Source organism: Sphingobacterium sp. xlx-130 (assembly GCF_011007405.1).
Taxonomy (GTDB): domain Bacteria; phylum Bacteroidota; class Bacteroidia; order Sphingobacteriales; family Sphingobacteriaceae; genus Sphingobacterium; species Sphingobacterium luzhongxinii.
This window is the reverse complement of sequence record NZ_WFKN01000006.1, coordinates 115,344-230,686: the sequence shown is the minus strand read 5'-3', so window position 1 is coordinate 230,686 and position 115,343 is coordinate 115,344. Positions and strand designations below refer to the sequence as shown.

The following is a 115,343-nucleotide window of genomic DNA, read 5'->3' as shown; positions in this document are numbered from 1 at the left end:
CTTCAGATTTATACATCGCTAAATTATCACTTTTATTTTTGTAATGAAAGCTGTTCGTTCTTAATCTGTTCTATACCTTCCCTGTAAGTAGTCACCACAAAATTAGGAAAACGATTTCTGAATTTTGTATCCTCAAACACATTGTCGTGTTCATATCTCGGCAACAACTCCAGCAGTTCCTTTACCCTTTTATTGAAAAGTGATCCTATCTTAAAAAGGAACTTCGGAACGACAGCGTACTTCAATTCTTTCTTGTACACAGCTGTAGCCAATTCAACAAGCTCTTTGTAGGTAGGATGGCTATCATCCACAGGCAGATGCCACGTCTGTCCGAAAGCATCGGGCGTATTGCCAATTAAAGCAGTTGCCCAGCTCGCATCGGGTGTCCAAATCAAACTTCTTTTTTTGGTATCGCTTAGCGGTACTTTCAATTTTTTGCCCACTTTGATGTTATCGAAAAGTAAGGTATTGGTAATGCTCTGCGTTTTACCGGGACCGTAAAACTCCGGCGCACGGCAAATTACGGCTTCCAGCCCGCCAGTCTGCATTTCCCTTAAAACCATTTCCGCCATCGTCTTTCTTACTTTACCTTTCCTGCCCACCGGAGCGAAAGGCGTTAGTTCCGTAAGTACACGGTCATCCTGCGGGTACATATAAGTATTGTCAAAGAATACCAGTTTTGCACCATTGATTTTACAGGCATCAATCACGTTTTGGATAATCAACGCAAATTGTTGCTCCCAAAGATCAGAATTTATCGGAAGCCCTAATGTAAAATATGCGATTTCACTGCCTTTTACAGCTTCTATTGCCTGCTCTCGGATGGATAAATCCGCAGAAAAAACGGTGTCGGTATCGTTCACTTTCTTGGCATTCCTGCTTACAATCCTGATAGCAGAGGTAAAGTTCCGTTTGAGTACCCTGGCCAGTTCTTCGCCAATCTGTCCGTTGGCTCCTAATATCGTTTGCATCATTATTTATTTTGCGTTTGTTTTTCCAGTTCTTTCATGACCACTTTTGCCGTTTCCTTTGAACTGAACGGATTTTGCCCGGTTATCAGATTTCCGTCCATCACCACTTTTGAAGTCATCGGAATGAATGCTTTCCTGTAATCAGCACCTCTTCCTTTCAGTCCAGCTTCAAGATTAAAGGGGACTTCTTTTTTTCTTCGGGCAAGACTTTCTTCAAACCAATTAAAGCCTGTTATCTTCCTGTCTTTAATCAGGTATTCTCCATTGGATAATTTTACATTCAGCAGTCCACCGACACCGTGGCAAATCGCAACCAGCATTTTACCGCTTTCATACTGCCTTCTGATGATGGTCTGCATGGTCGCATCATTCGGAAAATCATACATCGTACCATGTCCACCTGCCAGATACACACAATCAAATTTTTGCGCAGACACTTCCACTAAACTCTTGCTGTTTTTCAGCAACTCCCGAAAACCAGGATCATTCCAATATGATTTAGAAATTTTGTCAAGCGTTAGCGGCTTCAGGCTTTCGGGGTCTATCGGCACATTGCCACCGTTCGGACTGGCAATCGTAATTTCATATCCCTTTTCCTTTGCTGCGTGGTAGATATGCGTTAATTCGCTTAACCACAAACCCGTTTCGAGGTTGCCGCTCGCATAAGCATTGATGTTTGTCACAACGATTAGAATTTTCAACATACTCATATTGCTATTATTAATGATACAAAGTTCCAAAAGAAAATTAAAGTTGATGTAGCCGCATCAAGGAAAATTGTAACAAAATCTCCGTGCTGCTAATGCTTATCGACATAGAGACAATCACAGCGAGCGACACCGCCTGCCCATTCTTATAGCCACACCACGGCGCAGTTCGATTCCTCCATTTGTTTCTGCTGCAAATAGATAGTAAATTTCTCATTTATATATTCGGATAAAGTCTATTACCGATAACGCTGTCGTTGAAATACCCCTCTTTCAGCCAACCTTTAAGTATTTCTAAAACTATTTTTGTCATTAGCTCAAGCTATTCAATAAACACACCTTTACCACTTGATTTTAAAGCAATGCCTTCTTTGATTATTTTCATTTTCCAATCCATTTTTTCTATATTTGATATAATATAACCATTAGACAAAGCTAGTTGTGAATACCTTTACTAAACCAGAAGATTTCTTAAATACCCAAAGGGCACTAGACGATAGTGAGCAATACTTGCTTGAGAAGCTGAGGTTAGGAAATAACATGGCGTTTTCTATACTTTATGAGCGGTATTATGCCCAGCTGTATTTACATGCTTATCAGAAAATAAAGGATAGGGAAGTGGCAAAGGACATCGTGCACGATTTATTTACGTATATCTGGGATAAAAGGGAAAAGTTTCAAATTAAAGATAGTTTGACCGCGTATTTATATCAATCGGTCAGGAACCGGGTGATTAATTATGTGGCTAATCAGAATGTCAGTTCCAGTTATATTCAGTCCTTTGGGCAATATCTAAACGCTCCAGCAAACACAACCGATCATTTAGTTCGTGAAAGAGAATTTAAGGCTTTAGTGGAGAAAGAAATTGAGCAATTACCACCACAAATCAGGAAAGTTTTTGAACTCAGCAGGAAAGAATACCTCAGTCATAAAGAAATTGCTGAAAAATTAAATCTTACTGAACATACGGTTCGTGGTTATGTAAAAATAGCCTTAAGAGCCTTGAAACTTAAGTTTGGGAACTTATTTTGGGCTTTTCTTTAGTCTTCTCAACTTCTCTATTTCTAATAGATTAAAATATTTATCATTTATACCCCCCCATAGCCTTGAGTTAACGGTCATGTAAGTAAGAAAAGGAAAAATAACCTTTAACGACAACCATGAACGAGAATGTATTTAAGGCGAAAGCCATCTTACAAAAATATAAAGAAGGAATTTGTACCCCTGAGGAAAAAGCCTGGGTGGAAGATTGGTACCTTCAAATGAATACAGAAGGGGACAAACTGACGGAAGAAAACCTAAAAACTGACCTTTTTGACCTACATTCTCGAATAGGAACCATTCCCCATGAAAAACAAAAAATCACGCATCATAAACAATTTACAGTCGTAGCCGCTGCTTGCTTGATCATTGCCCTAAGCTTCGCACTCTATTTTTATTCAAAAAAAGAAAAGCTGAGCTTCAGCGACAATAAGAATAAAGACCTGATCAGCCTAGATGTTAAGCCAGGCGGTAACCGTGCTATTCTAACCCTCGCCGACGGTAGCGCCATTAACCTAAGTGATGAGCAAATAGGAATCATCATTGGAGCAGACTCAATTTCATATGCAGATGGATCATCTCTTTCTACCATCCAGCGCGATAACGCAGGGTCATTATCCACAAGAAATACGAATACACCGGTACAAACTCTCGCCCTCACAACTCCCAAAGGCGGCCAATACCAAGTCACCTTACCCGACGGATCCAAAGTACGCCTGAACGCTGCCACAACGCTAAAATACCCCGCCCGTTTTACCGGCAAAGATCGCCGTGTTGAGCTAGAAGGTGAAGCCTACTTTGAAGTAGCTTCAGGGCGCAAGAGAAGGGATGCAAAACAAGGGGCACAAGACACGCCCTTCATCGTACAAAGTGTAGGACAGGAAGTGAGAGTCCTTGGGACCCACTTCAACATAAAGGCCTATACCGATGAAAGCAATATAAAAACAACGCTAGTAGAAGGCGCTGTACAAGTAAGCTCTATTTCACAAATATCATCCCGTAACACAAGTGATCTTTATGCTCCTAACAGCCCAATCCTACTTGTTCCGGGTCAAGAGAGCATTAATAAAGACGGGAATATAATAGTACAACCCGCCGACTTCAAAACTTCCCTAGCCTGGGTCAATGATCAAATCTACTTTAAAGATGCCCCTATTGAAGATATTCTAAAAGAAGTGAGTCGCTGGTACAACATAGAAGTAGCGTATAAAACAAAACCGACCAAGGAACTCTATAGCGGAGGAATAAGCAGAAAGGCAACGTTGTCTTCTTTATTGAAGGTTCTCGAAAAAACGGGGCTACAGTTCACGTTAATAAGAACTACGCAAGGAAATAAATTGGTTGTTCAACAATAAATTTGATAATAAACACAGTGTTTTCACCTTAAAAAACTAAAACCATGACATAGCAATCCACACATTATCCAACAAAAGGACATTTAAAAAAAACCGAAACGTCGTAAGGAAACGCTCCGGTTAAAATGGAATAGTCATTTATCATTCAACAGATTCTTAAAACTAAACCAAAACAAAGTTATGAATTTTTCTATAGGTTTACCCCATGTATTTAATTGCCGAGACAAGACAATCTTTAAATACCTCATCATCATGAAACTGACCATCCTGATCATCATATTAACTTGCCTGAAAGTGTCGGGCACTGTTTATGGGCAAAGCGTGACATTATCAGAAAGAAACCAAACCTTAACTGAGGTGTTCAAGAAGATCGAAATCCAAACCGGCTACACGTTCTTCTACAAGAATAATGCACTTAAAGGAGCTTTAAAAGTAACTGTGGATCTGAAAGGAATCGGCATAGAGCAAGCTTTAAAAAAAATAATGGCTGATCAGCCGTTGAGTTTCGAGATAATTGATAAGACAATCGTGATTAAGGATAGCCCTAAGGCGAATTTATCGCATTCTGAAATTGCGTTGCAATTACTTACCATAAAGGGAAAAGTGACTGACAGTATAGGGAATCCACTAATAGGGGCTACGATAAAAGTTAAAGGGACACAGCATGCCGTATTAACAGATGGTCAAGGATCCTTTACACTAAGAAATGTAGAGAAAGATGCCGTTCTTATCATAACGTTCCTAGGCTATAAACCTCAAGAACGAAAAGTATCTGCGGATATGGGGACAATTATCCTGTTCGCTAATCAAGCCGATTTAAATGAAGTAGAAGTAGTAATGAATACAGGCTTCTATACTGTGCCTAAAGAAAGGGCTACAGGAAGTTTTACCCACATCGATAATGCAACATTAAACCGTGCCGTAGGAGGCAACATTTTACAGCGACTTGAAGGGATAGCATCAGGAGTACAGTTTGTAAAAGCAAATGGCACCGAGGCAAAGGATATCCGAGTCAGAGGGGTAGCGACAATTATGTCCCATGATTCCCCCTTAATTGTAGTCGATAATTTTCCCTATGAAGGTGATATCAATAATATCAATCCTAATGATGTGGAAAGCATCACCGTTTTGAAGGACGCAGCTGCAGCCAGTATCTGGGGAGCGAGTGCTGGAAATGGGGTGATCGTTATCACTACTAAGCGAGGGCAGTTTGGTGAGAAAGCAAAGGTTTCTTTAAATAGCAATGTTACCATAGGTGAAAAGCCAGATCTTTTTTATAGTCAGAAACGACTTCCCAGCGAAGTCGTTATGCAGATAGAAAAGGAGAAGTACGAAAAGGGGGGGTATTATTTGCCCGGCACTAGTCAAACACCTTTTCCTGAATATGTAGAATTGCTCATTCAATATAACAACGGCAATGGAACATTAAGTGAAGCAGATTTTTTAGCAAAAGTACAACAGTTAAAAAATACAGATGTTCGAGAAGAAGCCCTAAAGTACTTATACCAATCGTCCATTAATCAACAATATGCATTCAACGTAAAGGGAGGTGGCGATTTTTACCGCTACTTTGGATCTGCAGGCCAAGATAAGAATAGAAGCAATGTAATCGGGGATGATAATGAGAGACTTAACATCAGCTTACAAAACACCTTTAAACCTACGAAAGGGTTGGAGTTGAATGTAGGAATGTGGTATACGCAACAAAAAGCGCAAAATAACGGATTAGTATTGAGTAGTCTCAGTGGTTTAGGCGCTGTTTATTTATCCCCTTATATTCGATTGAAGGATGAAGGAGGTGCTTTACCTATCGTCAAAGACTATCGGTTACCGTATGTCAATGCCGCACAAGAGTCTGGCCTATTAGATTGGGCCTATAGACCTTTAGATGAGCAGCGGTTAACAGATAGATCATCCAAAAGCACCGAGATTAAGCTTACTGGCGGAATAAATTACAGCTTTTTGGACCATTTCAATTTCAGTGGGACCTATCAATATGTAAAAAGCAGCGGTGGAAGTATCCAAGAGTATGATAAAGACAGTTATTATGTCAGAAATTTGGTCAATCGTTATACACAGGCTAATGGAAAAAGAGAAATCCCTTATGGCGGTATTTATTCAAGTACCAATAACCGCGAAATTTATTCCCACTCGGGAAGGGCGCAACTGAATTATAATCAAACATTTGGTGAATTACATTCGGTAACTGCACTAGTGGGGACGGATATCCGCGAAGTAGTTCAGAATACTTTTCCAGGATACCAATTATTTAATTATGACCCAAATTTATTGACCGGTACAAGGTATTATGATTACACAAAGTCTTTTCCAACTCGTCCGAATGGGACAGGGCGGATACCTTTTACTAATGAGAATAATACCAGATTTACAGATCGCTATCTTTCTTATTTTGGTAATGGTAGCTACATTTATAATCAACGATATATAATATCAGCTTCAGCTCGTTGGGATGGGAGCAACTTGTTTGGCGTTAAAACCAGTCAGAAAGGAACCCCGCTCTGGTCGGTAGGAGCAAGTTGGGAAGCCAGTAAAGAAGGTTTTTATAGCGTAGAATGGTTGCCCTATTTGCGTTTAAGAACCACTTATGGAAGCAGTGGTAATGTAAATTCAAGCGTTAGTGCTTTTCCTGTAATGCGAAATATGGGTATTGAGTCAATAACTAGTTTTCCCTATGCCAATCTTTTGAGTATTGGAAACCCGTCTTTGCGGTGGGAACAGGTCAATACACTTAATCTAGGGGTTGATTTTGGCAGTAAGAATAGAAGGATTGCCGGAAGCTTGGAGTACTATATTAAGGATGCCCAAGATTTGATCGGAGCAGATTATTTACCACCTAGCACGGGCGTTGTCACAGGAGGCACTGCATCATCATCAAACATCATTAATTATGCAAATTTACTGACAAAAGGATTAGATTTACAGCTAAACACCAAGAATCTAGTAGGCGCATTTCAATGGAATTCGTCATTTTTAGTCAGCAAAGTCAGGAATAAGATAACACACTTTAATACCAATAACAAAGTAAGATTGGATAATTATATTAACGCAAACTCTGCTCCTTCAATAGGTAAAAGTCGCGATATAGTTTATGCAATACCTTGGTATGGATTAGATCCAGAAACAGGTCAACAGTTAATGTATATCGACGGTGCCAAAACCAGTGATTACACAGCCTTCTATAACAGTCTTTCTGTCGAAGATCTTGTTGAGGCAGGGGTAAGTGTAGCGCCCTATTTTGGATCTGTTAGAAATGATTTCACATGGAAGAACTTCTCATTTTCAGCATTGGTTTCCTGGAAAGCAGGCTATGTGTTTCGTCGTACATCATTGTCACCTGGCGTTGAATATCTAGGCGAATACCATATGGATTATTTTAAACGTTGGAAGTCTCCGGGTGATGAATTAAATACAGTTGTCCCGGCACGAGCAGACAAGGTGATATCAGGTTCAGGTACGGTGTATTGGAATTCCGAGGCATTAATTACCAAAGGTGATCAGATACGACTTCAGGATATCAATATTAGTTATACGTTGAGACCTCAGCAGATCGGTAAACTGCAAATTCAACGAATCCGCATTTATGCTTATGCACGTAATCTCGGTGTAATTTGGAAAGCCAATAAGCATAACATCGATCCTGATTACCCAAACGCAGAATATACTAGTCCGAAGACGCTTGCTTTAGGCTTACAAATTGATTTTTAATTTAGAAGAAATGAAAGTATTAAAACATATAATGGTTGTAATATTCTTTTCTGCTTTAACTTCTTGTGGGAAAGAATTTTTGGACAAAAAAAGGGATATGGCTTTGGCAATTCCCTCTACAACTGCCGATTATCAGGCGCTATTAGATAGAATGGGGATAATGAATACCCAACAATCCTATGCCTTAAGTTTGGCTGGAGCAGATGAATATAAGGTCTCGGATCAAGTATGGGAAAATGGGCTTACCGGTACTGACGTGTATCTGAAAAATGCCTATGTGTGGGAAAAAGATGTGTTCGAAGAACTTGAATCTAAAGATTGGAATAATGCCTACCAACGAATATTGCATGCCAATCTGATTTTGGATATAAATAGAGTTTCTCCTAAAGCGGGCGAGCAGAATGCCTGGAATAATGTGAAAGGAAGTGCATTGTTTATTCGAGCATTGAATTTCTATCAACTGGCTCAGCTTTTCTGTAAACCATACGACGCACAAACGGCAAAGAACGATCTAGGGGTACCGATTCGTTTGGACTATGATGTTACGGTGAAATACAATCGAGGTACTGTCGAAGAACTGTATCAACGAATGATAGAAGATTTAAGAACTGCGGCTCAACTTTTACCTGATCGAGCAGAGCATATCTTCCGTCCTTCACGGATAGCCGCAAATCATCTATTAGCCAAAATTTATCTGAGTATGGGTAAATACGAATTGGCATTGGAACATGTTAATACAAGTTTAGGAATCCAAAACACGTTATTAGATTATAATACCTTAAACTTAAACACAGTCAATACCTTTCCTGCCGGCGACTATGCAGTCTCGAATCCCGAAGTATTTTATTTTTCCACGAGTATAGTAATGGAAATACTTTCATCTTCGCGGGTCACCAACATTCCGGATGAGATTTATACTATGTATGAGCTAAATGACCTACGAAGAGGAGCTTACTTTACTATGCAACCCGATGGTAGGCGTACTTTTAAAGGCTCTTATCAATTTAATCAGTCGGCAATGTTTACTGGTTTTGCTACCGATGAGTTATGGCTGATGAGCGCAGAATGTAAGGCTAGATTGAAAAATTATCAGGGCGCAATGGAAGATGTAAATCATCTATTAAAGTATCGTTATAAAACAGGAACCTTTGAGCCCTTCGTCGTGGAAGGTGAAGACAATATATTGGCCTTTATTTTAAAAGAAAGAAGAAAACAATTGTTTTTTAGAGGAGTTCGTTGGGAGGATTTGCGCAGGTTAAATAAGGATCCCCGATTTGCGACAACCTTAGTTCGTGAAGTGGCAGGAAAGAGATATGAGCTCGTTCCAAATAGTCCCCGGTGGGTATGGCCGATTCCAAAGAATGAAATTGAACTCAATAATCTACCACAAAATGAACGGTAGTTCAAGAATAGTAATTTTACACTTAATGAGCCGACATAAATTCGTTTAATTTGTTAGATTTCTAAAAAGGACTAATCAAAAGCCATTAAGGTAAATCAAAAGCCATTTCTGTTGTTTAAGAAATGGCTTTTGGCGTTATAGAAAGTTATTAGGATCTAAAAGACAGTGTCAGACAAATACCAATCGTTCACACATAAAAGTATCTCACAAAAAGGGGAGATGGTAGCATTCTACGGACTACGTCCCCCTGTCTTTGAAAACTACCAGCACGGATTAAAATATTTCTGCTTATTACTTGTCAGAAAGTTGGAGCCTCAAGCAGATAGCGCAAAAAATGGCAAACAGAATGATGGATGTCTTATAACCGCGAAGTCCGATATACATCTGGGCATACCGGACTTTGGAATTCATTTCAGAATAAGATAGCTAATTTTCAGGTCGATGCCAATGGATATGCTACTCTAGCGGAAAGCAAGACGGGAGAGTCATATGGAATAATCTATCATCATCCCCGTGATATTCCGCAAGCTTATGGCCCTACTGGTCCCATTACAACATTTAGCAATGGAGACTATAAATACAATAGGATTTACTACAGGAAAAAATAATACTTACATTTAAATTAAAAAAGAAAACATGAAAATTAGACAATTTATAGCTACGCTAGCAACAATATTTATATATGTTTTTTGTTCGGCTATTTCTTTTGCGCAAATGTCAATGGAGCAAAGGAATCTGAAGGTGGATATTTTGAGATTAAGAGAATACAGTATAGCATATGACGCCAATAGAATAGCAGAAAATCCTGATAAAGGAAAGCGTGAAATGATTATAAAGAAGTATAAAGATCAAATAAATTTAATTAAGAATGGTCCGGATCGAGAACGATATATTAAGTTTCTGAGTAACGCTGTAGGAGTTGATTCGTCCAAGTATGCAAAAGAAATAGGGTATAATTACAAATTATGGAATTCACCCTGTTTTTGGTAATAGAGACTTTTGGTATTTTCAAAAGTCAGATGGGTCATATACCTTTATACCAGAGGAGTAGATCGACTAACAACGGGGGTTGATGCAAGTATGCAAAACGTTGCATTCTTTGCCGCAGACGAATTATGGAAACCCTCACTAAGCACATTAAGTACAGATTGTAATGACTAAATTCACAACTAGGAGTATCGTAGGAAATATATTTGTCACCTATGTTTTGTTTCCCATTTTTTATATAAAGGATTATTGGTGTAATCTTATTAATCGTGATTATCAGGGGGAGGCTTTTCAATATGATTCTATCTGGCCTTTTTTAGATCGGATTTTCATTGGCTTTTTTCTTTTTTCAACGGTATTGTTATTAGCGTCTTTACTGCCTTATCATTTGGTTAAGTACCATATGCTATACAGAATAAAAAAAGGTTATTACCTTAAGTCTTTGTTAGTTTATATTTCAATTAATCTATTTTTGGTTTGCATCACGGGGTACGGCTATTTACTATTTACGGATTACGGAGCAGTTGACTATAACATTCCTTTTATTTTCACCTTAATCCTCTTTTCTTCGATGGTTCATGGTTTTTTGTATTTAGTTGTTGATCGTTATAGGTTTGAAAGGGCAAGTAATTAGATAATTGATTCCCATGATCCATTGAGGGGAACCTATTTTACACAGGTAATCTCATTGCAGTAGCTATGGTTTTTACTTTTCTCCTGACGCTATTGGTGGTAGCGCTAATAGCTCCAGTTAGATGGTGGCCTAATATCTACAATGGTGTTGTGTATGGTAAATACGAATACTATGATTTTCATATTGAAACACTTGGAGAGCAGCTGTATCAGATATATGGACAGACTTATGGTTTCGTTTACATATTTTCGTTGATACTTGTTCTATTGCCTTTCCAGATTATAAAAAGCTACTGTTACAATAAAAACAATAGAGCACTAAAACTATGGAAAAAATGTCTGATACTTTTTGGAATTATGTCTGTTGTTTTCGCTTTCTTATTCCGTCCGCCGATGACAGAAATGCGAGAACGGTTAGAGCTTTTTGCGATTCTATTAGCTTTAGGTACATTGTTCGCCTTGATACTCTATTTTTGCGTGGACCGTTATGTAGAGCAAAGCCCTGTTAAGCAAGAAAATGACAATTAGGCGTTCGGAGTGCCTAAATTTAGATGAGGGCCTTTAAATAGAGTTACTTAGATGATTCTAGGTGGCTTTGTTTTAGCTCATATCTATTTTATACTACCGCTTATAGTCGCCTCTAATGTATTGCTCAAAAACTTTGCAATTTAGTGTATAGCTATTTCTGTACAACACTTTATTATACCTGAAGTAGACAACGCTGCATAAGTTGATTAAGTTCATCTTGACTAAGCTTTAGATTATGAATATTCTTCTGTACTTGCTTCAATCGTTTCTCCCTGAATTTTTCCTTATCGGCCATTACTCATCAGGATTGAAAAAGCCCCGTCAGCCCCAGCTTAAGAAGATGGAAGAGAGGCATCATCATCTGACAGCAGAGCTACAGGCTGTAGAGTTGGTGTAGCGAAATCTTTTATCCCTCTTTCCCCACCTTGTAACCGATTTTATCACGTTCAGGTAGGGGAGGCTTATCTAGTTTATTCTCTAGGCGGTCGATATATTCAAATACAAGGTCTATGTTTTTGCCCTGCGAATCCTGCTTCTTGGAGAGCTTTTCCATGGCGAGCCGCATATCCGCAAGCTCTAAATGTATCTGTGTAGTATCGTTCAAGAACTGCCTCATCTTCGTAAAGATCCGCATGATCTGGATGTTTATTTGAATAGCTTGTTTGCTTTTCAGAACAGATGATAGCATCGAGACACCTTGTTCAGTGAATACCATTGGAAAATATCTGCTTCCTCCACGGCCATTCTTTGAGGTCACAATTTGTGACCTCAAAGAATTAAATTCAGATTCATCCAATTCAAACATGAAATCGGGAGGGAATCTTTCGATATTTCGTCGTACAGCTTGCTTAAAAACTTTAGTTTCCACTCCATAGAGTTCCGCAAGGTCACTATCAAGCATGACCTTCTGGTCACGAAAGACATAAATTCCGAAGGACTCCATTTTCCCTTATAAAACAATTGACTTAAAATGAATTCTATTCATCAATACCTCATCGGCGAGGTTCGTATCTACTGCACTTGCTGGATGCTGTTCCATAATCTAGTTATTTGGTCATACCAAGATACGAATTAAAATTAATAAAACTAATAATATTAGTATTTATTTGTGTAACAGCTCCAGGCCAGCATCTAAAGCAACCGTTCCGCGATCTCCGACTCATCAACCACCACACCGCCTTTTAGGTACATCTTACGCTCGACAACTTTACTCGCATCATATTTCCTATTTCGAAAGCTAGCGGTCGTTATATCAGGTTGGTAGATGGGGTGGTAGAGAGTCAACAGGAAATAATACCTAATATAAACGCGAAGTCCGATATACATCTGGGCATATCGGACTTCGAAATTCATTACTCCTAAAGTGGTAGTATGAAAAATATAAATTAAACGCCTAGCGTTTTAAAAATTCTTTAGGTATAGGATGCTTTTTCAAAAATTCTATAGCCTCCTCATTTTTCTTTTTAAAGAATGTAGAATTACTATAAATTCTTTGACGCTCTAGTGCCGTCGTGTCATCTATATCCTTATTGCTTTTATTTTTATCTGTGTTCATAGTTTTAAAGCTATTGATTCAAAGTTAGTTATTATTTTTTGAATATAAAAAAAGCATCATAATTCTTACCCTTTCGAAACGACTCCCAATTATCATCATAATAAGCCTTGACTTCAAATAAAGCTTGTATTTCGTTCCAAAATTCAGAAATTCCCATTTGATAAAGTCTAGTGCGCGAAGGGGTACTTCCCTTAGCCATGACGATAGCTTGCGGATTTTGTTCGGTAAAGTCCAATACAGCTCTGGCGACAGTGGAAAGTACTTTCTTAGTATCAAGATTATTAGTAATAGTCACATCACTAATCTCTTTTGTTATACTATCGTAATCGCCGAGGCAGGCAATGAGGATTCCGTCCTCGGGCGGGGCACATCGTACAGCGTACCAGCCATGCTGCTGAAATGTCGGGTAATATCCATGAACACCTCCCGGTCCGCTATCGAGAACAGCAGCATCTCCGTGTAGAACAGATGCTTTGCCTTTTCCGCATCATCATGCCACAGCCGTACACTTATCTCCTTCATGAGGCTATTTATCTCCTTATACGCGCTGTCCCTGTCGATGTACAGCGATCTGTCCAGCCTGCTTATATAATTCTTCTTTTCCGTCAGCTTTTCCAGGCTTTCGGGATGATATCGATCTACATACTTCAGGCGTATCAGCGTATCCAGGTTAAAAGCCATCATCTTCGAGTTACGGCCATCCGGGATAGGGAAGAAGCGGTCACCCGCATCCTGCGACAGCAGGATCCAGTTCAGCGAGTAGGCCACCTGCACGGGCTGGTACTACAACTGTACCGTAATGGTTGGCGAAGTCTTCCATAGACTGGTTTAAGATCGGTTCGTATTTATCTGCTTTGATCACTGCTGCTTTCAGATTGTCGGGAACAATAGCTTTAGGTACACCTCCCATGGCCTCTAGGCAACAACTTAAGGCATACAAAAAGTCTGGAGTCTGCTGAGAGGGGACCGCTATGGCAAATGCATAGTCTGAAAAAGGCAGACAGGCTACAAATACCTCACAGGCGACCAGTTCTCCTGTTGAGCGGTCGATATAATGGAGCTTTTTGCCGGAAAAGTCAATATATAATTTGTCTCCGGCAATGTGCTCCATCACCATGCTGCCTTTTCGGGAGACAAGCTGTTGTCTTAAATGATAGTTGAACTGCGGATAGCTATAACCGATGGGATCGCTTTCAATGTATTCCTGCCAGAGCAACTGTTTGGTGACTCCGGTGCGCTTAAGTTCTTTTTCGTAATAATCCAGACGGCTTTTTAGGTATTCAAATTTATCTGCTTTATACGCAGGATTACCGGCATGAAACGATTTTTCCAATAAAGGATCTTCCTGTTTAAGAAGCTCTTCGGTATTGAAACCGCCTTCGGCCATCTTTTTGAGATAGGACCTCCCCGTATTCTTACTCATTCCCAGAATGCGGGCGATTGTTTTTATTCCGCTGCCGCTCTGGTACAATCTGATTAATTGTTTTATCTGACTCATTCGTTTTGGTTTTCCAGCCATCAGTGATCCAAATTGTGTGATCACTAAGTAACAAAAACTACTCACTAAGGGGTCAGTATGCTCCAGCGCAATAAACTGAAAAAAGAAATTAGGGGGTCAACATCCGCCAGTATGGCATGTGAATATAGGCTTTAAACCCAATATCCCTCCCTAAAACTAATTCAATTATGAGGGGTCACTATGCTCCAGTATATCCAATTATAGTTAAAAAGACCGATAAATGATAAAATAGATATAAAAATGAACATTGAAAAACACCTAAGAATGCTTCGTCTGAATGGTATGGAGCAGCATTGGAAAGCGATGAAAGAGACAAAACAGGGAACTTTACCAAAAATGGCAAGTCTTCAAATCGACCTCATCAAAACCAATTGAAAAATTGGTCGCAAAAAAAAGCTGCCCTTTTCGGACAGCCCCATTAACCATTTGTGTAGTTAGATTTCGGGTAGAGTTGTAAAGAATAACATCATTACTTCCGTCTTAGATATTCAGCAATAGTTTTGTTAAAATCACCTTCTCTAATTCCTAATTCACTCAGGATCTTAAATCGATCTCTAGTACTATTGAGCCTTTCAAAAAATTTCTCTTTCCCTATCATATTTATGCCGTAATCACAAACAATCGCAGAAACAACATAGTTGATAGGCATGTCGGGTTCCCATAGTGAGTTGTCAAATATGTCTTGCTTGAAAATCTTCATGAAATCGTAACCGTCTAAATTTGTTTTTATTTTCTGAAGATAATCTTCATACATTAGTTTTCCACTTCCTCCGAAATAGGTCGCCATACCTTCGTCAAAATAGTTATCAATATTGGGGATACGCTTTTTTATATATAAATGACAAACTTCATGCGGATAGAATTCTGAATCATTGGCGGAAATTATTACATCATGTAATACCAGGCCTCCGGTCGAATCGGCATACATCATTGGGTGATATTGAACACCTTGTATATTAAAAAACTCTTCTACACTGCTTGCCGAAAAATAAGTGTAGGGAACTTTTTCAACGTCAAAAAACTCACAGAGGGACCGATTGAAATCCATCTGCTTCTGAATGTCTTTTCCGTCAAATGAATGCCTATTCGGACTAATAAAAAAATCGATTTCATCCACATTGATTTTTTTCCATTTGTCGTCAATGATGTTCAGATAAGAAGAGAAAAGAACATCTTCTTCTGAATAGTCGGCCACCAAATTGCATATTGCTTTAACAAATAAATTGGATTTTTGAGTTGATATATAGGAAAGCTTTACAATGTATTGGCTGTTATCAATAGGGAGTATTTCCATTACACTTGGTTTGTACATTACTTCTCCAGCTCCATTTTTCTCGACACCTTTTAAATAGTAGTACGGAGTTCTAAACCTTTCAAAATCCTCTTTCTTCCAATACTTAAACAACTCTTGATAACTTGAAGTATCCTTTTTCATCAAAAAGGAATCCAATGATAAAAGAATTGCTTGATTGTGTTTTAGGTTTCTATCTATTTTTGGCGAAACATACAGGTTGTCGCTGATCTGCGCAACAGATCTTAACGATAGGAATAGGCAAATAAATAATAGTTTAAAATTCATTAGATTATATATTTATTAATTTGTTGAGTTACGTTTCTGTCGATTTCTGATCTACTTAAAGGATTTCTGTGATGATCTAAATGGTATAAATCTCCTTTGGATCGGAACACTTTCTTTCCATTTATTAATACTTTAAAAACTCTGTCTATATCATCAGTACCCCACCCAACTATTTCTTCATTTTCTCCGCCAATTTGAAGGAAATCTGATTTATTGATAATAACACCTCCTCCGACAGAATGAGGTAGGCTAAAGTTTGAACTATCATCTTTTAAAAGTGAAATATCTAGGTTATCTGCAAATTGGTTAATAACCTTCTTATTGTTGATGTTAATAAACCTATTATCAAATGGTAGGGCTATTGTATATTCCTCTCTAACAGAATCAATACACTCCTTTAAATTTTCTGGTTTAAAAATACAATCACAATCTAAATAGCCTATTAAGTTGTATGACGTTGAATTTGCGAATATATTAAAATATTTGGTTCTATGTAGATAAACATTATCATCCTCAATGAATTTGTATTGAATGAGGTAGGCGTCTATAATGTTTTGTTCGATTTTAGGGTTTTTATAAATTTCCCAAAGCTGTATCTTAACGTCAAAATACTTAATTACGTATTGTAGAAAGAGTTTAAGGTTTCTTAACCTATCTTGAGAGTCTATTCTTATTAGTAAGAAAATAACGAAATCATCATATTTGTATCTTTTGTTTTTTATTGTATCTAAGATTTCTTCTACATATTTGCTACTACATTTATACTGGTTTACATAGCTAAATTTAGTTGTATATGGAGAATACTCTTTATAAAATCCTTTATAAAACAATTCGAAAGCATCTTCTTTATTAACGCCTGAATTGTGCATTATTTTTGTCTTATACCACTCATCAATTGGTTGTTTTGGCCAACAAAAATTAAGTTCTGTGGATAATTCAATTTCATATCCAAAAAAATGTGCGTTTAAGACCATTGACCACATGTCAGTACACCATATTTGAAAATATGTAAAATCGATGTCAATATCATTAGAAGATAGTTCTGTAGCTTCGATTCTATTATGTTTATAGTATGCCAATTTTCTAGTTAGAAATTGATAAATCTCTTCACAATCTTTTTCATGTTTCTCCCAAAAAAGGGTATTAACATTTCTAATAACATATTGAGCTCCTCCAAAGCTATTATAGTTTTTATACACGACATTTGGATTCACTTTAACAATACTACATAAATCAAATAATATTTCTGTATTAAAAAAATTGAGAAGATCACCTCCAATATAGGAGTTTGTGTCAGACAGGGTCCATGTTCGGTTTTTGCTATTGTTTAAAATAGTATCAAAGCAGGGGATTTCACGTTTAAAACATAAAGTTTAACACCTAATTATTAAGCTTAAAAATAGATCTAATTGAGATCTCATATGGAATTAGTAATAAAGGATTTTAAGGAAATGGTATTTCGAACTGGCATCGGGACAGTTCGAATGATAAAGATTGATGAAAATATAAGATAATTATTATGTACGTAACCAAATAAACTATACATGTCAAATAGTAAATTAATCCTTGATGTTTTTAATGTTTTTGCGCTAGACATATCAGACGATGTAAAGTACAAAGAGGTTTATAATCGAGGTACGGAAAGAAATATGATGTCACATAATGTTGGTGTAACACCAGAAAGTGTAGATGAGAGATTTAAGTTATTTGGTCTCAATTGTGATGAGATTGCAATATATTTAGCTAACCAAAGTAATACAGGAGTAAGCGTACAGAATATATCTTCTGCAATAGACCTTTTAGAAAGAAAGGCACTAATTAAAAGAGAAGATTTCATGAGATCTGCTTTTGTATCACATGTATATAAGCCCACTTATGTTCGCTATAAAATTAGTAAGGTCGGTTGTTATCTTTGGAAGTTTGGGCTATCTGCTAACTTTATTTTAGGATTTTCGAGTATCTGTCAGACTTACAAAAGTAGTGTTTTAATAATGGAAGGTCACCTTGAGACAGGGGATACTTCTCTTGGGACGGGTTTCTTGCTAGATCTCAATCATAAACGATACCTTGCCACATGCAAGCATAATGTAGAGCAATTAATTGACTTCAGGATCACTGATGGAGAGGCGAATTTAGAATATTCAAAAGATTTTCATTGCCATCCTGATGAAGATATAGCTCTCATTGAAATATACGGAGCTGATGATAGAAAGGCCTTTATTCCATCTTTTCTTAAAGGGTCAGAACCATTCTTATTCGAGCAAGATCCACTTGTCTTGTCAGAGGTAATTACGATGGGATATCCTTCAATCCCCACATCGGAGGGAGCGTATTTGATGAGCCACAAAGGGGAGGTCAATGGTATGGTTAGGTCTTATTTTGGGGGAGGTGAAAAAATCCTCTTTTCAGCGAAAACATCATCAGGAAATTCTGGGAGTCCTTTGATAAATTGTTACGGAGAAGTCATAGGAATTGTAGAAAAAGAGCTATATGATAAAAATAGTTTTATTGACAAGGGAAAGCTACCTTATTATTCTGCCGTCCCTATAGAAAGAATTAAAGAAATTCAATTAACTGCAAAAACCACAATTTAGTAATAAAGAGATGGGAGAGGGCCTTCGCAAGAAAATCATGAAGGATCTGGGGCTTTAATTAGCTCCCGATCCCCGTGATATAGGAAAGGAGCAATACTATGAAAATTCTAAAAATCATTATCGAGCGCAGCGAAGACATGTTCAGTGCCTATGCAGAGAATGCCGAAGGCATCTATGGGGGCGGTGATACCGTCGAGGAGGCCAAGCAATCCATCTTGGATGCGATAGCTATCATTACCGAAGAGTTTACTCCTGATAATATACCATCTATTCTCAAAGGCAAGTATGCTATCGTATATCACTTCGATGCAGAGAGCTTTCTCAACTATTACAAAGGCATCTTCACCAATGCCGCTTTAGAGAAGATTACAGGCATCAATCAGCGTCAGCTACAACATTACTCATCAGGGTTGAAAAAGCCCCGTCAGCCGCAGCTTAGGAAGATAGAAGAGGGGCTTCACCGTCTGGCAGCAGAGCTACAGGCTGTAGAGTTGGTGTAGCGAAATCTTTTATCCCTCTTTCCCCACCTTGTAACCGATTTTATCACGTTCAGGTAGGGGAGGCTTATCTAGTTTATTCTCTAGGCGGTCGATATATTCAAATACAAGGTCTATGTTTTTGCCCTGCGAATCCTGCTCCTTGGAGAGCTTTTCCATGGCTAGCCTCATATCCGCAAGCTCTAAATGTATCTGCGTTGTATCATTCAAGAACTGCCTCATTTTGGTAAAGATCCGCATGATCTGGATATTGACTGAGATCGCTTGCTTACTATTGAGCACGCTAGATAGCATCAAGACACCGTGTTCGGTTTATGTAAATCCTACGGTTATGTAAAGCTTTACATAATTCTGTGAAAACATTTGGTTCTTTTCGTCGTCCACCCCAACTTGATGTCACAATTTGTGATTTCAAGTTTTTCCATTCGTTTGTCGTTAATTGAAACATAAATTCCGTAGGAATCCATTTCTCCTATAAAAAAATAATCTAGAAATGAACTCTATAGGAAACCTTTTTATGTTGCGTTTAACCGCTTTGTTTAGATTTCCTGTTGTCACTCCGTAAAGCTCGGCGAGATGGTCAATTGGAGAGACCTAAGTATTAACTAATACATTACCACTAGAATTTTCTAGGGTAGAATTTAAAGCCCAGACTCAAATATCTTGTAATGCGAGACTCAGTACCATACACATAGTTGACACCGTCAAATGAATTTTCAATGCCTTTGTTATTCCCTAATGCATCCCAGAGGTTGAGATTTATTTCTGCATTTCTCTTTTTAAGAAAACGATATTCTATGGCAAAATTTAACACTGTACTGGATTTACCTTGTTGCGAAAATTTAGCATAGTCATATATAGAAGATCCACTGATCTTAAAATCTTTAATAAATCGCTTCTGGACATCTAGTTTTAGACGATTATTGCTATAGGTTTGATCTGTCTCCCTCTTTATAAGGCCAATCGAAGCAGAATTAGATATCCCAATCAACAGATGATCCTTTATATTAATATCCCCCCAAAAATTGAAGTTAAACCTATTATTCGTTCCGTTAATAAGGTCATTATTAAGTATGATTGGTAGATCGGTCGAGGTCCATACCAGATTTGTCTGCAGCGTCACTTCACTTTCTTTTATCTTCAAGTATTTTCTAAAGTTTGCGCTCAGCGTAGATTTATAGCTATCCCCTTCATTATTCATTTTATTCCTATATACATATCTGCTTGTTGATCGGTCTACCTGGTCTATTATTGCATTATTATAGAGCTTTAGATTAAATTCAAGTGAACTGTTAAAAGAGCTTTTGTCTTTTGATAACACAAGATCAATGTTTTGATAGGTTCCACTTTTCAGATCGTTATTGGGCCTAAAGACATTGAATCGGCTTAATGTGTCAATCAGAAAAACCCTATAATCCAGTTCCATTGCTTCCAATCGTCTATCCACCTTTAGGTCGATTTTATAGGTCGTTAGCTCTAGAACGTTTTTTTCGTAGTTAAACGATAAGCCAGGAGAAAATAACTGTTGAAAAAATTTATCACCTAAAAGAGCGTTTGATGAGGTCTGTTTAGCGTACAGTGCTTCGCTTGATACAAATAACTGAAAATTATAACTCTTCGAGTACCTATTGGTCAACGATAAATATTTAGCATACTCTATCCCCATTTTAGCCATATTGATATTTTTTCTACTGTTGTTATTATAGGATAGAGATGGAGTGAAGGCCTCATTATTTATAAGTTTACGATCATCGTTTAAATTGGTAGCTTCATTACTTATGTTTACGAAAGATTTTAGATTGAGCTTCTGGTAAAAAGGGATATTCCTTAAATCAAGTTTAACGACATTATTATGTCCTTTTTCCTTATCGTTGATTTCTCGATCATCGTTCATTACATCTCTACTGAAAAGTATATTTTCAGTAGAGAGTTTATCGAATAGCCCGAGTCGGATTGAACTTTTTATCTTGATGTTTGATTTCTTAAGGGTATTGGAATAGTTTAATTCATATACCAAATTCTGGTTCCGATCCAAATTCAACCTCTCCATATTTTCGCTTGAGATATCCTCATTCAATTGATAAAAAGAAGAATCCATTGTTGTCGATTCTATTTTAGAATTCAGTACGGATAGTTTCGAAGATATCAATAATTTGTTCTTCTTATATTGATAATCTAGGTTATACTTTTCTTGTGCGACTCTACGCTCGCTGATATTAACTTGATTTTGAGAAAAAGATATATCAGGATTATCAATATTACTTTGACGATTCGAATAGGTATTGTGGACATCTTTCGATCCTTCAAAGCCGATCCGATTTATCTCTTCCCGATCCGGTTTATCAGTAAATGTATATTTCAGCATTGTACCGAATGCTAGATTTCTATTTATCCCCAGTTTTAAAATATCTTCCGAAGGAATACGCTGACTTGACTTGTAGGCCGAATTCAATAAGAAATCGAGATTATTTGCCACTTCTTTGTTAACATTATTCCGATTAAAGAAAAATGTAGATTGAAACCTATTAGGAAGATAGAAAGTTAGCCCTACTGACGAGTCATATCGCTTAGACAAGATATGTTCCAGCGCACCGAAATAACTTAGCGATTTGCTTTTTGTTTTTATATTGAGTTCAAGATTAGAATCACTCTTACTGTTACTTTTATCCGATGATCTAGCGTATAATTGGATAGTTGAGGTGGCTGACGCAGGGATATTTTGTAATATTATTTGAGGGTCACCACTCAGAAATTGCTGCCCATTGAGTACAAAACTTTTTATCTTTTCGCCTTTGTACGTTATATCACCGTTGCCCCATATGACAAAATTGGGAACTTTCTTTAACAGGTCTTCTATTACAGCATTGCTATCCAAGCCAAAGGAGTCAGAATTGATTTCTAAGGTGTCTTTTTTGTAATATATGGCAGGAGTGACAAATACACTATCTATGGCCGTATTCTTTAGTTTTATATCTATATTATTCAATGTAATACGGTTTGATCCTCTAGCATCTATCATAGTGTCTTTTGTATTATACCCAACATGCTGCAGTCTTAGGATATACTTTGCCGGTATGCAGTCTACAAAAACGAACCCGCCTCTGTGATCCGTCAATGAGATCTTATACAAGCTCGAATCCGCTACTGACAAGAGCTTAACATTGATGTTCTGGATGAATTTGTTGTTCTCAAAGTCTTTAACAGTACCATCAATAATAGATTTACTTTGTCCACGAACACTTAATATTCCAGCAAAAAATAAAAGCAAAAGAAAAAAATATTTCGGTATTACGATATTCCTCATTTCACGGTAACCTTAATGATTACGGGATTGTCAGTTGCTTTTAGAGAAAGATCATTTTTGATTCCTTTCTGATCAATATATTCCTTGGGAGGCATTGTCAGATAGAGATCTTTTTCCTGAACATAGAGAAAATTATAATCTTTAAAGGCAGACCCAATTGCATTGGAAAACAGATTTAACTGGTGAGATGACGTGTCGGGAACTAGATTATTCAAACAGTAGAATATATTAGTTTTACCATTCCATACAAACGAGTTATAACCATTCAATTCCGAATGCGTCCTTAATCTGAAAAACAACAAATCTCCTATGGCATAGACATCAGATATTGCATAGATGCCGTCAGGTCGGTTCCTTATCAATGCTGTTACAGGACGAAAGTCATTAATGTATTTTCCAAAAAACAAGGTATTAGCTAATGGAAATACAAAGCTCATCAGACTATCACGCTTACCATCTTTCAGTTCGTAAATTGTATAGTCCAGACTCTGCGTATATAATAACTTATCTGATGGATAAATTTTACTTGTTACATAAAACTTATCTCCTTTAAAAGAGTCTATTGGAGTGTAAATTATTTCCTCCTTTTTATCTGTGGAAATGTTTAATCTTTGGAATTTTCTTTGCGCTATATTAATGTACTTTTCGGCGGTATATTTATGTTTACCTACCGAAAAGGCATGTATATCCATATTTCTACGTACTATTTCTTTAAAATTACCTTCCAAAGAAAAAATAGCTTGCTTGGCTGAACTATTATAGAGTACAATCAGATTGTTCTTTTTTGTGTCTATAAAAAAATCTATAATTACACTCTTTTTTTGTTCAGGGTCTTTAATAAGTCCATTCGTTATTCGGTTAATAAATCTTCCGCTCAGATCAAACAATAGAATTGATCTTGTGTCAGGATCTAATATATAGTAAGTAGTATTGTGGAGCACTAGCTTGCCTATATAGCCAAAAATACTTCGAGCATTCGTTTCCAAGGGGATTATATCTGCAGATTGAAACAAATCTGAGAAATTTCCTCCCTTACTTTCGGAGGGTGCGAATTTGGTTTGCGCTACGCTATTAAACGTATAGAATAGCGAATTCATATTAATAACTAATATAATTAAGATTAATTTAGCACTAAATTCATTTTTCCCCATTGAGCTATAAGTTATTGTACATGTTTTCATCAATTAAGGCGCTAGGTCGAGATCATTCAAGTCTTTTAATACGGTTTTAATATTACCTAATTGTTGGTAATACTTTCTTCTAAGGTATTCATTGTTTGGTTGCAAAGCAAGCAATAATTGTTACTTTTGATAGGAGGGCTGAGAATGTGTCTTAAGTACATGTAAAAAGCCTACGTCTCGTATTTTGATCCAGTAACAGTATTTAATATTTATAAACTGATAATGAACTCCAATATGCTATCCCGATTCCTAAGCTCATGTGGTCATATCATCTTGATCTACTTGCAAGCTTTTTTTTATTGTATGTTATTGATGGCGTGGCTGAGATTGCCCAGTGGAGAATATGGTATGACTCCATTGCTTCTCCTTCTGCTTGGGCTACCTGCACTTGGGGTGTATCTGCTATATGCACTTATATGCTACTTCTTGTCACGACCTATAATGCCTACAGGTAGGATGTGATCAAGGTTGTATTTATAGTCAGTGCTGCACTGGTTATGTTGGTGGGCATTTTAGACCCATTAGATATAATCAACTTGGTGTTTATTGCATCACTATTCCTGGCTAGTGCTATCGCTTGGGTATTACATAGATTAATGTTAAAAGGGGCATAGTAGACTTGCAAATAGCGCCCTTTGTAAAGCAACATTAGGGAAGGAGTTAACATATTTTGAGTGGACTTGAATTCAGTAGCGTCAGTACCACAAAATATTAGATAGCTTAAATTAGGTAAATCATACGATGGACATCACATTTAGAAGTCCTGTACTGGGTCAAAAAAAATCCGAGCACAGGAGTGTAGGTTTAAATTTGATTTGCCGATAAGTCTTTTGTTAAACTCGCAATTTTGAGTTTTCGGTTTCTCATTACATAGTATAAGTCCGATAAGTTGTCTATCATTAACTGTCTGCTATAGTAATTTATGTGTTCCAAAACACCAAAAATATTGGCAATACATCCCCAAAACACCAAATTCTCTGTTTTAAATTTCCAATCGGCAAGATAAAGTTGGATAATAAATATTACCGGTATTAAACCTATCATGATAAGATTGATTTTTTTTGATCTTCTAAAAAATGCCAGATTTTTATTTTGGTCAAATGGTTTTTTGGTTATTCTATCCAGTTTTAGCTTCCAATAATGCTGTCCCTGATACAATATAGAGATACATAGTATTAAGCCATAAAGCAGAAATACTATATCCGAAAAGGAATTAGTGGAAAGCAAATAGATTACCAATAATGGGAAAGTTACAAATGCATGCATTCTTTCCATTGGGTAATAGTAGTTCAACCGTTTAATTAATTGATTTTTCAATTTTCTACTTTCTTATTACATGAATACTCAATTCTTTATGCGTTAGGTCCGTATGGCGATCTCTTGATAATACATAACATACCTTTTTCTGTAATCAGTCAGCCAGTTAAGACTGCCAGCAAGGAATTTGATTTGTAATATAACAATTGTTTTCAACTTAATAGGGGTAAAATAGTGCCAAAATTCGGAAAGGCTGAAAAACTTTTTGGCGGAATATTACCCCTAAAATGCTATAAAGTAGAGACCAGTTCGCCGCTTTTTTCTTTGTTTAATCATACTTCGAGCAGGTTTTTGAGATTTGTTCAGGATAGCTTAGCGAAAATGTCAGTTCGCGACGTTTTTGCAATAGTCTATAAAGGATTTGAAATATGTTACGATAGATTGGGAAAATAGCGTTAAGGTTTCAAAATATATTGCGATGGTTTTGCAATAGTGTGTGATGTATTCAGCTAGCACCGTTAAGGATTTGGAATTTGTTACGATAGATTGAGAAAATAGCGTTAAGGTTTCAAAATATGTTACGATAGTTTTGCAATACTGTGTAATGTCGTTAATTAGTATTGTAAAGGAACCGGAATCTGTCACGATGGATCCGGAAACCATCGTTAAGGTTTCAAAATATGCTACGATGGTTTTACAATAGTGTGTAATGCATTTAGCCAGCATCGTTAAGGATTCAGCCTGTATCGTTAAGGAAATGAAATATGTTACGATGAATCTCAAAAAAATCATGAAGTATTAGAGCTCCTTCGTAATAGATTTGAATTTTATTATGCAAGTATATCAATAGTTTATCGCTCTTTAGTAATACTTCGCGAAGTATTGGTGATTTGTCACGATAACTCAAAAAAATACCACAGTGTAGCAAGATGGAACTATTATGGAGTATTAGGTCATAGTGAAATAGTGCTAAAAGGCGGCTATAACTAGGGGAGCGACTAAGTGTAATAAATGATTTTGGGAATGATTTTGGAAATAGCTATATTTAGTTATGATATAGGAGATTATCGTTATGCAAATAATAAATATTAATCATAAGATTTTAGAACATATGAAGCCTTCCTAAACAGGGAACTTTACCCAAAGATTATATTATCACCCCTCCATGCCACCACATCCCAGCAGCCGCCAAAGTTATTACCGTTTTCTTTGGCTACGAGCTGCAGCAGCATGTTCATCATTTTATGGTCAATAGGAGCGTGTACCTGACTTTTATATTCCTTATTCATCCATTCCGACAGAGAGATAGGAGCGAGCCTTGGTTTGCCATAGGTCTCCACCCATCTCGCATCCCAAGCATCATCTTTAAAATTATTTAGGACGGTAGTGAATCGAAATATTAAATCGAGTACAAATGATTTTTCTTACTGGCAGCTAATTTTTATTTTTCCTATTTTAGCTTTATGTTTATAATAAGATATAATAACATCTTGAGTGTACCAATCTTGCTGAAAAACAGTGTCAATTTTTCCACCTGCTAAGTATAAATTATTAATTTTAATAGAATCATCTACCTCACCTATTACATGAAGGTTTATTTTTCCATGAGGATTGTAGCCTAGATCAAATTTCAGTAAAGTATCCTTATTCAATTCATCTATATAGAAAGATTTAGCAGTATTATAATTACAGGAAAAAAAAATGATACAAGATATAGATATTAAGCATATATGTTTCATAGTATTATTCATTAGTGCTCCTAAACTGAGTTTGTTGAGTTAATTCTCCATTAGCACTTAGTGGGGTTAAATAAACTAGTTGTCCATTATCAAAAAGAGTTTGAGCATATTGTAACGGGTCCCAACCAGGATTTTGCCTATTCACAAACATCAAACCTACAGAATTGTTGTAGAGATCCATAGTCTTGTCTCTCGCATCTTGAGGTAGGTCTTCATGAGCTTCGGAAAGTCTTCTAGCAGTTTCATAGCCTAATGAATAAGAATTCATTGCTGTAAAATATGCATGCCTAAAAGCATCTGCCTTTCCATATAAAAATCCTTCCTGAAAGTTGTTGTTTACATATGTTTCAGCCGTCAAAGCATTTTTAAGGTAAGCCAACCTACCGTATGGTGGCATTTTATCAAAAATTTCTAGTTCAGACTTTGTCATCCTCTGTCGATATGTGTTTTCTAGTTGAATTAAATTGTTCTTTTCAAATTCACTCAACCCAGCGTAATTATTGTTCGCGGGGGGTAAGTTTCCTCCTTCGCCACTTCCTCCTCCATCTTCCGGGAAGCAGATATAAAAGTTTTCTGGTATATCACAGAAATCAGGTTCTGGTTCTTCTGGTTCACATGGATTATAGACGGTATAATACTCATATCCTATAATATGCTCTCCACATATTTCAATTGCTGGATCTCCTTCATAGAGGCAAACTGTTGCGTATTGAGGGATTTCTATATCCAGCCAACCACAATCTCCTCCTGAACTTCTTGAAGTAAACATAGAATTCGCTAACTTCGACGTATTTTTTTCTCTATTAAAGGGATCGGTATTAGGTGTCTTTTTAAATATATTATATTTCCTATACAGTTTTCCGTTTTTAAACTTAGCAACAAAAAGAATTTCCTCATTTAATGTTGCATATTCAATATATCCTGAAAAATCTTTAAGATTATTAATTCTTATATTCTTAATTGATTTTGTATAATCTATACTCGGAGTATAGGTTATAATTATATTATGATATTTACCACTGCGATTTATAGATAGCAATCTAACTAATGAGTTCTTAAAAATATTTTCTTCTTGGCGCTTACTAATTAATTTTTTATCAAAATTATAAATGCGAATTTTTTTTGTTGAATTAATCAGAGGAGTTTCAAACGAATTATTAGAAATATTTCTAGAAAACTCCCACACGGGGGTTAATTTTGTTCTAAAAATTTTATCCTTCCTATTATTAGTTAATAACTTTTCTCTTTTCTCTACATACTCAACATAATTATTATTAAACGATGTTTTTGCTTCTCTTAATAAAGTTTGCTCTTGTGTTGAGATTGTTTTTATAAAAGTGTCAATTATTTCATTTTTTGAACAAGAAATGAAAAATAATAAAGAAAAAGTTATTAAAATTAAATTAATTGATCTCATGCGTATTTATATAATTAGTCACCTCAAATATAATAAAATTAGTTATTTCAGAAGATATTTTTATTTTTTTATTTTTGATTTCGTAAGCAATACGCTTCGCTTTTTCTACCTGATTATTTCTTATGTAGAATTTAAATAATTCATACCTAGATGTTAATCTTCTCGGAACGAAATATGTTGATCTAATAAGGAAATTCTCAGCTTCTTTTATGTTGCCCATATTCTCAAAAATTAAACCCAATCTTACAATATATAAATCACAAGGATATTGGTGTATTAATTGTATCGTAGCTACTCTTGCATCTTCCCACTTTTCGTTTTTATAGAAAATTTCAGACTTTAAGTTGAGATATTGTCTTTTGGATTGATAAAAATAGGGTTCTTCTTTTAATAATTCTTGATAATTTAAATCAATACCTGCTCGATAATATTCATATATGTTATTAATAGACATTTTTTCGAAACGGTAGAATAAATAAGGTACTATTGAAATAAACATTAATAAAATTATGAAAAATAAATTTTTACGTAAGTAAGAACTAAACAAGAGTGATATTAATGAAGTTAAAGGAACTAATAATATGGGATATGCAGATATAGTAAAATTGAATGCTGAGTAAATAAGGAATGTAATAAGTATTGAGGTTAAGATGACTGTTAAAATAGATGGTTCGGAATTGATTAAAATTTTTATTTGCCTATTTATAATCATAAAAAATATTAAAATAAATGGTACTATAAAGACGCCAAGTTCTAATATGATTGTATAATATTCATTAAACAAATAATATGTGTTATCAGCTAATAAAATATCTTGTTGAGAGTTTTTTCCCAATTTAAAATAATGTTCTTGATAAAATGGATAAACATATTTTGTATTTCCAACACCTATTCCTGTTAACCAATTATCTTTTAAAATTGGCAACGATATTCTATAAATCAGAATTCTTCCTAAAGAAGAGTCTAGCTTAATAAAAAACAAAAAGAAAAGCGCAATAAATGGAATCCATAAGATGTATTTTCTTTTTGTCAGCAAATGCATGATATAAATTATTGAAACAATTATTCCTAAAATTAAAGACCTATTATTCAATATTATTGATATAATCAGAATGACTATAAGCGGGGAAAGCAATATAAAAAACTTTTTAACTTTCATGTAACGTTCTTATTTATTATAATACACCCTAAATGTTGGACAACTTTTATTCTAAATTAAGATACTTTTTTGATTTCCCTATAAAACATTTCATCAGGGGAGTGTAAACTTGAAGCTTTGTGATTTGGCGAAACACCCATAAACAAACCTCGCGTTATCATCCTTCTTCTTATTGATCTTTGGCAGTCCTTTCGTGCCGTTGCAGGATTTCAGGGCGTTGGCGAGGAATAGGGGACGGATTGACTGGTTCAGTTCTCCTTCGTAGTCCTTGAGTATTTGGAGGGCTGTTCTGGATGTGTTGAAGTAGTCTGTCTGGCATTTTGCTAATACCCACGCTGTAACTTCTTCTTCGATGACTGTGCTTTCCGATGGTAGGAGCAGGTCTTTGGTTTCGGTGCGAATGTTGCAATTTCTTTTATAGGAGCACTACCTGCCGAGGAGGCATCAATTAATAGTTTATCGCAATAAGTTTATTATAGGTGTCCACTCGCAATGAGTAGTTTTCGACCATTTTGGGCTATTCTATACTTTTGCAAGCTACTTTTACTTGCTTCTTCTGTAGGTTCAATTATCCCTAGTTTTATTAACGGGGTAATTATATTTTTCATACTATTAGATGAGTCGGAGATGTCCACTAATAGAAATAAATCTCGACTAGATTTACAATCTCCATCTTTGAGGTCAATTATGATTTTTGCCCATCTTCTAATGTTTTTATCAGTTCTAGTAAATGTTAAATTTACTATGTTGTTGGTGTTTCTATTAATGATTTTTTGAAGATTATTAACGATTTCATGGAGAGAATCAATTTGGACGGGATGTTTACCATTGAATATCCTATATCTTTTGGGGCTAAGTGAGGATAATTCCAAGATATTTTGTTTTTCTAGGTTTACTAACGCATTATCTATGGAGTTTCGAAGTAGATTATAGCCAAATTTATCTTTTAGGATAGTACAAAGTTCATTTGACGAAATTGGAGAATCCATTAATTTATTAGGTATCGCTATTTGAGATATGACATCAATAGGGCGGGGTTTATTTATCGAAATAATGTCTATATAGACTGATAAAGTATGTTTTTTCTTTAATTTTGTCAATAAATCATTTCGGGTTAAAAGCCAGATTGGCATTGAGATTTCTTCTATCGTTAATCCGTAGAAATTTAGTAGATTCTCTAAATACTCCTCTTTAATTGGATCTTCACCGTTTTCGATTGACTCTAATTTTGTTGAGGAAATATTTGCTTTTTTTTCTACATGATTGCGTGAAAACATTAACTTTTCACGTACTGTTTTTAAGTTTTTCCCTACTATTATTCTATTATAACCATCCATTCCTTAAGTTATAGATGGTTCGGAAAAAATAATGAAATTATTTTTAGGAAATATTAATGAAATTTACTAAGTTTGCAATGTAGACTTTAAAGATTATTATTTAAAGTTTTGATGTTTAAATAAAGAGTCTTGTGGCAAAATTCTGAGGTCACGACACAAGACGGCAGATTAAACATCCATATCTACACTTTTATGCTATATTTGCGTATCTGGTAGATGTGGGGCTGCTGTAAATCCGTGTCGTGTAAAGCCTCAGAAACTTTAATCTTAGCCATGGTTTGTAGCCCCACATGTATCAATAGCTACCTCCAAACAAGACTCATAACATAAACAAGTTATGAGAAAACAACTACAAAAAAACATTATTTCAGCCCCAGAGTAGCTTTGGATGCTTAGTCATTTTATCATGACTTTTCTACTTCTTGCGGTGTGCATCATTAACCGATTATTTTACTTTAATTTCCATTCAGCACATCCTTGATATTCAGTTAACTATTTTATTAAATCGTGTGACCTAGTCAAGGATTAGGTACGGTTGGTTATTGATAGAAGTTGCTCTCAGGCCCGCCTTCATTAGGTCACACTAATGAACTTAAAGAATGAAACATTTTTTTAGGGGTGGAAAAGGACTGTCCAATGATTTTGGACGAGTGAATTTTATCCATCAGAGTGAAAGAAAACTAAATGTTTTTAGATTCCTCCACTACGTTTCCCGAAGAATCGGGACGCAGCGCAATGACGTAAGGGAGGCTAGGTGTCGCGAAGACAAGGGAAGTCTTCGTACCACGTTCGTACTGGCTTCGCCTTTGCTTCGGCGGTCCGACATGAATTTATCATCCATTTATCACCTGTTTAACACCTTTTCATCGGGTGCATGTGATCAAACTGTGATAAAAAGGTGTTCCGACGCTGATGAAACTCCGAAGCTGGTACGGAGCAGGTACGGATCTGATCCAGTTACAATAAAGACAAAAGCCAGTATTTCAACATCCAAAAGTCTATCAACAAGTAGTCGTCATGTATTGTCTTTGACTACACTCATAACGCACTGTTACTACTTCGAGCATACTTGGCTAATACTTAGGCAACGCACTAAGAGCGCTTCGGCTAGGGTAGCAGGTTGGTTCGGTGTGGCTCCGGGATTGGGTCGTACCATGGTGCAGACACGTTCGGCTGTTGTTCGGCCGTTGTTCGAGTCCTGTTCGGCGGTACGTCGAAGGGCAGTCGAAGCCTTGTCGAAGACCACCCGAAGGAGCCTCGAAGCAGTCCCGAACCAGTCTCGAAGCGGTCTCGAAGGAGAGTCGAAGGGCGCTCGAAGAGTTGTCGAACCGGAGGGTGCCCGAACTAAGGTTGAACTAGCCTTGACCCAGCCTATAACTAGGGTTGAACTAGGAATGAACTACCAAACAACTAAGGATGAACTAGCAACGAGCCTACAACGGACTAAGGATGAACTAGCAACAATACAAGAAATACCCAAGCGTGAGACAAGGATAAGACAAGAAAGTCCTATTTCTAACGTCAAAAATATACCCGAAAGGTACTGCAAAGGTACGGGAAAGGTACTGAATAGTGGAGGTAAAGGTACTGGAGAGGTACTAGAGAGCTACCAAAGAGGTACTACGGAGCTACTAACCTGTAGTAGGTCTGTGGTAGCTTTGGGGAGGAATGGTGGTATGTCGCAAGTAGTTAGTCATAAGGAGGGTAAAACTTTTTTAGTTGATAACCTCCGTATGAATCGATTGATTTTAAGGGGTTTTCGCTTGCTCTGTGAGGAGTTTAGAGGCAAAGTGGAGTCTATCGTTGTAAAAGGAAATAGAGGTCGGCAAATCGCTTTAAAACAAGCCAATCGTTTTGCAAGGTTTTTAGATGCCTCCATTCCGCTCCGCTACAGTTCCCGATTTAGGATCGGGACACAGCGATATGACGGGAGGGGGAGTCGAGGTGAGGATATTAAAATGCTTATGGCCTATAGCTTACAGCTTATAGCCTTATTCTGTGTGTTGTTTAGTACGCTTGTGTTTACACAGGCGGTCGCTCAGGTCTCCCGAGGTGAACTCGGGACCTACGGGCGGTCCGGGCATGTACTTCAGGGGGAGGTTCGCTCGGCTGCCGATGGGGCGATTATCGAAGGAGCCACGGTAAGTACTGGCAAAAAGACAGTACATACAGGTGCAAATGGTGTGTTTAGTATCGGTATAGATAAATCGCATGGATCGTTAATAATTAAACATATAGGTTTTAAAGAGCAAAGTGTTGCTTATGATAATACAACTACTTTTTTAAAGATACAGCTGCAGGCTGGTAGCAAGGAAATAGACGAAGTTGAGGTGGTTTCGACAGGCTACCAGAAGATACCGAAAGAGCGGGCAACAGGGAGTTTTGATTTTGTGAATAATGAAGCCCTGAACCAAACGATCAGTGGAAATATCATCGACCGCATCGAGCTACAGGTGCCAGGCCTGCTTGTCGACAGGAACGAAGGGGCGCCGGACAAATTCCTGATTCGCGGCCGATCGAGCATCTACGCGGATGTACAGCCCCTAATTGTGCTCGATGGTTTCCCTTACGATGGCGAGATAGGCAATATCAATCTCAATGATATCGAATCGGTCACGGTGCTGAAAGACGCTGCCGCGGCTTCGATATGGGGGGCACGTGCAGGAAATGGGGTTATCGTTATCACGACGAAAATCGCAAAGCAGGATAGACCAACCATAGGATTTAACAGTACGCTAGGTATCCAACATAAGCCAGATCTTTCGACCATATCACAAATATCAAGCACAGACTACATTGACTTGGAAAAATTTCTGTTTGAGAAAGGACATTACGCCAACGATGAACAGTACGATGAATGGAACTATGGCCATCCACCATTTACCCCGGTCATCGAACTGCTTCGTAAAAAGCGCGATGGAGATTTAAACACGGAATACGTGGATCAGGAAATAGAGAAATATAAGCAATATGATGTTAACAAAGATATTATCCAGAAATTATATAGGATAGGATTCGAACAGCAATATGCTTTCAATTTAGGTCAAAAAATAGGTTTAAGTAACTATATATTTTCGGCTGGTTATGATAATAATAAATCCACTGTAGTAGGGCAGGGAGGTAGTCGGTTAAATCTTCGGTTCAACATGCGTAATGATCTATCGACCTGGTTTAAGATAGAGAATGCTCTCGCATTTTCAAACACTAAGTCGCTCTTGGGAAACAATCAGGGATACGGCCTCCACGGGCAGGCTCCGAATACCTTAGGCGGCAATAAAGCTATATACCCTTATGCAAGGTTAATAGATGATTCAGGAGCTCCCACACTACTTTACCTTGATAATAATGAGGCATATGTAAAATCCATGCTGGAAAAAGGGCTTGACTGGTCTTATAGTCCACTGGAAGAAATCAAACGCAGAAGAACCGAAACCAACGTACGGGATATTCTGCTGAATACCGGAATGCAGATAATACCATATCGGGATATACTGTTCAGCGTTAAGTATCAATTTCAGGATCAGGTATCCGACAACAATACTATCTATCTACCAGAATCATACTACGCCCGAGCATATAGTAATTCATTTGCGCAGCAAGGTTCGGATGGCAAACTCAGCTTTCCCGTGCCACAGCAAGGAATTTGGGATAGAACCTCGGGAAGGAGGAGATCGCACCAGGGAAGGATACAGGCTGACTGGAATAAGACGTGGAATGATGCGCATGAATTATACCTGTTGGGCGGTTGGGAGATCAGAAATAGTGTCACTTTTTTCTCTGGCGATCGTAAATATGGTTACAATGAAGATTTCTACGGAGTGGATCCAAGAATAAATTATGATACCGAATACACACTGTACAATAACAGTTTTCTTAAACAACAGATAATAAGTAATAATACGATTCAGAAGACCACAGATAATTTTATCTCCCTTTATTTTAACGGTGCATATACGTTCAGAAATCGGTATCACCTTTCTTTTAGTGGGCGAAAGGACGAAGCGAACCTTTTTGGTCTTCAGACGAATCAAAAGGGTACACCGCTATGGTCTTTAGGGGCGAAATGGAATATTTCAGAGGAAGCTTTTTATCATTCGCCACTAATACCTAAACTGGCTCTGCGGGCGACCTATGGTAAAAGTGGTAATATCGCTAGAAATGTTTCGGCTATCCCTACAATAACCTTAGCTAGTTCGGCTTATACCACCCCGCTAATAACAGCTGGTTTAAATGGATTTCCAAACCATGCATTGCGATGGGAAAAGGTAAATGTATTAAATCTAGGGCTGGATTTTTCTTTTAGCAATAATAAATTTCAGGCTTCAGTGGATTACTTTGACAAGGTGTCGGAAGATCTACTTGGCGAGTCCCCGCTAGACCCCACGTTGGGTCGGGCGACATTTTTCGGCAATGTGGCCAAAATGCAGGCAAAAGGTTTGGACTTTAAAGTCAATGCCAAGATTATCGACCGAAGCCTTGATTGGGACTTATCATTTATCTATGGGTATTCAAACCCTAAAATATCAGCATATTATATGCCCGTCAGTACTACAGGTAATACTTATCTGGGTAAAGGAAATATGGTTAACCCGGTTCTTGGAAGACCCGTATTTGCTTTATACGGATTAAAATGGGAAGGATTGAATCCTGAAAACGGAAATCCAATAGGCTTGCTGGGGACAGAGAAAAGCGAAGATTACACCAATATTTATGCAAAGACCGCATTTGAGGATCTTACGTACCACGGCAGTGTACAGCCTACTACATATGGGTCGATGATCAATACATTTCGCTATAAAGGAGTAGGTATGGCTATAGCTTTAAGCTACAAGGCTGGATATGTCATTAGAAAACCGGCATTGAACTATACGAATCTTTTTACATCCTGGACGGGTCATGGTGACTACGCTGTACGCTGGCAAAAAACAGGGGATGAGCGTGTTACTGACGTGCCTTCTTTAGTGTATCCGCAAAATATACCGAGAGATGTGTTCTATCAGTACGCAGATATTCACATTCTGCGTGGTGATCATATTCGGTTAGAGAATATTCGTTTGGATTATGACCTGCCCTTGAACAAGAGTAACAAGTTGCCTTTCAAATCAGTTAAATGCTTCTTCTTTTTGAAGAGCAACCAAACATGGTGGATAGCCAATAACAAGGGGATAGATCCATATTTTAATAATTCACCAAAACCCGGTGCCCAATGGTCTTTTGGTCTTATATCAAATCTATAAGGAAATGAAAACACTAACATATATATCATTTTTAATTACAATGTCTTTTTGGGCATGTAACAAGGAGAAGTTTCTGGACGAAAAACCTGATGCTTCACTGGCTGTGCCCAGTTCAATAACGCATCTGCAAGCTATATTGGACCATGATGCTTCCATGAATGGTGCACTTGGCTATTCGCCTTTGTTTCCAGGAATCTTAGAATTGGGAACGGACAATGTATGGTATCTCGACAAAGACTATAACAATACCATTAGAGAGGATATTAAGAATGTTTACACCTGGCACGCTGACCCCTATCCGGGAATGCAACTGCCTGATTATAATAGACCATATGCAGTAACATTTCGGTGCAATTTCATTCTAGAGACGTTGGAAAAAATAGAACGAACGGTGCAAAACAGGATCGAATATGATCAGGTGAAAGGCAGTGCGCTCTTTTACCGCGCTTTTGTTTATAATGCTCTTGCAATGACTTTTGCACCCATATTTGATCCCAAAAGCACGAATGAAGCAAATGGACTGCCACTGCGGCTTTCATCGGATGTTAATGAAAAGGTAAGAATGGGATCTGTACAGGAGGTTTATTCATTAATGGAGAGTGACCTAACGAAGGCGATATCCCTTTTGCCGGAAGAACCTCTTTATAAAACCCGCCCATCCAAGCGCTCGGCCTATGCACTGCTATCAAGAGTTTGTTTGTCTAAATCGGATTATAAGAATGCGAAGCTTTATGCCGATAGTGCCCTTTTTATCAATAAAGAGTTATTGGACTATAGCAATTATTCGACAACAACCAATTATCCATTTCCAAGATTTAATGCGGAAGTGATATTCAATGCTACAATGCAGCAGCCTGGTAGCAGTAGAGTGAGAATTGATTCAAATTTATACAACTCCTATCATATTGATGATATGCGTCGATATCTATTTTTCAAAAAATCGAATAGAGAAAACACCTATCGGTTTTATGGAAATTACGATGCGCAGACTTATTTTTTTGCTGGATTAGCTAATGATGAGTTGTATTTGAATAGGGCTGAAGCTGCAGTAAGGTTGGATGATTCCGATGCCGCACTGAAGGATTTAAATGATCTTCTCCAAACGAGATGGAAGAAAATAAACGGAAAATCAAGCTATATACCATACCATATAACTGAAAAAAATGAGCTGCTGGCACGGATATTAGAAGAGCGGCGAAAGCAGCTCGTATGGAGAGGGCTTCGCTGGCAGGACTTGAAGCGGTTGAATTTAAATCCGCAGTTTGCAAAAGTATTAAAGCGTACCGTAAACGGAAAGGAGATAGAATTACTGCCGAATAGTGATGTATATGTTTACCCGATTCCGTCCACAGTGACGGATATCAACCCTCAACTTAAGAACAAATAAAATGAAGATATTAGGAATAATATTAGCATGCCTGTTCTGCTTCTTTATGGTATATCCACAAAGCGATTCGCTGAAAGAACCGCCAGTCGACTGGCGTAATGTCACTTATCAAGCCATTGATCCAAACGGCTCCACGCATAGCGTCAAGATTACAGATTTTAAAGGCAAACTTACTATTCTGGATTATTGGAATAAAGGCTGTTCTAGCTGTCTAACTGCTATGCCTAAATTACATAAAATGAGCCAACAATTTAAAAATCAAATCAATGTAATGGCAATAACGAACGATGATCTGGAAAGTGTCAAACGGGTGTTTGAGCGTCTTAAAGGAGGAAAGTATGCATTCAAGCTTCCTACCATATATGCAGATACGTTATTCCGCTCTGTATTCAGATTCAATAGCATGCCTTACGTGATCTGGCTGGATGAAGACAATAATTTTTTAGCTTCTACAGGCAGTGACGCCATAAATCAAGATATTATAAGTGAAGTGTTAGTGGGAAAGAGGGACAACTTAAATAAACTGGCCATTTTGGACAGGGAACAGTTTCAAAAAATACAAGAGAATTCATTTAAAACAAACGATCTCCTTAAAGCAGAGAATTTTCTTTCTGTTAATATAGAGGGCTTTAACCGATCAAAAAGGGTTGCTGAAAGCATACCATTGAAAGTAGATGGTAGACAAACTTATTACAGCGTAAATAAAACGCTATATGAATTAATAAAAAATAATTTATTGGATTACAACAATCTAAATGATCGCATTTTTATAGAGGATGAAAGAAATAAAAGATTAATAATAGCTGAACATATAAAAAGTAAGTATTTAGATTATAGGCAACTATCGAACTTGGGGCAAGGAAAAGAAAGAATTGTAGCTGATGAGAATAATCTTTTTTCTATACGTCTTGTGTCTGACGTAGAAATTGATTTAATAAAAAGAAAAAAGTTGGTGTTAAATACGCTTGAGACTTATTTTGATATCAGTGTGAGAAGGGAGAATCACGACATGGAGGTTTTGGAAATAATAGATGTTCCTAAGCCAAATACTGAAATGGAAAAGATAAAAGATACTTTAAATGAGTCGCGTGTTACAACTGTCGGCCAGCTTGCTAAAGTCTGTAATTTGTTTTTTCCAGATGAACCAATAATGGTTATTAATGATTTTTTACCTGAGGATGCACCCACAAATTTAATTTTTAACAGCTCATTATCTTTTAAAGAATGGTGCAATACACTAGAGGAGGCGGGCTTTATAATTGATTTGAAGAAAAGGGAAATAGAGGTTATTATGATTGAATGATGGATAAAGAGAGGGGCAGATAGTTCTGCCCCCCACTTGACGACCTTTAATAGTATTTGCTATTGTAAGTCTTTGTGAAGAATAAGTGGATTACCATCTTCATCCAGCACTTCAGAACCTGGTGTTGGTGCATAAACACCAGGTGATACCATGGTATAGGAACTGAACGCCTGAGCACAATTGACATCTCTACCTTCACACGGAATGGCCGGGTTAGGAGTTTGACTTGGTGTGCTGGTCTGGTTCAGAATCGCTGTACCACTCGCATCGTACTCAAACCAATAGTAACTGGTCTGCAAATATTTCTCAACAGCTTTAAAGCTGGAAAAACTTATAACCGCTGCTCCTGCTAAAAGGAGCATGCTATTTTTCTTGATATATGAAATCGCTTTCATATCGAGGCCTTTTTTATAATCTTAAAAAAAGTTTACCCCCACAAAAAACTCTAATTTATTTATTTTTGACAGATACATTGCTTTTACGAGGGGTATCTGTCTTTTTAATACCTCGGGTGTTCTTTTGCAAGTTTTACGCGGAGCCCCACGTATCATAATTTATCCCCATACCGGCCTACCCGGGAAAAGGGCAAAGCGTCGCTTAAAAACATTGAAACGAATAATCAGGAGTAGGAACACGGCTACGGCTATTTGCCGGATATAGAGCAGGAACAATTTGACCGGCCTCTTGTATGCATTAGGTGCTCCGGCTGCGCCGCTTGATTTTGTCAGAAGGGCTCCCGCTAGCGATAATGCCAATAGCATAAGATTGATCAATAAATGCCATGCCCAGGGCACTCCTGCGAATATCGAAGCGCAACCACAGGGCTTTTCCGCATATAGGCCTATCACTCCTAATCCGATGTATACCGTGAATAGGATCAGTAATACGCTAGATAGCTGGTATGCCCTACGTATTAAGATTTTCTCTATTTTCAAAGGTCGCCCCAGGAATAGCAAGAAGATCAGTAACTCAACAGCCGGCAATCCCCATGCTAGTAGGTCAGCCCACCAGTCTGGAAAGGGTTGCTTTACCAGAGCTTCGTGAAATAGCGCCCAGTCCCATAGCTTATCCATAGCGACATACAGCCAGAATAACAGCAGGAAAAGGCGGATGCCGTTCAGAATAGTATGTCTATTTATCTTATTCATCTTTTTTATCGAGTTATCGAGTTATCGAGTTATAACCCTATTAACCTTCAAACCCAAAGGTATACCAAATAGGAGGTGAGTCAGGGGTTAAAATCTGAAGGGGCGAATGCCGTTTCTGGCTAATAGAGAGGGGTGGACGAGGGCTGGGGTGGGTAAAAGGTGATTATTTCAGCTTTTGGGCTTCCCGACAGAAATACAGTTTACAGAGCAGAATCGCACTTTTAAAGGCGCTTACAGGGACCGCTGACGGGGTGTGAAAGGGTGTACACCCCCTTATTTTCAAAAAAATGCGGTATTTATGCGTATTCCATGGATATTTCAAGTGCTTTTACCAAACAGCTTATACGGATCAAGGAACGCACGGTAATAAAGCCAATAATCAAAAGTTTCTCGCTTAGGATGTCCCACACAAGCAAGCATAAAATCGAGCTGTTTCTCCACGTAGCGCTCGATGTAAGGAATTATTTCCTCAAAGTCGAACTTGTCGATATGATCGAGGGTCAAATGCTGGGCATGCTCCTTAAAGGCGTTGCGCCGCATGATCAGCGACTTAATATCCGTCGAAAGGAGGGGTTCGCTGTATTCGTACACATGGATATGGCTCGTGTCGGGATCGCCGCAAAAGGCCAGAAAATTGCAGGTTATTTTATTGAAGAAAAGGTCTTCACCATTAAGGATGGCAAAGATTAAGCTATTTTTGTCCAGAAGAGAATTCTGCACCACGCGGACGGCTGTCCTTCCCAATCTGGTTTCCGGGCGCTGTATATATACCTCGATACGGGCCTTGCTCATTAAGCTACTTAAAAGATTGCGGTACGATTCTATCTGGGCAGTTATCGCAAGGAATTTTTCGTGAAATAATTCGGGAGGTATTTTACGTTTACAGGATTTGCTGTTGTCCTTCTCTTTGGCTTCCTGGAAAAGTTCTTTACATGATCTATACTTGGCCAAGAGGGATTCGGTGTGTGCTGATAAATTTTTCATGATATTGAATTTATGAATTCCATGATTTGGCCGGGATTGTATTTTTTCATGAGGTAATTAAGTTCTTTGGATAAGTATGCTGTGATCATGGGCTTCACCTTGTCGAAGTCGAAATGCGCGATAGCGAACGTGTGTAGGTGACGGGAATATTTGGGGAATTCATTCCGCTGAATACGGTTGTTCTTAGGGTTTTCTCTATCGATCTCGTCCGCATATTCGTAAACGTGAACCTGGCCTTTTGCATAGTCTCCCCAGATGGCCAAAAAACCACAATGTCGCCATCGCGCTAGCTGTGCCGCCTTTTTGGAAGCTATGGCGAATAAGATCAGGTCTTGGGGTCTATTCGTTTTACTCAGGATAATGGAAGTGTGCTCCCAGGTTTCTATACGGATGTCGATGTCCGCTTTGACCAGCGTAGGGCTTAAAGCGTTACGGTATGCCACCAAAGGTGCCTTTACCAGGTTAAGCGCGTTCAGAAAAACACCATGCTTTTTATTTGCTGCGCGCGCGAGGGCCAGGATTTCTTTATTGGTCTGCTTGACGACCGCCATGCGGGTGATATACAGCTGTACACTAGCGGCTATTTTTGATAAGTGTTTTTCCATCGTAAAATAATTTGGTAACAATAGGATCTTCGTACAAATCGGTATACGATACTAAAGGTACAATTTTAATTTATTGACTACAAGGCTTTTCTGTTTTGGAAGACCACAGCATACGGTACCTAGCCCCTGAAATCCCGGTCTATGGCCTCGACTACTGATTTCAGCAAACGTCTTACTTTGATGGCCGATCCGGCCAGGTTGCTCTTCTCAAATTTCTCCAGTGTCTTGTAGGAAATTTTACGGTTCGTCTTGCTATAGATAAATGTTGAAAAGGCTTTGGCGGCTTCTCGCTTACTGGGATAATCGAAGATCTTGGCTTTGTAGAAGTAATAGAAAAGGAGATTCAATTCATCCCCGTTGAGTTTTGTCAATAGCGCAGTGTCTTCTTCGAGCGCCATGTCTTTGTGGCTATCTCCGAGTTTTTCGAGGATGCTGCGGACATACAGCAGCATCTGCTCGAGCAAGCATTCCTGGTGCATATTGAAACAAAGATCGCTGCTGTGATAGCTGAGATGCAGCTCATGCTCGATATGGAATAAATACCGTTCCTTCGCGTGAAATGTATCTAGCTGCTTGAGGGCTTTTGTCAACTGTTCGCTCCAACGGTTGAAGAAGCCCGGATAGTTAAAGTTATAACGGATCATCAGGTATACATAGCGGTCTGTCCAGACTTTGTCCCTTTCGTCATGGGCTATTGCCTGCAGCCCATCCAGTAGTTTCGGAATGTAGCGCAGATGGGCATAACAGCAATGTGGCTGCTTGTTGGGATTTAAAAGACTCTTTAGCGCATATTTTAACTCCAGGATATAACTCTCGGGGATCGCTTTCTTCACGAGTTTGCTGCTGATGGCCGGAAGCCGCCCTTTTATCTCTTCGGACAATTGCTGCTGTAGAAACAAGGGGGGCGTACTGCCGGGCTGTATATAGAAGCCGAAAGACCGTTCAAAACTGAAATATAACTTTTCAACGGTTTGGAAAGCGGGTAACAGACTGGGGGCGCACCAAAGCTGATCCAGCAAGTTGCTGATGGCGATATAGCATTGATTGATGACCGGACTGGCCATCTCGGGGGTATTGATCTGTCGGAATTGCACAGTCATATCGGAAAGGACCTGGGTGCATAGCCCGTCGATGGAGCGCTCTGGCCTCGGATGGTCGCTGCCTCTTGCCATCAAATGCTGCTCGACGGCTGCTTGTAAAGGTGTAAGTGTAGCTATCATAAATAAAGGAAGATTTTATTGGTTTCCAGATTTTGTCCGTAATGGTGCTGTCTAAAAAGTAATAAATAGCGGTCATTGTGAACGGTTATTTTTTTATCAGACACATGGCGCGTCTAATGCCAGTAAACGTCACCTCGACCTGCTGGAGCGGTGACGTTTTCTGTATAGGATTAATGTATGGTTTCTCGATCCCTACGCTTCGGTCGGGAGGACGACACGGTCTATTACCCTGTCCTTCGGCCCGCTACCGGTACCGTATCCATATAGCGACTTGATCGAGCGGTCCCGTGGCTTCTTCGCCAACGGTGAGGCTCTGCGTCGCCTGACGCGAAAAGATAATGTCCTTGGGGCTATCCGCTCCGTCTTGGGGTGGGCTCTCTTTGTAAAAACTCACCAACTGGCCCTGATCCCAGCTGTCGGCCACGGCCGTGGCCATGCGCTGTAAGAATATGGGATCTATCGATTGCAGTTGATCGTACTCCTGCGTATCGAGTATAAAATTCTCGTCGATCCATTCCACCGGCTTAGCCCGGAGATAGTCGGTCTCTAGCCTGCGGCCGCTCGCCGACAGGCTCAATAATCGGGTTTCCACCTTTGAAAACCCAAGGGTGTCAAATTGTTCTTGCATAGCTGTGTTGTTTGGTTACTCAAATTTAGAGCGCGCGGAGGCATATCCCAAGGAATCGGCTGTTGAAAATCCCATTTGTACATCATTTGTACAAACTGAATGATAAAAGCCGCTCAGAAGCCTTGTATAGAAGGCCTTACCGAAAGGACTTGGTCACAAATGATGGCAGTGGCATACGCTGCGATTTAATTGATTGGTAAAAAAAAGTTAAATAAATTTCTTAAATTGCTTTTACGTTGCGCGTAGGGCGTACGGTACCCATGTAAACGACAGCTATTATTGACCATTATGCAAGTAAAACTTATCAAGTATTCGCTGCTCTTGGTATGGAGCATGCTTACTGCCTATCTGATCAATATATCAGACAAGATACTCGATCCGATGGAGCGCGTAGCCGACTATAATTTTGGTATTGTATATTTCGTGACCGTCCTGTTGGTAATAGGCTATATCTATGGTATCAGCGTGTTTTATTATTGGCTGCTGGGTAGTGACACCATCAAACAGAAGATCGGAAATCGCAGCGCTACACTGCTCTACCTGCTAAGCGCTACCCTGTCGGTGGTCTTTGTACACCGCTTGTTTCTACATGCAGGAGTCGCCCTGGCCAGCCCTGCACCGGTAAATTTTTGGGACGAATTGGTCGCCCCGGTATATTGGAGGACAGATTTTATCTTTCTGCTCATCCCGGTACTGGCTACTGTGCTGTTCTTTTATTACTTTCCGCAGTATAGTTTGTTTAAAGTCAAAGAGATTCGGGTAGAAGTGCTTGTAGAGCGCGCTGTCTACATTGCGGTCGAAAAACCCGTTGAGGCTCCCGGGACAGTCTCCGCAGGATGGCGGGCCTACTGCCTGCCGCATATGTTGCTGGCAGATCTGAGGCTGAAAATGGATTCGACAATACGATTGGGAAGTTGGTGTATCCGGCTGTTTGACATAGTATTTATCGTGAAGGAAAACAACAGCTATTTTGCGGTACTGACCAACGGCGAAAAATACCAGATAAATTTTGCCAAAAAGATGCTGTCGGAATGGGCGCTAGGTGCTTGGTTTATACAGATCGAAAGGGGGCGCTATATCAATATGCTGTACGTACGCTACCCGATATCGAACTTCCTCAGACTGGAGCTGGACGAGCGGGTGGCCGAAGTGCTTTTCCACTCGGACAACCGCTACAACACCGCGATGCTCACCGTAAGCCGCCGCCTCTCCGAAGAGGTAAAGGCTTTCTTGGCACAGATCCCCGAACTGGAAGAAAATGGCTGGGAAGACGCTGTAGCAGAGGTGAGGGTGTAGAGGATTGTAAAAAAATTAGAAAGGGTTCAGCTAAATCTGAACCCTTTTGTCTTTAAATAGGACATTCTGCCCGTCACCAGCCCTTAGGGATCGGTGTGACGAACTTATTGATCTATTTGATCTCTATGGCATTCTCGGACTGGATGTAATCGTCGCCGATCTGTACCGTGACTCTAAACTTGCCTTTGGTTATATAGGCAGGAATCATGAATTTAAACCCTTCGGTGCTTCTGTTGATGACATTGATGGAAGTTCCGCCAAACATGACGTTGTTTACAGGACCTAGTCCTTTTCCTTTTACCGTAATGACATCGCCGACATAAGCTTCCAGTGGGGAGACATCGCTTATGAGACTCTTCTCTATAGTAAGCGACAAATTATTTTCTGCGAATTGACTGTGGTAACCATTTGTTCCGAGGTAGCCCACTTTGACCGTACGCTTTCCAGCAACTACAGACGGTGCTGCAAAGGTAATGGCACCATTTTGCGCTTTCTGGATGCTTGATGTTGTATTATCCACTTGAAGGGTATACGTCTCGCCATCAATAAAACTACCTCGGATAGTGATGTCTTCGCCTATATAAACACTGGGTTTATCCACACTGTTGAGTACCAACTTGCGCACTTCTACCTTATTTTTGCTTTCCAAAGCGCTGTAAAAGGAACTCTTAAGCGTGAGCGGATACTGTCCATTTGGCAAATCCGGCACATTGATATCAAAATAATCATTGTAAAAGTTCGTAAGGGGCATCGTTACTCCGGCTAGCTGGGGCACCAATTGACTGTACGTGAAATATTGTGAAAATTTAATCCCTTGGACTCTCAACGTGGATCTCGGATGGATCACCTGTTTAGAAAAAGTTATGTCTTCGCCATTTGGAACAAATAGTTTTAATGGATTGGGCAACATAACTTCTTTCGTACCACTGGAATAGCCTACTTTGAATTCGGTGCCGATTAATCCCTCTATAGCAGACAACACCAATGGATTACGATAAGGTACTTTTTGAGTACCGATGATCAACATGAGGTCTGTGCTGGAATCATACTGGTTTGGCAAATTCTGTCCGGTCAAGGTGATGGTGCTGTTGGCAAATACCTGATCTTGGCTGATCGGGTCTATAGTGGCCAATAACTTTATCTTGGCAATAGGGTATCTTTCATTGTAATAATTGCCGCCATAATCGGGCATGGTTATATTCCTGGCCAGATAAAAATCCACATTGGATCCGTGTGCAAATGTCGTTCTGGGAACATTAAATGTGAGTGATTTTTTGTCCGCACTGATTTCGTATTCAACGGATTGGCCACCGTACGAATAATTCAATCTGAACTGATCATTCACCTCTTTAAAATCACCAATTACGGTAATACGTTCGTCGGCCTGCGCAGTAATAGTCACTACGGTGGCGTTGATATTGGCATTGATTTTAAAGGGTACATTAAAGCTTCGGTAGTATCCCTTATTGGTCTGCGCATAGAAATATACCATATAATTTTCTCCACTTACAAATCCACCTGAAGGTTTGTAATGGTGCTGGATATTCTCCACCTTTAGATTTTTGCCCAGCGATATTTTCTCTTCTTTCTTGCCGCTGCCAGAGGCTGTATATACAACAAAGCCATAGTCCTCGACAGGCTCGCTATTGAGGCTGAGTACCTGGCAGGTGATCTTGAACCCTTCTTTGCTGACCTCTTCAAGTGTAGGTACCTCAAATGTGATGGGCTTTGTCTCCACGGGCTCTAAGTGGTTCTCGACTTTCTTGCAGGCACCTAAAATAAATAGAGCCGTAAAACACAGGTATGAAAATAAGCGTAACATGGTATTATATTTTATCATCATGGGTTAATAAACTTCAAGATATTCTGTGGAGGTGATCAATTCACCACTTATCCATAAGCCAATACGAACTTTACCCTTTGGTATATAGGAAGGCAATGGGAACTTAATCTCATCGTCCGTAGCCATAATAGCTTGTACAGCGACACCGCCGACATAAATTCCGTTAACGTATTTGATCCGCTTGCCTTTCAGCGTAATGATGGTGCCGGGCATAGCTTTTGACGGATAAAATGATTCAAAAGTGGGCGGAATGACATCCAGGCTGATTATCTTATCTATATACCGATAGTCAGAAGAGGAGAATTTATACCCGATCTTCAACGAATTAAGTCCAGCACTTAGGTTACTTACCTCGAATGTCACTTTATTTCCATCGGCCTCGACTTGTCTACTGTAGTTGTCGCTACTGGTGCTTATAACATATTGCTGACCGGATATAAAATTGCCGGTGATCTCTACCTTGTCGCCCATAAGTACCTTCGATACTGTTGGCACGGTAAAGTCGAAGTCTACCACTTCAAGCTTATTCTTTAGTTGGAAATCACCGCTGGGATGACTTAAATTTATAGTATAGGTGCCTACAGGAATTTTGCCTGTGTCATAAGTGAAATTTAAATTATTGGAACCATTAAAGCGCACTAAATGTTGATCGATTGTCACTTCGGGTATGACAGGTGAAAAGTAGGTAAATAGTTCAGAAAAATCTAAACTCAACAATTGTCCGGGATGCAATATTGCTGTTTTAAGATTCAACAGATCGTCCTGAGGACGGTTAATGCTGTATTCTTGTGGAAATATAACCGAGTCACGACCATTGATATATCCCATTTTAAAATTTCCGGTGATAGGTAGTACACTTTGAATAGAGACAGTGCTCTTGTAGGGGATAATTTTGCCGTTGATAATCAAACGCAAACTACCGTCATTGAAAAAGTCTCGATCGATACCTGAAAAAGTAATGTTATCATAGAAATAATAATGGGTTTTTGTGGGAGCTTCTACCTTACCGATAAGTTTTATTTTTGTTAAATTCTGGGTATAAAAGGCGGTAGTTTCATAGCGGCTCAAACTAATGTCGACAACCCTGTTGTGGTGTCCTTTAGTATGGGGGACTACAAAGGAAAGCTGTGTCTTTTCTGAATTTAGCGTAATAGGCAGCCGGCTCACGCCAAGATCGGCAATACCGACTGTATACCGGCTGTCCAACATATTGAAATCGCCCATTAATTGAATAGTGTCACCGGTAGTGGCTATTTGCATTGGCGAAGAGGTAACCTTAAGACCACTGTACGTAACATAGGCAGTAGGACTTTTGTAGTATCCCTTTTCGGTACGAAGATAGAACTGGTATTGAAAGCGCTCGCCCAGCAAAAAGCCGCTTTGCGGCACATAACGATATTCAAATGCGCCTATCTTGGGGTTGTCTCCCATACTGATGACCTGCTCTTGGCTGTATGGATTTTCGACGTCTTTAATAAGAATACCGTAATCGGTTACTTTCTCATCATTCAACCGATCAATACTACCTGTGAGTACGGCTTTTTCCTTGTCAATGCTTAACAGCCCTTCGTTATTGATCTGGATCGGTGTGATATCCAACGCAATGGTATTAATCTCCTTATTGCAGCTTATAATGCCGCTGCTGAATACCAACAAAGCCAGTAAATTAGAAATAAAAAAGGGCTTTCGGTCTATTATATGCAGATTTATCATAAACATCGGATTAAGGAATTATTAACTCAAATACATCGGATACTTCTAACCATTTGTCCGCGATACGGGCAGATATCTTGTATTTACCGGGTTGCGCATAAGGTACCGCAATCTGCACTTCTTTCAATAACGGATTTCCGCCTATTGGGCTAACCTGCTTGTCTCCAAAATAGATATTAGCATAATTGATAGACTCCCCTTTGAGGGTCACGACGGATCCAATCTTGCCGGAGTGGGGAGCGAATCCGGTATAGCTTGGTTCGGCAACATCTATCGTAAACTGCTTGTCATGTGTATAGTAGTTGTTGTTGAAGACCCTTGCGATCCTGAAACTTTGTTTGCCGCCAGCGAGTGTAGGGATATTAAAGGTCAATAGGCCTTCGGTAGCTATGCCGTATGCTCTTACTGTGCTGAAATTATCAAAAATAATGTAATACATCTCGTTCGCTATAAAATTGCCCGTGACCTGGACTTTGCTCCCTATACTGGTTCCATATTGTGTAACATTATCGGGCTTGAAAGCCTCTACCTGAAACTTATTCTTGGTGGTGATTTCATAATTGGGGCTCTGAATGGTGAGGTCGTAAACGCCATCCGGAAGATCGGGGATCTGAAAGATAAATTTTGAATTATTATCGAAAGGCCTCAATGTCACAGGACTGCCATTTACAACGTATTTTACTTCTCCAAAAATATCTGCACTATGCAAGCCCGATAGCCTTACATGGCCATTGGGGTGCACCCTGGGGGAATCAAAAGTTATGGAATGGGCATCCGGCCTCTTGATCTGAAGTGGCTGTGGAAATATCACCGTGTCACGGCCATTAAAATAGCCTAGTCGATAGCTGTCACCTGAAAGATAGTGGATGTAATCCCTTACAAAGATACTAGAGGAATAAGGAATGATTCGATTCCCTATGATCACGGATGTATTGTAGCCTACACCCGATAGCACGGGTAATTTCAGGTAATTTGTCCAACTTATATTGTAGCTTGCTGGTGGCCCTAGGCGTGATAGGATATTGACTTTGGTTAAATATTCTCTGATCTGATAGCCTGTGGGTTGTTGGTGTGGTATCAAGAAAACGTGTAATTCGGCTTTATTGATAAAATTTCCATTAACTTTAAATGTCAAACTGTTCTCGTTATTACTAATCTGAAATGGAATAGTACCTGCTTGATCTTCTAACTGTAAGTAATATTTACCTTGAATACCCCGAAAATCTCCTTTTACCGTTATCTCGTCGCCCGGTAATACCTGGAATAAGCCCTGGCCAGGATGTACCTTAAACTTGGGCTGCTGCACAGGATAAAAAGAAACTGTAGAAGAACGGAATGTACTATCGCCGATGGTATAATAGTAGCTGAATTGAAACCCATTTTTGAGGAGTACCGTCAGATTGCCCTTGAGCGGGTAGGTGACCCTGCCCGAAACCAGCTTGGTACCCAACGAATAGTTTTGCGAATGAGAAACGGTATCGTTATAGTAAGCTATGTTAAACCCGTGGTCTTTTACATTTTCATCCTTAACATAGCTTACATTGGCGATCAGATTGATATGGTCTGCAGCGATATATTCTATGCCTTGAATTTCTGTTTGACTTTTTTTTGTGTCCTCTGGTTGAAAATTATCTACTTTTTCACAGGAAAACAAGAGCGCTAAAAATAAGGGTACAACAAATAAGGCAAAATACTTACTCATAATGGCGTTTTCAGTTAATAATCGTACGAATATACAATTTAATTTGCATGCCGTATTGTACTTTTTACAAATACAAAACAAAAAGACCCGCACTCCTGCGGGTCTCTGAAACAAAAATTACCCAGTTCCTATGGGTAGGTCGTTACCACTTTGCTGACTTTCCAGCCATCTTTGGTCTGTTGCATAGTGATGTAGTCTATACGGGTGAAGTTATCAAACTTCATCGTTGCCTTTCCTATGGCAGTGGTACCTGCTTGATCCATGATCTCGTAGGTCGTCTCACAGTTATATTTTAAACCTTTGTTGGCTTTTAGAAATGCAAGGTACTCGGAGCGGTTGGATGTCTGGTTATTTACAGCGTTGGCGTATTCAAAATCTGAAGTATAGAGGAATTTGTTGTATTGCGTATTGCCTGTAGCGATGGTCTGAAGGTAAGTGAGTGCAATTTCTTTGCTGTCTAACTTCTTAAGTGGATTAGCGGTTTCTGCTGCCGAGGCATTAAATCCGAATGCTAATGTGAATACAGTGGCGATGGTGGCGATAGTAGTTTTCATCTGAGTAATTTGTTTTTTAGTGGTTGTTCTATTGTTATTTAACTCTTGTCGTTATTGTTGATTCAAAAGTAGGGCAGTATACGCAAATAGGAAATGGCCTTTCGACCAAATGATTTTATTTTTCGGCGAAATCGGTAAAAGAGGCGGTGAAAGAAACTTTCGTTATCAGCTGGAACCCTTTCAAAAAAAAGTTCCTATTCAAAAGAATCTTCGGTATGGAAGCGAACAAAGATCTGTTATTGGCCTTTCTAAATGTTCTTTTTAGAGGGCGTAAGCAAATCGAGGATCTACATTATAATAAGAATGAGCACGTAGGTGTTGCGGATAGATATCTGTCTATGTAACAGAGAGACAGGCGAAATATTCTATGAGGACTTTGGCTTTATTTCCTTAAATTTAGTTCACCGCTGTGTAACAAAACTTTAGACCAAAAGTATTTTTTAAGAAAAATAGAGATCAACAAAATAATTATAAAATACACAGCGTTATTATACCAAAGAGTAGCACATAACGGGTAGCCCCTAAAGTGGAAGATACCTTATGTAAAATAAATGCTTAATTATCATATCCGCAAAAAATAGGCATAGGGCTTATTTGAAAAAAGAAACATAGACACGGAAAAAAGGATAGGGTAAGCGAGTTAGAAAGGGTTCAGATAAGTCTGAACCCTTTTGCTTTATAAGTATTTAAAACTAAAAAGCCTGCACTCCTGCAGGCTTTACATGAAACAAAAAGCTTCAGTTTATTGAAGCTTCTTGAATGTCTATAGATATGTCGTTACCACTTTGCTGACTTTCCAGCCATCTTTGGTCTGTTGCATAGTGATGTAGTCTATACGAGTGAAGTTATCAAACTTCATCGTAGCTTTAGCTATACAGCTGTTACCAGCCTGATCCAAAATGTCGTATGTAGTAGTACAGTTGTACTTCAAACCTTTGTTGGCTTTTAAGAAACTTATATATGCGGAGCGTGAAGTTACTTCCTTATTCGCTGTATTACGATACGCAAAATCGGATGTGAACAGGTGCTTGTTATAATCAATATTTCCGGTAGTCAATGCTTCTACATAGACGAGTGCTATTTTTTTAGCACTAAAATCTTTTAACGGATTTACGGTTTCTTTGGCCGAAGCATTAAATCCGAATGCTAATGTGAATACAGTGGCGATGGTGGCGATAGTAGTTTTCATCTGAGTAATTTGTTTTTTAGTGGTTGTTCTATTGTTATTTAACTCTTGTCGTTATTGTTGATTCAAAAGTAGGGCAGTATACGCAGATAGGAAATGGCCTTTCGACCAAATGATTTTATTTTTCGGCGAAATTGGAGATTGTTTCGGTGAAAAGCTAATGCTTGCGTTGGTGCGGGGTGCGGAGTTTATGTACAATCTAAAAGGCCAAAAGAAAAGCTTGTTTCATTTTTATGCTCTGATAAGAGATCGACCTGGCCGGGAAGTCGGTAACTTCTTTATCATGGTTGATAATCTCCCATTTATTTCTTTTCTTCGTATTAATTAACCTAAGGTTTAATAAGTTGTAATATATGAGTGCTGATATAGAGAGTCTATTGGAAAGATTAAGGGATGGGGATTATGATGCTTTTGAATCGCTTTATCAAACGCTACACCACCAGTTGATAGGCAACCTTTTAAAGCTCCTCAAGTCTTCCGATCTGGCAAAAGAAGTGGCACAGGATACTTTTTTGGTCCTGTGGGAGCAGCGGGCCAGTATCAAGCCAGACCAATCCATTTATGCTTATATAAATAAGATCGCCAGTAACAAAGCATATAATATATTCCGCAAGGCAAGTCACGACTCCCGATACCGCGCTTATCTATTCCCAATCTTAGCGGCTGGATACGAACAGATAGAATCCAGCTTCTTTAAAAAGGAGAGAAGCGAAGGATTACATCGTATTATCGATGAAATGCCTCGTAGACAAAAGGAGATTTTTACGATGTTTAAGATGGATGGCAAATCGTATGAAGAAATTGCTGTCGAATTAAAACTATCCATCCATACGGTACATACGCATATCAAACGTGCCAATCAATTTCTCAAAGATCGTATTAAGGATGATCCGGAACTTTTTACCCTGGTTTGGTTTGCGTTGTTCTTGCCGGCTACATTTATTTAATAATTTATTTATTTTTTTGTACCCAGAAATTTGTCAAAGATTGTTTATATCTATAAACGATCGATATTGTGAAAGAACAGAAGCACATAAAACACATTTTTTTTAAGTATCTACGGAACGAATACTCCAGGGAAGATCTCGATTTTCTTTTGAAAGAACTCGCATCCAATGATTCCAAACGTAACGAATTTGAGAAGCTGATTGAAGAAGCTCTTGATAATACCCATGGACTGGAAAAACTGGCGCCCGAAATAAATCATGTGGCTGAGTGGACGCTTCAGTCTTTGCGTCGGCAAATAAAACCTAAATCAACTACGCCTATCAGATTGCTTCTTAAAATCGCTGCTGCTGTAGTGGCCGTAGTTGGCCTAAGCATAGCCGCTTATCAATGGACATCACATACAAAAGTCGCTCAGCCTCCAACAGAAAATATAGCTTCGACACCCATAGACATGCCCCCCGGTAGAAATCAGGCCGTAATAAGTATCGACGGTGGAGAGGAGGTAATAGTGGACGATGGGGAGCCCGGTATAGAATCGTCAAATAAGGAGATAAGATATTCGAATGGTTTAGCACTTACCCCATTAAAGCCGGGCGACATCGTACAGGTGAGAACGCCCAAAGGAGGACAGTTTCAGGTCACACTTCCGGATGGCACAAAAGTATGGCTCAATGCAGAATCTATACTGCGATACCCATCACAGTTTGGAAGTACCGAAAGAAGTGTATCACTGATCGGGGAGGCCTATTTTGAGGTGAATAAAGATTCGGGCAAATCCAAGCGTTCCTTTGTAGTGAAAAGTGATATGCAAGAGATAAAAGTTTTAGGTACGCATTTTAATGTAAGTGCTTACCCCGATGAATTGCAAAGCACAACCACGCTCATTGAAGGAGCAGTCCATGTTACTGCCTTAAACAGTAGCATCAGAAAGGGCAAAGCTGCTTCAGAGATATTGCGGCCCGGACAGCAGTCGGTGCTCCGCCAAGGGGTACTTAAAGTGGCAAATGCCAACGTAGAAAAGGCACTAGCCTGGAAAAACAATATGTTTATTTTCAACAATACTCCACTGGAAGAAGTCATGAAGACCATTGCAAGATGGTATGATGTAGAGATCTACTACCAGGATAGATCGACCGTGAGCGAAGTGTATGCCGGTAGTATCACCAGGTATGAAAACCTATCCAAAGTGTTGGGTATGTTGGAAAAAGCAGGGGACACGCGTTTCAAACTAGAAGAAGGGAGGGTCGTCGTCATGAAGTAACAAATATCTACCCCAACTAACCATAAATACAATATAAAGCCGAGTACCCGCTGCCCAACAGTGGGAATATACCGGGAATTGAACAACTATCCTTTAAAACCAACATTAATGATGAATGAAAGATCTCAATGGAATATAGGTAAACTGGTGAAGATGATGAAACTGATCTCGCTGTTGCTTATGATGAGTATGGTGCAAGTCAATGCTCGTACATTTGCACAAACAATTACCTACGCAAGAAATAATGTCAGCCTATCTCAGCTTTTTAATGAGATCCGCAAGCAAACAGGCCTAAACGTACTTTGGTCTGCAAAAAAGGTACAAAATAAAAAAACAATAAAGGTTAATTTTATGAAGACCCCTGTCGCTCAGGTCTTAAAGGAGAGCTTAGCAGGACAGGGACTTACTTATGAAATTGAAGACAATACCATTATAATAAAAGAAAACCCAATGAAAACGAGCGTTCAAAACGTAGTAATTTTGAACGATATAGATGTGCACGGTACCATCAAGGGGGATAACAATAAGCCACTTGTGGGGGCAACAGTAACCATCAAAGGGACCAGCAAATCGGCGATTACCAATGAGTCAGGTAACTTTTTGTTGACTAATGTAGATGAAGATGAAGTCCTGATCGTAAGCTATGTCGGGTATTTATCGAAAGAAATAAAGGTTTCAAAAAATATGGGCGTGATTGTCCTTGCCCGTACCCATACCGATATAGGCGAGACGGTAGTGTTCAGCACTGGATACCAACGTATTCCGAAGGAAAGAGCTACAGGATCCTTTGATCTTATCAGCGGCAAGCAAATTCAAAATAAGATTCAGACAAACGTCTTGGAACGTTTGGAAGGGATGGCGCCCGGCCTCTTACTGATAGGAGGCAAGGATAGACCGAATGCAGATCCGACCCAGGATGACGGATTGACGATAAGGGGGGTATCTACATTGTATGGTACAAAAAGACCGCTTATCGTCGTTGATAACTTTCCTATAGAAGGCGATATAAACTCGATCAACCCCAATGATGTAGAAAGTATAACTATATTGAAAGACGCTGCTGCTGCATCTATCTGGGGTGCGCGCGCAGCAAATGGCGTGATCGTAATTAGTACAAAACAAGGCAAGAAAGGTAATATAACCTTTCAATATAACAACAGTTTTCAATTTCAGGCCAAGCCCAATATAGGTTACCTAAATAGATTGTCCGCGGCTGACGATATTGCCGTAGAACGTAAATTGCTTACACCAAGGTATGAAACCCTCCTGGGGTACTCGAACAGCGCATTTTCGGCCTTTGCACATCTGTATATGGATTCGGTAGCGGGTAGAATCACGCCGGAAGAATATGCCCAACGCGTGAGTTATCTATCAGGTCTGGATAACACAGATCAGATCAAAGATCTAATGATGCAATCTCCATTCACGCAAAACCATAGCTTTTCGTTTAATGGAGGTAATGATAGAAATCAATACTACGGGTCCTTAAACTATACCAATGCGAATGGCTACGACCTAAAACAACAGGATAAAACCTATACGGTGTTTCTCAAAACTGCACATCAGGTGACACAGAGGCTGAGTTTCGGTGTAAACGCAAATATGAACTTTAATAACGGTACGGATGCTCCGGTTTCCGCATTGAGTATCTTTAAGCTAAAACCATATGCTATGCTACAAGATGAACTGGGCAACCCGATGGTGGTAAACCGAAATGCTGACCCTGCGAATCAGAACAGTTCAAACGTATTTTCAATAGCGCAACGCATGGCATGGGGACTGGCCGACGAATCCTACTATCCGTTAAAGGAATTGAATAATAAGGACATACGCTTTGATGGTGCTGCACAACGTATTCAGGCAGAACTGAATTATAAAATAGCGGAAGGAATCAACTTGGGGGTGAGTTATCAGTTCGAAAAAGGCAATCTTAAAAAACGTGTCCATACCTTGTCTCAACAAGCAGATCTCCTAAAACAGATAAATGATTTTATCACGCCCTCGCTGGATGACAACGGACAGTTTGCCACCAACTTAGACGGTACTTTGCTGACACCTCAGTATAACATACCACAAGGGGCTAAATTAGACGAGGTCAATAGCAACTATTCGGGACATGTGATCCGTGGTATTCTATCCATCGATAAAACGCTACATACCGACCATGCTATTGCCGCACAGCTGGGGGTCGAGAACAAAAAGTCTGTTAATAGCGCTACTGCTGTGACCAAATACGGCTACGATGATCTTACGCTTAAATTTATAAATCTGGATTGGCAACGGCTTCAAAATTTACCGGTAACGCTATTGAGCATCAGATATCCATTTGATGGCATGAATGACTTCTTTTCTTATGAGGAAAACCGCTTTGTATCTGCTTTTGGAAATGCGTCTTATACGTTTAAAAACAAATATATTGCCAGCGGAAGTATACGTATAGATCAAACCAATCTCTTTGGAACCGATCCAAAATACCTGTACAAGCCGATGTGGTCGGCAGGGGTGGCCTGGAATGCTTCTAAAGAAACCTTCTTTGAAGGACTCTCTTTTGTAAATGATTTGCAACTGCGCGCTACATATGGTATTAATGGTAATATTCCCAAAAATTCGGGTCCTTTTATGATTGCCGCCGCAGATGTAAACTTCATTACCGGTCAACCATCCAATTGGATTATCAGCCCTGCCAATAACGCTTTACGTTGGGAGCGGACAGCGACTTCTAATATTGGGGTAGATTTTGGCTTATTCGGATATAGAATCATCGGTAAACTGGATTATTATAAACGCAATACTACGGATATATTGGGCGATGAGTCTCTAAATCCTACGTACGGTTTTTCAAATGCGCAGATTAATTCGGCAAGTATGACGAATAAAGGATTTGAGGCACAGCTCACGACCAAAAATATAGATGGCCAAAATTTCAGATGGTCTACCACATTCATGTATGCACACAATAAAAATAAAATTACCCATTCGGCTTTATCGCCGGCGTTTAACAACCCAAGAGCAATTGCCAATGGATCGCCTTTCCTTGTGGGAATGCCTTATGGAGGCTTGTATAGCATCCGGTTTGCGGGTCTGTCTGAAGATAAGGGACAGCTACAGGTGCTCGATGCAGATGGTAACCTGGAGAATAGCGAAGAGGGATTGACCAGTAGGCTGGACTTCGCTTATTTTTCAGGAAGCACTAGGCCTATCCATAACGGCGCCTTTACCAACATGTTTGGCTATAGGAATTTTGATCTAAGCTGTATGTTTGTATTCTACGCAGGCTCTGTAGCTAGACAGAATATGCCAAGAGGAGTTAGAGGTCCTAATGCCCTGGATGGTAGACTGGCAGATGCATGGAAAAAACCTGGTGATGAGCATATCACGAGCATCCCTAATGTTATCGATGATCCGAATTCTTGGTATACGAATACTTACTATCGTAATTACCTGGATGTAAATGTATTTAACTCTTCTTATGCTAAGCTTCGCGAGGTAATATTAACGTATAATGTACCGGCCAATAGCTTGAATAGAATCAAATATCTTAAAGGATTGCAGTTTAATGCGCAGATTCGGAATTTATGGACCATAGATTTCAATAAATTTGACATCGATCCGGAAGCATTCGCTAACCAGCAGCGCACATTACCAGAAATGCCAACCTATTCTATCGGTATCAACGCAACATTTTAATACGAATAAAGATGAAGAAATATTATATATACCTATTGTTTGCCTTTGTGGTGCTATCTACTACAGCTTGTAAAGAATATTTAGATATCACCCCAAAAGGCTATGTGATCCCCTCAAAGATTGAAGACTTTGAACGTATCCTAAATGATGCCAATATCTTTCGGTTTCTATCTACAGATATTGATTTTCTATCGGATGATTATTATGCGACGAATATTGACCCCACTAATTTTAAGGACAACGTACAGAGTCGGTTATATTTCTGGAAAAAAGATATTTATGCTACCGAAGAAGAAATATCTTACTCCTTTTGGTCAAGTTTGTTTGGTAGTATTTATCAGTTTAACGCGATTATTAATAATGTAGAAAAATCTGTAGGGGCTACACCGGATCGCGCTGCAAAAATCAAAGCGCAGGCTCAGTTTGGCAGAGCTTTGGCTTATTGGTATTTGGTTAATATTTACACAAAGCCTTATGCAAGCGCTACGGCGGGTACAGATTTGGGAATCCCACTGGTCGTGAACAACGATATTACAAAACAGCTGCCGGGTAGAGGTACCGTACAGGCAACTTATGATTTTATAGTCAAAGATCTGACAGAATCACTAGGTGCAGTACCCGAATCGGCGGCAAATCCTTACATGATTTCTAAACCTGCTGTATATGGCTTCTTGGCACGTACCTATTTAATGATGGGTAAATACGATCTGGCGGCTAAGGCAGCTGGCGATGCATTAAGCTTTAATAATCAATTGATTGATTATAATGAGGTGTGCTCGGAAAAAGTAAGTAGGAACGGTGTGCCTTATATTGGTGTCAAACCGGGGGTCACTGTATTTTCAGACCACCTGAAAGTTCCTGAAAATATCTTTTCATTACTATTTACTTATATCGGGGGTATGTATTATCAACCTATCGCAAAGGAGACAGAGAAGCTATTTGATGCCGATGACTTGAGACGTGTTTTTTTCAACCCCTACATGGAAATAGGTGCGCCCTGGAATGGTTTGTATACCTATATGGAGCAGTTTGCTTACGTAAATCCGGGGATTACTACGGCAGAGATGTATTTAATCCGGGCAGAATCCAGGGCTAGGACCAAGGATCTTGCTGGAGCCATGCAGGACATAAATACTTTGCGCAAAAATAGAATTAAGGCTGACGAATTTACTGACATGACGGCTACATCCGAGACCGATGCGGTGAAGTTCATCTTATTAGAGCGTCGCAAAGAACTGTTGTTTAAAGGGGCTAGGTGGTTTGATATGCGTAGATTGAACAATGATCCTCAGTATGGTTTTACGGCGTATCATTATTTTATAGATGGTACTAAGGTGGCTATTGAACCCAACAGCCCTTCTTATACGTTGAATCTACCTGAATCGGCGCTGGCCACCCATATAGTACAAAATTAAAAATTCAAACATGGGATTAAGCTATAAATGTTATGTGTTGTGTGCGGCCTTGATGGCCGTCACAACGCTTTATGCGCAACAAAAAACAATTATAAAAGTACATAATGCGCACGCTGCCGACAAGGAGGTTAGGATCTCGATCCCTATCGATGGCAACTATTTTCAGGAAAATCAGCGCTCGAGTCAGATGGCACCGAACAAGGAGGCGGTTATTGAATTTGACATAAACAAAGAGGGCATGGTAAGGGTGGTGAACGATTTTCGCTACGTTTATGTATGGGTAAAACCTGGTGATCGCCTGGATGTAGATTTTGGCCCCGACAATACGTACAAGATAAGTGGGGCTAACGGATCTGGACAAGAGCTTTACAATAAACTATATTCTGATGATACGCGTAGCAGATATGAGGTGCTGGAAGTCTATCCTCGGGCTGAGAAAAGGGTGGAGGTTTGCGACAGCTTGAAAAACGTCGATGTTGCGCAATTTAAAGCTTTATTGGAGCAGGGTAAAATAGATAAAGACTTTTACAATAGGGTTCAGATAGAAGCAGAGCTATATTATAAGCTTCTGTTGTCTACTGCTATTTTCTTCAAGATGCGATCGCATGTGTTTAGTCCGGAACCTGATACTCAAAATTTGCCTGATCCAAGCTATTTAAAGGTATGGCAAGATATCTATAGTGACTTAAATACAAATGCAGACTGGATAAAGAGTCCGTTGTTTAATTCGCACTTGGGGCGATATCATAGCTTGCTCCGCCTGATGAACAAACCTTTGACACAAAGAGACTTACCCTATTCACTGGAAATGATTAATACATTTAAACCTCTGTTGAAAGATGAGACGCTCGAATACGCCTGGGCAACGTGTATAGCGGATGGTTTAGCAAGTAAGGACAATGAGAAAGCTTGGCTCGCTAATTGGACCGATTTTGTACAGCAGTACCCTAATAGTAAATTGATTTTGCCGTTAAAACCTGCAGTTGAAGAGGTGCAAGACTACCATAACAGAATAGGCAAAAGCGATGCGTGTGTTGAATTTTTAGAAGATTTTGCCCATATAAATACTTTAGCTGAACTTGGTGAGCGTCTGAAAGGAGCTGTCGCTTATGTAGATCTTTGGGCAACCTGGTGTGGCCCATGCCGGGCGGAGCTGCAATATAGTATCAAATTGCATGGTGCGATGGAAAAGATGGGCATAATGCCGGTGTACCTATCTATAGACTACGATAATGCGGATGCCAAATGGAGAGAAATGGTACAGGGCTATCCCTTGAAAGGGATTAATCTGCGTGCTAACAAAGCTTTGGCAAAAGATATACGCGATAAAGTTCCAGGTTTTAACGGAATACCCCGTTATCTGATTTTTGACAAGACAGGCAAAATCGTAAATTGGGATGCTAAACGCCCTAGCGATATGGATGAATTGTTGAATCAATTGAAAGCGGTAAGGTAAATCTACCTACGAAAGTCTAGGTACCAGCTATTCACCTGAGGGCACACGGGTAATGTTTCGCCGGGCTTTCGTCTGTCTTCAGGGGACCGATAGCCCGGATGATTTACGCTAAGAGCGTGCTGCTTATATTCTTTTTCCAAATAAAAAGCCCCGATCGCTCGGGGCCTAAACATATAATTTACAGTAAAAATCACAAAATACTAAGCGTATGTTGTTACCACTTTGCTGACTTTCCAGCCATCTGGGGTCTGCAGCAGCGTAATGTAGTCTATACGGGTGAATTTCTCGAATTGCATGCTTGCCTTGGCCATACAGGTAGGACCTGTCTGATCCAATATTTCGTAACTGGTCTTGCAGTTGTACTTTAACCCTTTATTGCCTTTCAGAAACTTTAAATAGGTCGCACGGTTGTGTACCTGATCCGTGCTGGCGACGCGGTATTCAAAGTCCGGGGCAAATAGATACTTGTTGAACTCGGTGTTACCTATTGTTATAGCTTCTACATAGGTAAGGGCAATTTTCAGGGCGCTGACGTCTTTCAATGGATTAAAGGCCGTTTTGGCCGAAGCATTAAATGATAGGGCGAGAATGAATACTGTTGCGATGGTTGCGATAATCTTTTTCATCTGAATAATGTTTTTTTAAATGGTAGTAGTTTCTTTTATCCTTAAGACGCTAGTTCTATTATGGAGGTTGCGCCTGCTTGTTGTTTTATTTATTCTTTCTAGCATCAACCATATTTTATCAACTTTCTTCTCCGATGCCTGCTTTGTGGTAATTGCTGATTCAAAAATAGGAGGGATTGCGCAGGTCGGAAACGATCTTTCGACCAAATGATTTTATTTTTCGGCGAAAGAAGAGATTGCTTCGGTGAAAAGTTCTGTAGTTGTTGATAATTATTCTCAAAAAAGACTGTTCACAGTCTCCGAATCGACTCAAAGTGCTCCTGAGACATTCCTAGATGCAATAAAACACTGGAAAGTGGGCACCTTAATTGGTAAACATACGTCAGGGGCTAACGGAAATATCAACTATCAATATCTCCCAGGAGGAATTATGGTTACTTTTTCGGGAATAAAAGTCATAAACTCGGATGGCACTAAACACCACCTCGACGGTATCACGCCAGATTATGAAGTAGACTACTCCCTGAATGATGTGTTACAAAAGCGAGATCCCTTTATAGAAAAGGCTTTAGAGATCATCACAAAATAGGGGAAATAGAACAAAAAAGCAGGCCCCGAAATAATCGGAGCCTGCTTTTATATCGTATAGTTATTAAGATAGTTTATCGGCCTTTTGTTTGCGTGCATTGACGATCAGGTAACTGACATACAAGAGAATCAACCATATCGGGATGAGCTCGACAGATATCTTCAAGCCGGTAAACCACATCATCACCAAAACGCCTGACAGGAATAAAAGACAGATCACATTACTAAAAGGATAGAATAAACTAGGAAATAGGGTTTTCTTGTTTTCTTTTATCTTTTGTTTTTTGAAGTAAATATGGGTCCAGCTAATCATAATCCAGTTAATGATCAGGGATGATACAACCAGAGACATTAATATTTCTAAGGCTTTTTCGGGTATTAGTTTGTTGACAACGATACAAATGGCGACCAAGGCAGCTGATACTAAAATGGCTGCAGTAGGCGCGTGGTTCTTATTCACCTTATTCAGAAACTTAGGCGCATTGCCCTGCTCGGCTAGGCCGTAAAGCATTCTGGAATTGCTATATACGGAGCTATTATACACAGATAAGGCCGCTGTAAGCACGATTAGATTGAGCACATTGGCTATGATGGTCGTAAAGAAGTATGTCTTGCCAAACAGTGTGAATTGATAAGAATTAAGGGAGTTGAATACTTCGACAAAAGGGCTCGTATCGGCATTGATACTACGCCAAGGCATTAATGAAAATAGAATAAACAAGGCTCCTACATAGAAAATAAGGATCCGGATCAACACTTGGTTGGTCGCTCTTGGAATATTCTTCTCTGGATTCTCGGCCTCAGCGGCGGTGATCCCAACAAGTTCGAGACCCCCGAATGAGAACATGATCATCACTAGCGCAGCTAGAAGCCCCTGGTAACTACCGTCCTCGGCGGTGCCTAACCATCCTTTTGGAAAGAAGCCGCCATCGTTATAGAGGTTGGTGACCGTTGCCGTCTCACCCCCTGAACCTGAAATGAGTAGATAGGCACCAAATATGATCATCGCAATGATGGCGACGACCTTGATAATAGAAAACCAGAACTCGGTCTCTCCATATACTTTTACAGAAGCAAGGTTGATCGCATTGACGACGATAAAAAAGAAAAGACTGGATACCCATAATGGAATTTCGGGCCACCAGAATTGTACATACACACCAATAGCCGTAAGCTCCGCCATACTGACAAGGATGTAAAGTACCCAGTAGTTCCACCCGGATGCATAACCTGCAAAGCCGCCCCAATACTTGTTGGCAAAGAAGGAGAAGCTGCCGGAAACAGGTTCGTCGACCACCATCTCTCCCAGCTGACGCATAATGAAAAAAGCAATAATGCCAGCAATAGCGTAGCCCAATAATACGGAGGGGCCTGCCAATACAGCCGCTTTTCCGATACCTAAAAATAGCCCCGTGCCTATAGCTCCACCTAAAGCAATAAGCTGAATGTGCCTATTGGTAAGTCCCCGTTTTAATTTTTGATCTTTATTGTTATCGTTCACAATCTTGGTTAATTTTTGTTTTCTTTATTATTGATAGCAGCTGTGCCGACACCTAGCAGTTCATCCCAGTAGGTTCCGGTGCGACGGTAGTAGACCAGAATTTGATAATCATTGCCGGTCTGAAAATGGCTGCCTGAAAAAGCATCCGTGATGGTCTTTCCTTCAGGAGTGACCAACACATACTCGTAGTCGTAAAGCCCCTGCTTTAACTTTAGTGTTACTTCCCAATTCTGACTTTTAGCATTGTATTGCAACCGGTTATACGATGTCTGCTGGTAGTTATTGAATCCTCCAACCACATAAATCGATCCACCGATATCTTCCTTTGCCTCTAGGGAGAAGGTGACGTCTGCATAGTCAGCACTGATGTCTTCCTGAGCGTAATCGAGATTCCGTATATAGAATTTACCGTTCTCATCGTAAGTGGTCGCATAGGTCTCTCCGTTATTGTTCTTGTCGGTAAACAATAGGATATCCACAAGGCTGTCTATACGGATATCCTGGATCTGTGCCGAACCTCCTTTAAAAGAACGTAGGTCAGCATAGCGAAACTCGTTATTACCCAGAAAATCAAGGGTTTCGCTATTGTTATACTTGATTTCACTTGTGCCTATAAACATAGGGGTCTTAAGCACCATCCTATTATCGGGGCGTTGGTTCTGAAGGACATGTATCTGTATGTCTCGGTGTGGATTAGCTATCGTTAATCCTGTTTTTATCGTTACATTTAGCTTTTGGTTCGTCAGACGTTTGTTGGCAAAGCTTGAAGCCATCACCTGGCTTTCGATGGCTACCAAAGGCTTGACCACGTAAAATCTTCGGGTAAGAATGAGTCTTTGTTTGTCGGCATCTTCATATACTTTGAGTAGAAAGTTGCCAGCAACCTTGGGCCTCACGTATTCATTCGGAAATACAGTTTTGTAATGTGTGAAAGGCTGTAAGGTACCCTGGGATTGTTGACTTTCGACGATTCGGTCTTCATTGTATCCTTCGGCATAGTCCAGGGATGATAAGCGGCTCTGTGTCCAATCGGCATTGCAGTGTTCAATGCTGTAGTAATAACTGCGAACGTCGGCCCTCAGATCATCAAACGAGAGGTTCAGAAGCTCTGTATCTCCTAATGTATATATAGGCAGCTGGCTTTCCTTGCCCGTAGGATAGAGCTGTACGGACTGTATCTCGCGGAGATAGTTGAAATCTTTATACAGCAATTCCTGCTTTGGAGACTGCTCGACATAAACACGCTTCTTTTTCTTCTTTTGCGCTTGGGCGACCAACGCTAACTGCAAAAGAAGAAAAAAGACAAAGAATGGTTTGATTTTAAACATAAAGAAGGGTTGACGCTGATTACGGCTGTATACCACTGTTATTTCATTTGTACAATGCGATCTACAATATACTTGGTGTTGCCACGCCAGGGAATGACACCATGGTACTCTTTATAATGCAGGTCGAAAAACTTGCCGCTATTAGCCTCCAATTGGGTAAATATAGAATCGCTCTCGACGGAGAAAACAAACTCATTGCTGGTCAATGTCCCGGCTCTTCCGCTACCAAACCCCTCTTGAATAAGCTTGCCCTCGTAGGTCTTGAAAAGGTTTCCTTTTTTTACGGCATAATTGAGATAACCTGATTTGACGCCCTCGCCAAAAACAAAATAGTATTTGAAATAGACAAGACCACTGCCGATTAATACGAGTACCAGAAGTGCCCATCCTAAAAAGCTCTTTAACTTGGATCCTCTTCGTTTTGGGGTAAGATTTGTATCTGTCATATCTATTAAACAATTACTTGATAGATTAAAGATACTAGAATGTTTATAATAATGAAAAAACGATGTTAAATAAAATTGTATGGAAGAGGGCAGGAGGTATATTCGTCTCCGGACCGTTGATGCCTGGAGACGAATTGCTGTAAACACTTTTTGAGTGTTATGGGCTTTTTGTTAAGATAATACTTTCATTTCCGCATCAATTGCGGCCTTGGTCTTGTCACTGATAGGAACCAATGGAAGACGTAAGACGTCCTGACCGATATCGATACGTTTTAAAATATACTTAACCCCGGCAGGATTACCTTCCACAAAGCATAAGTCCGTAATACGCAACAGCTTGTTGTGTATACTTCTAGCTTCTGTATATCTTCCTTCAGCACACAGCTTGGTTACCGTGGACACTAGGCGAGGGTATGCATTGCCGACTACAGATATGACGCCAACGGCTCCCATAGCCATCATAGGAAGGGTCACGGGATCATCGCCTGATATTAACACAAAACCCTCGGGCTTGTCTCTTAATATTTCTGAAAACTGTGCAAAATTGCCCGATGCTTCTTTAATAGCGACGATATTGGAAAAATCATTGGCTAGTCGGAGGGTGGTCTCTGCGGTCATATTGCTACCGGTACGCCCTGGTACATTGTAAAGAATTACCGGTAACTTGGACGCTTCGGCTATAGCCTTGTAATGTTGATAAATCCCTTCTTGAGTCGGCTTATTGTAATAGGGCGATACAGAGAGTATTGCGCAATACCCTGCACAATCAAACTCTTCAATCTGACGTACTGTTTCCATCGTATTATTGCCGCCTATACCGGCGACCAAAGGAACTCGGCCATTGACCTTATCGGCCGTAAATTTCCAGATCTTCTTTCGTTCCTCAGAGTTTAATGTCGCCGTCTCTCCAGTGGTGCCTAGTGACACTAAGTAATTCATTCCTTGATTGATCTGAAGCTCTATGAGTTGGCCCAAAGCCTCAAAATCAATTGTTCCATCTGCATTAAATGGGGTAACTAATGCTACACCCGCGCCCTGAATCTCATTCATTTTCGTTGATTCTGATTTAAATATGTTGTAAGTTACTATTGATTAATCATTTTTAATAATTCTTCGTCCGTGATGATCGGTATTTTTAGCTTTTCTGCCTTCACTAACTTGGAAGGTCCCATTTTATCACCGGCCACCAGGTAGTTGAGCTTCGAAGAAATACTGCTTAACATCTTTCCGCCATGCGACTCGATCAATGCGGAAAGATCTTCTCTACTGTGTGTGGCAAAAACTCCGGATATCAGAAAAGTTTTTCCCTCGAGGTTGTTTCCGGCCAGTTCAATTACTTTTTCGGCGACTTCAAACTTCAATCCCGCTGCTTCTAATTTGTCGAGTTCGGATAAATGTTCCGGTTGTTGCAGATAGTGATAAACGCTTTCGGCTATGCGTATACCGATATCCTGTACGGTGGCAATCTCCGCTATGGAAGCCTGCTTGAGGTGATGAAGACTCTTGAAATGAAAGGCCAGTTTTTTGGCAACGGTCTCTCCAACATGACGTATACCAAGAGCAAAAAGAACTTTCTCAAAAGGCTTATTCTTGGACTGTTCTATTCCAGCCACCATGTTGTCTATTGATTTTTGACCAAAACGTTCTATAGTGACCAAAAGATCCTGCTTGTCTTTTAAGGTGTAGATATCGGAAAGATGACGTAGTAAGCCTTGCTTATAAAAGGATACAATAGTCTCATCGCCCAATCCCTGTATATCCATCATCTTGCGACCTATAAAATGTTGCAGCTTGCCGATGATCTGCGGCTCGCAGTGTTCTTCATTTGGACAGTAATGTACCGCCTCACCTTCTTGCCGGATTAGCCTGGCACCGCACTCGGGACAGCTGTCCGGGTATTGGATAGGGGTGGCGCCGGGGCTTCTCTTTTCCAGATTAACGCCCACTATTTTAGGAATTATCTCACCTCCTTTTTCTACGTATACGGTGTCGTGCTCGTGGAGATCCAACCGTTCTATTTCGTTGGCGTTATGCAGCGAAGCCCGTTTTACGGTAGTACCTGCTAAGAGCACAGGGGCCAAGTTGGCAACAGGGGTGACTGCGCCGGTTCTCCCGACTTGATAGCTCACGGTATTGAGGCGGGTTTCGGCGCGTTCGGCCTTGAATTTATAGGAAGTGGCCCAACGTGGAGACTTGGCGGTAAAACCGAGTTCTTCTTGGTAGGCATAATCATTTACCTTGATAACGATACCGTCGATCTCGAAACTGAGCTGATGACGGGCGGCATCCCAATAGTGGACAAAATCCAAAACATCCTGAATGGTATCACATAGCTTAATGTGGTCAGAAACGGGAAAACCCCAACTTTGCACGGCATTCAGGCTATCCCAGTGCGACTGAAATACCCTATTCCGATTATCCATATATAGGAAGTATAGAAAGCAGTCCAAAGGACGTTTGGCTACTTCGGAAGAGTCTTGTAACTTGAGCGTGCCTGATGCAAAATTACGCGGATTGGCGTAAGCGGATTCACCATTTTCTTCGCGTTCGCTATTTAATCTCAAAAACGCAGACTTGTGCATGAAGATCTCTCCTCTGATTTCAAAAAAATCGGGATAGGAAGTCTTGGAACGTAGCTGGTGCGGAATACTTCGGATGGTACGTACATTATTGGTCACCTCGTCACCTTGTACACCATCTCCACGGGTCACGGCTTGAACCAATTTGCCTTTTTCGTAGGTCAATGAGATAGATAATCCGTCAAACTTGAGCTCACAGACATATTGTACAGCATGACCTATTGATTTTTGGACGCGTTCGTCAAATTCAATCAATTCCTGCTCACTGTATGTATTGCTCAGTGACATCATCGGCCACCGATGCTGTACGGTATTGAATTTGGACGTGATATCGCCACCTACTTTTAAGGTAGGTGAGTTGGCATCTCTATATTCGGGATAGGCAGACTCTAAGGCCTCTAGTTCCTTAAGCTTTTGATCAAAGTCGTAATCCGAGATTAGGGGATTTGCCAACACATAATACTGGTAATTGTATGTATTAAGTTCTGCTGTTAACTGTTCTATTTTCGATTGGATATCCTGCGACATATGCAACGAAATTAAGAAATTTTGTAGCCCTAATATAATTTTAGGGCATTATTTTAATTGTCTTTTTCCAGAAAAAAGACAACGGGCGTCACTGCATTCGCTATTTCTCCGTTAATGGGAAATTATTTGCAGGCAAGTCTGAGAAACGCTGCATTTTGTTCATATAATACTCCCAAATGATGCATTTTTTGTAAAGACCAACTTTATTGTAAGCCGGAGGAGTTTTTTTCCTTTTTGAAGCATTTTTAAAGAAATTCAGGAAAAAGTACTGATGTGCTCTACTGATGGCCCAGGCGTCTCTCGCCTTTCCTTCCATAAAAAAATGCATCAGTGCTATAAGGTCTAACCAAAGGCGTGCAAATATCACCCACACCGCTGTCCAGAAGGAGAGGTTTTTTTGCAGCATGACCAGGTTGTTCCTAAAATTTAAGTAGGTCTTTTTAGGGTTACTCGTATTGAGTGTGCCCCCGCCGACATGATACACGGTACTCTGTGGACAGTAGCCGATTTTGTATCCCAGCTTTTTTAATCGCCAACATAGATCTATCTCTTCCATGTGTGCAAAAAAATCGGCATCAAAACCTTGTACTTCCTTCCAGACAGCTGACTTTATAAACAAGGCAGCTCCTGTGGCCCAAAATATCTCCTTGGTGGTATCATATTGACCGGAATCGATCTCAACGGTATTTAAGATACGACCGCGACAGAAAGGATATCCATAGATATCCAGATAACCGCCCGCAGCACCGGCGTGTTCGAAGTACTCTTTTTGATGAAAGGAGCGGATTTTAGGCTGAGCCGCAACGAAGGACTCCTGCATCATCGTCTCGATGACGGGTTCGATCCACCCTGGACTGACTTCAACATCGGAGTTTAATAACACATAGTACTCGGCTTCTACCTGCTCTAAGATCTTATTGTAGCCTCCGGCAAAGCCGAGATTTTCCGTATTTTGGATGATTCTGATCTGGGGAAAATTGGACCGGACGAAATCAATGGAATCATCGGATGAGGCATTGTCGCCCAGTATAAATTCTATATTAGGATACGTAGTGTTATATACAGATGGCAGAAACTTTTCTAAGAAATATCTGCCATTCCAGTTTAATATTACAACGGCTACCTTAGGGTATTGTGTCATGCTTTATCTTTTCGCTGTCTTTTCCATCTATTGTGCGACCATAACCAATAGGCTGGTGTATCACGTATGATCTGTTCGGTAAATTCATTATGAATTTTCGTGATTTCGTGATCCGCATACATAGAAGGCGTTTCTACTAAAGTGGTAAATTTACAAAAATAATGTCCTCTTTTTGCCTTTCGTCCAATATGACAATAAACAACAGGACTATTTGTTATCTTGGCAATACGCTCTGTACCGGTATAGACTAATGTCTCTTGATTGAGAAAGGTCATGTAGTAATCCGAATCCTGGTACATCGGGGTCTGATCGGCTACAAACATACTGATGTGAGGCGTATTTTTGAGTCGTACAATGTGCCTTAAAATCTGCTTCATCGGAACCATAGTAGCACCAAATCGAGTGCGCACACCGTTATAAATCTGATTGATGTCCTCGTTGTTTAATGGCTTATAGATTATGAGTCTAGCAAAATCGGTCATCAGCGACAAGCGATGTATTCCGAGCTCCCAGTTGCCATAATGCGCCGTAACTCCGATCACTGCCCGCCCTGCGTCAAAATGCCTGTACACCTCCTCTGGATTGAGAAGTTCGATACGCCTTTCGACATCAGCTTTATTGATGCTGAACATCTTTACAACCTCTACAATAATGTCGGGAAAATAACGGTAAAACTGCTTGGCAATGGTCTGGATCTCCACTTCGCTTTTTTCGGGAAAAGAGTTGCGTAGATTTCTAAACACGATCTTCTTGCGGTATCCGAGAACATGATAAATCAAAATGTACAATACATCTGAGATCCCATATAGCATCCAAAAAGGCATCTTGGACATCATATGTAAAATAAAATGTAGTATACTTTTTTTCATTTATAATGATCGTGACGTTTTAAGTTACGCAAACTTAGAGAAAATGCTTAGCATTCGCCAACACCTATCCATAAAAACTTTTATGATCCGCCAGCTGGCAGATCTCCAACAGCGATGAACCGATTCCAATGTTATCGGGTGAGCTCTTGAATGCCCATGCAAAAAAAACATTAATAAGTTCCTGACGACCCTTAAACCGAACGAAGGGAGCTCCTTGATTCCTAAGAACATAGCTTCATCAATAAAACATACACTTTCTGAAAAAAGAGCTGGAATTGTCTATTCTTTTTGGTCGCGATGCAACGTGATAGAGCCGTTTGAGCAAGCGGCTTGATTTCGATATGCTGATTAAATACTATTACTAAGCTTTTTATAGCAGAAATTTCCCTAAATAACATTAGTTTTGCGTACAAATTCAAAATTATAGTTACAAAAATGTCTATCCCTGTTCTATTAGCTGCAAATTATCTTCCGCCGGTATCGTATTTCCATGCTATTGCAAAAAATCCTGTAGATATACTTTTAGATCAGTACGAGCATTTTCCGAAACAAACCTACCGTAGTAGAACACATATCGCTACGGCCAATGGAATATTGGACCTATTTATCCCTATACAACACGGGAGAAAAGAGCATGTGGCAATGAAAGAGGTTAAGATAAGTTATGACCATGACTGGCAACGCTTACACTGGTCCAGCATACAGACGGCGTATCGCAGCTCGGCATATTTTGAGTACTACGAGGACGCTTTCGCTCCTTTTTATGAAAAGAAATACGATTATCTTTTTGATTTCAATGTAGAACAGCTGCAGGTAGTACTGCGATTGTTAAAGATCCAACGAGAAATAAAGTACACCGAATCTTACGAGGAAAGCTATCCTGAAGAATTGGATTTCAGAAGTTCGATACACCCTAAAAAAACTTCTGTCTATGCGCGTCCTAAGGTATATTATCAGGTCTTTGAAGACCGAACTGGCTTTCAACCGCAGGTGAGTATAATCGACTTATTATTCAATCAGGGACCGCAAAGTAAAATGTTCTTGTAACTTCCGACAAAGGTATTTATTTTAAAACTATAAGTCCATCTTGTTGTTCTAATCAAGATAGAAACCGCTAAGGTATTTTTATTTTATAACAATGAATCGGATTATAATAGCCTTATTATTACTTATCAGCCCTTGTAGCCCATCGATAGCGCAGACGGGCGTGGACACCATCCACTACAAAAAAGTGTATTACTTTGCCGGCACTGGATTGGGAATCCCCTTAGGAAAAACAAAGGATGTACTATCGCCCAAACTTTTTGTCGGTAGTATGGGGCTGGATATCACACTGAAAAACCCTAAGTATTACTTATACCCCGCCTTGTACATGCTGTCTTTTAAATATGATCAAAAGATCAGAGATCCGGAATTTAATACAATTATAGAAAATGGCCTATCCAGTTTTTATATGCTCAGTCTGGCAGCAGGAACTAGAAGACAGTTTGACAGATTGAATACCTATGTGTATCTGGGCCCCGCAATCGGATTGGCCAACGAGCCTCGATCTAATCTGGTGGGAGATGTGGTCAAAGTGGAATATCTCCGTTCGATAGCTTTTGGAACAAAGCTGGGGATAGGAGCAGACTATAAATTTAAGGGATTTTTCTTGGGTACGGAGATCGGCTATTTGTATAACGTAAACAAAGTTGAAGGGCAACCCTTTCACGTCTTGACTTTTATGGTTGGGCTGAAATCTGACATAACACGGTTGAGCGACAAGGTGGTGGATATTATAGCTCCTTAACTATCTGTTAAAAAATGTTAAGCTATACCCTTTTATGTAATTTAAAAAAAATGTTAACGTTATTAAGGTGAATATAACATTCATAATTTCATAATTTAGGTTAATAATTGGTTTGGTAAATCCTGAAGCTCCCCGCTTCAGGATTTTTCTTTTAACTTAAGTCTAAATTTCGGTTTGTCCGTCCAAATAATGTCATTTACTGCAAAATTGACAGTATAAATAGACTGCCATTGACAGGAAAAAATACGGTCAAAAAAATGGCTATAAAATATCTTTATCGAGAATTAATATTTTTTTGTTAAAATTATGTTAAATAATTGTTACAACTTTAATTTGGTATTTCGTTTGTGATATTTTCCGCGAATATTAAATTCATAATTTCATATTTAGGTTAATAATTGGTTTGGTAAATCCTGGAGCTCCCCGCTTCAGGATTTTTTTTGCACCTGCGGACGGCATTGCTCGAAGAGCATCAGAAAGAAACTTTGTTGATACTCCAGGTATCCGTACGCAGGATCAAAAGTTGATTTTTCAGACCGGGGCTACCTGTTATTATCGCAAGAGCTTCTTGTGCCATCATCAAACCTAATATACCGGGAACGGTATTCAATACGCCATTGAGTTCGCAACTGGGAACCTGATCCGGATCGGGGGGGAGCGGAAAGAGGTGTCTAAGATGTTTGGATCCCTCCAAATTAAAAACAGCAAGCTGAAGCTCAAAATTTAATACGGTACCGTATACGAGTGGCTTTTTTTGTCTTACACAAGCGTCATTGATCGCATAGCGGGATGCAAAATTATCTGTACCATCTAAGATTACATCGTACTGTGACACATAGTCATCGATATTGGCCTCGGTTATTTTTTCGTCTATTGCTTCGAAATTGACTGTTGAATTAAGTGCTTGAATGGCTTCCATTGCGGAGAATACCTTGGGTACACCTATATTTTTCTCGCGGTGTATAATCTGCCGGTGAAGATTATGGATCTCTACGCGGTCAAAGTCGATACAAGCTAGCGTTCCGACACCTGCTGCGGCAAGATATAGTAAACTAGGCGCCCCCAAACCACCTGCGCCGATCACGAGAACCCGACTTTGACAAATTTGTTTCTGGCCTTGAAGCCCTATTGGAGCAAAGGATATTTGCTTTTTGTAACGTAAGATCTGTTCTTTTGTTAATTCCATACCTTTAAAGTTTAGTACTCGGGCACCCAGTCTTTCCATACTGGCTGATAGCCTTTTTGGGTGATTAAAGTAGCGATCTCGGCTGGTGTGCGCTCGTCGCTAATTTCAAATTGTTCCAGTGATTCGGGTGCAACGACATAGCCACCGGGATTGGTCTTGGATCCGGCACTCATGGCGGTGATACCCAACGGAATGACATGATCCCGAAAAATAGCATGCTCTCTCGTGGAAAGTGATAACTCGAGATCTGGATTCCAGATCCGATAGGCACATATCAATTGCAGCAGGTCATCATCCTGCATGACAAAATTGGGTTCTACGCTGCCACTGGCAGGTCGTAGCCGGGGAAATGATACGCTATACTTGGTCTTCCAGTATTTCTTTTGTAGGTAATCTATATGTAAAGCAGTAAAGAAGCTGTCCACCCTCCAGTCCTCTAAACCCAATAACACACCTAAGCCAATTTTATGGATTTGAGCCCTACCGATTCGATCAGGGGTCTCGAGCCTGTAATGAAAATTGGATTTTTTACCCTTGGGGTGATAACTTTTATAGGCGGCCTGATGGTAGGTTTCTTGATACACCATGACGGCGTTTACTTTTGCTTCATGCAATACGGCATAGTCTTCATAGTCCAAAGGTTGCACCTCTATGGATATGTTTGAAAATATCGGTACCAACTGTGCAACTGCACGTAGGAAGTAATCTGTATCTACCCGATGATTGGATTCGCCGGTCACCAACAGAACATGTTGGAACCCCATTTTCTTTAGCGCTTCTGCTTCCAGCGCTATTTCGGCAGGCTGCAGTGTGCGTCTGGGGATTTTATTATCCATGCTAAAGCCACAATAGGTACATATATTCTGGCATTCATTGCTAAGGTACAGTGGCGCGTACAACTGTATGTTTTTACCAAAACGCTTGATGGTGAGCCTGTGCGATAGCTGGGCCATCTCTTCCAACAGGGGTTTGGCAACGGGAGATACCAGATTCAGAAAGTCATATACATCGTGCTTTTCTTTACGGAGCGACCGATACACTTCATCTATCGTCGTATGATATATCCTGTCTTTTATCTCCTGCCAGGAGTAATCGTTGAATAGAGCCGTAAATGTAGTTTCCATTAACTATAGGTTTGATTTAAAAAAGCGGTGAGGGGGCTGCTGGATGCCGCTGTTTTGTCCACATATCCCAGGCCGGCTTCGTAGGCTAGCCGTCCGGCTTCGACAGCTTTGGCAAAGGCCTGGGCCATGACGATGGGCTGAGGTGATACCGCTATTGCCGTATTGACCAGGACGGCATCTGCACCCATTTCCAAAGCCTTGCTTGCATCGGACGGCGCCCCGATGCCCGCATCTACGATGACAGGCACGTGGCTTTGCTCGATGATGATAGATAGAAAATCAATTGTCTTCAAACCTTGGTTGGTGCCTATGGGTGAGCCTAAGGGCATCACGGCGGCCGTGCCAACATCTTCTAATCGCTTGCAGAGCACGGGGTCTGCATGAATGTAGGGAAGGACGATAAAACCTAATTTGACCAGCTGTTCACATGCAGCTAAGGTCTCTATAGGATCCGGCATAAGGTACCTGGGATCAGGATGGATTTCTAGCTTTATCCAGTTGGTCTGCATGGCTTCGCGGGCGAGCTGGGCTGCCAATACCGCTTCTTTTGCGGTTCGGGCACCTGATGTGTTGGGTAGGAGATGTGCTCCTGAGGGACTGATATAGGATAATATATCGTCGTCGTGGCCCTCGTCAACACGCTTTAATGCTACCGTCACCAGTTCTGTGCCAGAAGCGACTAAAGCGTCTTGCATCTGTTGGTTGGAACCGAATTTTCCGGTCCCCATAAACAATCTGGACTGAAATGTCCGCTCTGCTATTGTTAGATTCTTCATTATACAGTAAGGTTAGTGTGATATATCGTTAGGGGCGTAAGGTCGGTACGTTCAAGGTAGCTCGATAGGGCAACACCGTATAGCCCGATGGCGGATAGCAATGGAATATCTTCCAAGGTGACACCTCCAATGGCATAGATAGGTGGGGCGGGACTGTCTTTTAATTGCGTAAAGATGGCTTTATAGCCTTCAGGGCCTAGTAGGGGGCTGAGCTGTGCCTTTGACGTCGTAAAACGTAAAGGGCCCAGGCCTATATAGTCGCAGCCTTCATGGATACGCTGCTGAACATCGTCCCACGTATTTGCTGTGCCTCCTATGATTTTAGCAGGGCCAAGTTGCTGCCGTGCTGTTGCTACAGCTTGGTCTTCTAGCCCCAGGTGTACACCGTCTGCATCGACTTCCTGGGCGATATCGATAAAGTCATTGATGATAAAAGTGAAGTCGTATTCCTGTTTTAGGAGCTTGGTCGCTTTGGCGACATTGCGTACCGCCGTATGATCCTCGGTCTTAAAACGGAGCTGCACCCATTTGATTCCTTTTTGTAATACGGCCTTAATGTTGTTTAGTTGCTGTTCTTCGGTCGTGCCTGAAGAGATGTATTGTATTTTGCTATACATGTGTTTGAAAATAGGCTTTCCCTGTTATTAATGTTAAAGCGACTGTTGTTTTGTTTATTATCAACTGTATTTTAATAGTTTGCCCCTTACGCCGGGCAGGCAATTACTTTTTATCCGTTAGCGGCTGCTCCCAAGGCTTTCATAAACGCTTCGCGGTTTCCGAAAAAGTCATCAAAACCGGAAGCGGGTGTAGTTCAGCGAAGCTAAACTCGCCGCCGTACCGCATGGGCACAACGGTATTGTTTCATTCTGCTGTAGCCAATCCGCTACTGCGCACCAGGCCTCAAGGTCAGGTGCCCGCTTGTGGATGAACCGGTTTCAGTTTATTGATGATCGTACCACAAGGTGTAGCAAGCCTCGAAGGCGGTAAAAGGATCCTCGGCGAGCCAGATCGCACCACATAATCCCACATCGTCAAAGTCAGATTTGAGGGTATGGATATTCTCCTGGCATATACCGCCCAACGCAATAAGTGTGGTCGAAAAATTCATGCGTTTGTCTACACAGGAAAGTTGTGCATCCTGCCCGTAGTCTGTCTTTGAAATACTGGAAAATACGGGACTGATAAAGGCTGCCTGAAAACCTCTGTCCAACGCATTAAATTCGGCCCAGTTGTGTGTTGAAGTGCTGAGGTGTGTGTAATTTTGTCCCCACCGAGCAAGCCCTTCGTCTCGGACGGACGAAGGGTAATGCACGCGGTCCAAGCCCCATCTGTGGCTCAGTCCCTGATAACTGTGCAGCACGAGTTGCTTTCTCTCCTCTGCCGTGAAACGGTCGACTAATCTCATCATTTCGGTAACTTCCAGCACAGGTTTTCGAATATGCACAATGACCTCAGGATAGGTAATAAACTGTTTTATCAGTGCTTCTTCGTGATGAACGAAACCTGGAAGTGTGACAATACGCATTTAGAGATAGATTTCCTTTCCCGACTCGATGTATTCCTCAGACTTTTGCTGCATCCCTTCGGCGACGCTTTCGCGGATCTCCTGCGTGATCTTCATCGAGCAGAATTTTGGACCGCACATCGAGCAGAAGTGTGCTACTTTGGCTCCTTCGGCCGGTAGTGTCTCATCATGGTACTCGCGTGCTGTATCAGGATCTAACGACAGATTGAATTGGTCTTCCCAGCGAAACTCAAAACGGGCTTTACTCAGCACGTTGTCTCTATACTGTGCACCGGGATGTCCTTTTGCCAGGTCGGCAGCATGAGCGGCAATCTTGTAGGTGATCACACCGTCCTTGACGTCCTTTTTATTGGGCAAGCCCAAGTGTTCTTTTGGAGTCACGTAACAAAGCATGGCGCAGCCATACCAACCGATCATGGCAGCACCGATGGCTGAGGTGATATGATCGTAGCCGGGAGCGATGTCTGTCGTAAGTGGCCCTAATGTATAGAATGGAGCTTCATCGCAACACGCAAGCTGCTTGTCCATGTTTTCTTTGATGAGGTGCATAGGGACATGTCCTGGCCCCTCGATCATAACCTGTACATCGTGTTTCCATGCGATCTTGGTGAGTTCGCCCAACGTCTCCAGTTCGGCAAATTGAGCTTCATCATTGGCATCGGCTATAGACCCTGGACGTAGACCGTCACCCAGAGAAAATGCGATATCGTACTGACTCATAAGCTGGCATATCTCTTCGAAATGTGTGTATAGAAAGTTTTCCTGATGATGGAATAGGCACCATTTGGCCATAATGGAACCTCCTCTGGAGACAATACCTGTGACACGCTTGGCTGTGAGATGGATATAACGCAGCAATACGCCGGCATGGATAGTGAAATAGGAAACACCCTGCTCTGCTTGTTCGATAAGTGTATCCCGAAATATTTCCCAGGTGAGATCTTCGGCAATACCATTTACTTTTTCCAATGCTTGGTATATAGGTACAGTGCCGATCGGTACTGGCGAATTTCGGATAATCCACTCTCTGGTTTCATGGATATTTTTTCCGGTAGATAGGTCCATTATCGTGTCTGCCCCCCAGCGGCATGCCCATACGGCCTTCTCTACCTCCTCTTCGATGCTGGATGTCACCGCGCTATTGCCGATGTTAGCATTGATCTTAACCAAGAAATTACGCCCTATAATCATGGGTTCGCTTTCGGGATGGTTAATATTATTGGGAATAATCGCTCTTCCTGCCGCAATCTCGGCACGGACAAACTCTGGTGTTATCTTGCCATTCGGAGTATTTGCACCAAAACTATACCCGATATGTTGGTGGTTCATTCCTGCGGTGCTGTTTTCCAATTGCTCTATCCGTTGGTTCTCACGGATAGCGACATATTCCATCTCGGCTGTAATAATTCCTTTCTTGGCATAATGGAGCTGTGTTACATTTCGTTGCGCTAGTGCTCTTTTGGGCTTATGCTGATAGTCAAAGCGTAAATCGGCCAACTTGGGGTCGTTGGCTCGCTCATTGCCATACACAGAACTGATATTTTCCAATATCTCTACATCGCTGCGCTCCAGGATCCACGGCTCACGGATGCGTTCGATACCGCTCTTGATATCAATAGATTTGTCGGCATCGGTATAGGGGCCTGATGTGTCGTAAATGGTTATGGGAGGATTCTCCGCTAAGCCACCAGAGCTCAATCGGGTAGGCGAGAGCGTGATTTCACGCATGGCGACCTTGATCGGGTGCAGCTTGCCAGGTAGGTAAACTTTCTTTGAATTTGGAAATGGTACTGTGGTAATTGTGGTATTTTGTGTTGTCATAGTTTATGGTATTTTACCCGCCTTGAGTAGCGGTGATGATCAGTATTTCGTCTTGGTCTGCAATAGGGGTGGAGGGCCAGTCCTCACGGGGTATCACGCTGCTGTTAATAGCTACAGCGATACCATTTGTCTGGAGATCTGGCATCAACAGGGCGAGCACACTTAATAAAGTAGCGGGAAACTCGGCGCTAAACTGATGGGGTTGATTGTTTACTTTTATCTGCATAGTACTAAATTTTTTAAATTAAAGTACTTTAGGAATGCTATAAAAGCAGCGCTACAGATTGGTAGCCGCAAAGTGATTGGTACACTTACTTTTCCCTCCGCTAGTATGAACTAGATCAGGTTCCAAGGGTAAAATCTCAGCCTGTATTTTACAGACACCCCTAAAGTATTTGGTACAAGGATAAGGGATATTGTTGTGAAAAAAAAATATTTAGGAAATTTATTCGTGGTTGTTAAAAAATGTTAATACGGCGCGGCGTGTATACTAACGGGGATTGATAGTCGTTTTAATACCAAAAGTAAAGATTTCATAATTTCATATTTAGGTTAATAATTGGTTTGGTAAAACCTGAAGCTCCCCGCTTCAGGTTTTTTTTTAAATACTTTCTGTATCCAGCCTTCGATCTTTAAAATAGAAGTTTTTGTCCTGGTCGGTTATAGCTCTGATGACCTTACAGGGATTGCCGGCGGCCACCACATTATCGGGAATATCTTTTGTCACAATACTACCGGACCCGATCACGGAGTTGCGCCCGATGGATACGTTGGGATTGATCACCACATTGCCTCCGATCCAGACATTGTCACCAATGTTTACGGGCATAGCGCACTCCATACCTGTATTCCGCACTTCATAATGCAGTGGGTGACTAGCGGTAAAAATAGAGACTGAAGGACCGATCATCACGTTGTTGCCTATTTTGACGGGTGCACAATCTAGGATGGTCAAATGATAGTTGGCAAAAAAATTCTCCCCGATCTCAATGTTAAATCCATAATCGCAGAAGAAGGGCTGCTCGACACAAAACATAGCCTCGGTCTTGGCAAATAACCCCCTAATGAGCCCTTTGCGCTCTTTATAGTTTTTGGGGTCAATCTGATTATACCTGTAGCAAAGCCGTTGTGCAGCTAAGCGTAGTGTCGTCAATTCTTTGGTATGCGCGTAATACGGTCTGCCTGTTATCATTTTTTCCTTTTCAGTCATAATATCCGTCTGTCAATAGATAAAAATATCGGTGAAGATAAGAAAAGTCATTTTTATACCATTAATCAAAGGCTGAAAGAATGGTTAATTTAATATTAATTATCTTTGCCTGGAATGATGGATAGTTCAAATTTGAAGATTGGTATAATAGGAAGCGGAAGTTGGGCCACGGCAATGATAAAGATGTTGAATGACAACACGATGGCCAAGGAGGTGTTCTGGTGGGTTCGTAAACCGGAAGACGTAACGTTTATTCGGCAATATAAGCATAATCCGAGTTATTTAAGTGCGGTCGAAGTCAAGGTGAAAAAGTCGAACATCAGCTCCGATGTAAAATGGATTGTAAAGCAATGCGATATCATCGTTGTCAATACACCGGCCACTTACCTAAAAGCTGCGCTACATGGATTGACCGCAGTGGATTTCGAAGGAAAGACAGTCGTTTCGGCAATTAAAGGGATTATTCCGGACGAAAATCAGATCGTGGGCGAATACCTCCGTGCCCGGTATGACATACCTTTGGATCGGATCGTCGCTATTGGGGGGCCCTGCCACGCCGAAGAGGTGGCTCAGGAGAAATTGTCCTACCTGACCTTTGCCTGCAGCGAAGAAAAACAAGCGGCTCTGGTGGCTGGTTTTTTTGCTTCCCGCTACATCAATACAATCACCTCCAATGATATTATCGGTATCGAATACGGAGCCGTGCTGAAGAACATATATGCCCTAGCTGGCGGAATCTGCCATGGGCTGGGCTATGGTGATAATTTTCAGGCTGTGCTTATTTCTAATGCCATTCGAGAGATGGCTTACTTTGTAAAATCACTCGATCCGCAATATAGGGACATCAATGCTTCGGCTTACCTGGGGGATCTGTTGGTCACTGCTTATTCTCAGTTTAGCCGCAACAGGACATTTGGCAATATGATTGGCAAGGGGTATACTGTTCAGTCTGCACAGCTGGAGATGAACATGGTTGCTGAGGGCTATTACGCCTCGGCGTGTATACAAAGTATCATTCAGAAATTTGAGCTGAAAATGCCTATCTGTAATATGGTATTCCAAATATTATATAATCATCAACCCGCTAGTTCGGAAGTAACAAAATTGGCCAAAGACTTTACATAGAATGTTATTAAAAGAAAAAATTGCTGCGGAATATCAGCGTATTCAAGATGAAATCTGTTTAGCACTCGAGAAGTTGGACGGTGGAGCTAAATTTGAAGAGGAAATCTGGGAAAGAGAAGGAGGTGGCGGTGGAAGGACCCGGGTTATTCAGAATGGAAATATCCTTGAAAAAGGAGGTGTTAACTTCTCTGCCGTACACGGTAAGCTTCCGGAAGCCATAAAGAAAGCTTTTGGTGTGGACTGTGATGATTTCTTTGCAACAGGGGTATCCATTGTAATACATCCTAACAACCCACATGTCCCTATCATACACATGAACATCCGCTACTTCGAACTTAATGCGGAAAAGCGCTGGTTTGGAGGAGGTATTGATCTCACGCCACATTATGTGGTGGAAGAGGATGCCCGGTATTTTCATCAGACATTAAAAGGAGTTTGTGATAAGCACCACGCCCATTTCTACGAAGAGTTTAAAGCGTGGGCGGATAATTACTTTTACATTAAGCATCGCGACGAAACAAGAGGTATAGGGGGCGTATTTTATGATAAGTTAACACCTGAAAAAACGGGATTGACTTATGAAGATATCTTCGCATTTTCCTGTGATCTGGGACGGACCTTTGCGCCGATGTATGCAAACCTGGTCAATAGAAGCCGCCATAAGACCTTTAGCGGGGAACAAAAAGACTGGCAACTATTGCGCAGAGGGCGCTACGTGGAGTTTAACCTCGTGTACGATTCCGGTACGCGGTTTGGATTGGAAACTAACGGCCGCATCGAATCTATCTTGATGAGCTTGCCTGCTCAGGCCAATTGGTTTTATAATTTTACCCCAAAGCCTGATTCAGCAGAAGAAAAAACATTAGCCTTATTAAAAAAAGGTATTAACTGGATTTAATTTCTTGCTTTAACTATCTCTTATGATAAACTTTGAAAAGTTTACTTTGGACAACGGGCTGACTGTATTGGTACATGAAGACCATACGACTCCTATGGCTGTTGTCAATATTTTATACAATGTAGGCGCTCGGGATGAATCTCCTGATAAAACCGGATTTGCACATTTATTTGAGCACTTAATGTTTGGCGGTTCGATAAATATCCCCAGCTATGATGCTCCACTGCAACAGGTAGGAGGTGAAAATAACGCTTTTACCAGTAACGATATCACCAACTATTATATAACCTTGCCGGCAGACAACCTGGAGACCGCTTTTTGGTTAGAAAGCGACCGTATGTTGAGCCTGGCATTTAGCGAGCAAAGCCTCGAGGTACAGCGGCAGGTTGTATGTGAGGAGTTTAAGCAGCGTTACTTGAATCAACCCTACGGAGATGCATGGCTCCGCTTGAGACCTATGGCTTATAAAGTACATCCTTATAGATGGGCTACTATCGGCAAGGAACTCAAACATATTGAAGATGCCAAAATGGAAGATGTAAAAGCTTTTTTTCAGAAGTTTTATACGCCTCAAAATGCAATTATGGTTGTCGCTGGAGACGTTAAGGTGGAGCAGGTCCGCTCGCTTACACAAAAGTGGTTTGCAGGCATCCCTAAAGGTGAATCTTATCAGCGCAACCTGCCTAAAGAACCTAAGCAACTGAGTGCTAGACGCGAAACTGTCGTAGCCGATGTGCCGGTTGATAGTATATATATAGCCTTTCACGGCTGCGAAAGATCGTCCAAAGACTATCAGACGATGGATCTGCTTTCAGATATCCTGTCTAGAGGATCCTCATCAAGACTGTATCGATCACTGGTCAAGGAAAAGCAGTGTTTTTCGGAAATAAACGCCTATGTTACAGGAAGTGTAGATAGCAATCTATTTGTAATAGAAGGTAAAACTTCTGAAAACATAAGCCTTGCCGACGCAGAAGCTATGATATGGGAAGAGATTGACCGCATAACATCGACACCGGTGGATGAGACGGAATTACAAAAAGTAAAAAATAAAATTGAGTCTACTATGCTGTTTGCAGAATTGTCGATCCTGGACAAGGCAATGAACCTTGCTTATTATGAAGTACTGGGTGATGCCAATGATTATAATATGGAGGGTACTAAATATTCACGTATTAAATCGGAGGATTTATTACGTGTTTCTTCCGAAATATTAAGAAAAGAGAATTCATCCACTTTGTGGTACCAGACGAAAGGAGGTGTAGATGCTTAATCGATCCGTAGCCCCTCTGGCACAGCCTATAAAAAACCTTGATCTGATACATCCTGAAGCGGTAAATCATTCCAATGGCCTCCATACGTTTTTATTCCATGCGGAGGATCTTGAACTGATGAAATTTGAATTTGTGTTTGAGAATAGCTATGATAGCTCCCGGATACCGCTGCTAAATGTAGCATTGTCTTCGATGTTGAAAGAAGGTACATTAACAAGGAGTAGCGCTCAGATAGCGGATGAAATTGATTTCTACGGCGCCTATCTGATGCCGGAATACAGTTTTGACTATACGGCATTGTCGCTGTATACTATTCGAAAGTATGCCGATAAAGTATTACCGATTGTCGCTGATATCCTTAGCAATTCAACTTTTCCGCAGGCGGAGCTAGATACTTATATACGTAACAATAAGCAAAATCTACAGATCGCTCTACAAAAAAATGATGTCGTAGCCAGACGCCTGTTCTACAAGAATTTATTTGGCGATAACCAGTATGGTGCTGTTGCTACTGTAGAAGACTATGACTCTATAAAAAGAGCGCAATTGCTGGATTTATTTCAAAAGCAGATCCAACCTAAAAACTGCACCTTGCTAATTGCCGGAAAGATAGATAATGATCTTAGAGAGCTGGTAAATAGTCTATTTGGTGAAAATTGGGAAGGAAAGCAACCGGCTACGCATGGAGCTATTCTCCTGACTGATTACGCCTCTTCAAAACTGCTTATCGAAACTAAAGATGATGCCCTGCAGTCTGCAGTACGGATGGGAACCTATACGATCGGACGAAATCACTCCGATTTTCCAGCGGTACAGTTTGTCAATACGTTATTAGGGGGATTTTTTGGCTCGAGGCTGATGCGTAATATTCGAGAAGAAAAAGGTTATACCTATAGTATTGGGTCGGCTGTGATCAGTCTGAAACACAGCGCCTTTATGACCTTAAGCTCTGAAGTGGGCGTTGACGTGACGAAAGCTACCGTAGTGGAGATTGAGCGTGAATTTGCTCGATTGCACGAAGAACGAGCCGACGAAACAGAGATCGATCTGGTACGTAACTATATGCAAGGAAGTATACTAGGTAGCCTGGAAAGTATCTTTTCGCATGTCGATAAATTTAAGGCTGTTTATTTCAGCGGACTGGACCTTGCCTATTATGGGTATTATCAGGATGTCCTTCGGGATATGACTCCCAACACTGTTCAGGAGATTGCTATGCGGTATTTCGATTTTGACCGCATGATCAAAGTAATAGCAGGGAAGTATTAATACTTCCCTTTTTTTGAATTGGCGAGTTTTTACTAACTATCTTTTTTTGCCTCTTTGGCGGCCTGCTTTTTCTTTTCTTTGGCATTAAACTCTGCTACTTCGATAATTCGAGGTATACTACTTTTGGGTGCCATATTTTTTACACGCTTCAGTTTTTTACGGTAACGGAAGGCACGTATAGTCCTGTTGTTTTTGTACAGGTTCCAGTTCATCAACAAGACGGAAAATAAAACAACAGCCAAACCTGAGATCTGCAAAGAAGTAACCTGATGGTCTGTAAAGAAGTGCACCAGCAGCAATGCTACGATAGGATTTACATAAGCGTAGGTACTAACCTCTGTCGCCGGGCGAACCTGTAACAACCAGATATAGGAACTAAAGGCCAATATAGAGCCGAAGAAAACCAGATAGATCATCGCTCCCCAATCCGCAGAGGAGACTGTCGAATAATCGAATGAGCTGTATTCACCGTTAACCAATGCTACGGTAGTAAATGCGGTCCCGGCCGTCACCATCTGCCATGCTGTCTTGACAATAACATTCAAGGATTGTTCTTTGGGCTTGTCACTTTTTTCTTTCTGACTGTACTTGGAAGTCAATGATCCGATCGTCCAACCGATGGTCCCAAGGATAAGAACTCCCATAGCTACCAGATTCTGGGATCTCTCCCCATCATCGGTCTGCCCGAACACCTGCTCTGCGAACAACATAATAACCCCCGAAAACCCTAAAATCAAACCCAAAACGATGGGTAGACTCGAGAAGTTCTCTTTCCATTTTGGCTTATCAAAAATAATAAACCAAATAGCCGTAGCGGCAGAAAGGATAGAAACGATACCACTGGAGATGAACTGTTCGGACCATATAATAGCAGCCATGTCAATGAAAAGAAGTAAGAAGCCTACGAACACCGCTTGCTTCACATCGCTTCTATTAAATATTTTATAGCCTTTTAGGCCACAATAGCCCATAAGCAAGGATCCCGCTATGATAAAGCGGATCGAGCCCAATACAAATGGTGGAAAAGAATGTAGTGCTTTCTCGATAAAAAAGAAAGTGGATCCCCAGACGATGTATACGACGAGGTATGCAAAGATAATACTTGCGACCGAAGGACTTTTCTCGTTCATGCTTAATCTTTAGAGGGTATGACCAATTTTTGCTCTTCCTTAATCGTCTGTAGTACAATAGTGGTACGTGTAGAAAGTATGCCTTCTATCTTTCCTAAGGTATTACGCATGAGATCGACTAGACCGGCAGCGTCATTCGTACGTACCTTGATTAAATAACCATCATCTCCGGCAATATCATGTACCTCCTGAACTTCGGGTATCTCGGCCAATAGATAGGCCACCCCTTGTTCGCCAATAATATCCGAAGTCTTGATAAAAATAAAAGATAATAAGTTTTGATCTAAAGCCGATGGATTGATCTTGGCATTGTACTGCAATATGACGTTCCGTTGCTCTAATTTCTTGACGCGCTCCAATATAGCAGAGGGGGCCATACCCAGTTCACGGGCGATATCGGCATTGTTTGTCCGCGCATTATTTTGCATAATACGAAGGATTTGATAATCAACATGATCTAATGAAAGTTCTATTTTTGCCATAATTCTGCAAATATAGCATTTTTAAGAATATAATTCATTTAATTTTGCTTATTTATGAATTATATTCTATTATAAATTTTGATTGACGTGAAAAGCGGTTGCTTTGAAATGCGTTATTTTGCGCTAGTTGTACGATACCTTGCAAAAAATAACAATCAATGACTTCAATATACGAAATAATAGTCTAAGATTCGTTAGATTTGTTTATCTATTGGATTTAATACACAAACTTCATGTTGTCAACGTTAGAGAAACTAAACCATGAGATAGAGGGTGAACTCTATTACAATTCCTCAGACCCAAAGCACCAAACCGTAAAAATGGCCTATGCTACGGACGCATCCGTTTATCAGGAATTACCAATAGCCGTTGCGATTCCTTATACAAAAGGAGATCTGGTCAAATTAGTACGTTTTGCTACAGCGAATCGGGTTACCCTGATCCCTCGCACAGCTGGCACCTCATTGGCTGGCCAAGTTGTAGGTAAGGGGATTGTCGTTGATGTGTCCAAGTATTTTAACAAAATAGTAGAACTCAATACCGAAGAGGGCTGGGTAAAAGTGGAACCCGGCGTAATTCGTGATGATCTAAATGCATACCTTAGGCCGTACGGACTGATGTTTGGCCCGGAAACCTCTACCGCCAGCCGGGCGATGGTAGGTGGTATGATAGGCAACAATTCTTCGGGATTGCACTCTATCGTGTGGGGAGATACCCGTCAGAACTTAATACGTGCAAGTGTTATTCTAAATGACTCGAGTGAAGTAGTGTTTGAAGAACTAACGCCTGGTCGTTATTTTGAAAAATTAGCAAATAAGGGCAGGGAGGGAGATGTTTATCGTGCTTTGAATGAAGTGCTTACCAACCGTGAAAATATAGAAGCGATAGAAAAAGGATTTCCTAAAAAGACGTTGACAAGACGGAATACGGGATACGCATTGGATTTTTTGGTAGATAAGGATAAACCTTTCAACCTGTGTAATCTTCTAGCTGGCTCAGAAGGGACTATTGGTATCGTGACGGAAGCTGTGTTACGGTTGCGTCCGTTGCCTCCTAAGGAGATCGGCCTTTTGTGTATACATTTTGCCGATATGGTAGAATGTATGCATGGTAATGTAGTGGCACTGGCGCATACGCCTGAAGCCTCTGAATTGGTCGACAAATATATATTAGATTTTACTGTAGGCCACCCTACGTATCAGTACAACCGCTTTTTTATCGAAGGCGACCCTCAAGCGCTTCTTATTGTTGAATTTAGGGCTGACACCGCTCAAGAGATAGCTGAGAGGGCGCAAAAATTAAAGGAAGAACTTGTCGCAAAAAAATTGGGCTATGCTTATCCATTGATCACCGGAGACAAGGAGACCAATCTGGTATGGGATGTCCGTAAAGCAGGCCTAGGTTTGATTCGTAACTTACCTGGAGATAGTCAACCCGTTAATCTGATTGAGGATTGTGCCGTTTCGCCGGATGATCTTCCAGCTTATGTATCGGACGTCCAAAAATTATTGCAGGAAGAGGGGGTACATGCTTCGTATTACGCACACGCTGGCGCGGGGGAACTGCATATCGAGCCTTTTATTAACTTAAAATCTGCCGAGGGAAAGAAGCAGTTTAGAAGTATATTGGAGAAAACAACAGATCTTGTACTCAAATACAACGGATCATTGAGCGGCGAACATGGTGATGGCCGATTGCGGGGAGAATTTATCAGCAAAGTACTGGGGGATAAGGTCTATAGCCTGTTAAAAGAGGTCAAACATATTTTTGATCCGCAGGGGATATTTAATGCCAATAAAATCGTGGACGCACCGCCTATGGACAGTTTCTTGCGCTACGAAAAGGCTGTTGATGGCAAAACAATACCTACCTACTTTGATTTTACAAAAGACGAGAGCATCCTTCGATTGGCCGAGAAGTGTTCGGGTTCTGGCGATTGTCGTAAGACAGAGATAACAGGCGGTACGATGTGCCCTTCTTTTATGGCGACAAGAAATGAAAAAGATACGACAAGGGCCCGGGCAAATATGCTCCGTCAGTTTCTGACCAATTCGACCAAGAAAAATAGATTTGATCACGAAGAGATAAAAGAGGTCATGGATCTTTGTTTAAGCTGTAAAGGATGTAAAACGGAATGCCCTTCTAGTGTAGATGTCGCGAAAATGAAAGCGGAGTTCCTTCAGCAGTACTACGATGTCAATGGCGCACCATTCCGCTCAAAATTAATAGCCAACTTTACCAAAAGCCAACAAGTGGGATCTATGGTAGCGCCTGTTTATAATTTCTTTGCACAGACGCCGATCTTTGCTAATCTTATTAAACAGATCGTCGGCTTTGCGCCGGCACGCTCGCTCCCGACAGTATCTGGAACGACACTGAAGCAATGGATGAAGCGACAGTCTCCAACTGGTACACAAAAGAAGGTTTATCTTTTCTGCGATGAGTTTACGGATTACAACGATACTGAGATCGGTATTACGGCGTATAAGCTATTGACGGCCTTAGGTTACGAAGTTCTCGTTCCGCCGCATAAAGAAAGTGGACGTACGTACTTATCTAAAGGTTTTGTTAAAGAAGCTAAGATACTAGCAAATAAAAACATATCTCTACTAAAGGGGTTAATCAATGAGCACACTCCCTTGATAGGCATCGAGCCTTCGGCCATTCTTACTTTTAGAGATGAATACCTTTCTTTAGTAGATCAGGATCAAATGGAAGAAGCTCTCCGTGTCGCTAAAAGTGCATTGATGATTGATGAGTTCTTGATGCAAGAAGTTGAAAAAGGAAATATACATCCGGAACAGTTTACTTCGGAGCAGCAGTCTATCAAATTGCATGGACATTGTTATCAAAAGGCCTTCCACCTGGTCGGTGTTACGGAGAAGTTGCTGTCCTTGCCGCTTAATTATACCGTCGAGGTCATTCCTTCGGGCTGCTGTGGTATGGCTGGTTCGTTTGGGTATGAAAAGGAACATTACGAGCTATCGATGAAAGTAGCAGAATTGGTCTTACTACCTGCTGTGCGCAGCGCTGCCGACAATGTGCTGATAGCAGCAGCGGGTACCTCGTGCAGACATCAGATCAAAGATGGCGTAGGCAGAAAATCATTCCATCCAATAGAAATTCTTTACAAAGCTTTAATAAAATAAAACAATATTGTATCTTGATTGTTTCACAATAAAAACAAAGCTTATGAGATCGACTAACTCTTTTTTAGGATTGGGCACAGCCTGTGTTCTGGCATTAACCGCTTGTAATAACGCTCCAAAGGATGGCAATTCATCGGATGGTAATGCAGCAAAGGGAGACCCTACAATAGAACAACTCAGTAATCAGGTAGATGCTCCAAAGCAGCACTTGTTCTTACGCTTCACAGATGAAGTAAGTACAGATTCTTCAATGATCTATACAACAAAGTCGCTGTTTGACAAAGATACTGTAGGTCTAAAAGTTGAAGTGCTGAAGAATATCAAGCCTGGATTGAGAAATGACGGAACGGTTGATGAAAAGACTGGTTTTATGCGGGGATCGATAAAAATTTCCTCTCTAGGAGCGCATTCTGATGCCTTTGTTAAAGCTTTGGGTACAATGTTTAAACTTCCGACTTCCAATAAAATGACGAATGAAGTGGTTTTACCTACGGTATTTTCATCTAATAAAGGTGCTGTCGACCTGACTAAACCGGCGACATACAGTTTTAAATTATTCCTTGATAATAAAGTAGGGGAGCCTGCGGAGGTATTTGCGGTGGTAGATACTTATCGTAAATCGTTTGAATTGACCGAAAAGGATTCTACTTTCCGCGGACAGATCATCGCGGCCTTTGAAGGTAAATAGATTTAATAATCCATTAATAGATTACGCTATAGCTAATCCATGGCGTAATCTATTTTTTTACGCAACCTTTGTTTGGCTTTCTTCACCCCATCCAGCGATATACCCAAAAGATGAGCTATACTTTGATTACTTAAGTTCAATTTAAGTAAAGTAAGTAATCGAAGATTGCTTTCTGATATATTGGGATAACGAAATGTCAGTTCGTCAAAGAATCCCGGATTAGAACCCTCAAATAATGTTTTAAACCTATACCACCTTTCATCGGTCATGATATGTGATTCCAACATCTGGTTCAGACTATTCTGGATCGCTACGACATTGTGTTTCTGCTGCTGTAGCTGCGCATTGTAGAGATCATCTTCAAGTCTTTGAATAACATTTTCATTCTCCCTGATTCGGACGAGAAAATTTTCCATATTTTGCTTCGACTGAAGGAGTTCTTCGTCCAGTTGTTGTTTTTCAAGAATCAACGCTAGTTGTTCTTTTTCCAGTTTAATAGATTTTAGCCTTATTCTTTGACGGGAACGATGGATCAGCAAGGTTACACACAGGAAACTGAGGGTCAATATCAGACCAACACTAATACCGCGAATACGATCCTGTCTTCTTTTTTCATTTGCTTCTAGTAATGCAGACTCATACCGTTCCGATTCCCATTTCCACAAAGTCTTCTGCAGTCTTTCTGTATCTTTTTCCAGTTGCAACGCATCATTGTATTTGATAAATGTATTTAGATATTGGACGGCTTGTACGGGATCCCCCTGAGCTTCTGCAACTCTGGCTTTCAGACGGTACGCATTTGTTTTGTAAGGAACGAAATAGGGTTTGGCTTGAAAGTAAATTTCTGCCCGGGCAATATATTTTTTTGCCTTGTCCCATTTACCTTGGGATACAGCAATCTCTGCTAACCCTAATAATGTACGCATTGCATCTTTATATTCGCCATATTGTATGGAACTGGCGACGTTTGATTCAGAAAGTCTTATCGCTTGGGCAGTATCTCCTTTTACCAGCTGAATATTACCAATATTGCCTTTCAAAATACCTATCCATACACTGTCTTTTGTTGCTTCGGCCGTCTTTAAAGCTTTTTGGTAGTATTGTTCAGCGTCATTATAAAGGCTATCCCTGTAATAATATACTCCTATAGCATTTGTAAGGTCTATGGCTCGACGACTTAATACGGGCACATACTTCAAAGCCATCTTATAATATTCCTGTGCTTTCTTTGATTCGCCAATATAGCCGAAAAAGTTAGCAATGTATTGTAGATGAGAAGCGGCTAAGGGTATTTTCTTCAAATCCACTTGCTCCACCAGTTTGGAGGAGGACAAAAAATAGGGTAGGGCCTTGGATATCTCCCGATAAACAAAATTGTAGTAGCCAGCACGCGTCAGGGTTATGAATAAATACTCGTCTCGCTCACTTTTCTTGGCAATCGTTAAGGCCTTTTCGAAATAGTGATCTGTTGTCGGATTCACGCCATCGAATACCATGGATGTAGCATCGGCCAAAAGTAGGTAATAAGATAACCTGACACCGTCATTTTTATGCTGTAGTAAAGGCTTTAGCTTATTCTTAAGACGAGTCGTATCGATCTTGCCTTTTTCTTTCAATCCAAGGCCAAGACAATATTCTACCTGTGCTCTCTGATTGTCTATCGATTGCAGGTTTTCGGATAAAATATCTGCATGAGCTGCAGAAATGGAACTTATTAAAAGTAAGGTTATAATACGTTTGATAGCTTGCATAGATAGTTTGCAAGTTAACTTTTTAAATTAAAAACTCAAATACGCTGCAGTACACTCTTTAGGATCTCAAGGCTTTTTTCCATTTCTTCGTTATCCATATGACCAAAACCGAGCCGCATAGCGCAGAGCTTCTTATTTTGGTAGAGAATATGGCGTGGAATGAATAAGTCTTTGCGCTGGCACTCCTTTTTTAGTGTAAACAAGGACTTACTTTGAGGCAGCTCGAGCCAAAGTGCCAGACCGCCACTGGGGGGAACGACCTCCAATTCATCTGGTAGGATATCGCGTATAAGTTCGCACATGATATCGCGTCTTTCCTTATAAACTTTGAGGGATTTCTTTAGATTCCGATGGATTTCGCCTTCATCTATCATTTCGCCTAGAGCCTGTTGCATAATGATGTCCCCCTGTCGGTCTATTATGCTAAGATATTTGTTCATCTCTTGTATCAGATTGGGCGGAGCTACTACGAATCCTGTACGAAATGCTGGTGCCAACGACTGTCCAAAAGTGCCTGTGTAAACCACCATGCCATTCAGATCCGCGCTCGCAAGGGGCAACACGGCGGACTTCTCGTAATGAAAATCATAATCATAGTCATCCTCTACAATGATAAATCCATAGTGCTGGGCCAATTGCAGCAATTCAAGACGTCTTTGTGCGCCTAATGTCACCGTGGTCGGATAGTGATGGTGCGGCGTGATATAAAGCATTCGGATAGGTCCTTTTTCTAACTTATCTCTTAAAGAGGCTATACAGATCCCTTCGCTGTCCAACGGGACGGTTTCTAGCTTGGCGCCGGCTTGAAGTAACGTCATATTTACGGCAAAATTACTCAGCTCGGCAACGACGACTTTGTCGTTAAGCTGTAGTAGTACCTTGGCAATGAGATAGAGACTCATTTCCGAACTTCTGGTAATTAATAAGTTCTGTTTTGAAATATGAAGACCTCTTGACAGGTTTAGAAAGTTGCTGAGTTGCTCCTTGAAGAAGATGTTTCCCTCTTGTTGATACTGCGACATTCGTTTGAGACTTCCTTTTCTATTCATGGAAGCACTGTATTGCAACGATAGGTTCTTAACTTGGATCAGTCTGATATCGGTCGTACCATCGGTAAAGAAATATGTAGATGTATTGTCCTCGAATGGGTTATCCAAAATATTCGAACTAGGCACTTGAAACCCTGTCTTTGCGGGATACTGCGCTGAAGATATTGGTATTCGGGTCGATAGTGGTAACGGCTTACGCTGGTCTTGTTGCAATACAAAAGTTCCTTTGTTCGGTACGATATCTATCCAGCCTTGGGCCTGCAACTCATCGTAGGCGGCGATTACTGTTTTGCGATGCAAATCCAACGCTTCGCTAACCTGTCGGGTACCCGGCATCTTTGACCCCACAATAAGAAACCCCCGTTGGATTCCATTAATAATTTGTTGCGTCAATTGAACGAAGATAGGTGTGGAACTATTTCTGTCTAAATGCACAAAACTTGATAAAGAAAGCAAAACCGGACTACCCATATTATAAAAAGTGGACTATCTAAATGTTCCGGAAAGATAGGACTTTTGCCGACAATAAAACAAATACATTTTGATACTTTAATGAAACGATTATTTTTAATTCTTCCCTTAAGTTGCATTTCCTTAGCGATACAGGCACAGTCTAACGTCGCTGATACGACATCCATAAACGAGGTCGTGATTGCAGAAAACAGATTACAAATTCCATTTAACAAGCGGAATCGTAACATACAGATCATTCAAAAAGAGGACATCGCGAAGTTGCCTGTACGCTCGATCAATGAAGTATTGAGCTACATCCCTGGAGTCGATGTAAGGCAGCGCGGTCCATTTGGTACGCAGGCGGATATCAGTATCGACGGTGGGTCTTTCGAACAAACCCTTATATTGCTAAATGGTGTAAAGCTATCGGATGTACAGACGGCTCATCATTCCATGAATATACCGGTCAGCTTGGACGCTGTAGAGCGTATCGAAGTGCTAAAAGGACCAGCAGCTCGTGTATATGGGATTAATGCACTGACGGGTGCCATTAATATCATTACAAAGACGGGATCAGACACGGATCTGTCGGTGCGCGTGCAAAGTGGCTCTAGTTTTGAGGCCAAAGAGGAGGGAGACGGCACAGGAATATATGGGGGCGCAAGTGTGCAGACGGTAGCCAACTTTTCGAAAGGGAATATCCAAAACCTGATTTCTCTTGGGGGCCAAAAATCAAACGGACAACGTTATAACAGCCGCACCGGAGATCTTAAGGCCTTCTACCAGGGAAGATATGCCTTGGACGAAAAAAACAACATGGATGTGATGGCCGGATATATTCATAATGAGTTTGGTGCCAATGGCTATTACGCCGCACCTTATGACAAAGAATCGTATGAAATAGTCAAAACGAGTATTGTCTCCTTAGGAAGTACGCACCGATTACATCCAAATTTTTACCTAAAACCGCGATTGAGCTATAGGGGTAATAAGGATGATTATCGGTTTTTTCGAAATGATCTCTCTAAATCGCGATGGCAACATGAATCAAACGTATATACAGCCGAATTGAACAGCATGCTGCATACCCGTTTAGGAGATTTTGGTTTTGGAGTGGAAAGTCGCTATGAACAAATTGAAAGCACCAATCTAGGGGATCATACCCGATACAACCATGGCGTATACGCCGAGTACAAAACAGAAGCGATAAACAAGCTTTTGCTAAATATCGGAACCTATATAAACTACAATACTCAATATGGTTGGCAGGTATTTCCAGGATTGGATCTTGGCTATGCCATCGATAACCACTGGAAAGCCTCTTTGAGCGTAGGATCTAGTCAACGTATTCCTTCCTATACCGATCTCTACCTCCAACAAACTGGAAACATAGGCAATCCAAATCTGAAATCCGAAAATGCTTGGCAGTATGAATTGGCTATGCGCTACGAAAAACAAAATATGTATGTGCGAGGAGGGGTATTTTACCGCAACATAGAAAACTTAATAGATCGGATACGTTATAATACAAGCGATCCTTATCAGCCTTTTAATTTTGGAACAAACAAAATGATTGGTGTCAATCTAAGTCTCGGACAAGTATTTGCGCTATCGGGTTCGCAACGTTTAAAATACGATATAAGCTATAATCACCTAAATCCCAGCAACATGAATTACGCACAGAATGTAACGTCTAAGTATGTTGTTGAGAGTTTAAAACATCAAGCGTTATTACGCGTATTGTATCAGGTCGACAAGTTTGACATTACGTTAGGTGGTAGGTGGATTAAGCGCGAACTTAATGATCCCTATTTTATTTCAGATTTACGAATCGGGTATAGCTTGTCAAGATGGAATTTCTATGCAGAAGGCAACAATTTGCTGAATGAAACTTATAAGGAAGTTGCTGCTGTCTACCTTCCAAAACGTTGGTATAACTTGGGAATACGCTATCAGTGGAAGCGCTAAGCCGTACGTGTCTCTTTTCTAAAACCTGTACTGCTTCCAATAGGCAAGCAGTACAGGTTTTGTTAAACACTTGCCTTAATTTTTGTCGGCTGATTAACGCTTTATTTTATAGGTTACACCCGTAATAGCCCACGAAAGCCTCTGGCTGCATAATAGGACTCAGCGCCATTATGATACACAAATACACGTCCGAAACGCCAATCACCAAATATGGCACCTCCGAGTATGCGGATTTCCTCCGGCGTGGCCAACCAGCTTGATGTCTTACTATCAAATGTGCCGAGCTGCTGTAGTTGTCGGTACTCCTCCTCGGTGAGCAATGAAATCCCCATCGCTGCCGCCATATGTACGGCACTATCTTGGGGCTTATGCGCTTTGCGTGAGTCGAGCGCGCGCTGATCATAACAAATTGATCTGCGCCCTTTTGGACTCTCTGGCGCACAATCACAAAACAGGTATTCTTGACGCTTCGAATCATAACCTATGACATCTGGCTCTCCTCCGGTCTGTTCCATTTGGTAGAGCGCGTATATCTTATCTGGATTGTCGACCACGCGATTCCAGATGACGTCCCATGACAGCTCGGCATGACGATGCCTGTTTTTTTCAAACCTCTTTTTTAAGATGACTCCGAGTTCATTGATCTGATCCGAGGATAAATTACTATTTTCCATATGTAAATAATTATTTCGCGAGCTCGCTAGCTCGGCGATTCAGTCATGAAATTTACGAATAATTCTATTGCTTTCCTCCATTTCGATAATAGCATCGTGCTACCTATAACATGAGGAATATAGGCGTATCTATCCTTGGGTACATTTCCAGATGGCTTTGCCCTCATATTGCCGAAAACTGCTCTTTTTGTCTTTAGAGGCATGGATTAAGGCCTGCGCCAATAGTTCCGTCGGTAGGGGAGTGTGTGCCTTGAATAGCCCTATACGGTTGAGTGCCATAATCACTTTTGACGCAAATATCTCCGTTTTGCGATCACTATTTTTACGCAATAGCATTGGGGGGTTGAATATATGTAAGTAGGAAAAACCTAGCTTTCTAATATCAAGCTCCAATTGCCCTTTCATTCTACTGTAGAAGAACCTAGAGTGTGGAGAGGCCATCGCTGCGGATACCAACACCATATTTTGCACCCCGTTATCTCGAGCTGCTCTAGCAACTGCATACTGATAATCGTAGTCAATTTTCCATTGTGCCTCCTTGCTTCCGGCAGCTTTTAGTGTAGTGCCCAAACAGGAAAATAATACATCGCCCTTTATCAGATGTTGCCATTCGGATATCTGATCAAAATTGATGACATGGACATGGAGCTTTTCATGTCGTATAGCTATAGGCCTCCGTACAAAAACATCGACACGATCAAAAGCCTCGTCTTTCAATAATAATTCTAATAAATCTGATCCTGTAGCGCCCGTAGCACCGATTAAAAGAGCTTTCATTCCTGATATTTGTTTCGTGATCAAATCAAAAATACGAAAAGTATTCTTTTGTAATTCCATCTCTTATTGAAATCTATTTAAGCAATGATTCGACTTATTTCACTTTTATATTTTCTGATAACTGTCTTCCAATAACCGAACTAATGCTATTTTATGATTTCATTTATGTCTAACATGTGGTATCGGTAAAATGATTACTTCTTAAAAAAATGAAAGACTGCCTCCCTTTCTGGAGACAGTCTTAACTACACTTCCTACTCGTTAAATAGGTGTTACTTATGTGAATTACTTACGGCATTCGTTTTCTTAGAGTGTTATTGTTTTAAAGCCTAGCTCTTGAAGGCCAAATAGATAGGTAAACCCGTTTGGAGTCGTGTGAATAGAGGTGTCGTACTGTGATTTTTTAATTCCTAGTTTGTTCATTGCAAATTCACAAACGACTAATCTAATTCCAGAATTTTCGGCCTTCCGAATGGTTGCTTCTAATTGCTTACTTTCTGCCATGTCCTTGACTACTTCTCCGATCAATACGATCTCAAATTGAACAGCTTTGTTTTTCGCCTTATATTCTTGTCCCGTCATTACCGAAGCCATCAGATGCATTGGGTTTTGAACTAAAATAGCGTATTTCCCATCTGCTTTAACAGCCTTTTCTACCGCATCAACCGGCACTTGTTGTGCTAATATTTGATTGGTGAATGCGATCCCTAATAGTAATAATGTAACGGCTAAAATTTGCTTTTTCATTTGTTCTAATGTTTAATGTTAATTGAATCTTTTTTATTGACAAATTTAATCCTATCTAATGACCTTTGGTGTAACAAGAGATACATAGCGACACAGATTATTTTTGTAGTAATTCCTAATAGAAGACATTGGTTTGGCTTATTTACTATTTAATCCAACATAAATGATTTTACTCTTCGTATCTTTGCAACTATAAATATAATAACATGCCAAGAGAAACAAAAAGAGGCTTATATCAAGGATTCATCGAACGTGATGAAAAAGGAAATTATTTTTGTGGTCCTTACTTGTTGGACTATAAAATGACAGAAGCTAATTTTAAAGTAGGAGACAAAGTGAGCATCAAAAAAATTGTTGCAAATACCAGTGGGAAAAGTATAGAAGATTACCCACAAAAAGCAATTAAGTTTTCTTTAGCAGGCGAAGATCGGGATTACTAGAGCTGTGGTTGTATATTAGCAACTCTATTTGTACTTTTATAACATATACCTTATATTTACCTGTAAATCAATAAGATTACAATTATGAAAGCTTTTTTAATCGCTATCGTGTGTTTGATCGCACAAACTTCATTTGGTCAAACAGACAAGAGTAAACGGCCGAGTCCACCGGACTCTGTTCAAATTAGGACCACAGATGGTGTGACTATTCGTGTAGACTATTCAAGGCCTTCTCTCAAAGGTAGAGAAATTGGTGTTGACATTGTCGTTGTGGGTAAGCGTTGGCGGACAGGTGCCAACGAAGCTACCACTATTGAGATTGATAAAGATATCCGATGGAATGACAATGTGCTTAAAGCTGGTAAATACAGCCTTTCGACGATTCCGGGAGAAAGCGCCAGCACGCTTATTTTGAATAAAGATTGGAATCAGTGGGGCACAAAGTATAATGAAGCTAATGATGTCTTAAGATTTGAAGTACCTACTATATATGGTTCTAATTTTCAAGAGCAATTTAAGATTGATGTGGATAAGACAGGTCTTTTTACATTAGCATGGGGTAATTTTGAGTTACAATCTCAAATCAAAGCTGATTAATAATCATAGGCTGTAGCAAGAACTTCTTACCTGTCTCTCATCATTCCACAAATAAAAGCCCAACTTTCGTTGAGCTTTTATTTTTAGAGGCAGAAGGATGTTGGCGTCCTGTATCCCCTTACTTAAGGCCGCAAAGCTACTTTTCGACCCCTCTCGTCACATTCTACGAGGTTTTAAAGTAGCTTCATGAGGGGCTGGCGCAATGGTTCTAATCATTGGGCTCATCTACCTGACTTTGATTGTAGTCAAACTAAAGCAGAATTTCATCTTTATTTCTAACAACTTTCAGATCTTTCATGGTCAAAATCTGTTCATCACCAACGTCTTCGTAAGAAAAATATAGGTTGAATATTTTCTTGCTGTCACTGAGTTTGTATCTTAAATTCTCCTCATAGATTTTCTCACCATCTTTATAAGTATGAATAATTATAGTATTTGACTTAGTTTGAAATTCCATCTCAACCTTTTCATCCTGTCCATTATCAATTTCTTTTAATAACAGCTTATCTTCCTCATTGTAAAACTCTTTTACAATCGTAACAAGATATGTAGCTTCTTCGGGAAATTTAATGCTATTTGTTTTGTGATAATCAAATATAGCAATATCAATGAAAAAGATAACAAGCATTTAATGATGGATATATTAGAAGTACCTACAAGATGTCATGGAGAAAGGGGAGGTCGGCAATACTGCTCCTGCAATTGACGGAATATTTAGATGGATGCCAGCAACTTTGAACAAAGGCAACTTCAGCACTATGGTGTACTATAGTCTACCCGGAAGAGATTGATCTTAGCCCCCCATACAGGAGCCTGGTCGAGAAGTAGTAATAGTGGCATAATTTCGAATGGGATCGCGAAAATTTTATTATCTTGTTTGCGGTGGATTTAATACGATAGAGCTACCCCTTATCGTTAATGTAATAGAAAAGGTCGTATTTATGACAATAAAAAGTTTAACAGTGTTCTGTGGATCTAGTGCTGGATCAGACAAGAAATTCGAACAAGAGGCTTATAGGCTTGGGGAAATATTGGCGCATGAACATATTGATTTGATCTATGGCGGTGCGGTCGTGGGATTGATGGGGGCGGTAGCTAATGGCGTAATGGAAAACGGAGGGAAAGCAATAGGTGTATTGCCTCATTTTCTCCAAGATAAAGAGATAGCACATACGAATCTAACGGAGCTCGTGATCGTCAATACCATGCACGAAAGGAAGACAAAGATGAACGAACTTTCTGACGGAGTGATTGCGCTGCCGGGCGGCTTCGGAACACTCGAAGAGTTATTCGAAATGCTGACATGGGCACAACTCGGTCTTCATAAAAAGCCGATAGCTATTCTAAACACAAATGGCTTCTATGACGAACTCCTTTCACTCTTACAAAATATGGTCGAGAAGGGCTTTTTAAAACCAATAAACAGAGAAATGCTATTGGTCAGTGATGATATCGACAGGCTGATATGCATGATAAGAGCGTATAAGGCTCCATCGGTCGAAAAATGGATTAAAAACACTGAAGTCTGACATCATTTGGATGAGAATTTGTTAGATAGACGTAATGATTATCATATATTAAGAAGTATATTTGCGTTATGACAGTGGAAGATTTGAAAAATGAGCTATTGGGCAAGACTTATCCGGAGGGAATCATGGTAGGTCCACATCAAAGAGTCGTAGATGTTGAGAAATTCTTAGAGGTGCAATTCTATGAATGTGAGGTCTGGAAAAAGAAAGATATTACGAAATGTCCCGGTCACTACAGACTCATGCAATTTTATGAAGCTACTAAAAACCTGTAGTCCCATTACTGGCATTTATACATGATTTTAGCCTCTAATATCTTCCGATACCAGAGGCTTTTTTTATGAAGTGGAATTTGCGCAAACTTAGCAAAAATGCTGTAGGAGCTAATTCCGGGCACTAAATGACGCGAACAACCTCCTAATGATTTTACCTTTATGGAGGTGATGTTTATAAAGACATTTTTTTGGAAAATGCCTTTATTAGATCTATTTCTTTTTGTTATTTTTCTTTTGCTGTTTCATCACCTTCTTATAGAAATCTTTGATCACAGCTTTCAATTGAGTTAATGCCTCTTTTTTCTTTTTTTCCTTTTTCTTTTCAGCCTTTTTTGACGCTTTTTTTGATTTAGCATCAGCCTTTTTAGTCTTTTTGTTGTCTTTCGATTCTTTCTTGTCTTTTGACTTAGATTTTTCAGCGCCTTTTTCCTTGTCTTTCTTCACTTCTTCTGCTTTGGAATCTTTTTTCTTCATATCGTTTTTATTTTTAGTCTCTTTCGAATCTTTATCGTTCTTCTCTTCTTTCTTGATAACGATTTTCTCTAAGTCCTGTTTTTTTGCTTCTTCCTCTTTTTTGTAAGATGCAACTTTATCTGTCACTGCACTTGATATAGCCTTCTTGGATTTTGTAGTAACAGCGGGATTCTTTGCTGTCGCAGTGGTACTTGCTAAAGGAGCAACTGCTTTTTCTGTCGTCGGTTTTGTCGTGTTAGTAGATTTGGGAGTAGCAGGTTTGCTTGGCATTGCTGGAACAGCTTTGGTAGGATTAACCGACTTTGAAGCTGCCGCTACCGGTTTGTCTGTTGTTGCTTGCTTAGCAGCAGAGGTAGTCTCAACTGAAGGGGGGGGGGCCGTAGTTGATTTTGCTGCTACAGCCGCCTTGGCTGGAGCTGCTTCGTTTTTTGCTGCACTAACTTTAGCCTTAGGCGCGGTTTTAGCTATAGCAGAACTCGCTTTCACAACAATAGTTTTAGTTGGTCTACTCACCGTGGTTTTTGGTGTGGCTGCCTTAACAGGAGCTTTTTTTGCGGTCGAAGTTGCCGCTTTTGGTGTTGTTTGTGCTTTTACTGGCTCCTTCGTCGTTTCCTGTTTATTTTCGGCAACAGTACCCGCTTGGCTTTCTACTGACATAATTCTCTTATATTTAAATAACTAATTAATAAATATTACAACACAATATAATCAAAATAGTTTGTAATTGAAAAGATTTACCGCTTTTGCTGCATTAGATTCGGATAATATATGTAAATTTGTAATTCATAACTAAGGGGTCGACCGGAATTGACAGGGTAGCGATGGTTATGTAAGCATGCAGTGCATTGTGAGTCTAGCACTTTAATCTGAACTTTCAGAATTTTAACTGGCGAAGAAAACTACGCCTTAGCTGCTTAAGTTAGACTTAACATAGCTATTTGTCCCGTTAGATCCTGTTCTTTGGTTTAACATTAGGGGCATCGAACAATAGAACTGGCCGATGTGATTTTGCTAAGCATCGGTGAGATCCAGCAGATAAGGAGAAAGGTATAGGTAAGCGACTCACCTTCCCTCTCCCGACAATCAAAGAGAAGCTAAGCATGTAGAAAGCGTAAATCATACTACGTTTGGACGAGGGTTCGAATCCCTCCGGCTCCACCAATAAAGCTCAACGAAAGTTGGGCTTTTTGTTTTAGGAGGGAGGAGAGCCCTTCTAGAGGGTTCGAACAATATCTTTGCGGCCCCAAGTGCGGGGATGCGGGACGCAAAAAATCCCTCCGGCTCCACCAATAAAGCTCAACGAAAGTTGGGCTTTTTGTTTTAGGAGGGAGGAGAGCCCTTCTAGAGGGTTCGATGCCGAAAAAAGACTGTCTGATCATAAAGCACTCTAATCGATCTATACAGTACATAAAAAAAGGAAGATCGGATAAATTATCCGATCTTCCTTTTTTAACTTATATCATCCATTTAAAAAGACTTGCTCCCCAGGAGAACCCGGCTCCAAAGGCGGTCAACATGACCAGATCTCCGGTTTTGATCTGTTTTAGATTCTGCCAGATGCACAATGGAATCGTTGCGGCAATGGTATTGCCCAAATATTCGATATTACTCAACGCGCGACCTTCAGGCATTTCCAATGCACGACCGACAGCATCGATAATGCGCTGATTGGCTTGGTGTGGAATCAACCAATTGACATCATCTACAGTTAGATTATTACGTTCTAAGACTTTAAAACAAGCGTCGCTCATCGACTGTACGGCGTGCTTAAAAACAGTTTTACCGTCTTGCTTCAAAAAACGCATGTCCGCAACAGCATCATCCGCATCCATGGGGTACAAGGAGCCTCCACCTTCTATATTAAGAAAAGCACGTCCGGAGCCATTACTACGTAAATAGGCATCCATAACACCGCCCTCTACAGAGGGTTCTAACCACACAACACCCGCACCGTCACCAAATAATATATTCGTGGATCGGTCATGGATATTGACATAGGTACTGATATTATCCGCCCCGACGACAAGTACATTCTTATACCTTTTGGTCTCTATCAATGAAGCACCTAGATCTAGGGCGTATAAAAAACCAGAACAAGCTGCATTCATATCAAATGCCCATACATTATCCAGCCCCAATTTATCCGCTATGATATTAGCCGTTGCGGGCATCGGCATATCCGGTGTAGATGTCGCCACCAATAGGGCATCTATATCCTTAAGATCTTTATGGTATCTTTCTGCAAGATCCTGAATAGCTCGTACAGCCATATCAGATGTCGCCAGATCTTCTTCCAAAATTCTTCTTTCCTTGATTCCCGTACGCTTCATGATCCATTCGTCGGAGGTGTCACAGAGTTGTTCCAGATCAAAGTTTGATCTTGTATTCTGCGGTATATATCCACCCACACCAGTTATAGCTGCATAAAGCCTATTCGGTACACTTGCACTCATAAATATTAGTAATCACAGTAAATGCTTCTCAGCAATCAGCAAATCATTTTCGTTATGTCACTTAATGGGTTTATAGTCTTTGCACATTAAGAGGCGTAAAAATAGACTTTTATTCGGCTCTAGAAAGAAAATAGAAGGGATTTTTACATAATGTTTACCTAAAACGAACTTATTTAGAATAGTTCTACTGTAGATGCTTACTAATGTATGGAAGGGTATAGCTTGAGCCAAATTTAATTTCAACCTACTGGTTGTATTGCAAATTTTAAATGGTAATCTTCAAAATTTGATTTCTCCTTGTAAATGCTGATGGAATACTTTACATTTGGTTTCCTTTTCGGGATGTAGCGTAGCCCGGTATCGCGCCAGCATGGGGTGCTGGAGGTCGTCGGTTCAAATCCGGCCATCCCGACTGAAAAAAATAAGAACTCAACTTGTGTTGAGTTTTTTTGTTTTTAAAATATAGTATTGGAATCCCCTTCACCTGTTTGTCCCCCCCTTTGAGAGCGTAGCAGCACCGGCACCAACTTCATAGCAACGTTTTATTTTTTACTATTAAATACTGTTGATTTTCTAAAGGAAGATAACCATATTCATAGACGAAGAAGTAAGTATGTCCTTTGGATGTCGAAAGCTCGTGTGTACGGTATTCCCAGTCAAATCCTTGCGTTATCAGACGATCCTCATTTACTTTGATCATCTTTTCTTCCCGGAGTAGGTCGGAGAGGATTTTTCTATTCTTATACAGCTGTTTATTGATTTTTCTAACAATATTACTATTATTCGTTTTAAGGCGATTATTGTAACTACCACGACAGGAATCGTTGCAAAAACGTTTGTCAGAACGACCTTTAATAGGATTTAAGCATTCTAAGCATCTTCTATTTTCCATAATTCTATTTCCCTTTATCCGAATATATCCGAATATAAACGGATATATTCGGATATAAGCGTTTAACAACCGACTATCAGTTAAGCTGGTTTATAATTTTGGTTCTACCTCTGGCAATCAAGCAATTACTGCCGTAGGCGAAAATACTTATATTTTTTGATAATTTAAATTTTAGAAGAATGAATGCTTTAATGAATCAAGTCCAACTCATTGGACGACTAGGTGCTGATGCGGAAATCAAAACAACAAGTCAAGGGGCACGAGTGTCTAATTTTAGAGTAGCTACAAATGAACGTATGAAATTGAACAATGGTCAGTGGCGAGAAGTAACCCAATGGCATAGTTGCGTTGTCTGGGGAGATCTCACAAAAATAGTGGAGCGCTTTGGGCATAAAGGTAATCTTTTTATGTTGTCCGGCGCACTACAGTATCATGAGTATACAGACACGCACGGCATTAAAAGAAACGTGGCGGAAATAAAAGTCAATCAAATTTTAGTACTCGACAGCTCTAGATCTGAATCTGACGTAGACGCAGCAGCAGCAGTAAACGAAGGGGAGTTACCTCTATAGGTATATAAAAAAGCGAAGGGACTACATAGTCCCTTCGCATACATGTAAAACTAAATTGATATTAAAAGTCAAAACCTGCAATCTCAGCTATCTTTTTAGGGATATCCGTATTCTCTAGCTTCTGATGAAAAGTTTCTGCTCCTTGTCCTATGGCGTAAACCGGCACGTAGGCTGCTGAATGGTTTTTTGAAGCCCAGGCTATACTTCCCAGCTTGTTCAATAACTCGATGCTCAATGTTGCTATTTTATCATCACTAGCGTACAGGCTCTTTTCAGTTTCATTGTGATGATCCACAAAGCTCTTTTTATAGGCCTCATAGATCGGACGTTCCGCTTTTTCGGACACTTTCACAGCAGACCACAGCCCTAAATTATCGCTCAATAATTTCTTAACCTCATCCCAACTCGCATTGGGATTAGACTTGCGCAACTCGCCTATCTTTGCTGATAAAGCACCTTGGGAAACCTTCTGATGTGCCAATACTTTTGTATTCAGGGTTGAACTTCCATTTCCAATCCCAAGCCCTCCGGTTTCATGGTCGGCCGTAACAACGATTAGGGTTTCTTTGGGATATTTGCGGTAAAAATCGTACGCTATTTTTACAGTCTCGTTAAAGTCCAAAACTTCCTTTATTGTAGTTGCTGCATCGTTAGCATGCGCAGACCAGTCGATCTTACCTCCCTCTACCATTAAGAAAAAACCAGTTTGATTATCTTTACTTAATGAAGTAATAGCTGCCTGTGTAATATCTGCTAGTTTGAAATCGGCTTGATTTTGATCGATAGCAAATTTCAGCGAACTAGGATCGCCACCATCTACATCCATCAAGACTATTTTTTGGCTTTTATTTTTCTCTTTGTCGAAAGCTGCCTTTCCTTTTACCACCTTATAACCTGCTTTTTCCAATTGAGGCAATAACTCTGGCATACTTTTTTTGTCAAAGGAAGTATTGGGTTTAAGAAATCCAGATCCCCCAAAGAAGTCAAAGTTAGATTTTATAATATCCTTACCGATTTCATAGTACATATTCCGATCTGCTTGATTGGCATAAAAAGAGGCCGGTGTAGCGTGATCGATACTGACACTGGTAGTGATACCGACTTTTAGCCCTTTCTGTTTAGCAGCATAAGCAATACTTTTATACGCAACAGTGCCTGTACTATCCATACCAATGACACCATTCTTTGTTTTTTTGCCTACAGCTAATGCCGTGCCGCCTGCTCCGGAGTCAGTAATGCCATGTGACAACGAATAGGTCGAGGCAAAACCTACGTAAGGAAACTGTGTGAATACTAATGGAACTACTGCGTTTTTCCCTTGGATTTCGGCCTGATGAATCTCTGCGAGATTAACTTGATTCAGCCCCATACCATCACCGATTAGATAAAAAATATATTTTGGTTGCTGTCCAAAAATCTGAACACTAATGAAAAAGGTGAGTAGGAGTAGGTGAAGTTTTTTAAATTGCATGATTAAAGTAAAATAAATTACGTCAAATATAACACTGGAATATAAAGTTATTGTTAAACAAAACAAAAACTTCTATTCAAACAAAAACGTTACAGTTTTGTTACACTTAATAAATATAACCAACAAAATTGTAAAGCCATGGAAAATAACCTTTTGCAAAATATCAAAGCCTACTTTACTGATGACGTCATGAATAAACTCGCGAACCATCTCGGAGAGGACAAAGAACAGGTCCACAAGGGAGTCAATATTGCGATCCCTTCGCTATTGCTTGGATTGCTAGGACGAAATCAGGAAGGATTATCAAGCATTCTACAATCTGCCAAGCATCTGTTCAGCGGATTTGATCTTCACGACACCTTAGGAAAGTACTTTTCCAAAGACGACCAGGGCGAACGATCTCATTTTGAGAACGATAACCTTATCACCTCTATATTTGGCGATAAATTGGAGGGAATCCTACAGTCTGTCGGTAAATATCTGGGCATGAGCCCACAATCTGTCAGTGGATTGTTTGGAGCGTCAATACCTGCTGTAATATCGGGTATCACGAGTAAAGGAGGGCATTGGGATGTAACGGAGATCATGGAACAGCTAAACGGCAGCCGATCCGCAATAACGGCGGCTATTCCGCCTGGACTTGGATTAGGTGCTTTTGGTAGCATGTTTGCCGCGGCAGAGGCTCCTAAAGAACTCCATAGCCCAGACCCTAGTCGACCCATAGCAGCTGCCCCGAGTATGGCCTATACCCAAAAGACTGTAGATAATGCAAAGAGAGGTGCTGGATTTTGGTGGATACTCATTCCGATCGTTGCTCTCGCACTATGGTTTATGTTCGGTAAAAGTTGTAGCAATAAAGCCGAGTCGGAAAGCAATACAGCTGTCACGAGCGTAGACAGCAACCTTACGACCGGAGATAGTCTTTCGGGAGCTACTTCCCTTATCGATGTCGCGCTACCTGACGGAAATTCATTAAAAGCATATGCTTCGGGCATTGAAGATCAGCTTGTTCAATTCTTGCAGTCTGATTATAAAAGTTGGACCGATGATCAGTTGAAAGCAAAATGGTTTAATTTTGATAATCTTAATTTTGAAACCGGCACTGCCAATGTCACTCCGGAGAGCCAAGGGCAGTTAGAAAATATTGGAAAAATATTAAAACTATTCCCTGGGGTGAAGATAAAAATAGGTGGCTACACCGATAAAAGAGGAGATGAAGCCCTTAACAAACAGTTATCTCAACAACGTGCTGATGCCGTGAAGGATTACCTGGACAAACAAGGACTCGGTAGCCAGGTAGTAGGAGCAGAAGGCTACGGTTCGGAATTTGCAACTGCAGCTTGGGATGCCTCAGAAAAAGAACGTGCAAAAGATAGACGGGTAGCGATTAGTATAAGGAATTAGGAGATCGTACCTAGGCAAGCTTATCTAACTTTTTTAAAGGCGTCTTTGTCATAGGGTGCCTTTAAAAAACTTTCCTTATTTTTGAACGAAAGTGGGGTAGAAACACCTTCTATTACTAAAGTCAAGAATGGATATACTGCTAAAGAAAAAACTGGAAGAAGCGTTCGAATCGTATATGTATAGTTTTTACACCGAATTCAAAAGATTCTCGTTGGAAGATTTTGGGACATTTGCGACCACGGTGTTAAACTGTTATATTAATAATAAATCGATCGAAGCAGACGACAAGTCCGAAGCAGCGTATTATTTGACCAGCCTATACAACAAAGGAATAGGCAATCGCATCACCGAGGAGCACCTTCAGATAATAACAAAATCAATAGTAGAGGATTACTCCATTGATTTCATAGTTGCTCAACGTCTATTCTAACCGAAAACGGAAGGGGCTACCCCTGAAAGGTCCAGACCAGGTTTTTCAATGCATATCCGGATTGCTCGGCATAGGCCAAGTATTTATCCCTTATTTCGGTATCTATAGTCTTGGTACGTGACAGTATCCAGAGGTAGTCCAGATTATCTCCAAATACCAGCGCATGCTGGTAGCTTTCGTCTATATGCATAATATGATAGCCTGAATAAAAGGGTCCAAAAAACGAAACCTTTAAAGCTCCCTCATTTTGGGCTCCTGCAAATTTGGCTTTTCCTACCGAACGCTTGGTTTTGTGTGTTTTTATATGCACTCCTGTATTAACGACTTTAATACTCCCATCCTTATTCAGGCTATACTCCGCAGTTACATTTTTTAAGTTCCTCTCCCAATAGAAATCCAATCGTGCAATCTCGTACCACAGGCCCAGATAGCGTTCCAATTCGAAGTTCTGAATTACGGGAAGATTACTCTTTACAGGTTTCCATATATTATACACCACCGCTCCAGCGGCTGCTCCTGCCAACAATAAAAGTGATTTCTTTTTATCCATATCTTATTAATAACAGTCGCATTTAGTAAAAGTTTAATCATTTTTCTAATTTTGTAAAAATTTAAGGTTTGTATTCGCGAGAAGAAGTAAAAAAGTTAAAAGAAGAATTCTGGACAAGTTTTGGACAGTTCATGTCTCCTGTACCGTCTGCTGATATGGAAAAAATAAATTGGGTCAACTACAGGACCGGTGTAAAACATCTGTTTTTCCGTATGGATGCAACCAACAAATCAGCAAGCATAATGATTGAGATAACGCATCCCGACGAAGGGATACGGGCATTGATGTTTGATCAATTCCGGGAATTTCAGGCACTGCTCCATGACGCAATGGCGGAAAATTGGGACTGGTATCCAGAATACCAAGACGACTATGGCAAAAGGACAGCCAGGATCAGCCACTCCATCACAGGGATATCCATTTTTAAGAAAGAAGACTGGCCTCAGTTGATTTCCTTTCTTAAACCGCGATTGATTGTATTGGACGAGTTCTGGTCCTCCGCCAAGTATGCTTTTGATATTTTTAAATAATTATATAAGGATGAAAACAAATAAACTAAGTCTTATCGCTTTATTACTGGTCTTATTTTCTTTGGGACAACAGCAACAGGTCTACGGCTGGGGAATGACAGGACACCGCGTGATTGCAGAGATAGCTGACAATCATCTCACCAAAAAAGCGAAAAAGAACATAGAGAAGATAATCGGTAAACAGAAGATCGCCTACTGGTCCAACTGGGCCGATTTTATAAAGTCTGATCCAGATCCGACATTAAACGAAACCGGATCCTGGCATTTTGTCAATACGGAAGCAAACCTAAGTTTTGAGGCTTTTGACGCGGCACTAAAGGCATCACCAGAGGATAACCTTTATAAAGCATATCTGCGCATTAAAAAAGAAAGCAAGGACAACAGGGAGCTACCTCTTTTACAACAACAACACAATCTTTACTACATCATTCATTTATTCGCTGATGCACATCAGCCTATGCATGTGAGCAGAGCTGTAGATCAGGGGGGGAATAAGATCGAAGTTTCATTTTTTGGACGCAAGACAAATATTCACCGTGTATGGGATTCTGAATTGGTAGACAACGAAAAATACAGCTTTATCGAGTATGCACAGGTTTTGGATATATACAACAAAAAATACTACTCAAAATATCAAAGTTCATTTGAACGTGCATTGTTCGAATCCCATGAGCTAGCAAATAAAATATACAAGGACGTAGAATATAACACCAATCTGAGCTATAAATATAGCTATGACTACAAATACATCATGGAAGAATGTCTGCTTAAGGCAGGAATCCGCCTTGCTAACGAACTTAATGAAATCTACGGTTAATCTATCGTATAATATTCAGAAACTTCGCACCGACCATGATCGCGTTGGAAGCACGTATACCGTTGCTGGTACGGACATAGTCTACCCGAAATAAGCGGTATTTACCCCACCCGATATTATCAAGCCCTACCGAGAACTCTTGGTAGGGCTTTTTATTGATCGTACTCAAAAGGTGATAACCGACAACTGTTTGTAGCTGCAGTCTATTGACAATTGGGATCTTATTTAACCAATAGCCTTTAAAGTTATGTTCGGCATGTAGTTCAACAAAAGACTTGTTCGTACTATGACTGTAATACGGTAATGTCAAAAAGTTGTTGAGATATTGACTCGATGTACCGATATGTGTTTGATTGCCGTTAAAATGCCGATAATCTGTAAAAGCAATATCTTTGGCATTGAAATATGTTCCGGTAGTGAGGGCATACGCAAATAAACCTTTATTCCCAATGGACATCTGTTGTCTTAGATGGAGTATAAGTTCCTGGTAATTATATGTGCTGAACGATGAAGCGAATGCGTTACTAAAGCCAATATCGATGGTGGGGTAGGCGCTGCTGTGTGTATAATCCAGCCGATTGGGTTTCTTGTCTATAGATGTCTTCAGATGGATGGTCATATTCAAAGCGGCCTTCCATAGCGCATGATCCTGAAATGCTGGAAGATCAAAATCAGACTCAGCTAACGGATTATTAGCGGTGTAAGTACTGTTGGTAGAAGAAAAAGTATAACTGGTATTGTTAAACACATTACTCCGTCTAAAGTAACCCAGCGATGCTTTTACCTGCAGATTAGGAGTCAGATACTCCTGATAGCCGGCACGGATAAATTGAGATTGATATAATTTCATATAATTATCCCCCAAAAACAAACTATATACCGAATTCAAAAACGGAGATATGGGACTGTCGGCATTAAATTGATTCAACGTCGTCCCGCCCGACAAAGCCAATGTTGCGTAGGTAATCGTATTAAAACGCATCTTAAAGTCGCCATGGGTATATAATCTTTTATCTGCAAGACCATAATTGAAATGAACACCAACACTGTATCTAGCCCCTAATCCCGCATCCCCAACCGTCGCAGACAGCGATGTTTTGAAATTGAACCCCTGAACTGTATTAAAAGACGTTCTAAATAAAGATAAGGGGGACTGGTATTGTAGAGCTAATTTTCGAGGTGTATCTTGATAGTGGTAACCGAAAAAGATGTGTTTAATCTTAAATGTGCTTCGAAGCCGGTCAATCGAGTCTATATAATGCGGCGAATTTATAATCGCTGCAATGCTGTCTCGACGGTGGTAATCGGTGATCTCATCTTCAGCTAGGGGAACCTTTCTGTTTTTCGCCCAGTAGGACTCGTCTTGCGAATTGGCATTTTCCTTAAACTCACTGTTGATCTGTCCGAAAGTCGACTGTTCAAACCGTTCTACGTAGATGTAGTTAGTAAACGTATGGGTAAAATGACCTTTAAAACGAAGGCCCATAATTCCCGCTTTGAAGTCCAAGGTCTGAAGCTGTTTGGACCATAGCCTGTCGTATCTATTATACGTGTATTGCTGCGTCAGGAACAAGGTATCTAACACAGGTTGATTTATACTAGATCCTAATAGCACGAAATCCAGACCGTACACTTGCCATGTCCCTTCTACAATATAGAGCTCACCTTCAACTACGGGTTCGGATTTCCGTTTGGCCTCAACAGCTATTTTGAAAATAAGCTGCCCTTCTTCCTCAAAAGAACCCAACAATCTATACCTGTAGTAAGAAAAAGCTTGATCCGCTATGGGAGAAATAATCTTCGCAGTACCCAAGTCCAGGAAATTGCTGTATAGATCAAATTCGGTGCCTTGTGCTCTATTAAAACTAAAACCTTGATTTTCTCCACTGACCTTGGATGCTAAAATCGTTTCTTTCATCTTGTTAGGCCTATCCACAAGGATACGGGATATCGTTTCGGAAAGATATAATATACCTGAACCGGAGCTATCCAAAAGCTGCTTGTCATCCTCCAGCTTGGCACCCAGTATTTTTTTCGGCAAGTTGATCGCCGACAAGGAACCTTTTGAATAAAAATCAGCTTCAAATTTGTCACGTGCATCGGCATTATTATCTCGATGAGCAATAGTTTTTCGTATCAGGTTGTCGGCTGGATTGCCTAAGTTCCGAATTAAGACTTCTTCAATGGAATAGACTTCTTCTTCCAGTACGACATCCAATTCAACGGGGTGCTCGCTGCCTGTCAATGCCACGGTTTTTGTCTTAAATCCTAACCGTTGAAACACGATGATTATGGACGATGTGTTTGGAGCTTTAAGTTCATATTGCCCCATGCTATTGCTCGAAGTCGCTGTATACGTCCCTTGAACACTAATCGTAACTGCACTTAAGGGAATTCCCGAAAGCTGTGTAATAGTACCACGGATCTGCGCTTGCGTCCGCACAGTAATCAAAAACAACAAAACAAGAAATAAACACGTTAGAAATGATCGCATAAAACTTAAATTAAAAGTATTAGGTTGGCCTTCCAAAGGTAACTAATTCAGCCTTTTAAAGCGCTGTTTTTATGTTAAATAGATTGGTATCGATTTTTTAAGCACTTTGTATGCAAATTCTAGAATTTTTGCTTGTCTGTTTTCATCGGTAAATCGTACCTTTGCGCTATGTCTGAAAAAATAATAATCCTTGATTTTGGTTCTCAATACACGCAGTTAATTGCGCGCCGCGTTCGCGAATTAAGTGTGTACTGTGAAATCCATCCTTTTAATAAAGTTCCTGATTTAGATGATACCGTGAAAGGGGTTATCTTTTCAGGCAGTCCATACTCTGTACGTCAGGAAGACGCACCTCAAATTGATTACAAATGTATTCAGGAAAAATTTCCATTGTTAGGTGTTTGCTATGGCGCGCAGTATCTAGCTCAACAGTCTTGTGGTGAAGTATTACCTTCAGCGATCAGAGAGTACGGCAGAGCTAATCTGCAATTTGTGGACAATGATAATGCGCTATTAAAAGGGGTGCCAGCACAATCTCAGGTGTGGATGTCTCATGGTGACACCATTAAGGAAGTTCCTGCAAACTTTAAAATCATAGCAAGTACAGACAAAGTGCGCGTTGCAGCTTACCAAGTAGAAGGAACCAATACCTACGGTATTCAGTTTCATCCGGAAGTGACGCATAGTACTGACGGTCAAGTATTGCTTAAGAACTTTGTGATTGATATCTGCGGGTGTACGCAGGATTGGACGTCAGAATCGTTTGTAGAGAGTACTATTGCAGATCTAAAAAAAGATCTTGGCAATGACCACGTAATTATGGCCCTATCAGGAGGTGTTGACTCTACAGTAGCAGCAGTATTATTACAGCATGCTATCGGAGATAGATTGCATTGCTTTTTCGTAGACCATGGTTTGTTGCGCAAAGACGAATTCGAACAAGTATTGGATTCTTATAAAAACATGGGGCTTAATATCAAAGGGGTCAATGCCAAAGAATTATTCTTTAGTAAGCTAGCCGGTGTAACGGAACCGGAGCAAAAGCGAAAGATTATCGGTGGAGCCTTTATCGATGTATTTGACCAAGCTTCAAGAGATATACAAAGTGAACTCCCTGAAGGAAGCGAAGCGAAATGGTTGGGTCAAGGAACTATTTACCCCGATATTATCGAGTCAATATCTGTCAAAGGACCTTCAGCGACAATAAAGTCGCACCATAACGTAGGTGGTCTTCCTGACTATATGAAACTCAAAGTGGTAGAGCCTTTAAAGACTTTGTTTAAAGATGAGGTACGCCGTGTTGGTAAAACGCTAGATGTAGATCCTAATATCTTAAATAGACATCCTTTCCCTGGTCCTGGTTTAGGAATTCGAATTTTAGGTGATATTAACGAAGAAAAGGTACGGATTTTGCAGGAAGCAGATGACATCTATATACGTAACTTAAAAGAATCGGGTTGGTATGATAAGGTATGGCAGGCTGGAACAATATTCCTTCCTGTTCAATCTGTAGGAGTAATGGGCGATGAGCGTACTTATGAACACGTTGTAGCGCTGCGTGCGGTGGGATCACTGGATGGTATGACCGCAGATTGGATTCATTTACCTTATGAATTACTAGCTAAGATATCGAATGAAATAATCAATCATGTTAAAGGAATCAACAGAGTTGTTTACGACATCAGTTCAAAACCACCAGCAACCATTGAGTGGGAATAAAAAATTGAGAAATTCAAGCATATTAGTAGCTCTTGCATTAGCTTTAGGTGTATCTTCGTGTACACCTAAAGTTGGTGTATTGCGATCTCCAGATTACAAGGGAAATGTGGGGAGCAGCACAAGTACAGAATCTGGAGAATCTTCGAAATCTAACGACAACGAGACAACAGGTTCTAAAAAGGATAATGCAGCTAAAAAATTTGTAGGCCGTAACATCGCCTTGGTCTTACCTTTCCAACTGGACCAGATTTCCGAAAGTACACTGGCAGACAAAGACATAAAACGTTCGGCTCTTGCTTTGGATTACTACCAAGGTTTTCAGCTGGGACTAGAGGAACTAGCAAAAAAGGGGGCAAATTTCAATCTTAATGTTCTAGATTCCCGTGACAACGCAAATTACAGCGGTAACTTAGCACTTTCTTCTGAAATACAGAGGTCATCGCTTATTATCGGGCCGGTATATCCTCAGGAAATAAAAGCTTTCGGGAGTAATCTAGCAGATAAAGAGACCTTACAGATTAACCCATTAGCAGCATCTATGCCGACAGAGTTTAACCTGCCAAACCTTGTTTCACTGACGCCGCCGATAAAGGCGCACAGCAATGCTATTGCAGCGCGAGTGGCACGTGAATACAACGTAGGAGATGTAGTCATTATTTATAATACAACAGATTCGGACGGAAAACAATTTCTCAACGGCATGTCGACAGCGATCAAACAAGCTAAAGGAAATATAAATGTCATCTCGGTATCTTCTACAGGCCAACTCAACGATAATCTTTCGTTGACAGGAAACAACCTGATTGTGACAGGTACGACAGACAAGCTTCAATTGAAAACGTTGTTGAATAATTTGACGAAGAAGTATACAGAAAATGCGTACAACTTCCAGTTATTCGGGCATCCCCTTTGGGATCGCTATGATTTTAATATGTATCCAAACTTCTCCGATCTGAACCCGACAATCACGAGTGAAAGTAATCTAAAGCCTTGGTCAAATACGGTAAAGGCTTTTAAAGAGATCTATTATAATACTTACGGAGTTAATCCTTCAGATCAGTCTTATAAGGGATACGACTCTGCACTCTATTTTGGAGGATTGATTAATAAGTATGGGGTCGATAAGCTGAAAGAAAAGTTAACGATAGAGCCTTATAATGGTTTGTTCAGTTCTTACAGATTCAGACACAGCGAAACTTGGGGGTATGCCAACGAGTCTGTTTCTTTTAGAAACTATCGTTCCGGGTCATTTCAATTACAATAGATATTTATGGAAATTAATGAGCGAAGAGTACTGCAACAGGTAAGAAATTTTGAACGGGCATTGACAGGTTATGATAATAAGGAACCTTTGGCAAGATACCTAACTCGTTTTTTTAAAGAAAATAGACAAATGGGGTCATCTGATAGAAAGATGACCTCTCGTTTTTGCTATAACTATTTCAGACTGGGCAATGCTTACCCGCAATCAGATCCTGTAGAACGACTTATACTTGGTGAGTTCCTATGCGAGCAACATTCAGACCTGGTTAATCTCCGAAATAAGGAGCTAGCCGATTCTATGGCCTTGCCGCTTTCCGAAAAATTAAGTATGGCAAACGCTCAAAAAGGTTTTGCCCTGGATCGTTTATTTCCAATTGCTGATGCTTTATCAAAAGATATTGATCGGGATATTTTCTTCAGCAGTCACTTTATACAGCCCAACCTATTTATCCGGATAAAAAGAGGACAGGAAGCCCGGGTAAAGGATTTAATAGAAAAAGAAGGTATCCAAGCTGAATCTATTACAGCTCAGACTTTGGCATTGGCTAACGGTACAAAACTTCAAAATATCAAAGGTTTGAACGGCCTTTACGAAGTACAGGATCTTTCGTCGCAGTATACACTAAATTTTATGGAGTCCAATCCCGGTGAAAACTGGTGGGATACCTGTGCCGCATCGGGAGGAAAGGCATTGATGCTGCTCGACACTCAACCGGCAATAAAATTGTTAGTCTCGGATATCCGGCTTTCCATACTCCGTAATTTGGATGAGCGTTTTCAGCAAGCAGGAATAAAGCAACCGTATCGAAAGAAGGTAATCGATCTAACGGATGTAGACAACGTAAAAGCAATACTACAGAACGAGCAATTTGACGGTGTTATTGTCGATGCACCTTGTTCG

105 protein-coding genes, 1 tRNA gene, 1 other RNA gene and 1 riboswitch (2 of these 108 cut by a window edge) are annotated in these 115,343 nt (G+C 40.3%); of the genes, 44 read left to right on the top strand and 63 right to left on the bottom strand.

Going from position 1 to position 115,343, the window contains the following annotated elements:
- The 3 genes in view from G7B18_RS12455 to G7B18_RS12445 are tightly spaced (at most 16 nt apart) and all read right to left on the bottom strand, a layout consistent with a single transcriptional unit that may run on beyond the window.
- On the bottom strand, window positions 1–16 hold the beginning of the coding sequence (locus tag G7B18_RS12455; protein ID WP_164112191.1) for a helix-turn-helix domain-containing protein. The gene continues 932 nt to the left of window position 1, outside the view; the window shows 16 of its 948 coding nt (coding positions 1–16); it begins with the start codon at window positions 14–16; the stop codon falls past the left edge of the window.
- Between the two features lie 16 nt (window positions 17–32).
- Window positions 33–974 (bottom strand): NAD-dependent epimerase/dehydratase family protein, encoded by a 942-nt coding sequence (locus G7B18_RS12450; protein WP_240452851.1) that lies wholly within the window; start codon window positions 972–974, stop codon window positions 33–35.
- On the bottom strand, window positions 974–1,681 hold the full coding sequence (locus G7B18_RS12445; protein WP_164122798.1) for a type 1 glutamine amidotransferase domain-containing protein: 708 nt from the start codon (window positions 1,679–1,681) through the stop codon (window positions 974–976). The genes G7B18_RS12450 and G7B18_RS12445 overlap by 1 nt, the downstream gene beginning before the upstream one ends.
- A gap of 438 nt (window positions 1,682–2,119) precedes the next feature.
- On the opposite strand from G7B18_RS12445, the gene G7B18_RS12440 reads away from it, so the two are divergent.
- The 8 genes from G7B18_RS12440 to G7B18_RS12405 all read left to right on the top strand — a co-directional run bounded on the left by G7B18_RS12440 (window position 2,120) and on the right by G7B18_RS12405 (window position 11,747).
- Window positions 2,120–2,722, top strand: a complete 603-nt coding sequence (locus G7B18_RS12440; RefSeq protein ID WP_164112193.1) for an RNA polymerase sigma factor — start codon at window positions 2,120–2,122, stop codon at window positions 2,720–2,722.
- 116 nt (window positions 2,723–2,838) lie between these two features.
- Window positions 2,839–4,074, top strand: coding sequence for a FecR family protein (locus tag G7B18_RS12435; RefSeq protein ID WP_164122796.1), 1,236 nt, complete (start codon window positions 2,839–2,841; stop codon window positions 4,072–4,074).
- A gap of 180 nt (window positions 4,075–4,254) precedes the next feature.
- Window positions 4,255–7,800 carry a SusC/RagA family TonB-linked outer membrane protein gene (locus G7B18_RS12430; RefSeq protein WP_205601708.1) on the top strand — a complete coding sequence of 1,182 codons (3,546 nt, stop codon included), beginning with the start codon at window positions 4,255–4,257 and terminating at the stop codon, window positions 7,798–7,800.
- A gap of 10 nt (window positions 7,801–7,810) precedes the next feature.
- The gene (locus tag G7B18_RS12425) at window positions 7,811–9,202 is read left to right on the top strand and encodes a RagB/SusD family nutrient uptake outer membrane protein (protein WP_164122792.1); all 1,392 of its coding nucleotides are present in this window, start codon (window positions 7,811–7,813) and stop codon (window positions 9,200–9,202) included.
- 353 nt (window positions 9,203–9,555) lie between these two features.
- A complete protein-coding gene (locus G7B18_RS12420) occupies window positions 9,556–9,810 on the top strand; it encodes a hypothetical protein (protein ID WP_164122791.1) in 255 nt (84 codons plus the stop codon).
- A 28-nt stretch (window positions 9,811–9,838) separates the two neighbouring features.
- Window positions 9,839–10,192 (top strand): hypothetical protein, encoded by a 354-nt coding sequence (locus G7B18_RS12415; protein ID WP_164122789.1) that lies wholly within the window; start codon window positions 9,839–9,841, stop codon window positions 10,190–10,192.
- A 696-nt stretch (window positions 10,193–10,888) separates the two neighbouring features.
- Window positions 10,889–11,350 carry a hypothetical protein gene (locus G7B18_RS12410; RefSeq protein WP_164122787.1) on the top strand — a complete coding sequence of 154 codons (462 nt, stop codon included), beginning with the start codon at window positions 10,889–10,891 and terminating at the stop codon, window positions 11,348–11,350.
- A 235-nt stretch (window positions 11,351–11,585) separates the two neighbouring features.
- The gene (locus tag G7B18_RS12405) at window positions 11,586–11,747 is read left to right on the top strand and encodes a hypothetical protein (RefSeq protein ID WP_164122785.1); all 162 of its coding nucleotides are present in this window, start codon (window positions 11,586–11,588) and stop codon (window positions 11,745–11,747) included.
- 9 nt (window positions 11,748–11,756) lie between these two features.
- Here the strand turns inward: G7B18_RS12405 and G7B18_RS12400 are convergent, their stop codons facing one another.
- The 8 genes from G7B18_RS12400 to G7B18_RS12365 form a co-directional block, all read right to left on the bottom strand.
- Entirely contained in the window at window positions 11,757–12,293 is a 537-nt protein-coding gene (locus tag G7B18_RS12400; RefSeq protein WP_164122784.1) for an ORF6N domain-containing protein, read from the bottom strand.
- 188 nt (window positions 12,294–12,481) lie between these two features.
- The gene (locus G7B18_RS12395) at window positions 12,482–12,703 is read right to left on the bottom strand and encodes a hypothetical protein (protein WP_164112213.1); all 222 of its coding nucleotides are present in this window, start codon (window positions 12,701–12,703) and stop codon (window positions 12,482–12,484) included.
- Window positions 12,704–12,743: 40 nt separating this feature from the next.
- Window positions 12,744–12,905: a hypothetical protein gene (locus tag G7B18_RS12390; RefSeq protein ID WP_021071930.1), complete on the bottom strand. Its 162-nt coding sequence runs from the start codon at window positions 12,903–12,905 to the stop codon at window positions 12,744–12,746.
- 31 nt (window positions 12,906–12,936) lie between these two features.
- Window positions 12,937–13,200: a DUF6934 family protein gene (locus G7B18_RS12385; RefSeq protein WP_164122782.1), complete on the bottom strand. Its 264-nt coding sequence runs from the start codon at window positions 13,198–13,200 to the stop codon at window positions 12,937–12,939.
- Window positions 13,201–13,217: 17 nt separating this feature from the next.
- Window positions 13,218–13,589 (bottom strand): hypothetical protein, encoded by a 372-nt coding sequence (locus tag G7B18_RS12380; protein WP_164122780.1) that lies wholly within the window; start codon window positions 13,587–13,589, stop codon window positions 13,218–13,220.
- A 37-nt stretch (window positions 13,590–13,626) separates the two neighbouring features.
- Complete coding sequence (istA, locus tag G7B18_RS12375; RefSeq protein ID WP_164122778.1) at window positions 13,627–14,448, bottom strand: IS21 family transposase; 822 nt, start codon at window positions 14,446–14,448, stop codon at window positions 13,627–13,629.
- A gap of 445 nt (window positions 14,449–14,893) precedes the next feature.
- Window positions 14,894–16,003: a hypothetical protein gene (locus tag G7B18_RS12370; RefSeq protein ID WP_164122776.1), complete on the bottom strand. Its 1,110-nt coding sequence runs from the start codon at window positions 16,001–16,003 to the stop codon at window positions 14,894–14,896.
- Window positions 16,003–17,202 carry a galactosyltransferase-related protein gene (locus tag G7B18_RS12365; protein ID WP_164122774.1) on the bottom strand — a complete coding sequence of 400 codons (1,200 nt, stop codon included), beginning with the start codon at window positions 17,200–17,202 and terminating at the stop codon, window positions 16,003–16,005. The genes G7B18_RS12370 and G7B18_RS12365 overlap by 1 nt, the downstream gene beginning before the upstream one ends.
- Window positions 17,203–17,547: 345 nt before the next feature.
- Between G7B18_RS12365 and G7B18_RS12360 the strand changes: the two genes are divergently transcribed.
- Both G7B18_RS12360 and G7B18_RS12355 read left to right on the top strand, forming a co-directional pair.
- Window positions 17,548–18,597: a serine protease gene (locus G7B18_RS12360; protein WP_164122772.1), complete on the top strand. Its 1,050-nt coding sequence runs from the start codon at window positions 17,548–17,550 to the stop codon at window positions 18,595–18,597.
- Between the two features lie 98 nt (window positions 18,598–18,695).
- The gene (locus G7B18_RS12355) at window positions 18,696–19,097 is read left to right on the top strand and encodes a type II toxin-antitoxin system HicB family antitoxin (protein ID WP_164122770.1); all 402 of its coding nucleotides are present in this window, start codon (window positions 18,696–18,698) and stop codon (window positions 19,095–19,097) included.
- A gap of 9 nt (window positions 19,098–19,106) precedes the next feature.
- Here the strand turns inward: G7B18_RS12355 and G7B18_RS19120 are convergent, their stop codons facing one another.
- From G7B18_RS19120 to G7B18_RS12305, 11 genes are all read right to left on the bottom strand, one after another.
- Window positions 19,107–19,391, bottom strand: a complete 285-nt coding sequence (locus G7B18_RS19120) for a hypothetical protein (protein WP_240452850.1) — start codon at window positions 19,389–19,391, stop codon at window positions 19,107–19,109.
- Window positions 19,378–19,542, bottom strand: coding sequence for an ORF6N domain-containing protein (locus tag G7B18_RS19230; protein ID WP_262886617.1), 165 nt, complete (start codon window positions 19,540–19,542; stop codon window positions 19,378–19,380). Before G7B18_RS19230 ends, G7B18_RS19120 begins: the two co-directional genes overlap by 14 nt.
- On the bottom strand, window positions 19,530–19,652 hold the full coding sequence (locus tag G7B18_RS19225; RefSeq protein WP_410528453.1) for a hypothetical protein: 123 nt from the start codon (window positions 19,650–19,652) through the stop codon (window positions 19,530–19,532). Before G7B18_RS19225 ends, G7B18_RS19230 begins: the two co-directional genes overlap by 13 nt.
- 61 nt (window positions 19,653–19,713) lie before the next feature.
- On the bottom strand, window positions 19,714–22,362 hold the full coding sequence (locus G7B18_RS12345) for a hypothetical protein (protein WP_205601707.1): 2,649 nt from the start codon (window positions 22,360–22,362) through the stop codon (window positions 19,714–19,716).
- Window positions 22,363–22,394: 32 nt separating this feature from the next.
- Entirely contained in the window at window positions 22,395–23,549 is a 1,155-nt protein-coding gene (locus G7B18_RS12340; RefSeq protein ID WP_205600357.1) for a 6-bladed beta-propeller, read from the bottom strand.
- A gap of 834 nt (window positions 23,550–24,383) precedes the next feature.
- Window positions 24,384–24,896: a hypothetical protein gene (locus tag G7B18_RS12330; protein ID WP_164122761.1), complete on the bottom strand. Its 513-nt coding sequence runs from the start codon at window positions 24,894–24,896 to the stop codon at window positions 24,384–24,386.
- A gap of 1,076 nt (window positions 24,897–25,972) precedes the next feature.
- The gene (locus tag G7B18_RS12325) at window positions 25,973–26,125 is read right to left on the bottom strand and encodes a hypothetical protein (protein WP_164122760.1); all 153 of its coding nucleotides are present in this window, start codon (window positions 26,123–26,125) and stop codon (window positions 25,973–25,975) included.
- Window positions 26,126–26,260: 135 nt separating this feature from the next.
- Complete coding sequence (locus G7B18_RS12320) at window positions 26,261–26,575, bottom strand: hypothetical protein (RefSeq protein ID WP_164122758.1); 315 nt, start codon at window positions 26,573–26,575, stop codon at window positions 26,261–26,263.
- 4 nt (window positions 26,576–26,579) lie between these two features.
- Window positions 26,580–27,992: a DUF6973 domain-containing protein gene (locus G7B18_RS12315; RefSeq protein WP_164122756.1), complete on the bottom strand. Its 1,413-nt coding sequence runs from the start codon at window positions 27,990–27,992 to the stop codon at window positions 26,580–26,582.
- Window positions 27,979–29,151 (bottom strand): hypothetical protein, encoded by a 1,173-nt coding sequence (locus G7B18_RS12310; RefSeq protein WP_164122754.1) that lies wholly within the window; start codon window positions 29,149–29,151, stop codon window positions 27,979–27,981. Before G7B18_RS12310 ends, G7B18_RS12315 begins: the two co-directional genes overlap by 14 nt.
- Window positions 29,152–29,624: 473 nt before the next feature.
- Window positions 29,625–30,488, bottom strand: coding sequence for a helix-turn-helix domain-containing protein (locus tag G7B18_RS12305; RefSeq protein WP_164122752.1), 864 nt, complete (start codon window positions 30,486–30,488; stop codon window positions 29,625–29,627).
- Window positions 30,489–31,087: 599 nt separating this feature from the next.
- Between G7B18_RS12305 and G7B18_RS12300 the strand changes: the two genes are divergently transcribed.
- From G7B18_RS12300 to G7B18_RS12290, 3 genes are read left to right on the top strand one after another with little or no spacing between them, the layout of a single operon-like run.
- Complete coding sequence (locus G7B18_RS12300; protein WP_164122750.1) at window positions 31,088–35,725, top strand: SusC/RagA family TonB-linked outer membrane protein; 4,638 nt, start codon at window positions 31,088–31,090, stop codon at window positions 35,723–35,725.
- Between the two features lie 4 nt (window positions 35,726–35,729).
- Window positions 35,730–37,112 (top strand): RagB/SusD family nutrient uptake outer membrane protein, encoded by a 1,383-nt coding sequence (locus G7B18_RS12295; protein WP_164122748.1) that lies wholly within the window; start codon window positions 35,730–35,732, stop codon window positions 37,110–37,112.
- A gap of 1 nt (window position 37,113) precedes the next feature.
- A complete protein-coding gene (locus G7B18_RS12290; RefSeq protein ID WP_164122747.1) occupies window positions 37,114–38,415 on the top strand; it encodes a TlpA family protein disulfide reductase in 1,302 nt (433 codons plus the stop codon).
- Between the two features lie 59 nt (window positions 38,416–38,474).
- Here the strand turns inward: G7B18_RS12290 and G7B18_RS12285 are convergent, their stop codons facing one another.
- From G7B18_RS12285 to G7B18_RS12260, 6 genes are all read right to left on the bottom strand, one after another.
- Window positions 38,475–38,810, bottom strand: a complete 336-nt coding sequence (locus G7B18_RS12285) for a hypothetical protein (protein ID WP_164122745.1) — start codon at window positions 38,808–38,810, stop codon at window positions 38,475–38,477.
- Between the two features lie 159 nt (window positions 38,811–38,969).
- On the bottom strand, window positions 38,970–39,563 hold the full coding sequence (locus tag G7B18_RS12280) for a MauE/DoxX family redox-associated membrane protein (protein ID WP_164122743.1): 594 nt from the start codon (window positions 39,561–39,563) through the stop codon (window positions 38,970–38,972).
- 318 nt (window positions 39,564–39,881) lie between these two features.
- Entirely contained in the window at window positions 39,882–40,547 is a 666-nt protein-coding gene (locus tag G7B18_RS12275; protein WP_164122741.1) for a hypothetical protein, read from the bottom strand.
- Window positions 40,544–41,152, bottom strand: coding sequence for a hypothetical protein (locus G7B18_RS12270; protein WP_164122739.1), 609 nt, complete (start codon window positions 41,150–41,152; stop codon window positions 40,544–40,546). The genes G7B18_RS12275 and G7B18_RS12270 overlap by 4 nt, the downstream gene beginning before the upstream one ends.
- 119 nt (window positions 41,153–41,271) lie before the next feature.
- Window positions 41,272–42,372 (bottom strand): hypothetical protein, encoded by a 1,101-nt coding sequence (locus G7B18_RS12265; RefSeq protein ID WP_164122738.1) that lies wholly within the window; start codon window positions 42,370–42,372, stop codon window positions 41,272–41,274.
- Window positions 42,373–42,616: 244 nt separating this feature from the next.
- Window positions 42,617–43,000 (bottom strand): hypothetical protein, encoded by a 384-nt coding sequence (locus tag G7B18_RS12260; protein WP_164112592.1) that lies wholly within the window; start codon window positions 42,998–43,000, stop codon window positions 42,617–42,619.
- A gap of 288 nt (window positions 43,001–43,288) precedes the next feature.
- On the opposite strand from G7B18_RS12260, the gene G7B18_RS12255 reads away from it, so the two are divergent.
- Window positions 43,289–44,296: a hypothetical protein gene (locus G7B18_RS12255; RefSeq protein WP_164122737.1), complete on the top strand. Its 1,008-nt coding sequence runs from the start codon at window positions 43,289–43,291 to the stop codon at window positions 44,294–44,296.
- A gap of 112 nt (window positions 44,297–44,408) precedes the next feature.
- On the opposite strand, the gene G7B18_RS12250 is transcribed toward G7B18_RS12255, so the two are convergent.
- From G7B18_RS12250 to G7B18_RS12235, 4 genes are all read right to left on the bottom strand, one after another.
- Complete coding sequence (locus G7B18_RS12250) at window positions 44,409–46,118, bottom strand: IPT/TIG domain-containing protein (protein WP_205601706.1); 1,710 nt, start codon at window positions 46,116–46,118, stop codon at window positions 44,409–44,411.
- Between the two features lie 24 nt (window positions 46,119–46,142).
- Window positions 46,143–47,852: an IPT/TIG domain-containing protein gene (locus tag G7B18_RS12245; protein ID WP_164122734.1), complete on the bottom strand. Its 1,710-nt coding sequence runs from the start codon at window positions 47,850–47,852 to the stop codon at window positions 46,143–46,145.
- Between the two features lie 10 nt (window positions 47,853–47,862).
- Window positions 47,863–49,554, bottom strand: a complete 1,692-nt coding sequence (locus G7B18_RS12240) for a hypothetical protein (protein ID WP_164122732.1) — start codon at window positions 49,552–49,554, stop codon at window positions 47,863–47,865.
- Between the two features lie 128 nt (window positions 49,555–49,682).
- A complete protein-coding gene (locus G7B18_RS12235) occupies window positions 49,683–50,108 on the bottom strand; it encodes a nuclear transport factor 2 family protein (protein WP_164122730.1) in 426 nt (141 codons plus the stop codon).
- A 146-nt stretch (window positions 50,109–50,254) separates the two neighbouring features.
- Here G7B18_RS12235 and G7B18_RS12230 point away from each other — a divergent pair, with 146 nt between their 5' ends.
- Window positions 50,255–50,452: an Rpn family recombination-promoting nuclease/putative transposase gene (locus G7B18_RS12230; RefSeq protein WP_262886624.1), complete on the top strand. Its 198-nt coding sequence runs from the start codon at window positions 50,255–50,257 to the stop codon at window positions 50,450–50,452.
- A 419-nt stretch (window positions 50,453–50,871) separates the two neighbouring features.
- On the opposite strand, the gene G7B18_RS12225 is transcribed toward G7B18_RS12230, so the two are convergent.
- A complete protein-coding gene (locus G7B18_RS12225; protein WP_164122725.1) occupies window positions 50,872–51,297 on the bottom strand; it encodes a nuclear transport factor 2 family protein in 426 nt (141 codons plus the stop codon).
- Between the two features lie 350 nt (window positions 51,298–51,647).
- Between G7B18_RS12225 and G7B18_RS12220 the strand changes: the two genes are divergently transcribed.
- The 5 genes from G7B18_RS12220 (at window position 51,648) to G7B18_RS12200 (ending at window position 60,061) form a co-directional block, all read left to right on the top strand.
- Window positions 51,648–52,241, top strand: a complete 594-nt coding sequence (locus G7B18_RS12220; RefSeq protein WP_164112585.1) for an RNA polymerase sigma factor — start codon at window positions 51,648–51,650, stop codon at window positions 52,239–52,241.
- Window positions 52,242–52,309: 68 nt separating this feature from the next.
- Window positions 52,310–53,503: a FecR family protein gene (locus tag G7B18_RS12215; RefSeq protein ID WP_164122724.1), complete on the top strand. Its 1,194-nt coding sequence runs from the start codon at window positions 52,310–52,312 to the stop codon at window positions 53,501–53,503.
- Between the two features lie 108 nt (window positions 53,504–53,611).
- A complete protein-coding gene (locus tag G7B18_RS12210; RefSeq protein WP_164112583.1) occupies window positions 53,612–57,190 on the top strand; it encodes a SusC/RagA family TonB-linked outer membrane protein in 3,579 nt (1,192 codons plus the stop codon).
- Between the two features lie 11 nt (window positions 57,191–57,201).
- Complete coding sequence (locus G7B18_RS12205; RefSeq protein WP_164122722.1) at window positions 57,202–58,605, top strand: RagB/SusD family nutrient uptake outer membrane protein; 1,404 nt, start codon at window positions 57,202–57,204, stop codon at window positions 58,603–58,605.
- A 10-nt stretch (window positions 58,606–58,615) separates the two neighbouring features.
- On the top strand, window positions 58,616–60,061 hold the full coding sequence (locus G7B18_RS12200) for a TlpA family protein disulfide reductase (RefSeq protein WP_164122720.1): 1,446 nt from the start codon (window positions 58,616–58,618) through the stop codon (window positions 60,059–60,061).
- Between the two features lie 200 nt (window positions 60,062–60,261).
- On the opposite strand, the gene G7B18_RS12195 is transcribed toward G7B18_RS12200, so the two are convergent.
- Window positions 60,262–60,687: a nuclear transport factor 2 family protein gene (locus G7B18_RS12195; protein WP_164126758.1), complete on the bottom strand. Its 426-nt coding sequence runs from the start codon at window positions 60,685–60,687 to the stop codon at window positions 60,262–60,264.
- Window positions 60,688–60,931: 244 nt separating this feature from the next.
- Here G7B18_RS12195 and G7B18_RS12190 point away from each other — a divergent pair, with 244 nt between their 5' ends.
- Window positions 60,932–61,276 (top strand): S41 family peptidase, encoded by a 345-nt coding sequence (locus G7B18_RS12190; protein WP_164122718.1) that lies wholly within the window; start codon window positions 60,932–60,934, stop codon window positions 61,274–61,276.
- A 63-nt stretch (window positions 61,277–61,339) separates the two neighbouring features.
- Here the strand turns inward: G7B18_RS12190 and G7B18_RS12185 are convergent, their stop codons facing one another.
- The 7 genes from G7B18_RS12185 to G7B18_RS12155 all read right to left on the bottom strand — a co-directional run bounded on the left by G7B18_RS12185 (window position 61,340) and on the right by G7B18_RS12155 (window position 69,667).
- Window positions 61,340–62,776, bottom strand: a complete 1,437-nt coding sequence (locus tag G7B18_RS12185) for an amino acid permease (protein ID WP_164122716.1) — start codon at window positions 62,774–62,776, stop codon at window positions 61,340–61,342.
- A gap of 8 nt (window positions 62,777–62,784) precedes the next feature.
- Window positions 62,785–64,104 (bottom strand): type IX secretion system plug protein domain-containing protein, encoded by a 1,320-nt coding sequence (locus G7B18_RS12180; RefSeq protein ID WP_164122714.1) that lies wholly within the window; start codon window positions 64,102–64,104, stop codon window positions 62,785–62,787.
- 38 nt (window positions 64,105–64,142) lie between these two features.
- Window positions 64,143–64,550 carry a hypothetical protein gene (locus G7B18_RS12175; protein ID WP_205600251.1) on the bottom strand — a complete coding sequence of 136 codons (408 nt, stop codon included), beginning with the start codon at window positions 64,548–64,550 and terminating at the stop codon, window positions 64,143–64,145.
- Window positions 64,551–64,721: 171 nt separating this feature from the next.
- A complete protein-coding gene (dapA, locus tag G7B18_RS12170; RefSeq protein WP_164112577.1) occupies window positions 64,722–65,600 on the bottom strand; it encodes a 4-hydroxy-tetrahydrodipicolinate synthase in 879 nt (292 codons plus the stop codon).
- A 35-nt stretch (window positions 65,601–65,635) separates the two neighbouring features.
- The gene (gene ligA / locus G7B18_RS12165) at window positions 65,636–67,657 is read right to left on the bottom strand and encodes an NAD-dependent DNA ligase LigA (protein WP_164112576.1); all 2,022 of its coding nucleotides are present in this window, start codon (window positions 67,655–67,657) and stop codon (window positions 65,636–65,638) included.
- A gap of 100 nt (window positions 67,658–67,757) precedes the next feature.
- Window positions 67,758–68,798, bottom strand: a complete 1,041-nt coding sequence (locus G7B18_RS12160; RefSeq protein WP_164112575.1) for a glycosyltransferase family 2 protein — start codon at window positions 68,796–68,798, stop codon at window positions 67,758–67,760.
- Window positions 68,795–69,667, bottom strand: a complete 873-nt coding sequence (locus tag G7B18_RS12155) for a lysophospholipid acyltransferase family protein (RefSeq protein ID WP_164122712.1) — start codon at window positions 69,665–69,667, stop codon at window positions 68,795–68,797. The genes G7B18_RS12160 and G7B18_RS12155 overlap by 4 nt, the downstream gene beginning before the upstream one ends.
- A gap of 435 nt (window positions 69,668–70,102) precedes the next feature.
- Between G7B18_RS12155 and G7B18_RS12150 the strand changes: the two genes are divergently transcribed.
- Both G7B18_RS12150 and G7B18_RS12145 read left to right on the top strand, forming a co-directional pair.
- Window positions 70,103–70,714 carry a WbqC family protein gene (locus G7B18_RS12150; RefSeq protein WP_164112573.1) on the top strand — a complete coding sequence of 204 codons (612 nt, stop codon included), beginning with the start codon at window positions 70,103–70,105 and terminating at the stop codon, window positions 70,712–70,714.
- Window positions 70,715–70,805: 91 nt separating this feature from the next.
- A complete protein-coding gene (locus G7B18_RS12145; RefSeq protein WP_164112572.1) occupies window positions 70,806–71,456 on the top strand; it encodes a hypothetical protein in 651 nt (216 codons plus the stop codon).
- 472 nt (window positions 71,457–71,928) lie between these two features.
- Here G7B18_RS12145 and G7B18_RS12140 read toward each other — a convergent pair whose 3' ends face one another.
- The 8 genes from G7B18_RS12140 to G7B18_RS12105 all read right to left on the bottom strand — a co-directional run bounded on the left by G7B18_RS12140 (window position 71,929) and on the right by G7B18_RS12105 (window position 79,098).
- Window positions 71,929–72,642 carry a HesA/MoeB/ThiF family protein gene (locus G7B18_RS12140; protein ID WP_164112571.1) on the bottom strand — a complete coding sequence of 238 codons (714 nt, stop codon included), beginning with the start codon at window positions 72,640–72,642 and terminating at the stop codon, window positions 71,929–71,931.
- An 11-nt stretch (window positions 72,643–72,653) separates the two neighbouring features.
- Window positions 72,654–73,766, bottom strand: coding sequence for a 2-iminoacetate synthase ThiH (gene thiH, locus G7B18_RS12135; protein WP_164112570.1), 1,113 nt, complete (start codon window positions 73,764–73,766; stop codon window positions 72,654–72,656).
- Window positions 73,766–74,542 (bottom strand): thiazole synthase, encoded by a 777-nt coding sequence (locus G7B18_RS12130; protein ID WP_164122710.1) that lies wholly within the window; start codon window positions 74,540–74,542, stop codon window positions 73,766–73,768. The genes thiH and G7B18_RS12130 overlap by 1 nt, the downstream gene beginning before the upstream one ends.
- Complete coding sequence (locus tag G7B18_RS12125; RefSeq protein ID WP_164112568.1) at window positions 74,542–75,159, bottom strand: thiamine phosphate synthase; 618 nt, start codon at window positions 75,157–75,159, stop codon at window positions 74,542–74,544. Before G7B18_RS12125 ends, G7B18_RS12130 begins: the two co-directional genes overlap by 1 nt.
- A 323-nt stretch (window positions 75,160–75,482) precedes the next feature.
- Window positions 75,483–75,950, bottom strand: a complete 468-nt coding sequence (locus tag G7B18_RS12120) for a thiamine phosphate synthase (RefSeq protein WP_164122709.1) — start codon at window positions 75,948–75,950, stop codon at window positions 75,483–75,485.
- A gap of 117 nt (window positions 75,951–76,067) precedes the next feature.
- Window positions 76,068–77,888 (bottom strand): phosphomethylpyrimidine synthase ThiC, encoded by a 1,821-nt coding sequence (thiC, locus tag G7B18_RS12115; protein WP_164122707.1) that lies wholly within the window; start codon window positions 77,886–77,888, stop codon window positions 76,068–76,070.
- 13 nt (window positions 77,889–77,901) lie between these two features.
- Window positions 77,902–78,114 carry a sulfur carrier protein ThiS gene (gene thiS / locus G7B18_RS12110; protein WP_164112565.1) on the bottom strand — a complete coding sequence of 71 codons (213 nt, stop codon included), beginning with the start codon at window positions 78,112–78,114 and terminating at the stop codon, window positions 77,902–77,904.
- A gap of 75 nt (window positions 78,115–78,189) precedes the next feature.
- Window positions 78,190–78,286: riboswitch (TPP riboswitch) on the bottom strand.
- A gap of 203 nt (window positions 78,287–78,489) precedes the next feature.
- A complete protein-coding gene (locus G7B18_RS12105; RefSeq protein ID WP_240452849.1) occupies window positions 78,490–79,098 on the bottom strand; it encodes a sugar O-acetyltransferase in 609 nt (202 codons plus the stop codon).
- Between the two features lie 114 nt (window positions 79,099–79,212).
- Between G7B18_RS12105 and G7B18_RS12100 the strand changes: the two genes are divergently transcribed.
- Genes G7B18_RS12100 through G7B18_RS12085 form a run of 4 tightly spaced genes read left to right on the top strand, consistent with a single transcriptional unit; the run spans window position 79,213 to window position 83,664 of the window.
- Entirely contained in the window at window positions 79,213–80,223 is a 1,011-nt protein-coding gene (locus G7B18_RS12100) for an NAD(P)H-dependent glycerol-3-phosphate dehydrogenase (protein ID WP_370626379.1), read from the top strand.
- 1 nt (window position 80,224) lies between these two features.
- The gene (gene hemF / locus G7B18_RS12095) at window positions 80,225–81,121 is read left to right on the top strand and encodes an oxygen-dependent coproporphyrinogen oxidase (RefSeq protein ID WP_164112564.1); all 897 of its coding nucleotides are present in this window, start codon (window positions 80,225–80,227) and stop codon (window positions 81,119–81,121) included.
- A gap of 22 nt (window positions 81,122–81,143) precedes the next feature.
- On the top strand, window positions 81,144–82,394 hold the full coding sequence (locus G7B18_RS12090; RefSeq protein WP_164112563.1) for a M16 family metallopeptidase: 1,251 nt from the start codon (window positions 81,144–81,146) through the stop codon (window positions 82,392–82,394).
- Window positions 82,387–83,664: a M16 family metallopeptidase gene (locus G7B18_RS12085; protein ID WP_164122705.1), complete on the top strand. Its 1,278-nt coding sequence runs from the start codon at window positions 82,387–82,389 to the stop codon at window positions 83,662–83,664. The genes G7B18_RS12090 and G7B18_RS12085 overlap by 8 nt, the downstream gene beginning before the upstream one ends.
- Before the next feature lie 32 nt (window positions 83,665–83,696).
- Here the strand turns inward: G7B18_RS12085 and G7B18_RS12080 are convergent, their stop codons facing one another.
- Both G7B18_RS12080 and G7B18_RS12075 read right to left on the bottom strand, forming a co-directional pair.
- Window positions 83,697–84,794, bottom strand: a complete 1,098-nt coding sequence (locus tag G7B18_RS12080; protein ID WP_164122703.1) for an EamA family transporter — start codon at window positions 84,792–84,794, stop codon at window positions 83,697–83,699.
- Window positions 84,795–84,796: 2 nt separating this feature from the next.
- On the bottom strand, window positions 84,797–85,276 hold the full coding sequence (locus tag G7B18_RS12075) for an Lrp/AsnC family transcriptional regulator (RefSeq protein WP_164112560.1): 480 nt from the start codon (window positions 85,274–85,276) through the stop codon (window positions 84,797–84,799).
- Between the two features lie 233 nt (window positions 85,277–85,509).
- Between G7B18_RS12075 and G7B18_RS12070 the strand changes: the two genes are divergently transcribed.
- Together G7B18_RS12070 and G7B18_RS12065 are read left to right on the top strand one after the other, a co-directional pair.
- Window positions 85,510–88,425: an FAD-binding and (Fe-S)-binding domain-containing protein gene (locus G7B18_RS12070; RefSeq protein WP_164122700.1), complete on the top strand. Its 2,916-nt coding sequence runs from the start codon at window positions 85,510–85,512 to the stop codon at window positions 88,423–88,425.
- Window positions 88,426–88,468: 43 nt separating this feature from the next.
- Entirely contained in the window at window positions 88,469–89,113 is a 645-nt protein-coding gene (locus G7B18_RS12065) for a hypothetical protein (RefSeq protein WP_164112558.1), read from the top strand.
- Between the two features lie 32 nt (window positions 89,114–89,145).
- Here G7B18_RS12065 and G7B18_RS12060 read toward each other — a convergent pair whose 3' ends face one another.
- Both G7B18_RS12060 and G7B18_RS12055 read right to left on the bottom strand, forming a co-directional pair.
- Window positions 89,146–90,864 carry a tetratricopeptide repeat protein gene (locus G7B18_RS12060; protein WP_164122698.1) on the bottom strand — a complete coding sequence of 573 codons (1,719 nt, stop codon included), beginning with the start codon at window positions 90,862–90,864 and terminating at the stop codon, window positions 89,146–89,148.
- A 35-nt stretch (window positions 90,865–90,899) separates the two neighbouring features.
- The gene (locus tag G7B18_RS12055; RefSeq protein ID WP_164112556.1) at window positions 90,900–92,384 is read right to left on the bottom strand and encodes a PLP-dependent aminotransferase family protein; all 1,485 of its coding nucleotides are present in this window, start codon (window positions 92,382–92,384) and stop codon (window positions 90,900–90,902) included.
- Window positions 92,385–92,465: 81 nt separating this feature from the next.
- On the opposite strand from G7B18_RS12055, the gene G7B18_RS12050 reads away from it, so the two are divergent.
- Window positions 92,466–94,334, top strand: coding sequence for a TonB-dependent receptor plug domain-containing protein (locus G7B18_RS12050; protein WP_164112555.1), 1,869 nt, complete (start codon window positions 92,466–92,468; stop codon window positions 94,332–94,334).
- A gap of 113 nt (window positions 94,335–94,447) precedes the next feature.
- Here G7B18_RS12050 and G7B18_RS12045 read toward each other — a convergent pair whose 3' ends face one another.
- The 3 genes from G7B18_RS12045 to G7B18_RS12035 form a co-directional block, all read right to left on the bottom strand.
- Window positions 94,448–95,008: a DUF4256 domain-containing protein gene (locus G7B18_RS12045; protein ID WP_164112554.1), complete on the bottom strand. Its 561-nt coding sequence runs from the start codon at window positions 95,006–95,008 to the stop codon at window positions 94,448–94,450.
- A 129-nt stretch (window positions 95,009–95,137) separates the two neighbouring features.
- On the bottom strand, window positions 95,138–95,845 hold the full coding sequence (locus G7B18_RS12040) for an NAD(P)H-binding protein (protein WP_205600252.1): 708 nt from the start codon (window positions 95,843–95,845) through the stop codon (window positions 95,138–95,140).
- Between the two features lie 246 nt (window positions 95,846–96,091).
- The gene (locus tag G7B18_RS12035; protein ID WP_164112553.1) at window positions 96,092–96,532 is read right to left on the bottom strand and encodes a DsrE family protein; all 441 of its coding nucleotides are present in this window, start codon (window positions 96,530–96,532) and stop codon (window positions 96,092–96,094) included.
- A gap of 206 nt (window positions 96,533–96,738) precedes the next feature.
- Between G7B18_RS12035 and G7B18_RS12030 the strand changes: the two genes are divergently transcribed.
- Window positions 96,739–96,972: a hypothetical protein gene (locus tag G7B18_RS12030; protein WP_164112552.1), complete on the top strand. Its 234-nt coding sequence runs from the start codon at window positions 96,739–96,741 to the stop codon at window positions 96,970–96,972.
- A gap of 84 nt (window positions 96,973–97,056) precedes the next feature.
- Window positions 97,057–97,569 (top strand): DUF2911 domain-containing protein, encoded by a 513-nt coding sequence (locus G7B18_RS12025; protein WP_164122696.1) that lies wholly within the window; start codon window positions 97,057–97,059, stop codon window positions 97,567–97,569.
- A 250-nt stretch (window positions 97,570–97,819) separates the two neighbouring features.
- Here G7B18_RS12025 and G7B18_RS12020 read toward each other — a convergent pair whose 3' ends face one another.
- On the bottom strand, window positions 97,820–98,197 hold the full coding sequence (locus G7B18_RS12020; protein ID WP_164112550.1) for a hypothetical protein: 378 nt from the start codon (window positions 98,195–98,197) through the stop codon (window positions 97,820–97,822).
- Window positions 98,198–98,510: 313 nt separating this feature from the next.
- On the opposite strand from G7B18_RS12020, the gene G7B18_RS12015 reads away from it, so the two are divergent.
- Window positions 98,511–99,098 carry a TIGR00730 family Rossman fold protein gene (locus tag G7B18_RS12015; RefSeq protein WP_164112549.1) on the top strand — a complete coding sequence of 196 codons (588 nt, stop codon included), beginning with the start codon at window positions 98,511–98,513 and terminating at the stop codon, window positions 99,096–99,098.
- 68 nt (window positions 99,099–99,166) lie between these two features.
- Window positions 99,167–99,373: a DUF6965 family protein gene (locus G7B18_RS12010; protein ID WP_164112548.1), complete on the top strand. Its 207-nt coding sequence runs from the start codon at window positions 99,167–99,169 to the stop codon at window positions 99,371–99,373.
- A gap of 210 nt (window positions 99,374–99,583) precedes the next feature.
- Here G7B18_RS12010 and G7B18_RS12005 read toward each other — a convergent pair whose 3' ends face one another.
- Entirely contained in the window at window positions 99,584–100,504 is a 921-nt protein-coding gene (locus tag G7B18_RS12005; RefSeq protein WP_164122694.1) for a hypothetical protein, read from the bottom strand.
- Between the two features lie 136 nt (window positions 100,505–100,640).
- Here G7B18_RS12005 and ssrA point away from each other — a divergent pair.
- Window positions 100,641–101,008: a transfer-messenger RNA gene (gene ssrA, locus G7B18_RS12000) on the top strand.
- A gap of 293 nt (window positions 101,009–101,301) precedes the next feature.
- Here the strand turns inward: ssrA and G7B18_RS11995 are convergent.
- Complete coding sequence (locus tag G7B18_RS11995) at window positions 101,302–102,300, bottom strand: beta-ketoacyl-ACP synthase III (RefSeq protein ID WP_164112546.1); 999 nt, start codon at window positions 102,298–102,300, stop codon at window positions 101,302–101,304.
- Between the two features lie 338 nt (window positions 102,301–102,638).
- Between G7B18_RS11995 and G7B18_RS11990 the strand changes: the two genes are divergently transcribed.
- A tRNA-Pro gene (locus G7B18_RS11990) sits at window positions 102,639–102,712 on the top strand.
- A 117-nt stretch (window positions 102,713–102,829) separates the two neighbouring features.
- On the opposite strand, the gene G7B18_RS11985 is transcribed toward G7B18_RS11990, so the two are convergent.
- On the bottom strand, window positions 102,830–103,192 hold the full coding sequence (locus tag G7B18_RS11985) for a hypothetical protein (RefSeq protein ID WP_164112545.1): 363 nt from the start codon (window positions 103,190–103,192) through the stop codon (window positions 102,830–102,832).
- Window positions 103,193–103,383: 191 nt separating this feature from the next.
- Between G7B18_RS11985 and G7B18_RS11980 the strand changes: the two genes are divergently transcribed.
- Window positions 103,384–103,764, top strand: coding sequence for a single-stranded DNA-binding protein (locus tag G7B18_RS11980; protein ID WP_164112544.1), 381 nt, complete (start codon window positions 103,384–103,386; stop codon window positions 103,762–103,764).
- 61 nt (window positions 103,765–103,825) lie between these two features.
- Here G7B18_RS11980 and G7B18_RS11975 read toward each other — a convergent pair whose 3' ends face one another.
- Window positions 103,826–105,235, bottom strand: coding sequence for an alkaline phosphatase (locus tag G7B18_RS11975; protein ID WP_164112543.1), 1,410 nt, complete (start codon window positions 105,233–105,235; stop codon window positions 103,826–103,828).
- A 138-nt stretch (window positions 105,236–105,373) separates the two neighbouring features.
- Between G7B18_RS11975 and G7B18_RS11970 the strand changes: the two genes are divergently transcribed.
- Both G7B18_RS11970 and G7B18_RS11965 read left to right on the top strand, forming a co-directional pair.
- A complete protein-coding gene (locus tag G7B18_RS11970; RefSeq protein ID WP_164112542.1) occupies window positions 105,374–106,639 on the top strand; it encodes an OmpA family protein in 1,266 nt (421 codons plus the stop codon).
- Between the two features lie 127 nt (window positions 106,640–106,766).
- Complete coding sequence (locus tag G7B18_RS11965; RefSeq protein WP_164112541.1) at window positions 106,767–107,069, top strand: hypothetical protein; 303 nt, start codon at window positions 106,767–106,769, stop codon at window positions 107,067–107,069.
- 16 nt (window positions 107,070–107,085) lie between these two features.
- Here the strand turns inward: G7B18_RS11965 and G7B18_RS11960 are convergent, their stop codons facing one another.
- Window positions 107,086–107,619, bottom strand: coding sequence for a lipocalin family protein (locus G7B18_RS11960; RefSeq protein WP_164112540.1), 534 nt, complete (start codon window positions 107,617–107,619; stop codon window positions 107,086–107,088).
- 68 nt (window positions 107,620–107,687) lie between these two features.
- On the opposite strand from G7B18_RS11960, the gene G7B18_RS11955 reads away from it, so the two are divergent.
- Together G7B18_RS11955 and G7B18_RS11950 are read left to right on the top strand one after the other, a co-directional pair.
- A complete protein-coding gene (locus G7B18_RS11955; RefSeq protein WP_205600253.1) occupies window positions 107,688–108,149 on the top strand; it encodes a DUF4268 domain-containing protein in 462 nt (153 codons plus the stop codon).
- A gap of 10 nt (window positions 108,150–108,159) precedes the next feature.
- Window positions 108,160–108,966 (top strand): S1/P1 nuclease, encoded by an 807-nt coding sequence (locus G7B18_RS11950; protein ID WP_164112539.1) that lies wholly within the window; start codon window positions 108,160–108,162, stop codon window positions 108,964–108,966.
- A 1-nt stretch (window position 108,967) separates the two neighbouring features.
- Here the strand turns inward: G7B18_RS11950 and G7B18_RS11945 are convergent, their stop codons facing one another.
- Entirely contained in the window at window positions 108,968–111,460 is a 2,493-nt protein-coding gene (locus tag G7B18_RS11945; protein ID WP_164112538.1) for a DUF5686 family protein, read from the bottom strand.
- 168 nt (window positions 111,461–111,628) lie between these two features.
- Here G7B18_RS11945 and guaA point away from each other — a divergent pair, with 168 nt between their 5' ends.
- The 3 genes in view from guaA to G7B18_RS11930 are tightly spaced (at most 6 nt apart) and all read left to right on the top strand, a layout consistent with a single transcriptional unit that may run on beyond the window.
- The gene (gene guaA, locus G7B18_RS11940; protein WP_164112537.1) at window positions 111,629–113,179 is read left to right on the top strand and encodes a glutamine-hydrolyzing GMP synthase; all 1,551 of its coding nucleotides are present in this window, start codon (window positions 111,629–111,631) and stop codon (window positions 113,177–113,179) included.
- Window positions 113,109–114,443 (top strand): ABC transporter substrate-binding protein, encoded by a 1,335-nt coding sequence (locus tag G7B18_RS11935; protein WP_240452848.1) that lies wholly within the window; start codon window positions 113,109–113,111, stop codon window positions 114,441–114,443. The genes guaA and G7B18_RS11935 overlap by 71 nt, the downstream gene beginning before the upstream one ends.
- Before the next feature lie 6 nt (window positions 114,444–114,449).
- A protein-coding gene (locus G7B18_RS11930; protein ID WP_164112536.1) for an RsmB/NOP family class I SAM-dependent RNA methyltransferase crosses the window boundary here: on the top strand, window positions 114,450–115,343 show its 5' portion. 288 nt of this gene lie beyond the right edge of the window; 894 of the gene's 1,182 nt are visible here — the first part of the coding sequence; it begins with the start codon at window positions 114,450–114,452; its stop codon lies beyond the right edge, outside the window.

Coding starts and splice junctions, on each gene's coding strand:
- G7B18_RS12405 (WP_164122785.1), top strand. CDS start 11,586: ATGAATATTCTTCTGTACTTGCTTCAATCGTTTCTCCCTGAATTTTTC.
- G7B18_RS12195 (WP_164126758.1), bottom strand. CDS start 60,687: ATGAAAAAGATTATCGCAACCATCGCAACAGTATTCATTCTCGCCCTA.
- G7B18_RS12285 (WP_164122745.1), bottom strand. CDS start 38,810: ATGAAAGCGATTTCATATATCAAGAAAAATAGCATGCTCCTTTTAGCA.
- G7B18_RS12070 (WP_164122700.1), top strand. CDS start 85,510: ATGTTGTCAACGTTAGAGAAACTAAACCATGAGATAGAGGGTGAACTC.
- G7B18_RS12370 (WP_164122776.1), bottom strand. CDS start 16,003: ATGAATTTTAAACTATTATTTATTTGCCTATTCCTATCGTTAAGATCT.
- G7B18_RS11960 (WP_164112540.1), bottom strand. CDS start 107,619: ATGGATAAAAAGAAATCACTTTTATTGTTGGCAGGAGCAGCCGCTGGA.
- G7B18_RS11945 (WP_164112538.1), bottom strand. CDS start 111,460: ATGCGATCATTTCTAACGTGTTTATTTCTTGTTTTGTTGTTTTTGATT.
- G7B18_RS12265 (WP_164122738.1), bottom strand. CDS start 42,372: ATGATAGCTACACTTACACCTTTACAAGCAGCCGTCGAGCAGCATTTG.
- G7B18_RS12255 (WP_164122737.1), top strand. CDS start 43,289: ATGCAAGTAAAACTTATCAAGTATTCGCTGCTCTTGGTATGGAGCATG.
- G7B18_RS12225 (WP_164122725.1), bottom strand. CDS start 51,297: ATGAAAACTACTATCGCCACCATCGCCACTGTATTCACATTAGCATTC.
- G7B18_RS12025 (WP_164122696.1), top strand. CDS start 97,057: ATGAAAGCTTTTTTAATCGCTATCGTGTGTTTGATCGCACAAACTTCA.
- G7B18_RS12425 (WP_164122792.1), top strand. CDS start 7,811: ATGAAAGTATTAAAACATATAATGGTTGTAATATTCTTTTCTGCTTTA.
- G7B18_RS19230 (WP_262886617.1), bottom strand. CDS start 19,542: ATGTTTCAATTAACGACAAACGAATGGAAAAACTTGAAATCACAAATT.
- G7B18_RS12150 (WP_164112573.1), top strand. CDS start 70,103: ATGTCTATCCCTGTTCTATTAGCTGCAAATTATCTTCCGCCGGTATCG.
- G7B18_RS12160 (WP_164112575.1), bottom strand. CDS start 68,798: ATGACACAATACCCTAAGGTAGCCGTTGTAATATTAAACTGGAATGGC.
- G7B18_RS12055 (WP_164112556.1), bottom strand. CDS start 92,384: ATGGGTAGTCCGGTTTTGCTTTCTTTATCAAGTTTTGTGCATTTAGAC.
- G7B18_RS11965 (WP_164112541.1), top strand. CDS start 106,767: ATGGATATACTGCTAAAGAAAAAACTGGAAGAAGCGTTCGAATCGTAT.
- G7B18_RS12320 (WP_164122758.1), bottom strand. CDS start 26,575: ATGAAACATATATGCTTAATATCTATATCTTGTATCATTTTTTTTTCC.
- G7B18_RS12380 (WP_164122780.1), bottom strand. CDS start 13,589: ATGATGGCTTTTAACCTGGATACGCTGATACGCCTGAAGTATGTAGAT.
- G7B18_RS11980 (WP_164112544.1), top strand. CDS start 103,384: ATGAATCAAGTCCAACTCATTGGACGACTAGGTGCTGATGCGGAAATC.
- G7B18_RS12415 (WP_164122789.1), top strand. CDS start 9,839: ATGAAAATTAGACAATTTATAGCTACGCTAGCAACAATATTTATATAT.
- G7B18_RS12035 (WP_164112553.1), bottom strand. CDS start 96,532: ATGAAAAAGCAAATTTTAGCCGTTACATTATTACTATTAGGGATCGCA.
- thiS (WP_164112565.1), bottom strand. CDS start 78,114: ATGCAGATAAAAGTAAACAATCAACCCCATCAGTTTAGCGCCGAGTTT.
- G7B18_RS11975 (WP_164112543.1), bottom strand. CDS start 105,235: ATGCAATTTAAAAAACTTCACCTACTCCTACTCACCTTTTTCATTAGT.
- G7B18_RS12235 (WP_164122730.1), bottom strand. CDS start 50,108: ATGAAAACTACTATCGCCACCATCGCCACTGTATTCACATTAGCATTC.
- G7B18_RS12080 (WP_164122703.1), bottom strand. CDS start 84,794: ATGAACGAGAAAAGTCCTTCGGTCGCAAGTATTATCTTTGCATACCTC.
- G7B18_RS12260 (WP_164112592.1), bottom strand. CDS start 43,000: ATGCAAGAACAATTTGACACCCTTGGGTTTTCAAAGGTGGAAACCCGA.
- G7B18_RS12450 (WP_240452851.1), bottom strand. CDS start 974: ATGATGCAAACGATATTAGGAGCCAACGGACAGATTGGCGAAGAACTG.
- G7B18_RS12295 (WP_164122748.1), top strand. CDS start 35,730: ATGAAAACACTAACATATATATCATTTTTAATTACAATGTCTTTTTGG.
- G7B18_RS12090 (WP_164112563.1), top strand. CDS start 81,144: ATGATAAACTTTGAAAAGTTTACTTTGGACAACGGGCTGACTGTATTG.
- G7B18_RS12155 (WP_164122712.1), bottom strand. CDS start 69,667: ATGAAAAAAAGTATACTACATTTTATTTTACATATGATGTCCAAGATG.
- G7B18_RS12060 (WP_164122698.1), bottom strand. CDS start 90,864: ATGCAAGCTATCAAACGTATTATAACCTTACTTTTAATAAGTTCCATT.
- G7B18_RS11935 (WP_240452848.1), top strand. CDS start 113,109: ATGTTAAAGGAATCAACAGAGTTGTTTACGACATCAGTTCAAAACCAC.
- G7B18_RS12130 (WP_164122710.1), bottom strand. CDS start 74,542: ATGAAGAATCTAACAATAGCAGAGCGGACATTTCAGTCCAGATTGTTT.
- G7B18_RS12200 (WP_164122720.1), top strand. CDS start 58,616: ATGGGATTAAGCTATAAATGTTATGTGTTGTGTGCGGCCTTGATGGCC.
- G7B18_RS12445 (WP_164122798.1), bottom strand. CDS start 1,681: ATGAGTATGTTGAAAATTCTAATCGTTGTGACAAACATCAATGCTTAT.
- G7B18_RS12410 (WP_164122787.1), top strand. CDS start 10,889: ATGGTTTTTACTTTTCTCCTGACGCTATTGGTGGTAGCGCTAATAGCT.
- G7B18_RS12015 (WP_164112549.1), top strand. CDS start 98,511: ATGACAATAAAAAGTTTAACAGTGTTCTGTGGATCTAGTGCTGGATCA.
- G7B18_RS12040 (WP_205600252.1), bottom strand. CDS start 95,845: ATGGAATTACAAAAGAATACTTTTCGTATTTTTGATTTGATCACGAAA.
- hemF (WP_164112564.1), top strand. CDS start 80,225: ATGTTATTAAAAGAAAAAATTGCTGCGGAATATCAGCGTATTCAAGAT.
- G7B18_RS12355 (WP_164122770.1), top strand. CDS start 18,696: ATGAAAATTCTAAAAATCATTATCGAGCGCAGCGAAGACATGTTCAGT.
- G7B18_RS12180 (WP_164122714.1), bottom strand. CDS start 64,104: ATGTTTAAAATCAAACCATTCTTTGTCTTTTTTCTTCTTTTGCAGTTA.
- G7B18_RS12075 (WP_164112560.1), bottom strand. CDS start 85,276: ATGGCAAAAATAGAACTTTCATTAGATCATGTTGATTATCAAATCCTT.
- thiC (WP_164122707.1), bottom strand. CDS start 77,888: ATGACAACACAAAATACCACAATTACCACAGTACCATTTCCAAATTCA.
- G7B18_RS12290 (WP_164122747.1), top strand. CDS start 37,114: ATGAAGATATTAGGAATAATATTAGCATGCCTGTTCTGCTTCTTTATG.
- G7B18_RS12420 (WP_164122791.1), top strand. CDS start 9,556: ATGTCTTATAACCGCGAAGTCCGATATACATCTGGGCATACCGGACTT.
- G7B18_RS11985 (WP_164112545.1), bottom strand. CDS start 103,192: ATGGAAAATAGAAGATGCTTAGAATGCTTAAATCCTATTAAAGGTCGT.
- G7B18_RS12430 (WP_205601708.1), top strand. CDS start 4,255: ATGAATTTTTCTATAGGTTTACCCCATGTATTTAATTGCCGAGACAAG.
- G7B18_RS12010 (WP_164112548.1), top strand. CDS start 99,167: ATGACAGTGGAAGATTTGAAAAATGAGCTATTGGGCAAGACTTATCCG.
- G7B18_RS12250 (WP_205601706.1), bottom strand. CDS start 46,118: ATGTTACGCTTATTTTCATACCTGTGTTTTACGGCTCTATTTATTTTA.
- G7B18_RS11995 (WP_164112546.1), bottom strand. CDS start 102,300: ATGAGTGCAAGTGTACCGAATAGGCTTTATGCAGCTATAACTGGTGTG.
- G7B18_RS12270 (WP_164122739.1), bottom strand. CDS start 41,152: ATGGAAAAACACTTATCAAAAATAGCCGCTAGTGTACAGCTGTATATC.
- G7B18_RS12220 (WP_164112585.1), top strand. CDS start 51,648: ATGAGTGCTGATATAGAGAGTCTATTGGAAAGATTAAGGGATGGGGAT.
- G7B18_RS12435 (WP_164122796.1), top strand. CDS start 2,839: ATGAACGAGAATGTATTTAAGGCGAAAGCCATCTTACAAAAATATAAA.
- G7B18_RS11970 (WP_164112542.1), top strand. CDS start 105,374: ATGGAAAATAACCTTTTGCAAAATATCAAAGCCTACTTTACTGATGAC.
- G7B18_RS12105 (WP_240452849.1), bottom strand. CDS start 79,098: ATGACTGAAAAGGAAAAAATGATAACAGGCAGACCGTATTACGCGCAT.
- G7B18_RS11950 (WP_164112539.1), top strand. CDS start 108,160: ATGAAAACAAATAAACTAAGTCTTATCGCTTTATTACTGGTCTTATTT.
- G7B18_RS12125 (WP_164112568.1), bottom strand. CDS start 75,159: ATGTATAGCAAAATACAATACATCTCTTCAGGCACGACCGAAGAACAG.
- G7B18_RS12315 (WP_164122756.1), bottom strand. CDS start 27,992: ATGAGATCAATTAATTTAATTTTAATAACTTTTTCTTTATTATTTTTC.
- G7B18_RS12140 (WP_164112571.1), bottom strand. CDS start 72,642: ATGGAATTAACAAAAGAACAGATCTTACGTTACAAAAAGCAAATATCC.
- G7B18_RS12245 (WP_164122734.1), bottom strand. CDS start 47,852: ATGATAAATCTGCATATAATAGACCGAAAGCCCTTTTTTATTTCTAAT.
- G7B18_RS12005 (WP_164122694.1), bottom strand. CDS start 100,504: ATGTCAGTAGAAAGCCAAGCGGGTACTGTTGCCGAAAATAAACAGGAA.
- G7B18_RS12395 (WP_164112213.1), bottom strand. CDS start 12,703: ATGAATTTCGAAGTCCGATATGCCCAGATGTATATCGGACTTCGCGTT.
- G7B18_RS12205 (WP_164122722.1), top strand. CDS start 57,202: ATGAAGAAATATTATATATACCTATTGTTTGCCTTTGTGGTGCTATCT.
- G7B18_RS12210 (WP_164112583.1), top strand. CDS start 53,612: ATGATGAATGAAAGATCTCAATGGAATATAGGTAAACTGGTGAAGATG.
- G7B18_RS12050 (WP_164112555.1), top strand. CDS start 92,466: ATGAAACGATTATTTTTAATTCTTCCCTTAAGTTGCATTTCCTTAGCG.
- G7B18_RS12280 (WP_164122743.1), bottom strand. CDS start 39,563: ATGAATAAGATAAATAGACATACTATTCTGAACGGCATCCGCCTTTTC.
- G7B18_RS12065 (WP_164112558.1), top strand. CDS start 88,469: ATGAGATCGACTAACTCTTTTTTAGGATTGGGCACAGCCTGTGTTCTG.
- thiH (WP_164112570.1), bottom strand. CDS start 73,766: ATGGAAACTACATTTACGGCTCTATTCAACGATTACTCCTGGCAGGAG.
- ligA (WP_164112576.1), bottom strand. CDS start 67,657: ATGTCGCAGGATATCCAATCGAAAATAGAACAGTTAACAGCAGAACTT.
- guaA (WP_164112537.1), top strand. CDS start 111,629: ATGTCTGAAAAAATAATAATCCTTGATTTTGGTTCTCAATACACGCAG.
- G7B18_RS12305 (WP_164122752.1), bottom strand. CDS start 30,488: ATGGATGGTTATAATAGAATAATAGTAGGGAAAAACTTAAAAACAGTA.
- G7B18_RS12390 (WP_021071930.1), bottom strand. CDS start 12,905: ATGAACACAGATAAAAATAAAAGCAATAAGGATATAGATGACACGACG.
- G7B18_RS12275 (WP_164122741.1), bottom strand. CDS start 40,547: ATGAAAAATTTATCAGCACACACCGAATCCCTCTTGGCCAAGTATAGA.
- G7B18_RS12340 (WP_205600357.1), bottom strand. CDS start 23,549: ATGGGGAAAAATGAATTTAGTGCTAAATTAATCTTAATTATATTAGTT.
- G7B18_RS12325 (WP_164122760.1), bottom strand. CDS start 26,125: ATGAATAAGGAATATAAAAGTCAGGTACACGCTCCTATTGACCATAAA.
- G7B18_RS12030 (WP_164112552.1), top strand. CDS start 96,739: ATGCCAAGAGAAACAAAAAGAGGCTTATATCAAGGATTCATCGAACGT.
- G7B18_RS12360 (WP_164122772.1), top strand. CDS start 17,548: ATGTCAAATAGTAAATTAATCCTTGATGTTTTTAATGTTTTTGCGCTA.
- G7B18_RS12240 (WP_164122732.1), bottom strand. CDS start 49,554: ATGAGTAAGTATTTTGCCTTATTTGTTGTACCCTTATTTTTAGCGCTC.
- dapA (WP_164112577.1), bottom strand. CDS start 65,600: ATGAATGAGATTCAGGGCGCGGGTGTAGCATTAGTTACCCCATTTAAT.
- G7B18_RS12020 (WP_164112550.1), bottom strand. CDS start 98,197: ATGCTTGTTATCTTTTTCATTGATATTGCTATATTTGATTATCACAAA.
- G7B18_RS12120 (WP_164122709.1), bottom strand. CDS start 75,950: ATGATGAGATTAGTCGACCGTTTCACGGCAGAGGAGAGAAAGCAACTC.
- G7B18_RS12400 (WP_164122784.1), bottom strand. CDS start 12,293: ATGGAGTCCTTCGGAATTTATGTCTTTCGTGACCAGAAGGTCATGCTT.
- G7B18_RS12175 (WP_205600251.1), bottom strand. CDS start 64,550: ATGACAGATACAAATCTTACCCCAAAACGAAGAGGATCCAAGTTAAAG.
- G7B18_RS12310 (WP_164122754.1), bottom strand. CDS start 29,151: ATGAAAGTTAAAAAGTTTTTTATATTGCTTTCCCCGCTTATAGTCATT.
- G7B18_RS12100 (WP_370626379.1), top strand. CDS start 79,213: ATGATGGATAGTTCAAATTTGAAGATTGGTATAATAGGAAGCGGAAGT.
- G7B18_RS12300 (WP_164122750.1), top strand. CDS start 31,088: ATGAAACATTTTTTTAGGGGTGGAAAAGGACTGTCCAATGATTTTGGA.
- G7B18_RS12045 (WP_164112554.1), bottom strand. CDS start 95,008: ATGGAAAATAGTAATTTATCCTCGGATCAGATCAATGAACTCGGAGTC.
- G7B18_RS12085 (WP_164122705.1), top strand. CDS start 82,387: ATGCTTAATCGATCCGTAGCCCCTCTGGCACAGCCTATAAAAAACCTT.
- G7B18_RS12145 (WP_164112572.1), top strand. CDS start 70,806: ATGAATCGGATTATAATAGCCTTATTATTACTTATCAGCCCTTGTAGC.